Source organism: Oxalicibacterium sp., from assembly GCF_057353965.1.
In genome coordinates this window covers 1-114650 of the sequence record NZ_JBMQZD010000001.1, presented here as the reverse complement: position 1 = coordinate 114650, position 114650 = coordinate 1, and the positions used below count along the sequence as shown (strand labels likewise).

The following is a 114650-nucleotide window of genomic DNA, read 5'->3' as shown; positions in this document are numbered from 1 at the left end:
CTGCGCTGTATCGCGTGGAAGACTGGTTCCACAAGTTGCCGGTGCACTGGATGTGGTGGCCGGCGATCGGCGCGCTGGTGGTCGGCATCGGCGGCTGGTTGCAGCCGCGCGCCTTGGGCGTCGGTTACGACGTGATTTCCGATCTGCTGCACAACAATCTGGCGCTGTCGGTCGCGCTGTCGCTGCTGGTGGTCAAGGCGATCATCTGGGTGATTGCGCTGGCATCGGGCACCTCGGGCGGCGTGCTGGCGCCGTTGCTGATGCTGGGTGCCGGATTGGGTACGGTGATTTCGAGTCTGGTGCCGGGCACCGATGCGGCGCTGTGGCCGCTGGTCTGCATGGCGGCGGTGCTGGCCGGTGTGCTGGGCGCACCGTTGACTGCGGCGGTGTTCGCGCTCGGTTTGACGGGCGACTTCAACGCCTTGCTGCCATTGCTGCTGGCAACCGGCGTTTCATACGGCTTCACGATCATGGTGATGCGCCGTTCGATCATGACGGAAAAGATCGCGCGCCGCGGTTTGCACGTCTATCGCGAATACAGCATCGATCCGCAGGAACGTTCCTTCGTTGGCGACGTGATGACGGCGGAGGTGATGACGATTGATGCATCGTTGACGCTGGGCGAGGCCGCGCAGCTTTATTTCGGTGCATCGCAGCCGCATCGCGCCTTCCCGGTGATCAATCGCAAGCACGTCCTGCTCGGCACTATGGATCGCGGCGTGCTGGAAGAGGGCATCCGCACGCGCGGCGCGGATTGCACGGTTGCTGCGCTGTTTGATCACGTGACGCCCGAGATGGCGCTACGCACCGAAACGTGCCAGACCGTCGGCCGCAGAATGGCGCGCCGCCATCTGGAGCGGCTGCCGGTGGTGGAAGATCATCGCTCGCGCGTGCTGGTGGGTATCGTCAGCCGCAGCGATCTGGTCAAGCCGTCCTATACGGTCTATGAAGAGGAGCATGTGCGCGAGAAGCTGATGGGGAAGTGATTATGCTGCCGGGCGTTTTTCGTCGTGGAAGGACGGGTGGATCGTTACTCCAAGGCGAGTCTCGTCCGGAGCGCTGTTTTGGCACTCATGGTATCGAATAATGCTCATCCGCCCATTTGAAGCGTCCGATGCGGATGCGCTTTCAGCTCTTTTTCATGCATCGGTTCGTGAAATCGGTATCCGCGATTATTCGTTTGAGCAGGTTGAGGCATGGAGCCCATCGAAGCCTGATCCCGAAAGGTATTTGCGGCAGGCGCAAGACCGGATATTCCTGGTTGCGGTAGATGAGGACGGGCGGATCATCGGGTACGGTGATCTGGAGCCGGACGGACACATCGACCATCTCTATTGCTGTCCGGATGTAGTCGGAACTGGTGTGGGATCAGCGATCTATGCCGCGATAGAGGATGCTGCCAGAAAAGCCGAAATCGCCTGTCTATTTGTCGAGGCAAGCGAAGCTGCCAGACGTCTTTTCGAGCGTCGCGGTTTTCGTGTCGATACCCGCAATGATTTCACCATTAATGGTGTGGCCATCCATAATTACCGCATGTCTAAGCGTATCGGTTGATGTGACTGACGGTCAACCAGCTCGACGGGAGGTTTGACGCAGGATTTCTCGTCTTTTCGAAACGATTCGATTCCTGTAGATGGACAAATGGAAACGGCCCGCATGATGCGGGCCGTTTTGCCTGATCGGAAGTGGCGCGAAAGGGGAGTGCGGCGCAATCCGATTCATTCGCTCAGTTCAAGAGAGGCGGGGATGCAGGAGCCCACCATGCACTCAGGATTGTGCGGAGGATTTTTCCGCCAGCGCCTTTTCCAGTTCGGCGATCTTCACGCGTTGCGCCGATTCGTTCGCATAGCGTTCGGAGACGTCGCGCGCGATGGCTTGCGCGCCCAGCACGTTGCCGGCTTCGTCGCGTACCAGGCCGAAACTCATGTCGACATAGATGCGCGTGCCGTCCTTGTGCATCGAGCGTGTCGTCAACACCTTGTTCTCGTACTTCATGTCGCCGGTGGAAATCGCGTGGTTGAAGCCGTTGTTGTGCGCCTGTACCATCCGCTCCGGAATGATCAGGTCCAGCGTACCGCCGATCACGTCGGCCGCCTTGTGGCCGAAGATGCGTTCGGCGCCGCTGTTCCAGAGCCGCACGATACCGTTGCGGTCGGCGAAGATGATGGCATCGCTCGATTGATCGACCAGTCCCTTGTACAGCATGGCCATGTCGAGGCCGTTATCGTTGCTCATTGCATTCTCCTTTTGGGGTCATGATTCGTTGGTGTGGCCGGCCATCGCATGTTCGTACAGCGCGGCGATCAGATCGGTTTGCGAGATCAGGCCGACCAGGCGATTGTTTTCATCGACGATCGGCAACTGGTGCAATTCGTCGTCCGACATCAGCGGCACCAGATCGGTGATCGACTGGTCTTCGCGGGCCGTGATGACGTCTTTCGTCATGATCTGGCCGACGACCTCGTGCTTGTCCGTATGCGCCAGCTTGGAAGGCAGGATCAACTGCGCAAGACGCTTGCCCAGGCCTTCGTGCATGTCTTCTTCCGCATGCCGCAGGTAGTCGGCCTTGGTCACGATGCCGACCACATGGTTGCCGCGATCGACGACCGGCAGTGCGGTGAGATCGTGCTCGCGCAGACGTTGCCAGGCGTCGGCAAGCTCGGTGCCGAACGAGACGGAAATGACGTCCTTCGACATGATGTCGGAACACTTGACGCCGCCGATCTGGCGACGATAAGCCTGCATCTCGGTCTGCAGGATCAATTCTTCCAAATCGTCGCGGCTGATGTCGATGATCTGATTGTAGCGCTTGAGCACGTTGTCCAGATCCTCGGGTGTGATGCCGGTGCGCTCCGTCGGCGCGGCATCCGTCGTATGGTGGCGTTCGGCCGGTGTCGGCATCGCCAGATGCGGATAGCGGCGGCCGGTCGCGTTGTTGTAGAACAGTGCGGTCAGCAGCAGGATGACGGAGTTCAGGAGAACAGGCGAGAGCACGAAATCGTAGCCATGCGCGTGCGGGCCAGTGCCGGCCAGCACGGCGGTCAGCGCGACTGCGCCGCTGGGCGGATGCACGCAGCGGAAGGCGATCATGCCGCCGATGGCGATGCCGATGGCGACGCCGGCTGCCAGCATCGGCGCATCGATCAGTTTGGCGCAAGTGATGCCCACGACGGCGGCGATGATGTTGCCGCCAATGAGCGACCATGGCTGTGCCAGCGGACTGGAAGGCACGGCAAACAGCAGCACCGACGATGCGCCCATCGGCGCGATCAGCCATGCGGCGTGGATGTTGCTGCCCAGGACCAGATAGGTGCAGGCGCCGGTCAGCACGATGCCGAACAGGGCGCCTGCGCTGGCGCGCATGCGCTCGTAGCGGTCGACATAACTTTGCGTGGGCCGGAAACGCGCCAGCCATTGCAGCACCGATTGATTCATGTTGCTCCTGATATAAATAAAACATGGCCTGCATCTGCAGGCCCGCAAGTGTCGAGTTTAAATATGTTGCATATCAAATGCAATATTTTTGGGAAATGCGCATCGTCTCCGATGGTCTGCTGCGATGCATTAAAAACATTCATCTGTTCGCTACGCATGTGCAAATAGAATGGCGGCAGAAATCGAACATCTATAGTCGAACGTCAGCCGTCGAACATGAACATAATTCGGAGCCTAGCATGACCATCATCACGAATATCGAAGACCTGCGCGTGCTGGCGCAAAAACGCGTGCCGCGCATGTTCTACGATTATGCGGATGCCGGTTCCTGGACCGAGACGACGTATCGCGCCAACAGCGCTGATTTCGCACCGATGAAATTCCGCCAGCGCGTGGCGGTCGACATGAACAACCGCACGCTGAAGACGACGATGATCGGCCAGGATGTGCGCATGCCGGTCGCATTGGCGCCGACCGGTTTCACAGGCATGCAACATGCGGACGGCGAAATCCTCGCAGCGCGTGCGGCGGAAAAGTTCGGCGTGCCGTTCACGCTGTCGACGATGAGCATCTGCTCGATCGAGGACGTGGCGGCGCGTACCAGCAAGCCGTTCTGGTTCCAGCTCTACATGATGAAGGACCGTGGCTTCATCGAACGCCTGATCGAGCGCGCGCAAGCGGCTAACTGCTCGGCACTGGTCGTCACGCTGGATCTGCAGGTGCTGGGCCAGCGCCACAAGGATCTGAAGAACGGCTTATCTGCGCCGCCCAAGCTGACGCTGCCGAACATCGTCAACATGATGACCAAGCCGCGCTGGTGCATGGGCATGCTGGGCACGCCGCGCCGCGGCTTCGGCAACATCGTCGGCCATGCGAGCGACGTGGACGACATGTCGTCGCTGTCGTCGTGGTGCGCACAGCAGTTCGATCCGTCGCTGTCGTGGGACGATGTCGAATGGATCAAGCAGCGCTGGGGCGGCAAGGTCATCGTCAAGGGCATCATGGACCCGGAAGATGCGAAGCTGGCTGTAAACAGCGGCGCTGATGCGCTGATCGTCTCCAACCACGGCGGCCGCCAGCTCGACGGCGCGCTGTCGTCCATCGCGGCGCTGCCGCCCATCGTCGATGCGGTCGGAGACAAGATCGAGGTGCACATGGATGGCGGCATTCGTTCCGGCCAAGATGCGCTGAAGGCGATCGCGCTTGGCGCGAAGGCGGTACACATCGGCCGTGCCTTCCTGTACGGCCTCGGCGCGATGGGCGAGGAGGGCGTGACGAAGACGCTGGAGATCATCGAGCGCGAGATGGACATCACGATGGCTTTCTGCGGATTGACCGACGTGAAGAAGGTCGATCGCGGAATACTGGTGCCCGGCACATATTGAACGACGTACTGAACGTCGCCGCTGCATTCTTCCATACAGACCGCCGAATGGCGGTCTTTTCATTTCCGGCTTCTATTGCGACGGGCTGGCCGACATCGCCGGCCGGCGCCGTTCTTCCTGATTGAGTCAGCAAAGCGTCTGCTGGAACGGGCCCGTTCCGACCGGATTCGGGCAGCGCCAGCACGCTTTTTATTTGTATCGTAAAATTCCGATATAAATTTCTGTATTTTCCGAAATTAGATTCGATCTTGAACGAAATATGAAAAAACCATCCACTACATCCATCGACATCGATGCCATCCACAAGGCGCTGGCCAATCCGGTCCGGCGCGAGATTCTGGGCTGGCTGAAGGACCCCGAGGTCAATTTCCCCGAACAGGAGCATCCGCTCGATTTCGGCGTCTGTTGTGGCCAGATCGACAAGCGCAGCGGACTGTCGCAATCGACGGTGTCCGCGCATCTGGCAACGCTGCAGGCGGCGGGGCTCATCACGCCGCGCCGCGTGGGGCAGTGGATTTTCTTCAAGCGCAATGAAGAAACCATCCAGGCCTTCCTGCATACCATCCATGACGATCTTTGATCGATCCTGAACATTCATTCAGAAAGTTTTCCATGCCTTTAGCTCTTCTCGTCCTGGCGCTGTCCGCATTCGCGATCGGTACCACCGAATTCGTCATCATGGGACTGCTGCCGGACGTCGCGCGCAGCCTGTCCGTTTCCATTCCGACCGCCGGCTGGCTGATCAGCGGCTACGCATTGGGCGTTGCGCTCGGCGCGCCGGTGATGGCCGTCCTTACCGCATCGCTGCCGCGCAAGCGCGCGCTGCTGATCCTGATGGGCATCTTCATCCTCGGCAACGTGCTGTGCGCGGTCGCCGCCAGCTACGGCTTCCTGATGGCGGCGCGCATCATCACGTCGCTGTGCCACGGCGCCTTCTTCGGCATCGGTTCGGTCGTCGCGGCCAGCCTGGTGCCGGAAAACCGCAAGGCTTCCGCCGTCGCGCTGATGTTCACCGGCCTGACGCTGGCCAACGTGCTGGGCGTGCCGCTCGGTACCGCGCTCGGACAACTGGCCGGCTGGCCGATGACGTTCTGGGCGGTAGCGGTGCTCGGTGTGCTGTCGCTGATCGGGTTGTGGCGCGTGATGCCGATGCGTCACGATGAAGAAAAGGCCGACCTGCGTGCCGAGATCGGTCAGCTGCGCAATGCCGGCCTGTGGGCGGCGCTGTCGACCACGATGCTGTTTTCCGCCGCCACCTTTGCGCTGTTCACCTACGTCGCGCCGCTGCTGGAAGACGTCACGCACCTGTCTCCGCACGGCGTGACGTGGACGCTGTTCCTGATCGGCCTCGGCCTGACGATAGGCAACGTGATCGGTGGCCGTCTGGCTGACTGGCGGCTCGGCACCGCGCTGACCGGCATCTTCGCGGTGCTGGCGGTCGTCGCCTCGCTGGTGCGCTGGACCAGTCCCGCCTTCATCCCGGTCGAAATCAATCTGTTCATCTGGGCGATGGTGTCGTTCGCCGCCGTGTCCGGCCTGCAGATCAACGTGATGATCTTCGGCAAGGATGCGCCGAACCTGGTCGCCACGCTGAACATCGGCGCCTTCAACGTCGGCAACGCGCTGGGTGCGTGGGTCGGTGGCCTGGTCATCAGCGAAGGTCTGGGCCTGCGCGCGGTGCCGCTGGCAGCCGGCACGCTGGCGCTGGCTTCGGTTGTGGCGATGCGCATTTCGATGCGGCTGGCTGCCAATGAAAACGAACGTCCGCTGGCTGTCGTTGCCGATGCCTGCTGAGCCTTGACTGAATTTGCCGAATTTGTAGTCCCGTTTAAGACATTCCTGTTCCGACTTTTTGGAGAACGATATGAGCAACACACTTTTCACGCCGATCAAGATCGGCGATCTCGAATTGCCTAACCGCATCGTCATGGCGCCTTTGACACGTTCGCGCGCAGTCGGCGGCGGCCGCGTGCCGAACGCGCTGATGGCGCAGTACTACGAGCAGCGCGCATCGGCCGGCCTGATTCTGAGCGAGGCGACGGCTGTTACGCCGCAGGGCGTCGGTTATGCCGATACGCCGGGCATCTGGTCCGACGAACAGGTCGAAGGCTGGATGCTGGTGACGAACGCGGTGCATGCGAAGGGCGGCAAGATATTCCTGCAGCTGTGGCACGTCGGCCGCATTTCCGATCCGGTCTTCCTCGACGGCAATCTGCCGGTTGCACCGAGCGCGATCCAGCCGAAGGGCCACGTCAGCCTGGTACGTCCGCAACGCGAATACGTCACGCCGCGTGCGCTGGAACTGGACGAGATTCCCGGCATCGTCGCTGCCTATCGCAAGGGCGCGGAGAACGCCAAGAAGGCGGGTTTCGACGGCGTTGAAATACACGGCGCGAATGGCTACCTGCTGGATCAGTTCCTGCAGAATGGCAGCAACAAGCGCACCGACGCCTATGGCGGTTCGATCGAGAATCGCGCGCGGCTGATGCTGGAAGTGACGGACGCCTGCATCGATGTATGGGGCGCCGATCGCGTAGGCATGCATCTGGCGCCGCGCGGCGATGCGCACGACATGCACGATTCCGATCCGCTGGCGACCTTTGGTTATGTCGCAAAGGAGCTCGGCAAGCGCGGCATCGCCTTCATCTGCGCGCGCGAATCGCTGGGCGACAACCGTATCGGCCCGCAGTTGAAGAAACTGTTCGGCGGCGTCTATATCGCCAACGAACAGATGACGAAGGCGACGGCCGAGCAGGTGATCGCCGGCGGCGAAGCCGATGCGATCGCATTCGGCAAACTGTTCATCGCCAATCCGGATCTGCCGAAACGCCTGCAGCTGGATGCGCCGCTGAACGAGCCGAAGCCGGAATCGTTCTATGCACCGACGCCGGAAGGGTATGTCGACTATCCGGCGCTGGCCTGATTGATTCGAAAAGAGGATTCAATATGGCGCAATGAAAAAAGCCGGCAGGTTGCCGGCTTTTTTCATGCGGAATGCGGAGACGGGAAGGTCAGAGACCGGAACTGTTCTGGTGACATCGGGCGTCCTTGCAGATAGCCTTGCAGATTGTTGCAACCGAGTGCAGTCAAGATGTTTTGCTGTTTCTCGGTTTCCACGCCTTCCGCCACGATGCGCAGATCGAGCGATTGGCCGAGAGTAATGATGTCGAAAACGACGAAATTGTTCTCGGCATGATGATCCAGATTGCGGATGAATTCGCGGTTGATCTTCAGTTCGCGTATCGGCATGCGTTTCAGGGAAAGCAGATTGGGATAGCCTGCGCCGAAGTTGTCGATCGAGATATCGACACCCAATGCAGCCAGCCGTTCGAGAATGACAAGGCTGGCTTCCGCATCCCTCATTACCGTCGATTCGGCGATTTCCAGAATCAGGCGGTGCGGCGGCAAGTGGTGCCGATGCAGTGCCGACTCGACCATATCGACCAGCTTGCCATGGGCAAATTGGATGGCGGACAGGTTGACCGATATTTTCCACTCGGTACGGCCAGCGTCGTACCACTGCCACATCTGATGGCAGGCTTCGTTCAGCACCCATTCGCCGATTGGCACGATCAGGCCGCTTTTTTCGGCCTGGGCGAGAAAATGATCCGGCGTGAGAAGACCATGCACCGGATGCTGCCAACGTAACAGTGCTTCGGCGCCGATCACGCGGCGACTGGCCGTATCGCGCTTGGCCTGATAGTGCAGCTGAAATTCATTACGTTCCAGCGCCAGACGCAGGTCCTGCACGATTTGCAGGTGGTTATGGACGTTGGCGTTCATCGACGCTTCGAAGAAACGGTAATCGTTGCGGCCGGCGGCCTTGGCGTGATACATCGCGGCATCCGCATTGACCATCAGGCTGTGGCTGGTCGTACCATTTTCCGGATAGACGGCGACACCGATGCTGGCCGAGATGCGAAGATCGAGCGTTTCGATGCGGATTTCTTCATTGGCCGTTTCAAGCAGCTTGAGAGCGACTGATGCGGCATCCTCCGGATCGTTGATGTCGATCAACACGACGAATTCGTCGCCGCCCAGGCGGGCCACGGTGTCCTGGCCGCGGATGACGGCACGAAAACGATGCGCGACTTCGATCAGCAGCAAGTCACCGATATGATGGCCGAGTGAATCATTGATCGTCTTGAAGCCATCGAGATCGATGAATATCAGCGCAAAGCGACCCTGTTCGCGCTCGGCTTTGCGTACCATTTGCTCCAGACGATCTTCCAGCAAGCTGCGATTGGCCAGCTGCGTCAGGCTGTCGTGCAGGGCGCGATGCATCAATTTTTCGTTGGTGTCGGCCAGCGATTGCGCCAGACGGGTTGTCTGCGATTCCAGTCGTGCATCGAAGACCGAGGCCAGTAGGGCGATTGCCAGAACCGCCAGCGTTACAACGATGATCAGGACGGCGAGCCAGTCGGTGTTGATGCCGTTTTCCACTGCCGCCATGCAGACGCTGCCCTCGGCAAAATGCGCCGCTGCCATGCCGATATAGTGCATGCCGCTGATTGCCGCGCCCATGACGACGGCGGCTGCGCCACGTACCAATCGCACATGCGGCGTATCCTTGCGAAGAACGAAGGCGATCCACAATGCAACACCGGAAGCGGCAATGGCCACCAGAATGGAGGTGGCAAACAGCTGCGGATCGTAATTGATACCGGGACGCATGCGCATGGCCGCCATGCCGGTGTAGTGCATGCCGGCGATGGCGGTGCCCATCAGGACGGCGCTGTACAAAAGTTGCTTGAGCGGCAGGCTGGGCTGGCTGACACGCCACAGCGCAAAGCCAGAGGCGAAGACGGCCAGCGCCAGTGAAAGAGAAGTCAGTTTGATGTCATAGCCAAGCGGGATCGGCAGGCGAAACGCCAGCATGCCGATAAAGTGCATCGACCAGATGCCGATGCCCATGGCGGCTGCACCGCCGGCGAGCCAGCCGAACGCGCCTTTTTTGTGCGCAGCATTGATCCTGCCCGCCATGTCGAGTGCCGTGTAGGAGGCCAGGACGGCGACAAGAATGGAAACCAGGGCCAGCGGAATATCGTATTGCGTAACAAGCATCGTATTGTCGGTAACCGGAGTGGCATCTTGGGCAACTGCGTAGCGCAAAAAACGAAACCGGTTGGTCAGCGAAGGTATTGCATGATGAAAAAACGTCGCGCGATGAAGGCAATGCTATAGGGGAACTTTTCAAATCCCGGAAGCTTTGACACTTCTTGACAATGATGGCAATTGGTTATGCCTGGCTTTGTGCTAGAGAGGCTGTTGCATGAGGGCGGACAGATATGATCGCCGTCATATCGTGGAATACCGGATGGCTTGCTGCGATGTTGAGGTGCGTTCAGCAAATAAAAAAGGCCGGCATCATGCCGGCCTTTCGTCCATGTGAAATGGCGTTGAAGCTTTGGAGATGGGTGGCATCGTCGTCAATATTTGGAATTGTTCCGCCGTCATCGGCCGGCCCAACAGATAGCCCTGCAGGCTGTTGCAGCCGAGTTCGGTCAGAAAATCCTGCTGCTTCACGGTTTCCACGCCTTCGGCGACGATGTGCAGATCGAGCGAATGGCCGAGCGCGATGATGGCGGAAACGATGGCGGCATCGTCGGTGCCGTCCGCCAGATCGCGGATGAAGCCGCGGTCGATCTTCAGTTCGCGCGCCGGCATGCGCTTCAGGTAGAGCAGGCTGGAATAGCCTGTGCCGAAATCGTCGATCGAAATGTCGATGCCCAGTCCCGCCAGCCGATTCAGGATCGCCAGGCTGGTTTCCACATCCTGCATCGCCGTCGATTCGGTCACTTCGAGGATCAGGCAGCGCGGCGGCAGATGGTGGTGCTGCAGCGTGGCCTTGACCAGTTCGATCAGATTGTCGTGCGCGAACTGCACGGCAGACAGGTTGACGGAAACCTTCCATTCCGTGTTGCCGGCGTCGTACCACGCGCGCATCTGTCGGCAGGCCTCGTCCAGCACCCATTCGCCGATCGGCACGATCATGCCGCTCTTCTCGGCCAGCGCGATGAAGTGATCGGGCGCGATCAGGCCGCGCGTCGGATGCTGCCAGCGCAACAACGCTTCGGCGCCGATCACGCGGCGATTGGCGGCATCGTATTTGGCCTGATAGTGCAGGCGGAATTCGTTGCGCTCCAGTGCCAGGCGCAGGTCCTGCATGATCTGCAGCTGGTTGTGGACGTTGGTGTTCATCGACGTCTCGAAGAAGCGGTAGGCGTTACGGCCGGCCGCCTTGGCGTGATACATCGCGGCGTCTGCATTGATCAGCAGATCGTGGCTGGTGGTGCCGTCTTCCGGGTAGAGCGCCACGCCGATGCTGGCCGAGATGCCGAGATCGTGCGATTCGACCTGCAGGCGTTCGCTGGCGGCGTGCAGCAGCTTGTGTGCGACTGGCGCAGCATCTTCAGGGTCGCGGATTTCGACCAGCACGACGAATTCGTCGCCGCCCAGCCGCGCCACGGTTTCCTGGCCGCGGATGATGGAACGGAAGCGCCGCGCCACTTCAATCAGCAGCAGATCGCCAATGTGATGGCCGAGCGAATCGTTGATCGTCTTGAAGCCGTCCAGATCGATGAACATCAGCGCAAAACGGCCGTGTTCGCGTTCGGCCTTGCGCAGCATTTGTTCCAGCCGATCTTCCAGCAGGCTGCGATTGGCCAGTTGCGTCAGGTTGTCGTGCAGCGCTTGATGCACCAGCTCCTCGTTGGCGTCGGCCAGCGAGCGCGCCAGCTTGGCGGTCTGCGATTCCAGCCGCGAATCGAAGACTGAGGTCAGCAGGGCGATCGCCAGCACCGCCAGCGTGACGACGATGATCAGAATCGCCAGCCAGCCGGCACCGATGCCGTCTTCCGCCGCGGCCAGACAGATGCTGCCTTCGGCGAAGTGCGCGGCGGCCATGCCGGTGTAATGCATGCCAACAATGGCTGCACCCATGACGACGGCGGCGCCGGCGCGCGCCAGACGCACATGCGGCGTGTCTTTACGCAGCATGAAGGCGATCCACAAAGCGGCGCCCGATGCGCCGATCGCGATCAGGATGGAGACGCCGAACAGCAGCGGATCGTAGTCGATGCCCGGGCGCATGCGCATCGCCGCCATGCCGACGTAGTGCATGCCGGCGATCGCCGCGCCCATCAACACGGCGCTGATAAATAGTTGTTTCAACGGCAGGCTGGGCTGGCTGACGCGCCACAGCGCAAAGCCGGAGGCGCAGATCACCAGCGCCAGCGACAGGCAGGTCAGGCCGATGTCGTAACCGAGCGGAATCGGCAGGCGAAACGCCAGCATGCCGATGAAATGCATGGACCAGATGCCGACGCCCATGGCGATCGCGCCGCCGGCCAGCCAGCCGAAGGTGCCCTTATGGTGGACGGAATTGATTCTGCCTGCCATGTCCAGCGCCGTGTAGGAGGCGAGGATGGCAACGAGGATGGAAATCAGGACCAGCAGGGTGTCATATTGCGCGGCAAGCATCGTGTATGTCTGTGGCCGGGGCGCTCTCGGACGCCGTGTCGCAGGAATTCGCCGTCCTGCCGGTTGGGTGGAGGCAATGCGCGACGGAGGGCCGTCGTATCGGAAAAGGGCAGATGCTACAGGCGAACGCCGGTAGCGTCCATGCGCAATGCCCGCATGGCGTCTTCAAAAGACGACGGTTTTCACATTCGTTGACAAAGATGTCAATTGATTACGCCCGATTTTCCGCGATCCCGAAAATGGCGCGGACGGTCGGCGTGAGTACGCCTTGATGTTCGGGATGCGTGCGCAGGAAATGCGCCATGAAGCCGCAGACGGGCACGACATGCAGCCCTTGTTGCGCCATCCATGTCAGCGCAGCGGCCGCAAGCCGGCTGCCGTGACCTTTGCCCGCCAGCGAAGGCGAGGTTTCCGTATGCGTGACGATGGCGATATCGCCGAAGCGATAGTAGTCGACGAAGCCGCATAGTTCGCAGGGGGCGCCGGATTCTCCATCCGGCCGCCATTCGAAGCGCTGCGTTTCGCGTTCCCTCTGCATCTGGTTCATACTGTCGGCGATATTCGATTCGTCGCGCCTTTGTACCTTGCGCACATCATTCATTGGAGAAACTGCATGTCCAACGATCATAACGCCTCATCCTCGCCACGCGCCATGCAGCCGGAAGACTGCAGCCGCATCCTGATCGCCGCGCTGGAATCCGGCGACATCGAAGCGTCGGTCGCCGTCTATGAAGCCGATGCCATCCTGTTCAAGAAATCGGGTGAGCCGATGACCGGCCTCGACGCGATCCGCGCCAGCAATGCCGGCCTGATCGCGATGAAGCCGAAGTTCACGATCGATTTCATCCACGCCACGATCAGCGCCGACGGCAAGCTGGCAACCAACCGGATGAAGGCAGATTTGTCGTGGACCGACAAGGAAGGGAAGTTGAAGCAGGGCAGCGTCGATACGCTGGAAGTGCTGCGCCGGCAGCCGGACGGATCGTGGCGCTACGTCATCGACGATCCGTACGGCAGCATGCGCGCGGGCATGGCGCAACGCCAGCCCGCCTGAAGCATTACGACTGCGGCTTGTTGCGGCGCGACAGGAAGCGCTCCAGATCGGACGTGCGCTGTTGTGTGTGCAGGCGCAGGCAGCTGTAGCGTTCGACGTCGCGCAGAGGCGAGCCCTTGTTGTAGATCGAAATCGTCTTGCAATCCTGCTTGACGAATTCCTGCCAGGCCTTCTGCGCCACGCGCAGCTGCTTCTTGGTGGCGGTGTAAGGAATGCCGTCTTCATCCTGTTGCGGAATCTGTTTCAGCAACGCCTTGTAGACCTGCTGCAGCTTCTCATCGGCCTTTTCGTATTCTTCCTTCGCGCAGCTGCTCATTTCCTGCGTGCTTGCTTTCGTGATGCAGGGATCGACCTGCTGCTGTTGCGCGTGGACGGCGAAGGGAAGCAGGGCGAGAAGGATCAGGGAGATTTTTTTCATTGTGTGCCTTCGGAAGAAAAGAGGGTTGCAGCGCGAATAGAGTGCGGCAAATTCCGCGCAACGTCAACACGCAGGCCGGCGCATGTTGATACGAGTTGACGTTGCGTACGGCATCAGCTCTTGAGCCGGTAGCCGGTCTTGAAGATCAGCCAGACGATGGTCAGGCAGATCGCCAAGAACACCAGCGTCATGCCGATGCTGATGCCCACATGCACGTCAGCCACGCCGAAGAAGCTCCAGCGGAAGCCGCTGATCAGATAAACCACCGGATTGGCCAGCGCCACCTTCTGCCAGAACGGCGGCAGCATCGAAATCGAATAGAAGCTGCCGCCGAGGAAGGCCAGCGGCGTGACGATCATCAGCGGGATGATCTGCAGTTTTTCGAAGCTGGGCGCCCACACGCCGATGATGAAGCCAAACAGGCTAAACGTGATCGAAATCAGCAGCAGGAAGAAGATCATCCAGAGCGGATGCGCAATCTCGAAACTGACGAACAGCCGCGCCGTGATCAGCGTCAGCAAGCCGAGGATCACCGACTTGGTGGCCGCCGCGCCGACGTAGCCCAGCACGATTTCCACATAGGAAATCGGCGCCGACAGGATTTCATAGATGGTGCGCGACCATTTCGGCATGAAGATACCGAACGACGCATTCGAGATGCTCTGCGTCATCAGCGCCATCATGATCAGGCCGGGCACGATGAAGGCGCCGTAGCTGACGCCGCCGATCTCGACCATGTGCGAGCCGATGGCCGAACCGAACACGACGAAGTACAGCGAGGTGGAAATGACCGGTGATGCGATGCTCTGCATCAGCGTGCGCCAGGTGCGCGCCATTTCGAACAGGTAGATGGCGCGGATTGCGTAAAAATTCATGTTCAGGCCTTCACCAGATTGACGAAGATTTCCTCCAGCGAGCTCTGGCTCGATTGCAGGTCTTTGAAGTCGATGCCGTGCTCGTCCAGCTTGCGCAGCAGTTCGGCGATGCCGGTCTGCTGTTCGGCCTGGGCGTCGAAGGTGTAGATCAGTTCTTGCCCATCCGCCGACAGCTCCAGCCGCCACACGGCCAAGTCTTCCGGAATTGCCTGCAGCGGTCGCTGCAGATGCAAACGCAGCTGCTTCTTGCCGAGCTTGCTCATCAGCGCGTGCTTGTCTTCGACGAGGATGATCTCGCCCTTGCGGATCACGCCGATGCGGTCTGCCATTTCCTCGGCTTCCTCGATGTAGTGCGTGGTGAGGATGATGGTGACGCCGCTTTCGCGCAGGTTGCGCACCATGTCCCACATCTCGCGCCGCAATTCGACGTCGACGCCGGCGGTCGGCTCGTCGAGAAAGAGAATCTTCGGTTCGTGCGCCAGTGCCTTGGCGATCATCACGCGTCGTTTCATGCCGCCGGACAGAGCGAAGATCTTGGAATCCTTCTTGTCCCACAGCGACAGCGCGCGCAAGACCTTTTCGACATGCGCATGATCGGTCGGCTTGCCGAACACGCCGCGACTGAAATTGACGGTCGCCCATACCGTTTCGAATGCATCGGTCGACAGTTCCTGCGGCACCAGGCCGATGCGCGAACGCGCGGCGCGATATTCGGCGACGACGTCATGGCCATCGGCCAGCACATTGCCGCTGCTCGGATTGACGATGCCGCAGATGATGCTGATCAGCGTGGTCTTGCCCGCGCCGTTGGGGCCGAGCAGGGCGAAGATCTCGCCGCGGTTGATTTCCAGGTTCACGCCTTTCAGCGCCTGGAAGCCGGAGTCGTATTGCTTGGTGAGATTCCTGACGGAAATGATCGGCTGCAAGCCGTTCTCCTTGAGGTGATGTCGTATGGGAAATGCCCGATTGTATTGCGACTGGCCATTCCTTGCCGAGCGGCGATGATAAAGGCCCAATAAAAAAGGGACGCACGAGCGTCCCTTCGCATTTGCCTGCAGTCGTTCAGGCGAGAGCTTCTTCCTCTTCGCCGGACATGACGCGGTTCAGCTTGGCGCGATCCAGTTCGCCTTCCCATGCGGAAACAACCACGCAGGCGACGCCGTTGCCGACGATGTTGGTCAGCGCGCGGCATTCGCTCATGAAGCGGTCGATGCCGAGGATGATCACCATGCCGGCCACCGGCAGCGACGGCACCACGGCCAGCGTTGCCGCCAGCGTGATGAAGCCGGCGCCGGTGACGCCGCTGGCGCCTTTCGACGTCAGCATTGCCACGCCGAGGATGATGGCCTGCTGCTGCCAGGTCAGGTCGATGTTCAGCGCTTGCGCGATGAAGATCACGGCCATCGTCATGTAGATGTTGGTGCCGTCGAGGTTGAACGAATAGCCGGTCGGAATCACCAGGCCGACGACGGAGCGCGAACAACCGAGGCGCTCCATCTTTTCCATCAGTTGCGGCAATGCGGCTTCGGAAGAACTCGTGCCCAGCACGATCACGAGTTCTTCCTTGATGTAAGCAATGAAGCGGAAGATGTTGAAACCGGTCAGCCATGCAACGATGCCGAGCGCCACCGAGACGAAGATGATTGCCGTCAGGTAGAAGCAGCCGATCAGTTTCAGCAGCGGCAGCAGCGATGCCAGTCCGTACTTGCCGATGGTGAAGGCCATCGCGCCGAACGCACCGATCGGCGCGACCTTGGTGACGATGTGCACCATGCGGAAGAACACCTTGGAAATCTGGCCGATGAAATCGGTGACCATCTCACCCTTGCCGTGCAGCATCGACAGCGCGCTGCCGAACAGCAGCGCAGAGAACAGGATCTGCAGGATGTCGCCCTTGGCAAAGGCATCGGTGATGGTGTGCGGAATGATGTGTAGCAGGAATTCGGAAACGCTCTGTTCCTTCGCCTGCGCTGCATAGTTGACGATGCTCTTCGTATCGAGCGTAGCCGGATCGATGTTGAAGCCGTGGCCCGGCTGCAGCAGATGCGCGGCGAACAGGCCGATGATCAGCGCCAGCGTCGACATCACCTCGAAATAGATCAATGCCTTGCCGCCGACGCGGCCGACCTTGCGCAGATCCGCCATGCCGGCAATGCCGATGACGACGGTGCAGAAGATGATCGGGCCGATCAGCAGGCGGATCAGCTTGATGAAGCCGTCGCCCAGCGGCTTCATGTCCACGCCCAGCGACGGATAGTAATGGCCGAGCAGGATGCCGATGGCAACTGCGATCAAGACCTGCACATACAGAATCCGGTAAAAAGGTTTTCTCATTTCATCTCCTGTCAGACTCGCAGGATGCGAGCGGCGAGTCCATCGCCGTATTGAAAAACGAGGGCTAACGATAAGCCTGCGTCGATGAAGATGTCAGTACTATCCGGATGAAAAATTTGAGATCGTGCGCGAAATGCCACAGCGATCACGATTGCGATCGCTGCGTGTCAACCATATTGAAATGAGCGCGTTGTTCACTGTCGCGCGGCGTATCGGCGATGCGAAAAACAAGAAAAGCAAATGATCCAGGGCGATTCGGCAGCTTCGTTCATGCTGGATGATTGCGTAAAGAATCGGTGAAGGATTTCTTTGTTTTTCGTGAACATCGGCCTGCCATGAAGTAGCGTGACAGGCGAGGTCGTCAACATTGACCGCGCCCTCGACAGCCATCATCGGGTGACGTTCATCAAATGATTTCCGCACCGGCAAATCGTTCCGTCGTGCGTTTCCTGTCCTTCGTGTAATTTTTGCAAGATAACAATTCGTTGCAACCCGATCGTGCAATGCCTGTTAAAGTTGCGGCGCACACCAGATCTAACAGGGGTTCGCATTGCGGTTTTTCTCGACTATTTCCTCGGCCATCGTTGCATGGTCGGAACGCCCGACCGATATCAAGTTGCGCCAGGCTGCCGTTGTCGGCGGAATCGGCCTGATCGCCACGATCATTCTCGGCATTCTCTTTACTGCGCTGTTCATCGTTCCGAATCTGCCGCCGATCGACGCGCTGACCGATTACCGTCCCAAGATTCCGTTGCGCGTCTACACGGCCGACAATGTGCTGATCGGCGAGTACGGCGAAGAGCGCCGCGACTTCGTGCCGATCGCCGATGTGCCGGACAGCCTGAAGCACGCGATCATCGCGATCGAGGACAATAATTTCTACGAACACGGCGGCGTCGATTTCCTCGGCATCGTGCGCGCAGGATTGGCGAACCTGGTCCGCAGTCGTTCGCAGGGCGCGTCGACGATCACGATGCAGGTTGCGCGCACCTTCCTGCTGACGCGCAAGAAAACCTATACCCGCAAGCTGCAGGAAGTGCTGCTGTCCTACCAGATCGAGAACAACCTGACGAAGGACCAGATTCTCGAGCTGTACATGAACCAGATCTATCTGGGGCAGCGCGCCTACGGTTTCGGCAGTGCCGCGCGCATCTATTTCGGTAAATCGATCAAGGATCTGACGATCGCCGAATCGGCAATGCTGGCAGGCTTGCCGAAGGCGCCGGCCACGGCGAATCCGGTGGTCAATCCGAAACGCGCCACCGAACGCCAGCAATACATCCTGAAGCGCATGCATGAGCTGGGCTTCATCAACGATGCGCAATACAAGGAAGCCGCCGCCGAGAAGCTGCACGTGCTGGAAGACGGCAACCGCCTGAAGACGCATGCCGAATACGCGGCCGAATCGGTGCGCCAATACATGTATGCGCAATACAAGGATGAAACCTACACCAACGGCTTCTCCGTCTACACGACGCTGACCAAGGCCGATCAGGATGCAGCGTACGCGGCAGTGCGCCGCGGCGTGCTGGACTACGATCGCCGCCACGGCTATCGCGGCCCGGAAGCGCACATCGTGCTGCCGAAGGATGCCGAGGATCGTCAGGATGAAATCGAGGATACCTTGCTCAAGCACCCGGACAGCGACGATCTGCAAGCTGCCGTCGTGCTGGATGCGACGCCGAAACTGGTGCGCGCGGTATTGCTGTCCGGCGAGACGGTGGAAATCAACGGCAGCGGCCTGCGTTTTGCCGCGTCCGGCCTGTCTTCCAAGGCCTCCGAGCAGAAGAAGATCAAGCCAGGCTCGGTAATCCGCGTCGTGCAGAGCACGGTGCGTGGCAAGCAGACATGGGCCATCTCGCAATTGCCGGAAGTGGAAGCGGCACTGGTTTCGATCAACGGCCAGGACGGCTCGATCCGCGCGATGGTCGGCGGCTTCGATTTTGCGATGAACCAGTTCGACCACGTCACGCAGGCGTGGCGGCAGCCGGGTTCAACGATCAAGCCGTTCATCTATTCGGCGGCGCTGGAGCGCGGCTTCTCGCCGAGCACGCTGGTCTACGATGCGCAGTTCGCGCCGGGTGAAATGCCGCAGGAAAACGGCAAGACCTGGAATCCGGGCAACGACGACGATCAGTACGACGGTCCCATCCCGATGCGTACCGGCCTGAAGAAATCGAAGAACATGGTCGCGATCCGCGTGCTGCGCAAGATCACGCCGCCTTATGCGAAGGATCATCTGGCGCGCTTCGGCTTCGATCCGGAACGTCAGCCGGCCAACCTGACCTTGACGCTGGGCACCGGCTCGGTGACGCCGCTGCAGATGGCCGGCGCCTATGCGGTATTCGCCAACGGAGGCTTCAGACTGTCGCCATACCTGATCCAGAAGGTCGTCGATGCGCGCGGCAACGTGCTGCAGGAGGCCAATCATCCGCAGGCGGGCGACGAGACGGCGCGCGCGCTGTCGCCGCGCAATGCCTTCATCATGGATTCCATGCTGCGTGACGTCGTGCGTTCCGGCACCGGCTACGCCGCGAGCCAGCGCGTGGGACGCAGCGATCTGGCCGGCAAGACCGGTACTACCAACGATTCTCTGGATGGCTGGTTCGCCGGCTATGGCCGCAACATCGTCGCCGTCGCCTGGATGGGATTCGACAAGCCGCGCACGCTGGGCAGCAGGGAATTCGGCGCGACGCTGGCGCTGCCGATCTGGAGCGATTACATGCGTGTCGCCTTGCGCGGCATGCAGGAATTCGCCCCCATCGTGCCGCCGGGCGTGACGCAGGCTGACGGCGACTGGACTTACACCGAGTACGTAGGTAGCGACAATGCCGTGCATGCGCTGGATGTCGAGGAACAGAAGAGTTTCTGGGAGCGCTTGTTCTCGCCGTCGCCATCGCCGACGCCGGGCAATGCTCCGCCGAACACGGCACCGGTGCCGGGACCGAACGATCCGCCCGAGGATTTGTACAGGGGCTAGGATTGGCAAATAAAAAAGGCGGATAGATCCGCCTTTTTTATTGGTGCCTGAATTTTCTACTCATGCTTCCATTCGTGCGCCGAAAAAGTAGCGATAGAACTGCAACAATAGAAGCACAGCGATAAAAACGCAGCAATAGAAACGGCAGAAGCGGAAGGAGATGAAGAAACGGATCAGCTCGCCGTCGCCACCTGCCGCCGTCCCATTCCCTTGGCCTTGTACATCGCGCCGTCGGCATGGTGCAGCAATGCATCGCTGGTGACGCCGGAATCTGGATAGGCAGCGACGCCGATGCTGGCCGAGACGTGCAGTTCCAGTCCGTTGATCAGATAGGGAGCGGAAATGCTGTCGACCAGCTTTTCGCCGACCAGCACGCCATCCTCCATCGTCGCGCCGACCATCACGATGGCGAATTCGTCGCCGCCCAGGCGCGCCACCACGTCGGAGCTGCGGCTGCCGCCCTTGAGGCGCGCAGCGACATTGCACAGCAGCTTGTCGCCGGTTTCGTGGCCGTGGCGGTCGTTGACTGCCTTGAAGCCGTCCAGATCGATATATAAGATCGCCAGCGCCGTGTTGTTGCGCTCGCACAGCAGCAGCTGCTGGCTGACGATCTCGTTGAAGAGGGCGCGGTTCGCCAGTCCCGTCAGCGCATCGTGATTTGCCTGATGCTGCGCGCGATGCAGCATTTCCGATACCTTGACCAGCGATCTGCCGACTTCATCTGCTTCCCGCAAATGCAGCGGTGGCACGCTGACGACGTCGCCTGAGCCGAGCGCCAGCGCTGGACCGGTCAGCCCGCGAATCGATTCGGCGATGCGGCCGCCGATCAGCCAGGCGGCCGTGAGGCTGCTGGCGAGCAGCGCGATCGTGGCGAAGCTCAGCCAGAACAGCGTATTGTGCAGTTCGTCGGTAATGCTTTGCGTCGGAATGCCGATCGCCAGCGACCAGTTGGACAGCGACGAACGGCTGAATACCGTATGCACCTGTACGCCGTCGTACGTGGTGCTGATGAAGGTGTCTTCGCTGGCTGCGGCCATGCGTCGAATCATTTCTGGCGTGCCGGGCTTGCCGACGTATTGCTGCATGTCGCGGGTGCGCGCGATGATGTTGCCGTTGCCGTCGAAGATGGCGGCAATCCAGCCTTCCGGCAGCTTCTGCTGATGCAGCAGCTTCTCGAAACGTTCGGGGAAAATGCCTGCGTTCAGGCTGTAATCGACCTTGCCATTGCCTTGCAATGAAATCGGCACGCCGATCACCAGCAACGGTCTTTGGGTGACTTCGCCCACGAACAGATCGGAAATGACGGGCTGGCCGGTATCGAATACCGCCTCGATACCCTTGAAGCGGCTGCGCGACGGTAGCGGCGCGTCGAACGGGCGGCGCGTGTTGATGTACTGCTTGCCGCTGCGGTCGAGCAGCGCAATGTTGATGTCGCCCTGTTCGGACTGGATTTTCAACACGCTTTGCGCCTGCCGATACAAGGCGCGGTAATTTTTCGATGCAAGATAGGGCGAGGTGCCCAGCGCGATCAGCGACGATTCGATGCTCGTCATGTCGCGATCGACGACCGACACCATCGCGCGCGCCGTGCCCAGCAGGTTCGACAGCAGCAGTTCGCGCGTGCGCTGGTAATCGTGCCCGATCAGCACGACCGCCATCAGCGATGCCGGCAGCACGCATGCCGTAACGAGCAGTACGAGCTTGGAGCGGATGGACGGCACACGCTTGGACATGAGGTAATGGGAATCCGGCCTGTTCTGGACAACCGGCGATTCTATCGCAAGGAATTGCGACAAGTTACCGTCATTTGTCCGATGGGAATGTTATGGATTGTTAAAAGTTGCGAAAAAACCTTGTTGCACTTTCATCTTTCTGCGGCTTGCCAAGCAGCGTCGGATGGCGATAATACGAGGCCACGCCGGTATGCATTTAGAGCATGTAATTCCCGGCGTTTCATTTGTCCTGCTGAAACATGAAGACTCTGATCGAAATCTCCGGCTGTTTTCCCGCTCTGCGGGCGCTCGATGCGCGCCAGTTCGCCAATGCCATCGAACCACGGCTGATCGATATCCGCAGTCCCGCGACCGGACTTCAGATCGACTTGTTCGGCAAGGTGAGTCGTGTGGAAATCGCGGAACCGCGCGGACTGGTGATCGCGGAAATCGAGATCGACGATGGTTTCCTGCAAAAACACGGATTGACGAAGGCGCAGCTGGACGAAGTGCTTGCCGGCCGTATCAGCAAGCTGCGTCATCCGGCTACCGGCGTCATGCACCCGGTAACGGCGCAACTTGCCGCAACTTGAATCGAACCTTATTCGGCGGCGGACTTCGGATGTTGAACTTCGGAGGCCAGGTCCGGACGATCAAGTGCGAAGCAGAACTCGAAAACTGAAGTTGGAAACCCCGAAGTCAGGAAGATAATCAGCGTGCCTGTCTTGCTCTGCGGGGCGAACGGGGCGCTGCCAGATCCTTCAGGATGCGCATCTGCTGCGAGCGCGACAGACGCTCGACGAAGACCATGCCGTCCAGATGATCGATTTCATGCTGGATGCAGATCGCCAGCCAGCCGTCGGCGGATAATTCGAACGGCTTTCCATCCAGCCCCAATGCACGCACGCGCAGCCATGCGGCACGTTTCACTTTTTCGTAGACACCCGGAACGGACAGGCAGCCTTCCTCATAAGCCAGGCTGCCGCCGGCCTTGACGATTTCCGGATTGATCAGCGTCAGCAGCTGGTTTTTTCTTTCCGACACGTCGACCACGATCACGCGCACAGGCACGTCGACCTGCGTCGCTGCCAGACCGATGCCGCCGCCGGCGTACATGGTCTGCGCCATGTCGGTTGCCAGCGTGCGAATGGCGTCGTTCACATCCTGTACCGGCGCGGCCACTGCATGCAGGCGTTCGTCCGGATAGCGCAGCACGGCAAGCCGGGTCATCGAAAAATTCCTTTGATCATATGAATAGCTGTATCGATTGCGCGTGCATCATGCCAGCAGCTGCAACGGATGGAAAGCAGGCGTCTTCACGATAGAAGTTGATACGGCTGATTGCGCAGAACTCCGGACGTTAATGGCAGCCGCCGGCATGCGAGCCGAGATTCTTCGGCTCGACGGCATCGACGTCTTCCAGCCCCTGCAGGATGCCGCAATCCTCGGTCGACTGTACGCCATGGCAGCGGCTGCGCAATTCTTCCAGTTGTGTTTGCAGCACTTTCAGTTCTTCGATGCGGTGCGCGACATGGCCGATGTGTCTGTCCAGCAGCGTATTGACGCCGGCGCAATCCTGCTGCGGCCGGTCGCGGAAATCCAGCAGCGCGCGGATTTCATCCAGCGTCATATCCAGCGAACGGCAATGGCGGATGAACTGCAGGCGCTTGACGTGCATGTCGCCGTACAGTCGATAGTTGCCGGCCGAACGCGGCGGTTGCGGCAACAGCTTCTGCTGTTCGTAGTACCGGACCGTTTCGACTGAAGAGCCGGTGCGGCTGGCGAGTTCGCCGATTTTCATCAAATCCTGTGTCATGTGATTACCTGCGGGCAAGGGGGCGTCATGGGTATTCTTCATCGAATGCGTCATTGCATGATCGACGCTTGACTCTATAGTGGCTACAGAGTCTCTAATTGCACGAACGATGTCAAATCGACCGGCAAGGAGAAGAAATGAGCTGTTGCCATTCGGATAAACCCTGCGGAAGCGGCGCTCTGCCGCAAACCGCCATACCTGCGCCGCCGGCCGATGCCGCGAAGGCCGTACTGGTGATCCGCAAAATGGATTGCCCGACCGAGGAGAAGCTAATCCGCGATCGCTTCCAGAATGCATCGGGCATTCTCGGCCTGCAATTCAACCTGATGCAGCGCGAATTGACGGTGTGGCACAACCTGAATTCGGTCGACGGCATCGTGACAGGGCTGCAGAAGCTCGGCCTCGATCCAGTCGTCAAATCCGATTCGCTGGACATGACGCGCGCGGATGAACACGATCATCACGACCTGTCCGGCGATTACCGGATTCCGGCGCGTACCTGGGTGCTGATGGGCATTTCGGGCGTGACGGCCATCGCTTCCGAAGTCGTCGCATGGACCAGCGGCGATGAAACCTCATGGCCGGTGATCGCATTGGCATTGATCGCCATCCTGACCGGCGGCCTGGATACGCTGAAGAAGGGTTGGATCGCGTTGCGACATCTGTCGCTGAACATGAATTTCCTGATGTCGCTGGCTGTCATCGGCGCAGTCGCGATCGGCCAGTGGCCGGAAGCGGCAGTCGTGATCTTCCTGTTCGCTGCTGCGGAAATGATCGAGGCCTTGTCGCTGGACCGCGCGCGCAATGCGATCAAGGGCCTGATGGCGATGACGCCGGATACCGCCACCGTACAGGTCGATGGTGCATGGCAGCAGATTGCGGCGGCAGATGTCGCCATTGATGCGATCGTGCGCATGAAGCCGGGCGAGCGCGTACCGCTGGACGGCGTCATCGTCGATGGCAGCAGCACGGTGAACCAGGCGCCGATCACCGGTGAGAGCATGCCGGTCGAGAAGCGCGCGGGCGATGCCGTCTTTGCCGGCACCATTAACGAACACGGCTCTTTCGACTATCGCGTGACGGCCGTACAGGCCGAATCCACACTGTCACGCATCGTGCGCAGCGTGCAGCAGGTGCAGGGTGAGCGCGCGCCGACGCAGCGTTTCGTCGACCAGTTCGCGCGCTATTACATTCCGGTCGTCGTGGTGCTGGCGTTGCTGGTCGCGATCCTGCCGCCGCTGCTGATGTCGCAGCCGTTCCAGCCGTGGCTGTACCGCGCACTGGTGCTGCTGGTGATCGCCTGTCCGTGTGCGCTGGTGATCTCGACGCCGGTCACCATCGTCAGCGGTCTCGCCGCCGCTGCGCGGCGCGGCATCCTGATCAAGGGCGGCGTCTATCTGGAGCAGGGGCGCAAGCTGAAGGCGCTGGCGCTGGACAAGACTGGCACGATCACGTCGGGCAAACCCGTGGTGACGGACGTGATTGCGCTGGACGGAAATGCCGGTGATGAACAAACCTTGCTGCAACTGGCGGCCAGCCTTGCGCATCGTTCCGACCATCCGGTATCGCATGCCGTTGTCGTGCATTGGAGGGATGGCGCGCTGCGCGATGTGAGCGATTTCGAAGCATTGGCTGGGCGTGGCGTGAAGGGCGGCGTAAATGGCCGCATCTATCATCTCGGCAATCACCGATTGATGCACGAACTCGGTTTTTGCAACGCCGATCTGGAAGCGCGGCTCGATGCGCTGGAGCGCGGCGGCAAGACGGCCATCGTCCTAGCAGGCGACAAGCCGCTTCTGATTGTTGCCGTGGCCGACACCGTGCGCGAACACGGTGCCGCGGCGATTGCAGAGTTGCAGAAACTGGGCGTGGCCGTGACCATGCTGACCGGCGACAATCCGCATACTGCACAGGCAATCGCGGCGCAGGTCGGCATTGCCGATGCGCGCGGCAATCTACTGCCGGAAGACAAGCTGGTTGCGATCACCGAATTAGCGGCACGGCACGGTTACGTCGGCATGGTCGGCGACGGCATCAATGATGCACCGGCACTGGCGAAGGCCGACATCGGCTTTGCGATGGGTGCGGCCGGCACCGATACGGCGCTGGAAACGGCGGATGTTGCGCTGATGGATGACGAACTCGGCAAGCTGCCGGCCTTCATCCGCCTGAGCCGGCGCGCGCATGCAATTCTCGTGCAGAACATCACGATTGCGCTTGGCATCAAGCTGGTATTTCTTGCGCTCGCGCTGGCCGGCGAGGCAACGCTGTGGATGGCGGTGTTTGCCGATATGGGCGCGAGCCTGATCGTCGTCTTCAACGGCCTGCGCCTGCTGCGGCCGATGCGCGCCAATTGAACCGGCATTCCGGTGTTATGATCCATTCCGTGAAAAAACTGCTTCTCATTCTGTTGCTGGTTGCCGTGCCGTTCCAGTTCGCCTGGGGCGCGGCGGCCGTGTATTGCCAGCACGAGCAGGGGGCGGTCCAGCATTTCGGCCATCACGTGCATCAGCATCAGCAGCAGAATGCGAACGAATCGTCCGGCCACGCCGGCAAGCTGTCGCAGTTGCATCAGGATTGTGCCTACTGTCACGCGCTAAGTCCGGCTTCCATGCCTGTAATGGCGGCGACGCCGTCGATTCCTCCCGGTTCGATCCATGCCGAACCGCCTGTCGTTTCCTTTACTTCCCACATCCCCGACGGCCCGAGAGAGCCGGATCGTTTCGTCGCCTGATACGACGGAACGTCTTCCTTTCTTTTTCCCAGCCGTTCCGTCGCACTCCGGCCCGCCTTGAATAGCGGGCAGTTCCCTTGTTTTCCAGGAGAATGCGATGACCAGGTTTTTCCTGCTGCTGGCTGCGGCATGTCTGCCGCTGACTGCGCCGGCGCAGTCCTTTCGATCCATCGATGTGCCACCCGAAGCACAGTCCGCAATCCAGCACGATGTGCAGCGCAATACGTCGGCTGAATTATCGGCTGAAATATCGGCTGAACCGCAAACCGAACCGACCGGCTTGCTGACTCTGTCGCAGGCGCAGTCGCTGGCGATGGCGCACAACGCCACGCTGTCCGCTTCCCGCCATGAACGCGCCGCGGCCGACGGCGCCTACATGCAGGCCGATGTACTGCCCAATCCCGATGTATCGCTGCTGGTGGAAGATACGCGCCGCGACATGCGCACCACCACGTTGCTCGTGAATCAGCCGATCGAACTTGGCGGCAAACGCGCGGCACGCGTGGCTGCGGCTGATCGTGCGCGTGCCGCGGCCAATGCGGGAGTGCACGCCACCAGTGCGGCAACACGCGCGACGGTAACCGCCGCCTTCTATACGCTGCTGGCAGCCCAGGAGCAGCAGAAGCTGGCGGCAGAATCGGCCATGCTGGCGCAGCGCGTGGCGGACTCCGTCGCAAAACGCGTGAAGGCTGGCCGCGTTTCGCCGGTCGAGGAAACGCGTGCGCGCGTGGCGGAAGCCAATGTTCGTCTGGAACTGGAACGGGCCGACAGCGCATTGCTGATCGCACGGCGTCAACTGGCCGCGACCTGGGGCAGCAGGCTTGCGCGTTTCGATCGCGCGGAAGGCACCCTGATGCACCTGCCGGAACTGCCGGCGCAGAAAACGCTGGCCTTGCAATTGCAGCAATCGCCGACGCTGGAACAGGCGCGACAGGAAGTTGCACGCCGCGAAGCCGTGGCGCGCGTCGAGACGAGTCGCCGTACGCCGGACGTCACGCTCAGCGTCGGCGTCAAGCGCGACGAGGAGATGGGATTGAATCAGGCCGTGATCGGCGTTTCGATGCCGCTGCCTTTCTTCGATCGCAACCAGGGCAATGTGCTGCAAGCGCTGCGCCACGCCGATCAGGCACGCGATGAGCTGGTTGCTGCCGAAGTCCGGCTGAACGGCGAACTGTCGCAAGCTTGGCAGCAACTGGCAAACGCGCGCAGCGAGGCGCAAGCCTTGCGCGACGACATCCTGCCGGGCGCGCAAAGTGCCTATGACGCCGCGGGCAAGGGCTTCGCCTTCGGCAAGTTCGCATTTCTCGACGTGCTCGATGCGCAAAGAACGCTGCTGGAAGCGCGCTCACGCTATCTGCGCGTGCTGCTCGACGCGCATCTGGCTGCCGCCGAACTGACACGCCTGATCGGCGAGCCGGCCGTTGCCGGAATGAATACGCAGCCGTCTGCCCAATGACCGGATACCCATCATGATGATCAAACCAGAAAACAAGAAACAGGCATTTGCCATCCTCGCCATCCTCGTCATCGGAATCTTGCTGGGCTTGCTGATTCTGCTGAGCGGCGGTAATCCATCCGCGAATGCCGACGAGCATGACCATGCCGAAAGAGAAACGCATGTGCAAGCCGGCGAAGGCAAATCGCCGATTGCCGCTTTCGACGATGCAAAGATCAAGGCTGCCGGCATCGTGGTGGCGGAAGCGGGGCCTGTCACGATCCGCAATACCGTCAAGCTGCCGGGCGAGATCCGTTTCAACCAGGATCGCACCGCGCACGTCGTACCGCGCCTCGCGGCTGTCGTGCAGAGCGTGCCAGCCGATCTTGGCCAGCATGTGAAGAAAGGCGAGGTGCTGGCCGTGCTGGCGAGTACGCAGTTGTCCGAACAACGCAGCGAATTGCTGGCGGCCCAGCAGAGGCTGGCACTGGCCCGCAATCTCTACCGGCGCGAGAAGCAGCTGTGGGAAGAAAAGATATCGGCCGAGCAGGATTACCTGCAGGCGCAAACCACTTTGCAGGGCGCCGAAATCGCGGTGCAGAACGCACGGCAAAAACTCTCCGCGCTGGGCGTGGACAGCGATACGTCCAATGCCTATAACCGCTATGAATTGCGCGCGCCGTTCGACGGCACCATCGTCGAAAAACACCTGGCGCCAGGCGAAGCAGTGGCCGAGGATGCGAACGTCTTCACCATCTCCGATCTGGCGACGGTATGGGCCGAGATCGCTGTGCCGGCCAAGGATCTGAATATCGTCCGCGTCGGCGAAACGGTCACGGTGCGCGCGACCGCCTTCGATTCATTCGCGCAGGGGAAAGTTGCCTATGTCGGTTCGCTGCTGGGGCAGCAGACCCGTACCGCGCAGGCGCGCGTGACGCTGGCAAATCCTGATGGCGGCTGGCGGCCCGGCTTGTACGTCAACGTCGAAATCGCGACACAGGAAACGCAGGTGCCGGTCGCCGTGACGGTGGACGGCGTGCAGGAGATCGACGGCAGACGCGTCGTCTTCGTGCGCACTGCCGACGGCTTCGTGCCACAGCCGGTGAAGACCGGCCGCGATGACGGCCATCACATCGAAATCGTGGAAGGCTTGCAGGCCGGTACGCGATACGCGGCCGCGGGCAGCTTCGTCGTCAAGTCGGAACTGGGCAAGGCGCAAGCCGTGCACAGCCACTGACGGGAGGCGTCATGTTTGAACGACTGATACGTTTTGCAATCGACCAGCGCTGGCTGGTGCTGTGCCTGGTCGCGCTGATGGCTGCCGTTGGCATTTACCAGTACCAGAAACTGCCGATCGACGCGGTGCCGGATATTACCAACGTGCAGGTGCAGATCAATACGGCCGCGCCCGGCTATTCTCCACTGGAAACCGAACAGCGCGTCACGTTCCCGATCGAGACGGCGATGGCCGGCCTGCCGCATCTGGAGCAGACGCGCTCGACGTCGCGTTACGGCATCTCGCAGGTCACGGTGATTTTCGAGGACGGCACGGACATTTATTTCGTGCGCCAACTGGTCGGCGAACGCATGCAGCAGGTGCGCAGCGATCTGCCGCCCGACGTTGCGCCGGCGATGGGACCAATTTCGAGCGGCCTTGGTGAAATCTATCTGTGGACGGTCGAGACGGAAAAGGGGGCGAAGAAGGTCGACGGCACGCCGTACACGGCGGCCGATCTGCGCGAGATTCAGGACTGGATCATCAAGCCGCAGTTGCGCACCGTGCCAGGCGTCACCGAAATCAATACCATCGGCGGCGAAGCAAAGGAATACCAGGTGGCGCCATCGCCTGAGAAGCTGTCGTCGTACGGGCTGACGCTGCAGGACGTGATCGATGCGCTGCAGCGCAACAATGCTAACGTCGGCGCCGGCTACATCGAGCGGCGCGGCGAACAGCTGCTGGTGCGCGTGCCTGGGCAAGTGCGCTCGCTGGATGAAATCGGTTCCGTCATTCTCGGCAATGTCGGCGGCGTGCCGATTCGTGTGCGCGACATCGGCGAAGTCGGCTACGGACGTGAACTGCGCACCGGCGCGGCAACCGAGAACGGCCGCGAAGTGGTGCTCGGCACCGTCTTCATGCTGATCGGCGAGAACAGCCGGGCCGTCTCGCGCGCCGTCGATGCGCGTATGAAGGAGATCAACCGCAGTCTGCCGCCCGGCGTGAAGGCGGTGGCGGTCTACGACCGCACGGTACTAGTCGACAAGGCGATCGCCACCGTGAAGAAAAACCTGCTGGAAGGCGCGGCGCTGGTGATTGCGGTGCTGTTTGTCTTCCTCGGCAATTTCCGCGCGGCGCTGATCACGGCGATGGTGATTCCGCTATCCATGTTGTTCACGCTGACCGGCATGGCGCATTACCGCATCAGCGCCAACCTGATGAGCCTGGGCGCGCTGGACTTCGGCATCATCGTCGACGGCGCGGTCGTCATCGTCGAAAATTGCGTGCGGCGGCTCGCGCATGCGCAGGCGCTTGCTGGCCGCCAGTTGACGCGCGGCGAGCGCTTCCGCGAAGTATTCGCGGCGGCGCAGGAAGCGCGACGTCCGTTGATTTTCGGCCAGTTGATCATCATGGCGGTCTATCTGCCGATCTTCGCGCTGGCCGGAGTCGAAGGGCGGATGTTCCATCCGATGGCGGCAACCGTCGTGCTGGCTCTACTGGGCGCGATGATCCTGTCGATCACCTTCGTACCGGCTGCGGTTGCGCTGTTCGTGCGCGGTGGAGTCGAACGCGAACATGCATGGATGGCACGCTTGCGTGCCGCCTATGCACGCGTGCTGGGACGTGTGATGCGCAATGCGCCAGTGGTATTGACGTTCGCCGGCGTACTGGTTGTGCTGGCTGGCTTGTTGGCGACGCGTCTGGGCAGCGAATTCGTGCCGAGCTTGAACGAAGGCGATCTGTCGGTCCAGGCGCTGCGTGTGCCGGGCACCAGTCTGACGCAATCGCTGGCGATGCAGAAGCAGCTGGAAACCGCGCTGATGCAAAAGCATCCGGAAATCGAACGCGTCTTCGCACGCACCGGTACCGCAGAAATTGCATCCGACCTGATGCCGCCGAACATTTCGGACGCCTACATCATGCTGAAGCCGGAAGATCAATGGCCGAAGCCGCGCAAGACGCGCGACGAACTGATCGAAGCGATACGCGAAACGGCCGAATCGGTGCCGGGCAGCAATTACGAATTCTCGCAGCCGATCCAGTTGCGCTTCAATGAACTGATCTCCGGCGTGCGCAGCGATGTCGCCGTCAAACTGTTCGGCGACGACATGGATGTGCTGAACGGCACTGCCGAACGCATTGCGGATGTGCTGCGTTCGGTCGCGGGGGCATCCGAAGTCCAAGTTGAGCAGACCACCGGGCTGCCGATGCTGACGGTTTCCATCGATCGCGAAAAGGCAGCGCGTTACGGCCTGAACATCGCCGAGGTGCAGGCTACCGTGGCGACCGCCATCGGCGGTAGCCAGGCGGGCACGCTGTTCGACGGCGACCGCCGTTTTCCGATTGTCGTGCGCCTGCCGGAACGGCTGCGCGGCGATCTGGAAGCAATGCGCCGACTGCCGCTGGCGCTGCCGCGCGGCACGAACGACGGCAACGGGCAGGGCGGCTACATTCCGCTGTCCGAAGTGGCGGCGCTGGAGTTGGCGCCTGGGCCCAATCAGATCAGCCGCGAGGACGGCAAGCGCCGCATCGTCGTCAGCGCCAATGTGAACGGACGCGACATCGGCTCCTTCGTCGAACAGGCCCAACAGTCGATTGCAAACCGCGTGCCGATTCCGCCCGGCTACTGGCTGGCGTGGGGCGGGCAGTTCGAACAATTGCAGTCGGCCGCCGAACGCTTGCAGATCGTGGTGCCGGTGGTATTGGCGCTGGTCTTCATGCTGCTGTTCGCAATGTTCAGCAACGTGCGCGACGGGCTGGTCGTCTTCAGCGGGATTCCGTTCGCGCTGACCGGCGGTGTGCTGGCACTATGGTTGCGCGGTATTCCGCTGTCGATTTCGGCGGCGGTCGGTTTCATTGCGCTGTCCGGTGTCGCGGTGTTGAACGGGTTGGTGATGCTGTCGTTCATCCGCACACTACGCGAACAAGGGTACGCGCTCGGCGATGCGATACGCGAAGGGGCGGCAACGCGTCTGCGGCCGGTGCTGATGACGGCGCTGGTCGCGTCGCTCGGCTTTCTGCCGATGGCGCTGGCGACCGGCACCGGCGCCGAAGTGCAGCGTCCGCTGGCGACCGTCGTCATCGGCGGCATTCTGTCGTCCACCGCGCTGACATTGCTGGTGCTGCCCTTGCTATATCGGCTCGCGCATCGTTACATGAACGAAGGGGCGCCCTTACCAGCGACGCGACATCTCCCGGGGCTGAGCGAGCATTCAGGAAACCAGGGGCCTGCAGACTTGCCGGGTTAGCGCATTTCTTTCCTTGCAACAGAAACTTTATCGGATCATCTTTGCGGCGCGTTTGGCGCCGCTTTTTTTTACCTGTGCCTTACGTGTTGCCTTGCCATTGCATGCGAACTGCAAACCACGAATTGCCACATAGAGGCTTTTTCAATACAATGCAAACGATAATTATTCTCATTATTGGCGCTGTCGCTCAATTTCCCCCTTGACGGCAGCAGCGGCAGGCAATGCAGTTCATCCGTCGGTACGGAACAATGAAAGAAGAATCGCTCTACAAACTTGGCGTGGCAGCACGCGCAACGGCGGCCATTGGCGGCGGCTATGCGGTCGCTGCGCTGTCCACCGCCGTGCTGGCACTGGTACTACCGCTGGCAAAAGCGGATGCCGTACTGACAGCGACAATGCTGTCGTTCACGGTCTATACCTGCGCGACGATCTGGGTCTTCGCTGCGAAGACGGCATGGCGCGCCTGGGCCGGTCTCGCCGCACCCGCGGCCATGTTGGGCCTGTTATTGCTGGCATTGCGGAGCGGAGCATGAAGGAAGGATTCCGCCAGTCGATGGCATGGCTGCACACCTGGTCCGGGTTGCTGGTGTGCTGGATATTGTTCCTGGTATTCGCCGCCGGCACTTCGTCCTATTATCGTGACGAGATTTCCCTGTGGATGAAACCGGAGCTGCAGGCTGCGACGGCATCGCCGGTCGGCAATGTGCAGGCTGCGCAGAATGCCGTACGTGCATTGCAGCAGCAGGCGCCGGATGCGACACGCTGGTTCATTTCGCTGCCGGACGACCGCACGACGACGATGCGCATCGGCTGGATTCCACGACCCGTGCCGGGCGAAAAGCCGGCGCGCTTCCAGAGCATGCTGGTCGATCCGGCCACCGGCGCCGCAATGCCATCGGTACGCGAAACGCGCGGCGGCGAATTCCTCTATCGCCTGCATTTCGATCTGCATTACATGCCGGCACGCTGGGCGCGCTGGATCGTCGGCTTCTGCGCGATGTTCATGCTGGTGGCCATTGTCACCGGCGTCATTACACACAAGCGCATCTTCAAGGATTTCTTCACGTTCCGTCCGAAGAAGGGCCAGCGGTCATGGCTCGATGCACATAATGCGGTCGGCGTGCTGGCCTTGCCGTATCACCTGATGATCACCTACACGGGATTGATCACGCTGATGTTCATGTACATGCCGAGCGGCGTAGACGCAACTTACAAGGGCGACCAGCAGGCATTCTTTGCCGACGTCTTCCCGACCGCGCAGAGAGGGCCGGCAGCAGGCCGTCCGATGGCGCTCGCGCCGATTGCGCCGATCGTGGAGCAGGCGGAGCAGCAGTGGAAGGGTTCTGCCGCCTCGATCACCATCAATCACCCGGGCGACGCCAATGCGACGGTTTCGATCACGCGTCAGTACTACAAGCATCTGTCCTATTTGCGTCCGTCGATGCAGTTCAACGGCACCACCGGCGCGCCGATCGCATCGCATGGCGACTCGGCCAGCGGTGCAGCGGAAACGCGTGGCGTGCTGTACGGCCTGCACATGGCGCATTTCTCGGATCCGCTGCTGCGTTTCCTGTTCTTCCTGTGCGGACTGGCGGGTTGCGCGATGGTTGCCACCGGCGCCTTGCTGTGGGCCGTGAAGAAACGGCAGGGGCAGGCGAAAGCGCTCGCCGCCGGCGCGCGTCCTACTTTCGGTCTGCGGCTGGTGGAAGGCATGAACATCGGTGTGATTGCCGGTCTGCCGATCGCCTTCGCAGCCTATTTCTGGGCGAACCGGCTGCTGCCGGTCGGACTGGAAAATCGTATCGATATCGAGGTGCGCTGCTTCTTCATCGCCTGGGCCGTCGCACTGGCCTGCGCGCATATACGGCCGACACGCCGCATGTGGCAATGGCTGCTGGCATTCGGCGGATTCCTGTTCATGTCGCTGCCGGTGCTGAATGCATTCACCACCGATCTGCATTTGGGCGTGACGCTGCTGCACGGTCCTGCGGTATTGGCCGGCTTCGACCTGATGGCGCTGTTGCTGGGCAGCGGCTTTGCGTATGCGGCGTGGCGGCTGAAGGGCGGCAAGCCCAATGTGCAGAAGAAGCCGCTGAAGAAACCGGCAGCCGATGAAAAACTGATGCCGGAGGCGACATGACTGCCTTCATCGGATTCGCGACCGGCTTGATGCTGGCCTGTTGCGGCTGGACTGCACTCAGTCTGGCCATGGATCGCCACTATTCGGATATCCACGGCCGCGGCAAGGAACCGAGCATGGCTGCGCGCCGCTTGTTTCGCGCAATGGGAACGCTGGCTCTGCTGGCGGCTTTCGCCATCTGCGTGGTGCTGGAAGGCTGGACCATCGGCCCTGTACTGTGTCTCGGCACGCTGACAGCTGCAGCGCTGATATTGGTGCTGCTGCTCAGTTATGCACCGCACCGCGTCGTCACCGGCGGTAAGGTCGCGGCGGTTGCCTCGCTGCTGCTGGGCGCCGGTTGGTTGCTTGCATAATTTCCCTAATACCTGAAAGGCGTCGCGGATCAGGCGTTATGGCGCGGTGCGACGATGCCCATCATCACCGCCTTGCTGATCGCATGGCGCGTGCCGTAGACGCCGAGCTTGGACGACACGCTGCGCAGGTGGAAATAGACGGTGCGCTGCGAGATGCCGAGGATCATGCCGATTTCTGCACTTGTCTTGCCGTTGGCGCTCCAGCCCAGGCACTCGACTTCGCGTTCCGATAGCGTGGAAGCGGAGCGTGTTTTGTCGACGATGCTCTTGCCGCACGTTTGCTGACGCAGCAAATGTTCCGCCGACTGATGCGTATAGGACGCCATCATCAATAAATCCGCTTGTTCAGCCATCGACGCAGTTGCAGGTTTCTCGCGATAGAAATCGATACGGCTGACTGCCTGCGAACTGCGGCTGCAGATGCTGATGCCGCCATGAATGCCCGCGTTCAACAGTTCATCGTAGAGGCGGCTGTTTCCCTTGATGCACATCTGCTCGATCGTCCAGTCGATAGGCACATTGGTACAGTTTGCATGAATGGAATTCGGATCGCGACGACTTGCGGAACTTTCCCGGAAAAAAACATCAAATGAACGTTCCAGCGTGCCGTGCGCGTGATTGAGGATCTTGCCGTCGGCTTGCGTGAAGAGAATGAATTGCATGAATCGGCAATAGCCGAAGCGCGGTAGCACGCGCTTGAGCGAGCGGGTGAGGTCGGCCCAGCGCTTGGCCTTGGAAATTTCGGCGATCTCGACATCGGACAGACGAGCACCGGAATCATTGCGTGCCATGATCAGTCCTGTTGGTATGCCGAAAACCGGTCGTTTCCCGTGGAATTTGCAATCATTTTAAAGAACCTGGACGTTCCGACGGGAAATTTTCTGCGTCGATTATCGTAAGGTTGTCAGATCATATACATCCCATATTCATGGGAATTGCCCCTCGGGCAAACCGACTTTTTATCCCAGAAAGCAGGAGAGAGCACCTGTCATTTTTGACAGGTGACGTCCTACAGTACGAGCCCGTATAACTTCACCTGTTTCGGCAGGGGAACTTTCATGACGGCAAGAGATACGGCTCGGTTGGCGACAGAAAAGCGCACGCATCGCTGTCCGTCTGCCTGCCCATCGCCGACGGGAGGCGCATGATCAAGGCAGCGCTTACCCATCTCGCCAGTCAGCTGAACCAGTCGCTCAAACGCGAATACAGCTTGGCCGAGGATATCGTCGTTGTCTCCAACATCGTCGAGCCGAACGGCAGCGTCGCTCCCAACGTCAGCAATAAGCTAGTCATGCTGCTGGCGAACATCGAAAAAGATACGGTGCCGCAGCATCAATCCAATCTGAGCGGCAGCGGGCGCATCGCCGTCGGCGCACAGCCGCTGTTCCTCAATCTCTACGTGATGGTCGCCGCCAATTTCAACGGCACCAGCTATCCCGAAGCGCTGAAGCTGATTTCCAGCGCCATCACTTTCTTCCAGCGGCAGCCGGTGTTCGATCAACAGTCAACGCCTGACCTCGATCCGCGTATCGAACGCCTGATCCTCGATCTGGAAAACCTGAAGGTCCAGGATCTCAACAACGTCTGGGGTCTGTTGAGCGGAAAATACCTGCCGTCGGTGTTCTACAAGGTACGCATGATCACGATCGACAGCGGCACAGCCGTCGGTCAGGTAGCGCTGATGCGTGAGCCGCGCATTGTGGCGCATCACGAGTAGGCAAGGAGCACGACATGGGGAATTATGTGCCGCTGTTCCGACTCGTTGTCAAACACGATTTCTTTGCCGATGGCATTTGCCGCCATCTCGATTTCATTCCTACCGGGCAGACGTCGCGCATCGCCAGCAATGCCGGCCTGCTGATTCGCGGTACGGACGATGGCCTTGGCGTTTTTTGCGACGAAGACAAGTTGCAGGAATTGCGCAGCGACGATAGTGCGGCAGACATCGTTCTTCCTTTCGTGGCCTGCAGCACCGATTCTCATTTTATCCAGTACACGGCCGCGCCATTTTTCGGCACATCGCAAGTGCTTGTCTTCGATAGCCGCCGCGCCTTGCGTGACGAAGATGGCTGCGCCCGCCTGCATGCGGCGGAATATGTGGGCGACTGCGATCTGCAGGATGTGACTTCGCCTGAACTGGCGGACATCGTCGCCCGTTCGGCCTTGCTGGCACGGCCCGCCTTCATCGTCACCTTGGCTATCGGTGAGGATGAACTGCGCGGCGTCTCCGACTATATCCTGCGCTTCGCCTCGCGCAGCAGCTACTGGAAGTACTACGTGGATGCGGAAATGTCATCGCGCGAACTGGCGATCGTCGATCTGGACGGCAGGGAAAACTTCGCGCTGACCGGCCGCGAACGCCTGCGCGGGCGGTCGTCGCACGTATTCCGTTCCGGTGCGGCGATTCCGATGCAGGAGCGTCACACCCAGCGGTTTCAATTGAAGGAACGCGGCACCTTCGGTGAAAAAGTCGTCATCAAGCGCCTGCCCAATGCATCGGTCAAACGCATCGGGATGGAAACGATCGATGGCAAGGCAGCACTGGTTTCGGAAATGTATATCGGCTAGTCAGTTCAAACTTGAGGAGGTTGTATGGGGCAATACAAGACGCCTGGCGTCTACATCGTTGAAAAGAACGCATTCCCGAATTCCGTGGTCGAGGTCGCGACCGCGGTGCCGGCTTTCGTCGGCTATACCGAGATGGCGGACAACAAGGGGACCTCGCTGTTGAACAAGCCGTGGCGCATCTCGTCCATGGCCGAGTTCCACAGCTATTACGGCTACGCGCCGCACGCGCAGTTCACGATCGCGCCAAAGAGCGACAAGAGCGACAAGGATTTCGATCTCGTCACGCCGAACTCCAATCCGAAGGAAGTCAAGCCGTACATGCTGACGCAGGATACCGGCAAATACCTGCTGTACTACAGCATGATGCTGTTCTTCCAGAACGGCGGCGGACCGTGCTACATCGTTTCCGTCGGCAGCTACGCGGACGACATCGATGCGGACAAGCTGACTGCCGGCGTCGACCTGCTGAAAAAGGAGCAGGAACCGACGATGGTCGTGATCCCGGAAGCCATGCTGCTCGACAAGGACAACTGCACGTCGGTGCAACAGGCGATGCTGCGCCATTGCGGCGAGACGATGCGCAACCGTTTTGCGATCCTCGACATCCACGACGGCTACAAGGAACGCACCGATCCGTCCGGCGACTGCATCAACGAATTCCGCGATGCGCTGGGCATCAACAACCTCGACTTTGGCGCTGCCTACTATCCGTGGGTCAACACGACCATCGTGCAGGAACGTTCGCTCGGCTACGAAAACATCACGAACCTGCCGGACCTGCAGGCGCTGCTGAAGACCGAACTGCAGTTCGCCGATGCGCTGACCGACGACGACAAGAAGGACCCGAAACGCGTGGCCGCCTTCAACGCGATCGCGGATATCGGCAATGCCTGGGACAAGGACACATCGCTGACGCCGGATGCCGTCGCGACGAAGAAAATCTTCCTGAACAAGACGCTGGTCGCGATCAGCCCGGTGTTCAACGTCATTCTCGACGTCATCAAGCGCCGCCTGAACCTGCTGCCGCCGGCCGCCGCCATGGCCGGCGTCTACACGGCGACCGACAATCAGCGCGGCGTGTGGAAGGCGCCGGCCAACGTCAGCCTGAATTCGGTGACGTCGCCGACCGTCAACATCACGCACGCCGAGCAGGAAGACCTGAACGTGACGACCGCCGGCAAGTCGATCAACGCGATCCGCACCTTCATCGGCGAAGGCACGCTGGTCTGGGGCGCACGCACGCTGGACGGCAACAGCCTCGACTGGCGCTACATCAACGTGCGTCGCACGATGATCATGCTGGAAGAGTCGATCAAGCTGGCATCGAAAGCCTATGTGTTCGAGCCGAACGTGGCCAATACCTGGGTCACGATCAAGGGCATGATCCGCAACTTCCTGACCGGCATCTGGAAGCGCGGCGGCCTGGCCGGTGCCAGCCCGGACGATGCGTTCGCCGTGTTCGTCGGCCTCGGCGAGACGATGACGCCGGAAGACATCCTCGAAGGCATGCTGCGCGTGACCGTGCTGGTCGCCATCAGCCGTCCGGCCGAATTCATCGAGATCACCTTCCAGCAGCAGATGCAGAAGTCCTGATCCGCTTATTCCATTCGATCAAAACTATTCAGACAGAGGTAAGTAATGGCAGACGACGGTTCGAAACAATCCACCAGTGTATGGCCGATGCCGAAGTTCTACTTCCAGGTGAAGTGGGACTCGCAGGTCATGTCCTTCCAGGAAGTGACCGGGCTGGATATCCAGTCCGAAGAGATCAAGTATCGCCACGGCGACAGCCCGGAATTCTCGGTCATCAAGATGCCGGGCCTGAAGAAGGTCGGCAACGTCACGATGAAGAAGGGCGTCTTCAAGGGCGACAACAAGTTCTGGGACTGGTTCAACCAGATCAAGATGAACACGATCAAGCGCGTGCCGGTCACGATCAGCCTGCTCGACGAAACCGGTGCACCGACGATGGTGTGGACGCTGGCGAACGCGTGGCCGACCAAGATCACCGGCACCGACCTGAAGGCGGAAGGCAACGAAGTCGCGATCGAAACCATCGAGGTCGTCCACGAAGGCCTGACCATCGCCAACGGCTGATGCCGTTTTCCGGAGTAGAACGCCATGCCGGACGCCAACGCGCTGGTCGGGAAGGGCGGCTATCCGCCGTCCGCCTTCTATTTCAAGGTGGTGTTTTCCGCCACGATGGGAATGTCCGACACCTCCTTCCAGGAAGTGTCGGGCATCACATCGGAACTGGAAACCGAAACCGTCACCGAAGGCGGCGAGAACCGCTATCAGCTGCAGCTGCCAAAAGCCGTCAAGCATCCGCTGCTGGAACTGAAGCGCGGCATCGCGTCGGCCACATCGCCGCTGGTGATCTGGTGCCGTTCCGTGTTCGAAATGGATTTCGCCGTGCCCATCGTGCCGATGCCGATCGCGGTCTATCTGATGGACGAAAACCAGATTCCCATCAGGGCATGGACCTTCGCCAACGCCTTTCCCGTCAAGTGGGAAGTGGAAGGCTTCGGCTCGACCAAGAATGAAATCGCGATCGAGAAGATCGCGTTGAGCTACACCTATTCCAACCGGCTTATTTGAATCTGTCGCCATGTCCATCGAAATCCGGCAACTGCTGATCAAGTCCAACGTCGTGCAGCGCTGCGCCACCGGCGGCGAGGGCGGCGGCGATTCCGACGAGCAGCGCGCGGAAATGCACGAAGACATCCTCGCGCAATGCCGCGAGCTGGTGCTGGACATCCTCGCGCAGCGAGGAGAGCGCTGATGGCGGGATTGAGCCTGGGGCTGAAGAAGAAACTGACCATTTCCGCCTGCACGGTGGACGAGGCCGGCAATATCGCAGTCGACAATTCGCAGACGGCATTCGAGGTATTGATCAATCCGTCCAGCTACAAGCACCAGCGCGCGATCGAGTACAACAAGAAAAAGACGATCGGACAGGCCGGCGCCACGCCGCGCTTCAACGGCATGTGCCCGGAAAAGGTGACGCTGCAGGACATCATTCTCGACGGCACCGGCGTCGTCTCGCTGATCGGCCTGAGCGACGTCAAGACGATGGTCGACAACCTGATGACCGTCATCTACAAGTACGTCGGCAAGAGCCACGAGCCGAACTATGTGCGCCTGCTATGGGGCAGCCTGATCTTCTTCTGCCGTGCCGAATCGATCAGCGTCGACTACACATTGTTCAAGCCAAGCGGCGCACCGTTGCGCGCCAAGGTGCAGATCACCTTCGTCGGCTGGATGAGCGAACAGGAAGCGATGCTGAAGGCCAATCCGTCTTCGCCGGACCTGACGCATCTGGTCGAGGTGAAGGCCGGCGACACGCTGCCGCTGCTGTGCTATCGCATCTACAAGGACAGCGGCTACTACCCGCAGGTGGCGCGCATCAACGGCATCAGCAATTTCCGCGACCTGCGTCCGGGAACGGTGCTGCGCTTCCCGCCGCTGGCGTAACCGGAGAGTCGCATGGCAGATTCACCGGCAGTCGGCAGTTCCGACGTTCTCAAGCTGACGATCACCAGCAACGGCAGTCCGCTGGCGACCACCATCGGCATTGAATCGGTCAGCATCAACAAGAGCGTCAACAAGGTATCGATGGCGCGCATCGTCATCCGCGACGGCGACATGCCGAATGCCGACTTCCCGCAGAGCGACGCCGCCGATTTCGTACCCGGCGCGGCGATTGTCATCAGCGCCGGCTACGGCTCGACCGAAACCTCCATCTTCGAAGGCGTCATCATCCGCCACAGCATCAAGATCACCGGCGCCAATCATTCGCGCCTGATCGTCGAGTGTCGTGACAAGGCGGTCGGCATGACGATAGGCCGCAAGAATGCGAACTACGTCGATCAACTGGATAGCGACATCATCAGCAAGCTGATCGGCAACTGCAGCGGCCTGTCGGCCGACGTGACGGCGACCTCGGTGCAGCACAAGGAAATCGTGCAGTACTACTGCACCGACTGGGACTACATGATCGCGCGCGCCGAAGTCAACGGCATGCTGGTGACGGTGGATGCCACCAAGGTCACGGTGCAGCCACCGGCCGTCAGCGGTTCGGCGGTGCTGACGGTCACCTACGGCATGGACCTGATGGAGTTCCACGCCGACATCGATGCGCGCACGCAATTGACGTCGGTGCAAGGAACCACGTGGGATCTGTCCACGCAGGCCGTGGCGCAGACGACCGCTTCGCCGAAGACGCTGAATGCGCAAGGCAATCTGGACAGCGCGACGCTGGCCGGCGTGATCGGTCTCGCCAATTTCAACCTGCAGACCGCCGTGCCGCTCGACACCGGATCGCTGCAGGCCTGGGCCGACGGCCAGCAACTGAAGGCGGGCCTGTCGCGCATCCGCGGCCGCATGAAATTCCAGGGCAGTGCACTGGCGCTGCCGGGCACGCTGATCGAGATCAAGGGCGTCGGCGCGCGCTTCAGCGGCAACGTCTTCGTCAGTGCCGTCAATCACGACATCGAGAACGGCAACTGGATCACCGAGGTCGAGTTCGGCATGCCGCACCGCTGGTTCGTCGAGCAGCAGGACGACGTGATCGCGCCGCCTGCCGCCGGCCTCGCGCCGGGCGTGCAGGGCCTGCAGATCGGCGTCGTGATGAAGCTCGATGCCGATCCGGACGGGCAGTACAAGATCCAGGTCTCGACGCCGGTGATGCAGCCCGAGACCGACGGCGTATGGGCGCGGCTGGCCGGCTTCTACGCATCCAGCGGCTTCGGCTCCTTCTTCCTGCCGGAGATCGGCGACGAAGTCGTGCTCGGCTATTTCAACGACGATCCGTCGCACCCGGTCATCCTCGGCAGCCTGTACAGCAGCCGCCGCAAGCCGGCCTACGAACCGGCGGCGGAGAACAACTTCAAGGCGATCGTCACACGCAGCATGCTCAAGTGCGAATTCGACGACGACAAGAAGATCATCACGCTGACCACGCCGGCCGCCAACAAGATCGTCATCAGCGACGATGCCAAGTCCATCCTGCTGTCGGACCAGAACGGCAATACGCTGGAACTGAAGCCGGACGGCATCTACCTCGACAGCGCGAAGGACATCGTGATGAACGCCAAGGGCAAGGTCACGATCACCGCCACCGGCAATATCGAAAGCACGTCCCAGGCCGATATCAAGAGCCAGGGGCTGAACATCAACAACAACGCCAACGTCGGCTTCGTCGCCAAGGGCGCGGCGTCGGCGGAACTGTCCGCGTCCGGCCAGACCACGGTCAAGGGCGCGATGGTCATGATCAACTGAGCGCAGGAGAAAAAAACGATGCCGCCCGCCGCCCGCATTACCGACATGCACGTCTGCCCGATGCAGACGCCGGCTTTCCCGGCGCCGATCCCGCACGTCGGCGGACCGATCATCGGCCCTTGCGTGCCGCAGGTGCTGATCGGCAATCTGCCGGCCGCCGTGGTCGGCGACAGCTGCGTCTGCGTCGGCCCGCCGGACAGCATCGTCAAGGGTTCGGCCACTGTGATGATCGGTAGCAAGCCGGCCGCGCGCATGGGCGACACGACGGCGCACGGCGGCAATATCGCGATCGGCTATCCGACCGTGATGATCGGCGGCTGAGGGAAGCGGACGATGGCAGTCGATCAATCCTTCCTCGGCACCGGCTGGAGCTTTCCGCCGCGTTTCCACAAGCACACCGGACGTGACGGCGGCGGTGCGCTGAACATGGTGTCGGGCGAGGATGACATCCGCGAAAGCCTGCTGATCCTGATGTCCACCGCGCCGGGCGAGCGCGTGATGCAGCCGGCCTACGGCTGCGGATTGAAGACGTTGGTGTTCGACAACGTGACGGAAAGCACGCTGACCGAGATTCGCGACCTGATCGAGCGCGCGATTCTCTTTTTCGAGCCGCGCATCACCGTCGAGCGCATCGACATCGCCGACGACCGCATCGAGGAAGGGCTGCTGACGATCGACATCGTCTACCGCGTGCGTTCGACCAATACGCGCAGCAACATCGTTTATCCCTTCTATTTCATGGAAGGCACGCATGTCCGGAGTTGAACGCCGCCCATGACCGCGCATCCCTTATCCCGTGGCACCTCCCGCGACGTTTCGGGCCGTTCGTCGCGCCGGACGGACGCCGCGCGGCGTCCCATCGTCAGCGACGGCATCAGCCAGCAGCAGCGCGCACAGCCTGCGCTGCAGGACGGCTATTTCAACGTCGACGAGACGAAGCTGACCGATCTGCTGGCGATGATGGGCCGGTACGCGGCCGGCGTGCGCTTCCGCGACGAGCGCAACCGGGACGACGGTACCTGGGAAGCGTATTTCTCGGCCGACGAGACGATGATCATTGCCGACATCCTGTCCATCGATCTGGACGGCTACGCGGCCGCCTTCGAGCAGATGTGGCACGACACCGGCGGTGATGCGAACCGGCTGACGCGCGACGTTTCGCTGCACGAAATGCCGGCCTGGAAGCTCGCCGCGCTGATCGATCGCTGGTTCACCGCGTTGCGTCCATCGCAGACGCCGGCCGGGCGGGATCTGTATGGCCTGCTGTCCAGCATGGCGAACCGCCTGCAGGGAGAATTCGAACGGCTGCGTCTGGCCTGCCAGTCCAATGCCGCGGCAGTGCAAACGGCGAAGTCAGCGACAAATCAGGCGACCAAGAAAGCGACAGCGCCAACGCCGGCGATGATGGCCTTCGATCCGGCCATGCGCGGCGACAGCGGTGCGAACGGTGGCGGGAACGGCAATGGCGATGCGCGCATGGCGTTTTCCTTCCGCACGAATTTCTATGCCTTCCTGAAGGCGATCGACATGCTGCAGAAAGGCGCGGCGCGCATGCTGCCCGCGTCGCTCGCGAGCCAGCAGCACGACCCGTCGGTCGGCATGCTGATCGCGTTCGCGCAGCTGTACCAAAAGTTGCAGGGCAGGGTGAATCGCTTCACGCATCGCCATCTGGATTTCTACTACGACCAGGTGCTGCTGGCGAAGCTACGGCCGGCGCGTGCCGACAAGACTTGTCTGGTGCTGCAAGCCAGCCTGCCGGGGCGCGACATCCCGATCGCGCCCGGCACCGAGTTCAGCGCCGGGCAGGATGCCGCCAAGCGCGACATTGTGTTCTCCGCCGATACGCCGCTGCTGGTCGGCGATCTGCAGGTACAGGCGCTGCACACGTTGTATTTCGATCGCGATGCGAACAGTGCGCCCGAGAATGCGCTACGCGAACCGGCTGACGGCGGCGATCGGCAGTATGCGACCGGCTGCTATCTGAACAGCATCGACGTGCCGGCGGAAGTCGTCACCGATCCTGAAAAACTGTTTCCGCAGCCGCTGCTCGGCGCGCCGAAGGCCGCGCGCGATGCGATGTTCCTGCCGGAAGCGCGGATCGGCTTCGCGATCGCCAGCCGCGTGCTGGCGCTGCGCGAGGGCAGGCGCCGCATCCGCATCACGCTGACCTTCGACGAAGGCGCGAACGGCGAAGACCTGTTTGCGCAGCGCATCGCCGCTCTGGCCGAGGCGATCGATGGCGACGGCAACGACAGCAAAGATGGTGACGATGAGAAGCGGCAGACCGACGAACAGCAGCAGCTGGCAATCGAGGATGCGTTCTTTCGCGTGTTTCGCCGCATGTTCGTGCTCGCCGTCACCTGCGAGCAGGGCTGGCATCCGGTGACCGAATACATCCCGTTGTATCAGGGCGTGGATCGCAACTTCGACATCCGCTGCGCGCCGCATACGCTGCTGATCGATTTCGAACTGGCCGCCGATGCGCCGGCCGTCACGCCGTACGTGCAGGCCGTGCATGGCGAGCAGTACGAGACTGCGCTGCCGATGGTGCGCCTGCTGCTGCATGCGGACTACATGTATCCGTACGGCTTGCTGGATCGCCTGCCGCTGCGCAAGATCGCGATCGACGTCGGCGCGGAAGGCTGCAAGCAGCTGTCGCTGTTCAACAATGTCGGCCAGCTGTCGCCGGCCGCGCCATTCCAGCTGTTCGGCCCGATTCCGGCGATTGGTTCGTATTTCATCGTCGGCAGCGCGGAGATGGCCGGCAAGCGGCTCGGCAGTTTCGAGATCGATGTCGAATGGGGCGGACTGCCGAGCGGGCACGGCGGATTTCGCGACTGGTATGCCGGCTACGATTACAGGGAAGGCGCGGCGGTCACCGCGGCGGCCAGCGTGCTGGTCGACGGCAAATGGCTGCCGGCGGAGCACCGCAAGCAGCCGGACGTCATGCTGTTCGATCGCTGGGACGACGAGCGCGATCTGGAAGCGATCCGCCCGCAGCGCAGGCTGTCGTTCGATCAGGTGATCCACCATGCGCGGCTGGCGGATCGAATGCCGCTCGACACGGCATTCGCCTACGGACCGCTGGCCAAGAACGGTTTCTTCAAGCTGACGCTGAACAGCCCCGAGTTCGCATTCGGCCACAAGGAATATCCGGTCGCGCTGGCCGAAGCGCTGGGACGTAATGCCGCCGAGAAGAAGCTGAAACGCCACGAGCCGCTGCCGAATCCGCCGTACACGCCGCTGATCAATGCGATCTCGTTCAGCTATACCGCGTTTGCGCATATCGATCTCGCACACACGAACGGCCGCGATGGCGATGGCGACCGCATGTTCCATCTGCATCCGCTCGGCTGGGAGAATCTCGCCGGCATGCGCCGCGGCCATGCGACGCTGCTGCCGCACATCGACGATTCGGGCAATCTGTACATCGGCCTGTCGGGTACCGCCGACGGCCAGATCGTGAACCTGCTGTTTCATCTGCATCCGGATTCGCTGCCCTGTAACGAGTCGGGGAAACCAGACAGCCCGCACAATCCGGCCGGGCAGGCTGGATCATCGCTGCGCTGGTCCTATCTGTCCGGCAACCGCTGGATACCGTTCGGCACGCGCGTCGTCGCCGATACCACGCACGGCTTCATGGTGTCCGGCATCGTCTCGCTCGAACTGCCGCCGGACATCGACTGCGACAGCACCGTCATGCCACGGGGCCTGTACTGGCTGCGCCTGTCGGCTGAGCACGATCTGAACAAGGTCTGCAGTCTTTATGCGGTCTACACGAACGGTCTGCAGGTCAGCCGCGTGCATGGTAATGACGACAACGGCTATTCGACCGCCGATGCGCCGCTGCCGGTCGGCGCGATCCAGCGCAGCCGCAAGACGATTGCCGGCCTCGGCAAGATCATGCAGCCGGTCGCCTCGTTCGGCGGCACGCCGGCTGAAACGCGCGAACAGCTGCGCACGCGCATCAGCGGTCGCCTGCGCCACAAGAACCGCGCCGTCTCTCCCTACGACTACCAGACGCTGATCCTCGAAAAATTCCCCGAGATCTACAAGGTCAAGTGCTTCCCCAACATGCGGATGGATGCCGACCCGCAGCGCTGGATCGCGCCCGGCCACGTGCTGATCGTCGCGCTGCCGCAGCTGCCGGCCGGCATCGGCAGCGGTCACATGCCGACGCTGGACGGCCACCTGATCGGCGAAGTGCGGCAGTACGCCGCCGGTCTTGCGTCGCCATGGGCGCAGATCGACGTGCGCAATCCGGTCTACGAACATCTGCAGGTGCGCTGCACCGTCAAATTCAGGAAAGGCTTCGGCGGCGGTTATTACGTCAAGCAATTGAACCGCGACATCTCGCGCTTCCTGTCGCCGTGGGGCGGCGGCGGTTACTCGGTGCACTTCGGCTGGCGCGTGCGGCAGCACGACGTCGAAGCCTTCATCCTCGGACTGGACTACGTCGAATTCGTCACCGGTTTTTCGATGCTGCGCATCTCGCCGGACGGCAGCGAACGCTACGGCCTGCTGGATACCGCCGCGCGAAAGGGCGGCGACGCAGGCCACCGCGACATCGTGCCGGACTATCCGTGGAGCATCGCCGTGCCGTTGCAGCGCCACGCGATCGCGATCGGCGGCGACCTGCAGCCGCGCGATCCGAAGGCGGTCGGCCTGGCGGCGCTGGAAGTCGGCACCACATTCATCATTGGAACGGAAGAATAGCGATGGGCCAGCAGAACAGGAAAACGCTGAAGGACAAGTTCATCGAAGGCCGCATGCCGGATGCGGCCGGCTTCGCCGACCTGATCGATTCGACGCTGAACATGCTCGACGACGGCTTCGAGAAGACGCGCGCCGACGGTTTCAAGGTCACGCAACTGGGCGGCGGGAGATTGCTCAGCTTCTATCACGACATCGACGTGCAAAGCCCGCTGTGGTCCATCCAGCTCGATCCGTCCGCCGAACGCAATCTGCTGATTACCGACAAGCAGGGTGCGCCTGCCTTTGCGCTGCGCCGCATGCCGGACGAATACGGCGCACCGGCCGACCAGCCGGCCCGCTTCGGCCTCGGCCTCAACAAGGAAAAGCCCGAGCACGCGCTGGACGTCGCCGGCACCGTCGCATCATGGGGACGCATCGGCCGCAAGGGCGAGCTGCCGGCACCGGCCGACAGCGAATGGCACGACATCACCGGTACGCTCGAAGGCTGCCAGGCATTCGAGATCATGGCCGGCGTCGGCAAGCACGGCAGCGGCCGTTATGCGCTGATACATGCGTTCGCCGTCAATGCCTTCAACGGCAAGGGCCACATCACGTATCACCAGGCGCATTTCAGTTCGCGCTGCTGCCGCATCGAATTGCGCTGGCAGAGCGCGGGGCCGAACAACGAATACAAGCTGCAGATGCGCGTCGGCTGCGGCTATGGCGACGGCATCTGGATCAAGTATTACCTGACCGGCCTGTGGCCCGATCCCTTCATGAACGATTGCCTGGTCAAGCCCGGCCTGAAAGGCAGCCGATGAAAACCTATGCCGTTGCACTGACGGAAGAAGAGGGTGCGCTGATCGTGCAGGCGCTGGCGGAACGTCCGTTCAAGGAAGTCTTCGCGCTGATCGCCAGCCTGAACCGGCAGGCCAACGGATTCGATGCCGAAGATGATGTCGGCAGCCGGCACGCCTACGCGATGAACGCCGCCGAACTGGCACTGGCGATACGCGCGCTCGGCGCACTGCCGTTCGAGCAGGTCTGCGGATTGATCGCGGACCTGAATGCGCAGATCCGCAGCCAGCAGTCCGCCGGTTGCGCGACAGCCTGATTGGCCGACCGGATGCGCATGACCAACGCGACCACCATCGACAGACGCCAGCCCGATCCCGACGGACTGGATTTCGATGCGCTGCGCGCGACCGGCATTGCGCTGCTGCAGCAGCTGTGCGGCGAAACCTGGACCGACTACAACCTGCACGATCCCGGCGTCACCATCCTCGAACAGCTGTGCTACGGCCTGACCGATTTGGCCTATCGTTCCGGCTTCGCGCCGCAGGACTATCTGACCGGGCCGGACGGCCGCATCGATTATGCGGAGCAGGGGTTGTATGCGCCGGAAGACATCCTGCCGGTGCAGCCGATCACCGAAAACGACTACCGCAAGATCATCTACGACGCAGTGCCGCAGATCGACGACCTGTGGCTGGAACGCCTGCCTGCCAACGATACGCGGCCGCGCGGACTGTACACGCTGCGCGTGCTGCTGGACGAAACGTTCACGCAGCCGGCATCCGGTGATGAGCGCGAAGCGGTGCGCCAGCGCATCCGCGCCACCTACGCTGCACACCGCAACCTCGGCGAGGATCTGGAAGACGTCGTCATCGTCGATACCGCGCCGTATTTCCTGAGCGGCGAAATCGAACTCGACGGCTTCTGCAATCCGGCCGAAGTCTATGCGCGCATCTTCTTCGCCTGCGAACGCTGCATCTCGTCCGGCTTCTACGTGCATCGCTACGAAGACGTATTCACCGCCGGCATGGAGCTGGACAGACTGTTCCTCGGGCCGCTGACGCGCCACGGCCATATCGACGACGAACGCATCTCTTCCTCGCAACGCACCGTCACGCTGGTCGATCTGATCGGATTGATCCAGCAGGTCGACGGCGTCAAGCAGGTGCATGAGCTCGGGCTGGTCGATGCGCAGGGGAAACCGGCGGAATCGCTGTCCTTCGATCCGTCCGCCGCCGTTTGCCCGCGCCTGCAGTTTCCGGCCGATGCGGATCAGGACCTGCTGCATCTGGTATTCGGCCGCAACACCGGCGTCGCGCTCGCGTCGGAAGACGACGAAGCCCGCCGGCTGCACAAGGAACGGCAGGATGCGCTGCTGTGCGAAGCGCGGGACGAACTGGTGCAGTTGCAGTTCGGCTTCCGTGCCTTCCGCAACAGCCGGCAGACCTTTTCGCAATTCCTTCCCGCACCGCAAGGGCAGCGCCACGATCTGGCCGGCTACACGTCGATCCAGCATCACTTCCCGGCGATTTACGGCATCAATCGCCACGGCGTGCCGGATTCCGCGCCGGCCAGACGCAAGGCCGAGGCCGCGCAGCTGAAAGCCTATCTGTACCTGCCGGAACAGCTGATGGCCGACTACCTGCAGAACCTGCAGGAAATGCGCCGCCTGTTCTCGCTGGAAGACGGTCTGCGGCAAACCTACTTCACGCAATACATAGCCAACGACAGCCTGCCCGGCATCGAGGTGCTGTATGCACAGGATCGCGAACAGACTGCCGACATGCTTGCCGACGTGCAGCAGCGCCACGACAATGCAGCCGACCGCCGCGGCCGCGCGCTCGACTACATGCTGGCGATCTACGGCGAACGGTTTACGCAGAAATCGCTGAACCGCTTCAGCTACGAAAGCGAAGCGCGTCGCCCGTGGTGGCTGGCCGAAAAGAAGCGCGTCTTCCTGCAGAACATCGTCACGATCAGCGCCCAGCGCGCGACCGGCTTCGACTATCTGCGCCCCGCATGGGAAACCGACAACATCGCCGGCCTGCAGCGCAAGGTCGGCGTGCTGCTCGGCATCCAGGAGATCGGCCGCTTCCGCCGGCTCGGCAACGTGCTGCAGCAGCGCGGCCTGCGCCTGCTGCCGGACAAGGTGTTCATGCGCTCGGTCAAACAGCTGGACGCGCAAGCCGATGCGCAGCCGGTACCTCGCATCGATCCATCGCGCTTTGAAAGCGAATCGGAAGAGACGTCACTGTTCAACGGCGTCGCGCTCGGCGAATCGGTGTTCCGCCACGGCATCGACACCGGCAATTACGTGCTGATTCCGGAAGAGGGCGAGCGCGTCGCCGTCGGCTTCAAGCGTCATCGCGACGCCAAACCATGGCTGCTGGCGACCGCGCCCGATGTCGAAAAGGCCAGGCATTGCGCATGGCGAATGAGCCGCGAACTGACCGCATTGAATGCCGCCAGCGAGGGATTGCACATCGTCGAACACATCCTGTTGCGTCCGCGCGGCGGGCAGGCCGGCGCAACTGCATCCGATGCGGACAGGGATTTCTGCAACCACCGCATCAGCGTCGTCTTCCCCGGCTGGACCGGCCGCTTCCACGACAGCGAATTCCGCAAGCTGGCCGAGGAAACCGTCTGCATGAATGCGCCGGCGCATCTCTTGCCGGAGTTCTACTGGCTCGATTTCGTGCAGATGTGCGATTTCGAATCGCGGCTGCATGGCTGGCTGCACGCCTTGCGCGCTTCGCTGCAGGACGCCGCCGCCATCGACGCCGCTTCCGTCGCGCTGCGCACCTTCCTGCAGCGGCACGCGCGCAGCGAACGCGACTACTGGGTATGAACATGGCCAGCCACATGATCGACGACATGGTGCTCGATATCGCGTTCGACGCGGATGCCGGCCTGCGTGACGACGAATGGCGTTCCTATCTGTCCGGAAAACTGCTGCCGGCCATCGAATCGGTACTGGACCGGCATGTGCATCGCGACGGCGTGCTCGTGCTGCCCGAGGTCGAACTCGATCTGGGCGACATTCCGTTCGACGGTTTTCAGGAAGAAATGACAAGGCGCATCGAACGCCAGCTGACGGACCTGCTCCAGCAGCGGCAGGCGCAGCTCGCCGACGGAGAAAAGGAAAGGGCGGGCCGGATTGCACTGGTGTCGCATGCGCGGCGCGCGATCGAGCGGCTGGCCGATTTCCTGACCGGCGGCGTGCTGACGGCGCAGGAAGACATTGCCGATGCCGACAGTCATCGCCGCCTGCTGGATCAGGTGCTGGAGACCAATCCGGCGGGATTGCATGCCTTGCTGCGGTTGTCCGCAAGAAGGAAGCAAGCCATTGCGCGCCTGGTCGCGCAGTTCCCGGCATCTGCCTTGCAGCGCCTCGCGCAGACGCTGCACACGGAAATCGACGTTACCGTTCTGATCGACCGGCTGTTGACTCACGCAGGAAAGCCATTGCTGCCCGCCTCGCGGGAATCGCTTCGCCTCCGGCTGTGGCAGACGACTATCGACACGATGCTGGATGGCGGCGATGTGCGGAAAGCGTTGACGGATACGGCCGAGATTGATGTCGGCCCTTCCGGCATCGCTGCTTCCATGAAAGACGCAGCAAGTTCGGCGGCGGATGCCGTGACAAATGCTGCCGCGAATATTTCGTCGATGAAGCCGGCAAGCGACATGTCGCAGCAGGCCCATCCGGCGTCACCGCATGGCGAGCCGGCAGATAACGCCGAAGCCTTGCGTGCAGCGCATCGTCGATTGCTGCAGGCTTGTGCGGCGGGCGATGCCGCAATGCTTTCCCGTTTGCTGGAGGAAGGCAGGGGCGATGCGATCCGTTCGGTCTTGCGGGACCTTGCAGGTACGCGGCAAATCGCGGAACGAATGGCGGAGACCTTGCCGTCATCCTTGCTTGCCGAATTGATCGTCTTGCTGCAGCCGAAAATTGGAAATTTTCTGCGTGCGCTGCGCGACGGATTGCCGGACATGCGTCCGGGCGGGCCGACAGCAATGCAGACGGGCATGCAGCCGAACACGCATGAAGTCATATCCGCGGCGGAACGGCACATGGGTCCGTATGCCTCGAATGCTTCTTCGGGCAGGCTTGACTGGTCCGCGCTGGAGCGGAAGCTGATGGCTGCGCTGTTCCTGTCCGTGCTGGATGCGGTGAAGACGTCGGCTTCGCTGGCCACGGCGATCCGTCGCGTTCGGCAGAAGTGGGAAAGCGCCGCCGAACAGTACAGACAATCGTCAGGCCTGGCCGAAATGGCGGCTGCGTACATCGTTCCTCCGGCATCCGCTGCGGAATTCCCGACGCAGGAAATCAGCGAGAAGATGGCCCGTTTGCCTGCTGCCGCATCAGCCGTACTGCAGCAGGTACTTTTCGGCACTCTGGAGCGTCATGCGTCGGTGACGTCGTCCGAGAGGCTTCCCGGCAGTAAGCAATCGGACTCGATCCCGTCTTTTGTCCCGCAGCGTGCTACGCCGGAATCGAGCTCCGCTGCAGCAGCAGTGAAGACGCATGCCGAAGCCGCGTTGGAAGATGAATGCTGGCGGCTTGCATTGGCCGTTTTGCTGGAGCGGGAAAGGCTTGCCGCACAAAGCGTTCGCGACAGGAACAATGCCGCTGTTCATGTCACCGAAGCCGATCAACGCCTCCGGACGGATGCCGGCGCAAGGACGGCTTCGGGAACGGAAGGGCTGATGCAAGCCGGCAGACTGTCATCCTCACCGTCTTCTTTACATCGTGCGACGGCCCAACCGCGCGAAGCAGCCGGCAATGCCGCTGCCGAGTCCATGCGCGCATGGGAAAAGGATGAGCGCCTTCCTCGCCAAACCGGCAGCGTGCCATTCAGCGACAAACGCACGACAGAGAATATGCCGTCGATCGACGATCGTTCGACAGTCGGCCATGACATCGAAGGTGACGGACATGCGCCGGAAATGGTGCCGGCAAGCGGAACAAAAAAAGAACTGAACGATCGTTCACGCCCCGCGGAAAGAAAGGAAATCAAAAACGGCGAGCCGACGGCAAGCAATGATTTCCAGCAGTGTAAAAACAATCTGCAGGATAGTCCGGTCGCTGGTGTACAGCACTCAGGAAACGTTTCGGAGCCATCGCTGACGCAGTCTGCAATTCCGTCGCCACTTCCTGATGCGACAGCGAGCGCAGAAGAGAATGCAGTAACGCTGGACATTGCTGCCATCGTCGATTCCCTGATGCGTATTGCCGATGCATGGCAAGACGGCGATTCGGTTGCAACTGAGACTGCCGAGCCTGTACACGACATCGCCGCATCCGTCGAAACAGAAACCAATCTGCGCCATCGTCTGGCCAGAGCCTTGCTTACCGGCGATGCGGCAGGCATCGAAGGCGACTGGCCCATGCTGTTGCGTCGGCAGCCCGAAATGATCGTGCAGGCAGTCCGCCATTACATGCAGATGGCTGGCGTGCGCGAGCGCATGGCGCGCGGTTTCCCGGAGGCCATGCTGTCCGATCTGCTGGCGCTGTTGGAACCGCAAGCCGCAGCGCTGCATGCCGAACAGCAGAAACGCCTGCATTTTCTGACGGAGAAGGAAGGCGCTGCGGCGCGTCGATCCTTATGGGAATGCGCCTGGCAACAGTTGCCGCCGTCGATGCAGGCCTCCGATGCAGCGGCTTATGCAAAAGCGCTGACGCAGCGGGCCGATGCCATTCTGCGGAATGCCGCTGTCGAGGCAGAGCAGGGCGATGCACTGGAAAACATGGCATTGGAACAGGCGTATCGCCGCTATCAGCATGTACACGACGTCTTGCTCGGCAGGGTGACATTGACGCCGCAGGCTGCGACGGATGCCGAGATATTGCAGCAGGAATTTCCCGTCCTGCTGCGGCAACTGATGCGCACACTGCGCGCGGTACCACCGTCGATGGCGCAGCTCGTCTACGACGAACGACTGTACGCCGTGCTGCTGCCGAAAGCGATTGTCGACGGAGACGCATCGGTAATGGCATCGACAATGACATCGGCCGCCGGCGCAAAAACTGCTTTCCTGGAGGCGATCTTCTCGCATGCCCGACATGCAGCCGATCGTTCCGCTTATTACCGTGGCGTGCTGGCCGCCTTGCTGCGTGAGGAGGCGGTCGATCTCGATGCCTTGGCCGCACGGCAGACGGACGATTCCGCACAGATGGCCGATGTCGCCGGTATGGCGGCGCAAAAGTCCGAGAAAGTGGAAACAGGCAATGCGAACCAAAACCGGCTTTCGGAAACCGTCAAACCGAGCGGCGGTGATCGATCCATTGAAAGCAGCGGGCAAACGGTCGCGATGTCTGACACGGTAGAAGACATTTTTCGAACGCCGGAATTATCCGGTTTCTCACACCTGCACCGGATGCTGTCTGCGCCGGATCGCGTGGATACGCAAGCGCTGCAAGCACTGATCCTGGAAACGGCTGCCGCTCGTCCCGAAACCATGCAGCCGGTCTGGGATGCCTTGCGCGCGAAAAGACTGCCGAGGAAAGAAAGCACATTCACGCGCGAAACATGGCGCAGCCTCCTGATTGCGTGGATGCGCAGCCGCCTATCTGCCGAACGCATCGCTTCCGTGCTGGCGTCGCTGGATCGCGATGCGAAATCGGCCGACAGCGATGACGACTGCTATCGCATCGCCTTGCTCGATATGCTCAATATGTTCCACATGCGTCATGGCAGCACCATCCATGCGCAAGCCGACGAATCGGAATCCGTCATTCCTTCCGCCATGCCGCTCGTCACATCAACCACTGCTTCCCGCGAACAGCGCGAAGCGCCGCGCGACACATGGCAACCTGAAGCATTGAACGTGTTGCTCGCCGGCGCGCACAACGATGCTGCTGCAAGGCAGACCTTGCAGCGCTGGCTGAGCATCGGCCTGTCCGGTCATGCATCGGCCTTGCGGGCCGTGTTGCTTGCAACGCTGAGCGACCTGCGCATGGCCGGCCTGTTTGCAGCAGCGATGCCGGAAGCGCTGCTGGCTGCAACGCTTGCCTCCATCGATACGCGGCATGCGTTGAAGCGCTTCCGGGCCGATTGGGTGGAAGACGTCTTTCTCGCCATCGACCGCGCGGCGTCGCCGCGATTGCGCACGGCGAAATGGCAGCATCTGCTGCATCGTGCGGCAACCGGCGCAGGTGAGGGTGAGGGCGATGGAGATCGCACGGAATACGCCATCGATCTGGCGCGACATTTGATCGACGAAACCGGCACGGCACATGCCGACGAAGTGCTTGCCGCCGTCCGCCGCCCCATGCCAACCATTCCTTTGCTGGGCAAGAGCGAAACGAATGCAACGAGCATAGCAGATACCGGCAACGACAGCCGGCAGAGGATGGCCTCGGCTTCCGCGCAATACCAATCCACCCATCAATCCACCCGTGCCACGCTGCCATCGGCCAATATCCGAACAGGAGATACCGACTCCCGAACTGCTGCCGGTAGCGATACGCAGGAAGCGGAAGAAGCCCCGCGCAACCGCCCCGAGCAGGAAATCCATATCCCGAATGCCGGCATGGTGCTGGCCGCGCCCTACATCCCGCATCTGTTCGCGCTGCTGAAACTGACGGAGCAGGGCAGGTTCGTCGATCCGAAGGCGGCCGAACGCGCCGTGCACCTGCTGCAGTTCATGGTCGACAAGCGCACCGCGACGCCGGAGTACCAGCTGGTGCTGAACAAGCTGCTGTGCGGCGTGAAGACCGGCACGCCGATCGTCGCCGGCATCGACATCACCGATCACGAACGGGAAACCGTCGAATCGCTACTGCAGGGAATGATCGCCAACTGGGGCGCGCTCGGCAGCACGTCGATCGACGGCTTGCGCGCCTCCTTTCTCCAGCGCCCCGGCTGGCTGCGGCGGCAGGAGGACGGCTGGCACCTGCAGGTGGAAAAGCGCGCCTACGACATGCTGCTCGACCGGTTGCCCTGGAGCTTTTCGATGATCAGGCACGGCTGGATGCCGACCTTGCTGCGCGTGGACTGGCGCTGAGCGAACGATGGAGAACGACGGCAACATGCATACGGCTGACAACAACGCGCACGTTCTGGAACGGGAAATCGTCTGGTTTTCCCATGTGATGGATGCGCGCTTCAATCTGCATTTCGAGGCGAAGGATGTCGAGCTGATCGATATCCGCGACATTCCGCCGCCCGATCTGCGGCAGGACGCTTCCTCCGCTTCTGCAAATTTCGCAGATTCGGAATACGCGCGCGTGCTGCGCGAACACGGGCTGGAAACGGATTTCAATGCGCGCCTCGTGCTGATGCTGGCGATGATGCCGCACATCCGCCCGCAGGTGCTCGATCCGCTGTTCACGAAAAACAGCGGCATCGGCCGCAACTTCACCGAATTCGGCGGCTGGGCCGGCAAGACGCACGGCGGCCATCTGCCGACCTGTGAAACGGCCGCCTTCCTGCTGGCCGGCAACGATCTGGCGCGCCGCTTCGAGGTCATGCGCCTGTTCGAGGACGACCATCCGCTGATCAGGTCCGGCATCTGCAGGATCGGCAATCGCCAGTCGGACGAACCGTTCTTCAGCGCCGCGCTGACCGTCGCCAGCGAATACCTGAACCGCTTCACGACCGGACATTTCCACAAGCCGGATTTCAGCAGCGATTTCCCGGCCAAGCGCATCGTCACCAAGCTGGGCTGGGACGATCTGGTGCTGCATCCCGAAGTGATGGACGAAATCGCCAATATCCGTATCTGGCTGCAGCACACCGGCACGCTGATGCGCGACTGGGGACTGGAACGCAGCGTAAAGCCGGGTTATCGCTGCCTGTTCCACGGTCCGCCCGGCACCGGCAAGACGCTCACGGCCACGTTGATCGGCGCAGCCGCCGGGGTCGATGTCTATCGCATCGACCTGTCGATGATCGTTTCCAAGTACATCGGCGAAACCGAAAAGAACATGGCCAATGTGTTCGATCAGGCGCAGAACAAGAACTGGATCCTGTTCTTCGACGAAGCCGATGCGCTGTTCGGCAAGCGTACGCAAACCGGCAATTCCAACGACCGCCATGCGAACCAGGAAATTTCCTATCTGCTGCAACGCGTCGAGGATTTCCCGGGGCTGGTGATACTCGCGACCAACCTGAAGGCCAACATCGACGATGCCTTCGCGCGGCGTTTCCAAGCATCGATCTATTTTCCGATGCCGGATGCCGTGCAACGGCTGCGGCTATGGCAAGGATTGTTCCCGGACAGCAGCCGGCTGGCGGCCGATGTCGACTTGGCGCGACTGGCCGACGAACACGAACTTTCCGGCGGCGCGCTGACCAACGTCGCGCGTTATGCCGCGATCCGCGCAATCAGGGAAAAACGCGACACGATCACCCAGGCCGACCTGATTCAGGGCATCGGCAGGGAACTCGTCAAAGAGGGGAGGATGCTGTAATGCAGGTCGCACGACGACTGGGATATCCGAAGGTGCTGGCCTGCATGCTGATGCTGGCTGCGCTGCATGCAAATGGCGAGCCGGTAACGGAAAAGGTCACGGCATCTGTGCCTGCAGCAACGCATATCGAGACGGTAACGACGACGGCGGACGATGCGGCCACGTCAAAAAAGAGCGAGGGGCTGACAGAAACGAAAGCGAAAACAGCGACGGAAACGAAAGCCGAAGACAAGTCCGGCAATCAAATCGATAATAACGCCGACAATAAAGCCGATGGCAAGGTAAAGGCTGACACGGCAGACCAAGCGGAAATGAAGACGGGAGACGCCGCCGCGCCCCAGACGCAGGATACCGTCGCCGTACCGGCCACGTTGGCAGCGCCGAAAACCGCGCCGCCAGCCTTGAAGCCAACTCAACCAACTGCACAGCAGGTAACGGCAACGCACACCGCACGCAGCAGCTGGCCGGCGCGCACCTCGCAGCCGCTGACCGTGGAAGATTTCAACCGACTGAGCCGTGCAGACCAGCGGCGCATCCAGCAGGCACTGTTTGAAATCTACAAGGGCCAGCCGGAATTCATGCAGGAATACGACTGGAACGGCAATCCGCTGTCGGATGCGATCGTCGGCCCGATCACGCTGTCATGGCTCAATCGCTTCCTGAAGGAATTCCGCATCGAAGCGCCGCGCGGGCAACTGTCGGACGACACGATCGAAGCACTGGAGCATTTCGCCGCCATCGCCAAGGTCTATCCGGACTGGAAATCCACGCTGCTGAGCGACGATCTGGCGCGCTGGATCGATCGCAAGCCGCAGCCCTTGCGCAGCGAACTGTACCGGATGCGTCTGTCCGGCTCGGCGCAGCAGGTGATCGCGCTGCTGAACATGTACCGCGCCGATGGTTCGCCAGGCGGTCGCGCCGATCTGACGGAAAACCGGCGCAACTGGATCATCCATACCTACCGGCTCGACGAAGCCGACCTGAAGACGCTGGCATCGAAAGGCAAGGCCGTCGCCGAAATCGCGGTGCTGCAGGAAGAAACCTACGTCAACCGGCAATTGCTGGCCAACGCCATCCGCGATGCGCTGAAGGAGAGTGCACCCGGACAGGATCAATGGCTGCTGCCTGTCGTCGAACAGTACGCCCGCATCGAGGACGAGGAAGCGCCCGGCCAGTTCAGCTACGCGATCACGGCCGACGTGTTGAAACAGGTGCAGTCCGATCCACGCATGACGACGGTGACAGCGCCCGTCATCACGATGCTGCAGGACCTGCAGGGCATCGACTATCCGCGGCAGGACCTGTTCGCCAAGGCCGCACAGACCGTCATCGGCGCCGGCATCGGCGTCTGTCCGCTGAACCGTTCCGATTATCAGCGCACACGGTTGCCGGATCATGCGTTGCCGGCCGATGCCTTCGTCGCGCTGAAGGACAATCTGCCGGCGGACCTGTATGCGACGCTGGACAAGTACCGCACGCTGGCGACACCGTGTACGGATGCGCAGCTGAAGGAAGCGGCTGCAGCGGTCGACAGGGTCGACGCGATGTACCGCGCATCGATCGAATCGCAGGCGCGCAAGACGCCGCTGTTCGATCCGGCCGTGCCGGTTGCGTGGGATGGCGGCACCTGCGGCTGCGTGCTCGACGAGCTGGCCGGCACCGTCTACGGCTTCTATCCGTTCTGGCTGGCCGGAAGCAGGCAACAGCTCGATTTCAGCCTGCTGTCGCGCGCCGGCTATGTCGGTCTGTCGTTCGACGAGCGCGGCAACCTGGTCCATCTGAACGAGCGTCCCGATGGCGAACGCGTGGACGGCACGCTGGATACGCGCTTCGTCGCCACCGCGCACCGGCATCGCACGCGGGTCGACTGGGTGCTCTACAAGCATGACTGGAGCATCTGGTCCAGCCTCGGCGAAGCCGAACGCCGGCGTGCATTCGACGCGCTGGCCGACAATGTCGCCACCTTCCTGAATACGCGCCTGACCGATCCCGTCTCGCGCGCGATTCCCTATCTGTCGTTCGGTGCCGCCGCGCCCGTGCAGGGCGACGGCGTCACGCTGTACTTCGACAACTATCCGACCGATACGGCATCGGTCACGCTGTTCGACCGCTTCATCAATCGTTTGCTGTCCAGGCTCGGCAGCAAGCAGCAATCGCACGGAATCAACCTGCTGCTGCCGCGCTCGGCCATGCTGGCCGGCAAGGGCATCCATACGCCGGAACACATGGTCAGCCTCATTGACCGGATCGTCGGCACCGAGCCGGAAGGATGGTCGTGGAGCAAGGCGCAGATACGCGCACGGCCGCATTTCCTCGTCTTCCTGGAAGAGCCGACCGCCGAATCGAAGAAGCAGTTGCGGCTCGACATCGAGAACGCGCTGCACGGCGCCGCTCGCGAAAAGCTGCTGCGCCAGATCGTGCCCGTCATCGAATTCGACGGACGCAGCTGGCAGCAGTTCGAGGACGACGTGATCTACCTGAAGGACAACTTCGGCGGCATCGGCCTGTGGCCCTTGCCGTATCGGGATGCGCAGGCGGCGCAATCCACCGATGCGGCCGATGCGGCCGCGCCGGCGAACAGCGTCGACCAGACCCTGCTGCAGCACTACCTGAAGCCGGGCGGCGATCCCGATCTGCTGGCCTGCCGCATCGTCTGCCCGAACCGCTGGCTGTTCCGCACGGCGTGGAACGTTTCATTCGGCATCGCGTTGCTGATCGGCGGACTGTATCTGTGGAATTGCCGCTGCCGCGCGAAGATCGAACGCCATTACCTGCTGTATCTGGTGGCCGCCGTCGTGCCGCCGTTCGTGCTCGGCATGCTGCTGCTGTCGTGCGATCCGTATCTGGAACAGGTCTCGCGCGGCAACTGGCCGTTCATCGGCCTGTTCGCGCTGATGCTCGGCTTCGTCGCGTGGCGCTACATGAACCGCAAGATGAACGCCAGCAAGCCCTGATCAATCCTGAGGGAGAAATGCGATGAATCTGATCGAAAAAGCGACCGTCATGCATTACCACCGGCACCGGATCGCCGAACACAGGGCAGGCGACGTGAAGGCGCTGGGCTGGCGTGGCGAACACAGCCAACAGGCGCGCTATGCGGTGCTGACGCAAGTGAGAGGCATCGAAGGCTGCTCCGTCCTCGATGCCGGCTGCGGGCATGGCGACCTGAAGGCATATCTGGACCGGCATGCGAGCCGTTTCGAATACATCGGCATCGACCAGATGTCGGAATTCATCGAAGAAGCGCATCGGCGTTATCGCCATCATCCGGCAACGGCGTTCTACCAGAGCGATTTCGCCACCGCCGAATTGCCGAAGGTGGATATCGTGTTCGCCAGCGGCGCGATGGGATACCGCTGCGTCGATCCGCATTTCCATTTCGAACTGATCGCACGGTTGTATGCGGCGGCGCATCGTGCATTGGCATTCAACATGCTGGATGCCGAGCATTTTCCTGCACATCCTCTGCTGGCTGGCCACGACAGGAACAAGGTTCTTGCGTTCTGCCGGATGCTCTCGCCGCGCGTGGAACTGGTCGATGGTTATCTGGAGGACGACTTCACGATTTTCATGTATCGCGACAGGTGAGGCATGCAATGAAACAATCCATGCAAAGCGAATCCGTGCAGCAACACAAACCAATGGTAGAAGAAGAAAATTTTTCTTCTTCTCTTGCCCAGGCAATGTTCATCGACAACCGGCCACAGGCTGTGACGCAAAGAAGATTGAATACGATGGCATCCGAGGCTTCTTCCGTAACCGTACAGCGGCAAAGCAATTCCACCTCTCAAGGTGGCCTTCCGCATGAGCTCCGGCAAGGTATCGAAGCACTATCCGGCATGTCGATGGAGCATGTCCAAGTCCATTACAACTCTTCGCAACCGGCGCAATTGAACGCTCATGCCTATGCGCAGGGCAGCGAGATTTATCTCGCCCCCGGCCAAGAACGACATCTGCCACATGAAGCATGGCATGTTGTCCAGCAGGCGCAAGGCCGGGTGGCGCCTACAATGCAGATGAAGGAAGACACACCGATTAACGATGATCGGACGCTGGAAGAGGAAGCCGATCTGATGGGGAACCGTGCGCTGGCTCACGGCCAAAGCATCGCGCAACGCCTGACGATTTCCCCGACCGGCGATTCCATCAATACATCGAGCAATGGGATTGCGACACCGGCCCGCGCTGTCGGACAACGCCAGAGTCGTGTCGTCCAGAAGCTCGATTATGGGGCCTTGAGCGGCACGCAGAGTGCGCAGGTGAATGCCGTTGCCGAGGGAATCTACTACCAGTTTGCACCTGAATTCGAAACGGCGATCGGCCGCGCAGCCTTTCGCAATGCCGACGCAATCAACGCAGCACGTATCACCGCAAACAATTTTTCGACGGTGTTGGGAGCCTACGCCAGTACGCGCCAAAGACGGCATGGAGAAAACGATCAGCAGAAAGAGGACCGATATCTTTCACAGGTCCTTGGCAACCATGATCGAGATGCGGCCGGATCGATTGGCGCAGAAGCAGGACAGATTCGCGCAGCGCTGGCTGGGGGAAATCTGAGGGAACATCTGACGCTTCTTTATGGCACGGTTTCATCGGGCGATTTCGGAAGGGTCGTACGTAGTCTGATTGCCGATGCCAACGTTCAGCATGCCTTGAGACAGGTGATTGGCGACAATCCGGGCAATCAATTTGTCCAGCACCTGACGAACACGGCAACGGCATTGAATGTCGCCAACCCTGCGACGGCAGCGAGCGCCGCTTTTGTTCCCTTTGCCGACAATACCGTTACGGATACGCGAGGGGTACAGGAGGAGCAGACCCGAGATCTTCCGCCGCGTTACCGCCCAGACGGTTTCGATGCTTATGGCAACCCGATGATGGTCCAGATCGACTACGCTACTTTCCAGCCAATACCTGCCACTCGGCAAACTATGCACGACAACATGAATGAAGAAACGGCTAATGCTGTAGATTCACGTGTCAGGCGACATGGGGGAGACAGGCAAACCACCGATTCTGCCCAGGATTTGGCCAATAAGGGAGCGGCCTTGTCAAACCGCGAATTGATTCACCAATACCTGAGCCGCGATCCGGTTACCCGCGACAATCAACTGAACGAAGAGCTATACAGGGCACGTGTCACTAATACACGGTATCCAAATCAGGCCAACGTTTTCTGGGGCTGGAACGCACAGCAACAGCAACAGTTTCTGCTGGCTCGTTTCGGCAACCAGGCCTTGTCATGGGAACCGGGGGATAAGGTCTTCGACCTGGTGCCGGATGCCACATTCACGGAACAGATGGATCGCGCCAAGGTGCTTATAAAAGCGACAGCCTCCAGTTCGACTGATCTTGTCATGAAGATTGGTCGCTACATGTATGGCAGCGGGCCAGCTCAATTGCTTGGCATGCGCGCAGCCGCGCTTGGATGGATGCTGCCTGTCGGAGACCACAGCTACTGGGAGATTCTTCTGGCTGCTTCACGAAGCGGAACGCCGGCGCCGGCAAATGGACCGGCTGTATATGACGAACATGCACCGATGTCGCAAAACGATATCGGGGAAGACAGCCCTAATCTTCTGATGCAAGCCGGTTTCCGGAATACGCTGTCGCATATCCTGTTCCAGGATAATGCCCATCAACGCCAGACAGGTCTGAATGCCGAGCTGAATAACTTGTTTCCACGTTCCAATGCCACTATCCGCCGCAGAATCAATACTGTAGTCGGCAATTTCAAGGCCACGCGGACCGATGCGGAAATCGACCGTATTGTCAACGCGGTACGAGCGCCGCGCAGCGTGGTGGAACGGATCGTCGATCCCGCTGTCCTGAACAGTCTATGGAATTTCATCCATCAAAATCGGATTGCCACTTATGCCGGTATGGATGCGGTCAGAGCCAATAGCGGCACCTATCGAGAAGTGAGAAGGACGATTGGAAGCAATGGCGCGGATATTCTCTTCGCGGCAATCTTTGAAGAAGATGGAAATAACCGGAGCGATGAGACCAGATACCTAGATCGTGTAGCTCATTTTCTTTCGGGCAACAACGTCAATAATCCAGGGACGGGACTTGGATTTTCTGCCCAGGAACTACAGGATGCACAGGACATTCCTCAGGATTTAGGGGCGGATTACGGTCAATACGATCGTGGTCGTCGATTGTCTCCCGCCGATTTCAACAATCTGCGCGGTGAAGAAATTCTTGCCTTGCGCGAATACACGGGCAATGCGTCAACAGCCTGGAATTCTTTGATGAGTCGTCCACGGGATCGTCTTGGCGAGGTCGGTGCAAATTCTCTGAACAACGATCTGGAAGACATAGCGGCCGGAATTTCCGGTGTCCAGAACCTGCCGGTCTACAACCAAGGGCGGGTATATCGCGGGGAATCTGGCGATATAGATGATTATCGTGTCGGCGACGTCGTCAACTTTCAGAAATTCCTCAGTACCGGAAAATCATACGAGGATTCTTTCGCGCCCGGCGCAGAAATCACCATCATCATTGACAACATTCGTACAGGTGTGGACGTTCAGTTGCTTTCCAACCAGGATCAGGAAAGGGAAGTGCTTTTCCCGCCATATGCAAGATTTGTCGTAACGCGCGTTGAAGATCGTCGTCGGGCAGGTGGAACGTACGGCGGTGTCTGGGTCTATATGAACGAGATATGATCATTTGGCCGTGGCGCTTTTATGAGCGATTTTCCTGACAAAGATACATGGACATCATTCTGGTCGGCACTACCTCGGAAGCCATCTGATCGCATTAAAGTCAAAGCGCTGGAATCGTCACCCTGAAAATCGCTCCGCCATAAGGGCTGTTGGAAGCCTCGATCGTACCGTGATGCATTTCGACGATCGTTTTCACGATGGCCAGGCCCATTCCCATTCCATCCGCTTTTGTCGTGAAGAAGGAATCGAATATCTTCGGAAGGGCATCGGTGGCGATGCCTGCGCCGAAGTCGGAGACGGTCAGGATGACCTGTCCTATTTCGTCGGTTTCTGTTCGAATGCGCAGAATGCGCTGATCCGGTGGAAGCTCCTCCATGGCATCGATGCCGTTGGAAGCAAGGTTGATCAGCACCTGCTGCAAATGCGTGGTATCGCCGGAAACAAAGGGTAAATTTTCCTGCAGATGAATCTGCAATGTGACGTGATGGCGGATCGCAAGATTGCCGAGCAGGCTTCTGCAGCTTTCCACGACGTCGTTGATGGATAACGGCTTTGATTCCAGTGATTTTTTCGAGAGTAGCGTTCTTAACTTCTGGATGATCCGGCTGACACGCAGATCGTCTTCCCGGATATCGGCGAGGATGGCCTTGAGCTCATTGTTCTCATGCGAACCGCGATTGAGCATCAATGCCGCGGCATCGGCATTCGCCAGGATGGCGCCGAGCGGCTGGTTGATTTCATGAACGATGGATGCCGTGAGTTCGCCAACGCTTCCCAGTCGCGCCACGTGGGCCAGCGTTGCTTGGTGGCGCTGTGCTTCTTCATCGGCAAGAAGGCGGCGACGCCGTTGCATGTGCAGTAGCAGAAGCAACGTCAGGACAATGCAAATCATGCCGAAGGATATCGTTATCAACTTGCCGTTTTTCTCCCAGAATGCCGGCACATAAAACAACCGATTGCAATCGCTGCTCAATGCGCGGAAGTTCATGTCCCAGCGCTTCAGCTGGCGTTCATCCACTGTGCAGACGAATTGTCTGGTCACCCGCGTGATATTCGGCATATCGGGCGTGTTCATCAGGTTGAGTGCCAGCTCGGCAACCTGTTGGCCATGCATATTGAGGTCGATCGTTCTGCCGCCGACCGCGCCGTTGCCGATGAAGCTGTTACGCATGCCATAAAGCGGAAAATCTGCCTCGCTCGACAGTAACTGCACGATATTGCCGGGTGACTGTGGTCGACCTTCGTATTCCTTGTCGATCGATGTGACGAGCAGGGCGCTCTGATCCGGGATGTGGCGCAAACGCTCAAGCAAGTCGGCCATCGGTTGTGTCGCCAATGTTTCGGCCGTCAATCCGAATTTTGCGGCGGTGGCGGACAGTTCCTCATGCAGGGCCTGCCGTTCAGTATGATTGGAGATGTCGAGAATCTGGACGACATGTTTCACGGCCGGCTGCAGGCGCTTCACCATCTCCAGGTTGCCGGCATAGTCATGGCCGAAGAATACGCCGCTATGGCTGGCAGGGCGGTGATGAAAAAGAGCGGAAGCATCGGAAATAGCAAAGAACATTGCCGGCTTGCTGGGCCACAGCCGGTTGCCATGCCGCTCGAAAAAATCCAGTGCGTGATCGCCGCGTGCAAGAATCAGATCGATATGCCTGTTGCGGTATTTCTTTTCGAGCAAGGCCAGCATGTCCGATTCCCATTCGCTTGGCGGCTCGGAGTGTGGAACGATCTGCTCGGAAAGCACTATTGTCGATGGAGCGGCGCGTTCGAACGCGTGGAGTATCGCCTGATCGACGGCTTGAGCGGAAGGCGATAGTGCTTCCGGCGGATTGAGCAGCAGGATCGTCCTGGCGTTGGTATCGTGTGCATGGGAAAAAAACGGCAGCACGGCCATGCAGGATAGAACGGCGATGCCAAAGCGGCGGGCAAGCCAATCGCAATGCCGCGCGAAGATACGCGGCCGGATATGAAACGCCATGGCGGCCTAGAAGTATTGCGCGGACGCAGCGATTGGCGGTCCCCCGACCGGCGACGTCGGAATATCAAGATGCAGATGCTCCATCGCGCTTACGAGTTCAGCCAATGTACGTACCTCCATTTTTTCCATCGCCCGGGCGCGATGCGCCTTGACTGTGCGTTCGGCAACGTCGAGCGCCGCGCTGATCTGCTTGTTGAGCGCGCCTTTGACGACCATATGTAATACCTGTTTTTCGCGCAGACTCAGTGTGTCGTACCGCTCCTTCAGCTTTGCGGTTCGCTGTGCTGCGCCTCTCAGATAGGCATCCTGTTCCAGTGTCTTGTCCAGGATGGCCAATAGCGCTTCGCCGTTCAATGGCTTGAGGAGAAAATCGACAGCGCCGGACTTCATCGCGCGCACGGAATCCTGCACGGTTGCCTCGCCAGTGATGAAGATGATGGGCAGCGGGTGCGCATTCGTCTTCAGCATGTCCTGCAGATCGAGTCCGCTTGGACCGGGCATGTGAATGTCGAGGATCAGGCAGCCGGCTTCGGCACCGATGCCAGCCAGCAGCATGTCGCCGACCGACGCGTAATCCTGTACACGGTATCCGGCGGCTTGCAGCAGTCTCTGGATGGCACGCCTGAAGGAAAGATCGTCGTCGACGACACGGATGAGGGGTTGTTCGCTGTAATCCCTTAAAGCAGTACCGTTCATGGACACCTCCATGTCACTGCAACATTTTGCAATTGCTTCGCGCCAAGCGAGAACAACTGCTCCTGGGGAAAGTACGAAACCTGCGGTCCGACTGCCGTTTGTTCGCGAAAACCCGAGGATAAAGGCGAACAGGCATGATGCACCGTAAAACGCAGAATCGACATGGACCCGAAGGGCATCCGATCCTGCCCTCGAGGGCAGTGCCTCAAGGTGGTGCAATAGTAAAATTTCTATAAACTGCATGCAACACTTTTTTGTCTTCTTGGAAAAGTTGGGCTATTGCAATTTACAGTTGTGTGTCGATAGGCAGCAGCCGCAATAGAAATTGCATCAAGCGATCACCCGGGCCAAGGCCTGGTTCGCTTTCGCTGCGGATTTCCCGGCCATTTTCCTGCGTGATCCATATCAGGCCGTCCGGTGTGTCGGCCGGCAATACATGCCATGCATGTGTCGGCAAATCCTGTTCGAGGCGCGCGCGCATATGCCGGTACAGCGGCTCGCTTTCCACGACGATGCCCATTTCGGTATTCAATCGCGCCGAGCGCGGATCCAGATTCAGGGAACCGATGAACAATTGCTTGCCGTCGACCAGATAGACCTTTGCGTGCAGACTGGCCTTGCTGGAACCGACGCCCGCTTTTTTCTCCGATTTGTCCTTGCTTCTCTTTTCCTGCGGCGCATCCAGCGAACGCGGCTTCAATTCGTACAACTGCACACCAGCCTGCACCAGTGCCTGGCGATGGCTTGCATAGCCGGCATGGACGACGCGCACATCGGTGGCAGCGAAGGAATTGGTCAATACGCGCACATCCACGCCACGTCGGGCGGCGCCGCTCAGCCATTGGGTGCCGATTTCGCCGGGAACGAAGTAGGGCGAGACCAGCAGCAACTCGTGTTGCGCCTGCGACAGCAGCGCGAACAGTTGAGTCGCCGCCTGGCCGTTGTCTGTCATCGGTCTGGTGATCTTGTCCGGCGCATCGACGATCACGCGTGCTCGTGCCCAGTAGCCGGTACCAGACGGCAGAGCAGCATTATCGTCGGCCGGTAGTTGTGCCAGTCGTTGCCGCAAGGTCTGCAGCGTGACGGGCTCAGGCGGCGTATCGGGGTAGGTGGATGATGTACCCGGCGTTTCGATGCGTGTGGATTTCCGCAGTGTTTCTATGTCATAGGAGAAGGCGCTGTTCCAGTAAGAATCGAATGCCTGCTCCACTTCATGTACGACGCTGCCGTAGGCCAGCAGATCGAGATCGCTGAAATTGACTGGGCGCTCGATGTTGAAATATTCATCGCCGATGTTGCGTCCGCCGACGATGGTCAGATAGCTGTCGGCCGTCATCGATTTGTTGTGCATGCGGCGGCTGACGCGATCGAAGTCGCCGATGAAGTCGGGCCAGTGCGGTTGCCGGCTGGCGAATGGATTGAAGATGCGCACATCGATGCTGTCGTGCGTGGCGAAGGCAGCCAGCAGCGCATCGCTGCCTTCCAGATGGATGTCGTCCAGCAGCAACCGCACGCGCACGCCGCGATCGGCCGCCTCCAGCAATGCGCGTACCAGCCGCAGGCCGCTGTCGTCGGGCTGGAAGATGTAGTACTGCAGATCAAGGCTGCGCTGCGCATGGCGTGCCATCGCCAGCCGCGCCTGCAGCGCATCGTCGCCGTCGGCCAGCGGTTGCACGTGCGATAGCCCCGGATGCGCTTCCAGCTCCCGTGCAATTGGGGTGGGGATGGCAGGTGCAAGCGCCGTAGAATACGGTCGTTCCGGTTGCGGCGGCAGGCTGCCGCAGGCGGCCAAAGCCAGCGGCAATGCCAGCAGGGCAATTCGCAGCATCGAGCGCAACGACGTCATTGATCTCCGCATTGATCTTCGATGAGAAAAGGGCGGAATGATGTGCGATCCGCCGTCATCCAGTTACTTTGCTTTTTTCTCCGTGCCAGGCGGGAAATCGGCGAACATGCCGTCCAGCGACTGTTGCAGCAATGCATTGCCCTTGTCCGGATTGCTCGGCATAACGGCACGCGCAGTGCCGCGCCAGATCGCGCGCTTGCTGGCGGCGTCGAACAGATCGACTATCAGCGTGCCGGTTTCGTAGGTGTCCACGTAGGTGGTTGCGCTACCGAACGCCGGGCCTCGCCAGCCCCAGCCGGCGTAGGGGCCGCCGTCGTACATTGTCGTCAACGTCTGTTGCTGCTGCGTCGTGACGTGTGCGACGACGATGGCCTCACCGCTCGTCACGCGCAGCCAGCCTTTGGCCTGCAACTGCGCGTCGATGCCATCCATCAGCCGTTGCCGCATCAGCGGTGCTGCCACATCGGGTGGCGTGATCCAGCTGTAGGTGCGGTAGCGCGAGAAATCGACATTGCGGTCGACGTCGACATTGATCGTCGGCTTGGAGGCGCAACCGGCAAGCAGCAATGCAATGCAGAAAGTCGCAAGAACGTACATTGCGCGTGGTGCCGGAACGGATGTCGGGATGAGTGGCATGTCGATCTCCTATGGCGAATCAATGGGCTTGTTCCATGCTTTGCCGCACCGCCGCCGCCAGCGAATGGCCGGTGAACGGTTTGGGCAGATAGAGCGCGCCGGCTTCCTGCACACGCAAGCGGATACGGATGTCGTCATGCGCGGTGATCAGAATGGCCGGCGTATTGATGTGGCGATGGCGGATGTCGTCCAGCAGATCGAAGCCGGACATGCCGGGCAGATACAGATCCAGCACCATGCAGTCGAGATGTGCCGGCGCATCGCGCAGAAAATCCTCCGCCGTCGCAAAGCCGCTGGTTTGCCAGTTGCAGGCGCCCAGCATGCGCAGGATTGCACTGCGCAAGCCGTTGTGGTCTTCCACGACGCCGATGTGCCATCGCTGGTCGGCTTGCGTTTCGGTCATGGTTTGCGCTCCCGTGCCGTTCGTTGCGGATTCGAATACTTGTGCTGCGATATCCGTATCGTGGACGCCGATGCATCGCGGCGCCAGTGGACTGTGGGGCAGAAGCATTTGCCCTGCAGGGCTATTGTTGCCGCATTGCTCTGCCGCCGGCGTTGAGCAGATAACGGTCTGCCCCGATGGGCAAGGGAGTGGATCACCATCGGACAGGATGCGCGGTAGATGGTTTTTCTCCATGCTATCGCGAGCGTCTTCCCGACCCTTACGATGGAGCCTCGGATGCCGAGCAATGTTCATGCAGCCGGTCTTGTGTTCGGAGTGTGCATGTTGCTGCTGATGCTGCCGTTCGCCTGCCGCGCGCAGTCCGAGGCGATGGATACGACGCAGGACATGGCAATCGATGCCGGTACCGCCGGTCGGTCGCTCGTCAAGAAAAAGGAAGACGACAGCAAGACCAGCTTCATCGCGCTGCCGATTCCGCAATCGAATCCGGCGATTGGTTCCGGCCTCACGGTGGTCGGTCTGGCACTGTACAACCCGAACCACAGCGAGCAATCGTGGGTCACGGGCGTCGGCCTGATGAAGGCCGGCAGCAGCCATGCCAGCGGCATCGCGCAGCAGGCCAGTTTCATGCAAAATCGGCTGCGCGTGCTGGCGGCGATCGCGCGCGCCGATCTCGACCTGAAGTTCTACGGTATCGGCACTGCGGCCGGCGATCGCGGCACGTCGATCCCACTGGAACAGTCCGGCAGCGGCGGCCTGCTGCAGGCGCTCTATAAAGTGCACGATCACTGGTTCGTCGGCGTGCGCTATCAGAACATGCTGCTCAAGAGTTCGATGGATCTGTCGCAATTGCCGGTGCTGGGCGCGATCGTGCCGGAAGCCGATCTGCACCGTCGCACGGTCTCGCTGGGGCCGGCGCTCGAATACGATTCGCGCGACGATTCCTTCTATCCGACCGATGGCGTGTCGGCCAAGGTCAACCTCAATTTCTTCAGCCCCGATTTCGGCAGCGATGTCAGTTTCCGCCAGTTGACGGCGTCTTGGAACCGTTACTGGAAGGTGGGCCGCGAGACGGTGCTGGCCGGGCGCGTAGCCGGTTGCGTGGTATCCGGCCGTGTCCCGTTTTCCGACCTGTGCATGTACGGCCGCAATAACGACCTGCGCGGCTACACGACAGGCCAGTATCGCGACCACGCGATGATCGCCGCACAGGCCGAGTTGCGCTGGCGTTTCACCGAACGCTGGGGCGTCGTCGCCTTTGGAGGCATGGGCATGATCGGGCCGACCTTCGCCGAATTGCCGGAACAAAAGATTCTTCCGTCGATCGGCGCCGGGCTGCGCTGGCAGGCCAGCAAGGACTACAAGGTCGATATCAGTATCGACGTCGCGGTGACGAAGGACGACCGTGCCGTCTATTTATATGTGGGTGAAGCGTTTTGAAGCGGCGAATTGCCTCAAAGGGCATCGCGCCTCGCACCATTGTCCAATGGGCAGCCCGCCCATCGCAGTCCATGATCCAGCCACGTCCCGTGTTTGGCAGGGTATTCCGTGCATTCCGACCGCTAGGAGAAACGCCATGATGAAGCAGACCGCAGGATTCGCATTGTTCGCATCGATGTTCGCCTCGATTCTCTGGATGAATGCCGCCACCGCGCAGAACGCGGCGACATCCCAGCCACCGGCAGAGGGCGCGCTCGTCGTCGAACGGCAGCCGGGAGAAGTCGGCGCAGCCTCCGCCGTCGTTGTACGCGGCGCGATCACCGCCGTCGACAAGGAGCATCGCGAATTCACGGTGCGCCGGCCGAAGGGAGATGAAGTCGTGGTGACGGCTGGAGAAGAGGTGCGCAATTTCGATCAGATCAAGGTCGGTGACCAGGTCGTGTTTCGCCAGACTGAGGCCGTCGTGCTGGAATTGAAGAAGACCGAAGGCAAGGGCGGCATTCGCGAACGCTCGGTGCGTGAAGCGGCCGACGTCGCGCAACCCGGCGACAAGCCCGGCATCGCTGCCGCGCGGCGGACGCGCATCGTGGCCGATGTGACGGCAGTGGACCGGAAGGCCGGCACCGTCACGCTGCGCGGTGTACATGCGAGCCGCACATTGCGTGCACGCGACCCGGCAGTGCTGAAGAACGTGAAGAAGGGTGATCAGGTGGAGGCCACCGTGCTCGAAGGGCAGGCATTGTCGATCGAAGCGGCTGGTACGCGTTGAATCACATTCACATTGATGCACGCGATGTGCCCGGCTCATCCCATGCAAGTCAGCGCAATGTCATTCTCCGCCAAGGAGCGATTACCGTCGCTGTCCCGGTATACAAAGACCGTGAAGACCGGGCGGTGCGGCATCGCACATGAAGGCAGCGTCGCAGAACGGGGCGCTGCGTCGTGAGCATACGGCTGTCGGGCATGGGAGCTGCGATGGCACTACCGCAGATGTATGTGCGATCTCACCGTCACATAACTATCGGCATGAAGATATTCAATCGGCAAAATGCGGCAGGCGGCGAGCGACAGATGCCGCGCGTCGAAACGCCCGACGTCTTTGTCGGCGGGCCACCGCTGTTGATGCAACGGCGGCTTGGCCTGATCTCGCCAGGGCGGCAGAACACTGCCTGTCGCATGGCGCTGGCGGCGCTGCTGGCATGGGTACCGTTGGTGCTGTTCAGCCTGCTGCACGACTGGTCCGGCGCTAATGCCTTCCTGTTCGATTTCAATTCGCATGCGCGTTATCTGATCGCGGTACCGCTGCTGATCGCTGCCGAAAGTGTCGGCCTGCCGCGTCTCGGCATGCTGGCTGAAAATTTCCGCAAGGCCGGCCTGGTGGCGCCGGCCGACCATGCGCTGTTCAACGACGCGATCGATTCGACGCGACGCCTGCTGAATTCGGCAGGCATCGAAACGGCGATTGTCGTCGTGTCCTACTTGCTGATGCTACTGGCCTATCTGAACGTGCCGCACGCGATGTACCCGGAATGGGCGCGCAGCGTCCGGCACGCGCATACGCTGACGCCGGCCGGCTGGTGGGCGGTGCTGGTCAGCCTGCCGCTGTTGATCATGCTGCTGCTGGGATGGGTCTGGCGCCTGTGCTTGTGGACGCGTTTTCTGTGGCGCATGTCCAATCTGAACCTGCGACTGGTGACCGTGCATCCGGATGGCGCGGCCGGCATCGGCTTCGTCGGCTATTCGTCGCAAGCCTTCATGTTATTGGCCTGCGCGCTCGGCACGCTGGCGGCCGGTCGCATCGCCAACGATGTCGTCGCCGGCAATTCTTTCCATGCGCATCTGGGCTTCGTCGCGATCTTCGTCGTCTGCATCGTGCTGGCGCTGAATGCGCCGCTGCTGGTATTCATGCGCCATCTACTGCACGCGTGGCGACGCGGTACGCTGGAATACGGCGCGCTGGCCGAACACTTCGGCCGGGAGTTCGAGCGCAAATGGATCAATCGTGCGCAGCCGCTGGACAGCAAGGTTCTGGAGATGCCGGATTTCTCGGCGGCGACCGATCTGTACCAGGTCGTCGATCGCACCTACGACATGTGGATGATTCCGGTGCATCTGAAGAGCACGATTCTGCTGGCGGTCTCCGCATTGCTGCCGTTCATTCCGGTGGCGTTGATGTCGGTGCCGTTCGACGTCTTGATCGACAAGCTGGCGGGCCTGGTCTTCTGAGCGCAGCCATCTTCACGGAAGGAAGAGCATGGAAAAGGACATCGATGCCAGAAAAATGACGCCAGACGAGATTTCCGTCGAACTGTCGTCGCGCCGTACCGGCATGTCGTTCCAGCGCACGCGCATGAGTGCGGATCGCACGCTGATGTCGGTGATCCGTACGTCGCTGTCGCTGATCAGCTTCGGATTCACGATTGCGCAGGTGTTCGAAAAACTGAAGGCGCAGGAAGTGCTGACTGGTGCAGGTGCCGCCAGGCACTTCGGCATCACGTTGATCGCGCTGGGCATCGTGATGCTCCTTTTTGGCATCTATTTCCACGGCAGTTTCATGCGGGGCCTGCGTCATCTGCGCGACGACATGAGGGGCGAAGGATTGATACATGGCGAAAGCAATTTCCCGATTTCGATGACATGGATCACGGCGATCCTGCTGCTGTTCATCGGCATATCGGCGATCTACAGCCTGGTGTACCGCGTTGGTCCCTTCGGTTAGCACGTAAGCACGGCAGCACAAGGACTTTAGCTGTAATACCCCGTTCGCAAAGGAGAAACAGATATGGCCAAGAACACGAAATCCGGAAAGCAGCCGAACATCCTCGTCATCTGGGGTGACGACATCGGCATCTCCAACCTCAGCTGCTATTCGCATGGACTGATGGGATACCAGACACCCAACATCGACCGCATTGCGAAGGAAGGCATGATGTTCACCGATTCGTACGGCGAACAGAGCTGCACCGCCGGCCGCTCTTCCTTCATCACCGGCCAGAGCGTCTATCGCACCGGCCTGTCCAAGGTCGGCATTCCGGCCGCACCGATCGGCATGTCGGAAAAGCTCGTGACGATTGCTGCCTTGCTGAAGGAGCAGGGGTATGCGACCGGCCAGTTCGGCAAGAACCATCTGGGCGACTTGAACCACATGCTGCCGACCAATCACGGTTTCGACGAATTTTTCGGCAACCTGTATCACCTGAATGCAGAGGAAGAGCCGGAGATGGCCGATTACCCGAAGGATCCGAAATTCCGCGAGCATTTCGGCCCTCGTGGCGTCCTGCATACATGGGCCACGGATAAGGACGATGCAACCGAGATGCCGCGCTGGGGCCGCGTCGGCAAGCAGAAGATCGAGGATACCGGGCCGCTGACGAAGAAGCGCATGGAAACCTGCGACGATGAATTCGTCGCCGCAGCCAAGGATTTCATCAAGCGCCAGGAGAAGGAAGGCAAGCCGTGGTTTGTGTGGCTGAACACCACGCACATGCATTTATTTACACACACGAAGAAGGAAAGTCTCGGCCAGGCTGGACGTTGGCAATCGCCGTATCACGACACCATGATCGACCATGACAAGAACGTGGGCGAGATGCTCGATCTGCTGGACGAGCTTGGCATTGCGGAGGATACCTTCGTCCAGTATTCCACCGACAACGGTCCGCACCGCAATACCTGGCCGGACGGCGGCATGACGCCGTTCCGCAGCGAGAAAAATACGAACTGGGAAGGGGCATTCCGTATCCCGATGCTGGTACGTTGGCCGGGAAAAATCGCCGCCGGTTCCATCTCCAATGAAATCGTCCAGCACCATGACTGGATGCCGACCTTTCTTGCGATGGCCGGTGATCCGGACATCGTCGACAAGGTGAAGAAGGGTTACAAGGCGATCGGCCGCACGTACAAGAATCATATCGATGGCGTCAACCTGCTGCCTTATCTGACAGGAAAGGAAAAGGAAGGGCCGAGAAAATTTTTCTTCTACCTGAGCGACGACGGCGACGTGCTCGGCATGCGCTTCGACAACTGGAAGATCGTGTTCATGGAGCAGCGTTGCCCGGGCACGCTGCAGGTTTGGGCAGAGCCGTTTACGCGCTTACGTATGCCAAAGATATTCAATCTGCGCACCGATCCTTATGAATTCGCCGACATTACCTCAAACAGGTATTACGACTGGTTCCTTTATAACGCCTACTTCATCTATGTTGCGCAGGCTGCTGCGGCGAAGTTCGCAGCCAGCTTCAAGGATTTCCCGCCGATACAGCGGCCGAACACTTTCACCATCGACGACGCAATCTCGAAGATGGGCACGGCAAGCGGGGACTGACATACACGGCAGTTGACCGCCGTCTGTATGTGCCGGCGGCCGGAAGGCCGGTCGCCGGAGCCGACGGATCACATGGGAGGCTGGATCATGATCGAGAAAGAACATGTGAAGCAGGCCGCAGACCGGAAGGATCGGAATGATGCTGCATCCGCGAAACACCGGGATGAAGGCATGTCGTTCGTTTGCAGCATCACGCCTTGCGGGCTGACGCGCCAGGCGTTCCTGACGACAGCGGCTCATGACAGATCCGAGGCGGAGCAGGAAGCCCGGCAGAGAAGTGCAGGAGCTGCATCATGCACGCCGCAGTAATACGGCTAGGCATGGCTGGCATGTTGTGTGCCGTCTGGCTATGCGCGACCGATGCGGCATTGGCCGAAGACTGCCAACCGCCGGCGGACGATACGCCAGTTATCGCGCGAGCGGTGCTGACCGTGCCGTTGCTGCCGGACGGACGATTGCCGTCGCTGGAACAACGGATGCGCCCGTTTCCTGCGCATCACGGCATGCCGCGCCAGCAGAAACGCAAGCCGGCTGGTGCTGAACGACGCAACGACATCGGCCGCTGCACGGATCGCGACAAGAAGACCGGCAATTGCATCGCGCTGATGTCAAGCGCCGCAGTTCTGAGAAACGGGTGATGCGGCGCTCCGCAGCGAATGGACGTTGCCGCTTCTGACACGATGATGTGAGGAGAAAAGGATGGGAACGCCGATCACGGAACAGGCTGCGCCTTCGCCACACACATCGTCATGGAAACATCTGCTGCCGATCACGGACTGGTTGCCGCACTATCGCCGGGACTGGCTGCGCGCCGATCTGCTGGCGGGCGTCACGGTGGCGGCATTCTGCATTCCCGAAAGCATGGCCTATGCAGGGCTGGCCGGGTTGCCGCCGCAGGCCGGCCTGTATGCGAGCCTGCTGGCCGTATTCGCTTATGCGCTGTTCGGCACGTCGCGACAGGCGGCGATTGGGCCGACATCGGCGCTGGCGATCCTGGTGGCGACCGGATTGGCAAGCCTGTCGATCGACGATCCGGCACGCTACGGCGAGATGGCCGCATTGCTGGCGATCATGGTCGGCGTGATTGCGATCATCGCACGCGTGTTGCGGCTGGGCTTTCTGGTCAATTTCATTTCCGAATCGGTGTTGACCGGCTTTTCTGCCGGCGCGGCAATCTACATTGCGACGACGCAGCTGGGCAAGCTGTTCGGCATCGAAGGTGCAAGCGGCGAATTCGTCGATCGCGTCGTCTACATCTTCCAGCATCTGGGTGAGACCAACTCGTGGGCGTTCGGCCTCGGTCTGTTCGGCATTGCATTCCTGCTGGTGACCGAAAAGCTGGCCCCGCGCGTGCCGTGGGCGTTGGTACTGGTGGCGTTGGCGATTCTGCTGATCATGTTCACGATGTTCGGCAAGGTCGGCATTCGCATCACCGGCGAAATTCCGAGCGGCCTGCCGCCGCTGCGCGTACCGACCTTCACGCTGGCGGACGTGCAGGCATTGCTGCCCAGCGCATTCGCCGTGTTCCTGCTGTCGTACGTGGAAGGCATGGGCGTGGTGCGCACGTTTGCCGCCAAACATAAATATCCGGCTGATGCGAATCAGGAGTTGCTCGCCGTCGGCGCCGCCAACGTGTTGTGCGGACTTGGCGCGGCTCAGCCCGTGGGCTGCAGCATGTCGCGTTCTGCCGTCAACGACCAGTCGGGCGCGAAGACGCCGTTGTCCGGCGCGATCTGCGGTGTACTGCTTGCCGTCATCGTGTTGTTCTTCACCGGCGTGTTCACCAATCTGCCGGAGCCGATTCTTGCCGCCGTTGTCGTCGTTGCCGTCAAGGGATTGATCGACATTCCCGCGATGCGCCGCCTGTGGCAGGTCAGTCGCAAGGAATTCTGGATCGCGCTGGCGGCAATGCTGGGCGTGCTGCTGTTTGGCATGCTCGAAGGCGTGATGATCGGCACCGTGCTGTCGCTGCTGATGCTGGTATGGCGTGCCAGCAATCCGGGCACCGTACTGCTGGGACGCATTCCCGGCTCCGATTTGTACAGCGACTTGGCGCGCCATCCGGACAACGAACGCGTGCCGGGCGTGATGGTGTTTCGCGCCAACGCCGGTTTGTTCTACGCAAACGTGGCGAAGGTGAAGGACGATCTGCTCAATGCGCTAGAGCAGCAGGGCGCACCGGTGCGGCTGGTGGTCTTCGATCTGTCGTCGTCGCCCTATGCGGACATGGCGGCGGCCGACATGCTGCGCGATCTGCGCGAAGAACTTGCCGGCCGCGGCATCGTGCTGAAGCTGTCGAACATGACGGGCGATGTACGCGACATCCTGCGCCGTAGCGGGCTGGAACGCGACTTCGGCGACATTGGCCCGGAGCAGGGTGTCGAATCCATCGTGGACGGCTGGCTGAAGGGGGCCGGTGTACCGGTTGCCGTTCCTGCCGCACCGTCGGTGGACAACGCGCGCTGATTTTTCATCGCAGCATTTTCATGCGGAGGCTGTCATGCCGGAACTGCACGAAATCCTGAACCGCTTCTGGAACGATCTGATGTCGCGGCCGAACGGGCCGTACGGCTTCCGCTTCCTATTGCAACCGACGATGGCCGCCATCGCCGCGCTGCTCGATGGCATCAAGGATGCGCGTACCGGGCGTTCGCCATATTTCTGGACGATTCTGCACAACCCGGAAAAGCGCCGCGCGCGGCTGCATGAAGGCTTCAAGGCGACCACGCGCATCATCCTGCTCGGCATCGCGATGGAAGTGCTGTACCAGTACAAGATGTTCCACACTTTCTACATCGGTGAAGCGATCATCATCATCCTGGTGCTGGCCTTCGTTCCCTATTTGCTATTGCGCGGCCCGATCACCCGCCTGGCGAAGCGCTGGATCAAAAGAAAACACGCGGCCGATAGTGTCGGCGCGCAGCAAAAACAGACCCCGTCAGATTGAACGTCCATTCGAGGAGAAGCGCATGCAAGACGTTGTGGAAACGAAGCACGAACAAAAAAACGGGCAAGCGAACGCGGAGGATGCTGCCGCGCCGCACGGCATGGTGTGGATACCGGGCGGCACTTTCATGATGGGCTCCAATGATCATTACGCAGAAGAAGCGCCGGCTCACAAGGTCGCGGTCGCCGGCTTCTGGATGGACGTGCACACGGTCACCAATGCCGACTTTAAGCGCTTTGTCGAAGCGACCGGCTACGTGACGATGGTCGAACGCGCGGTCGATCCGGCCGATTATCCGGGTGCCGCGCCGGAACTGCTGGTGCCGTCGTCCGTGGTGTTTCGCAAGACGTCGCATGCGGTCAGTCTGCACGATCCTTATCAATGGTGGCAATACGTGCCGGGCGCGAACTGGAAGCAGCCGAAAGGACCGGGCAGTTCGCTGCAGGGATTGTGGAAGCATCCGGTCGTGCATGTCGGCTTCGAAGATGCGATGGCCTATGCGGAGTGGGCCGGCAAGACGCTGCCGACCGAAGCCGAATGGGAATTCGCCGCGCGCGGCGGGCTCGACGGCGCCGTCTTCGCATGGGGCGACGAATACACGCCGAAGAACAAGCTCATGGCGAATACCTGGCAAGGGGAGTTTCCGTGGCAAAACCTGCTGCAGGACGGCTATGAAGGCACGTCGCCGGTCGGTGCATTTCCGGCCAACGGCTACGGTCTGTACGACATGATCGGCAACGTCTGGGAGTGGACGACAGACTGGTATCAGGAACACGACAAGATCCGCCATGCCTGCTGCACGCTGGAAAATCCGCGCGGTGCGCAGCGCGACGACAGTATCGATGCGCGCGTGCAAGGCGTGCAGATCCCGCGCAAGGTGATGAAGGGCGGTTCGCATCTTTGTGCGCCCAATTACTGCCGCCGCTATCGACCTGCCGCACGCATGGCGCAACCGATAGACACCGCCACCTGCCATCTCGGTTTCCGCTGCATCGTCCGCAAGCCGGAAGCGGAAAAATCCCCGTGCTGCTGCCACGGCTGATCCATCGGAAGGAGTCCGATATGACCATCGATTTCTCCGCGCGTCGCCGTCTTTTCCTGAGAGGCATGGCGGCTGCACCGCTGATCGTTCATGCGCCCATGATTCTTGCGGCAAACGATCCGCTGCCGTCGTGGCGCAATACGCCGACCAAGCAGGCCATCCTCGATTTCGTCGCCACCGTCACCAATACCGAAGGCAAGGGCTACGTCGAGCCGGACAGCCGCATCGCCGTGTTCGACAACGACGGCACGCTGTGGGCCGAACAGCCGTTCTATTTCCAGTTCTACTTCATGATCGACCAGCTGAAGGCCGCCGCGCCACAGCATCCGGAATGGAAGGACAACCCGGCCTACAAGGCGCTGATGGCACATGACATGCACGCGATCGAGACGATGGGCGTCAAGCCGCTGCTTGAATTGCTGGCCGTCTCCAACACTGGCATGACGACCGAGCAGTACAGCAAGACGATAGACGACTGGCTGTTTGCCTCGCGCCATCCGCGTTTCAATCGCCGCTACACGGATCTCGTCTATCAGCCGATGCGCGAATTGCTCGCTTTCCTACAGGCGAACTGGTTCAAGAACTTCATCGTCTCCGGCGGCGGCGCCGAATTCATGCGCGTATGGGCCAAGAAAGCCTACGACGTGCCGCAGGAAAGGGTGATCGGTTCGCTGGCTGAAGTCGAATTCGCGATGCAGGACGGCAAGCCGGTGTTGAAGCGATTGCCGAAAATCGGCTTTGTCAACGATGGCCCCGGCAAGCCAGTCGGCATCTATCGCAACATCGGCCGCCAGCCGATCGCCGCCTTCGGCAATTCGGACGGCGATCTGCAGATGCTGCAGTGGACCTCCGGCGGCCACGGCCCGCGCCTGATGGCGCTGGTGCACCACACCGATGCCAAGCGCGAATGGGCTTACGACCGCAACTCACACGTCGGCCGGCTGGACAAGGCGCTCGACGAGGCGCAGGCAAAAGGCTGGACCGTGATCGATATGCAGCGCGACTGGGCGAAAGTGTTCGCCTTCGAGTGAACTGCACCAAAGGGCATACTCGTTTGCCTGCATGCCCGATATGACGGCCAGCTTTTGTTGGCTAATCTGGCCGAAGTATGTGTTTTGATCCGGTCGCCGGGAGATATCGTCATGAAGGAGCAAAGCGGTCGTTCGTCGATGGCATGGTGGCGCTGCAGCATGGCGATGCGCTGCATGCCGTCCACGGCCGTCTACTTGGCGTCGGGCGCCATGCTGTTCGGTGCGCCAGCCTTTGCACAACAGCCTTCCGCCGACGAGATGAACGCATCGAACAATCCGCTGCATCCGTCGATCGGCATCAACCTGCAGGACCAGTACGTCGGTCGCGCCTACGGGCTAGGTGACAAGGACAGCAACGCTTTCCTGTTGCGCGGCATGATGCCGCACAAGCTCGGTGGCCAACCGCAGTTGCTGCGCGCGACGATGCCGGTGATGACGACGCCCGATATTGATCCGGTCGGCCGCAAGACCGGTGCCGGCGACCTGAACATCATCGATATCTTCATCTTCAAGCATGGCGGCGTGGAAGTCGGCATCGGCCCGCAACTGACGATTCCGACGGCCAGCCGCGACGAAATGGGCACCGGCAAGTGGCAGGCAGGCTTTGCCGGCATGGCGATCGCGCCGCACAAATGGGGCCTGCTCGGCGGCCTCGTCACCTGGCAGCATTCGTTCGCCGGCGACAACGACCGCGATACGCAGAACAACATGACGGCGCAGCCGTTCTTCATCTACAACCTGCCACAAGGATGGTATCTGCGCAGCACGGCCACCTGGACTTACGACATCGAGCGAAGCACCTATGCGATCCCCATCGGCGCCGGTGTCGGCAAGGTCTGGAAGTCGGGTACGACGACTCTCAATCTGTTCGCCGAACCGCAATGGACAATTGCGCACGAAGGTGACGGCATGCCGAAGTTCCAGATGTACTTCGGCCTGAACCTGCAGTTTCCGATGTGACGGAGGCACAGCCATGCTCGATCTGTGGAACGACGGCGCAGCGAAGGAAAGAATCATGGATTTCGTGCGACGCGTGTCGTCGCCCGGCTCGCAGGATTATGTCGAGCCGGCTGTGCGCGTCGCCGTGTTCGATAACGACGGCACGTTGTGGACCGAAAAGCCGTTGCCGGTCGAACTGGCTTTCATCCTGCAGCGCCTGGCGCAGATGGCGGATCATGATGCGTCGCTGCGCGACAAGCAGCCGTGGAAGGCCGCCTTCGAGCGCGATTACAAATGGCTGGGCGATATCGTCACCCAGCACTACAACGGCGACGACAGCAGCGCGAAAGTGCTGATCGGGGGCATCCTGCAGGCTTTCTGCGGCATGACGGTCGAGCAGTATCAGGCCGCTGCTGCACATTTCCTGCAGCAGGCGCGGCATCCGCATCTGGGCCGACGCTTTCGTGACTGCGGCTATGCGCCGATGGTCGAGCTGCTGCGCTATCTGGAAGCGCACGGCTTCACCAACTACATCGCATCCAGCGGCACGCGCGACTTCATGCGTGTGTTTTCCGAAGAAATCTACGGCATTCCCTACGAATGCGTGGTCGGCAGTTCGCATGCACTGCGTTACACCGAGAACGACGAAGGCGGCACGCTGGCCTATCTGGCGGAGATGGACGTGTTCGACGACGGGCCGGTCAAGCCTGTGCGCATCTGGAGCCGCGTCGGCCGCCGCCCGATCCTTGCGTTTGGCAATTCCAATGGCGATATTCCGATGCTGCAGTTCGCCGGAGGCGGCTATCCGACATTGCAACTGCTGCTGTTGCACGACGATTCGGCGCGTGAGCTGGCCTACGTTGCCGGCGCGGAAAAGAGTCTGGAGCTGGCCAGCGCGAAAGATTGGGTAGTGGTCAGCATGAAGCAGGACTGGAAATGCGTGTTCGATGCCGATGCTGGGGAGAAGGCCGGATGAACGAGGCTTACGCGGACATTGAGAAAGAGCTGGCGGTGGCGCTAGTGCGCGAATGATGTGAACTGCATGGAGGCGTGAATGAAAACCTTCTGGCATTCCGGAGAATGGCGCAGACGACGTAGCAGCGCTGTTTGCGCCATCGCCTGCGCGGCAACCTTGCTGTGCGTATCGAACGCCCACGCCGATGAAGGCGGCGTCAGCTTCTGGCTGCCGGGCCAGTTCGGAAGCCTGGCCGCCGTGCCGTCGCAGCCGGGATGGTCGCTGCCGGTCGTCTATTACCACACGACTGCGGACATGGACGAAGGCAAGGTCACGCAGCGCGGCAATCGCATTACCGCTGGCGTCGATGCGAAGGCGGACATGTTGCTGCTGTTGCCGACCTATGTGTTCGAAACGCCGGTTTTGGGTGCACAGGCGTCGCTGGCCGTCGGCGCGGCACTGGCATCGATGGACGCCAGCATCGATGCGACGTTGACCGGCCCGCGCGGCAACACGATCTCCGGTTCGGAGAGCGACAGCCTGACCGCCGGCAGCGATCTCTACACGCTGGGGACGCTGAAATGGAATCGCGGCGTGCACAACTACATGGCATACATGATGACCGGCACGCCGGTCGGTGCATACAAGAAGGGGCGGCTTGCCAATACAGGCACCAATCACTGGTCGGTCGATGCCGGCGGCGGTTATACCTATTTCGACAAGAAGAACGAATTTTCGGCCGTTCTCGGTTTCACCTACAACTTCGAGAACGACGATACCGATTATCAGAACGGCGTGGATGGACATCTGGACTGGGCCGCTTCGCGGTTCATATCCGCAAGCACGCATGTTGGCGTGGTCGGCTATTTTTTCCAGCAGGTGAGCGGCGATAGCGGTTCGGGTGCACGGCTGGGCGACTACAAATCCAGCGTGACAGCCATCGGCCCGCAGATCGGCCATTTCTTCCAGGTCGACAAGGAAAAGTGGTACGTCAATCTCAAAGGCTATTACGAATTCGATGGAAAGAATCGCCCCGAAGGATGGAACGTCTGGGTCTCGTTGTTGATTCCGCTCACATCGTACTAGAGGTCACGAAACATGTAGCCACGAGCGGCAGACGATTCAACCATGGCCTGCTCATGGCCCGCTTTTCAGAAAGGAAGACGCCATGCGTAATTCCGTATTGAACATCCTGCGAATCTGTATTGCAGGCATTGCGATGCTGACGGCGATGCTGGTTCCGGCTCAGGCGTCGGCCCAGCAAGCGCAACCTTTCTCCAAGGAGCAGATCGATCAGCTGGTGGCGCCGATCGCGCTCTATCCCGATACGCTGCTGTCGCAGGTCCTGATGGCATCGACTTATCCGGCCGATGTTGCGGATGCGGCGAAGTGGTCCAAGTCCCATTCGAGCATGAAAGGCGACGATGCCGTCAAGGCGGTCGACGGCCAGCAATGGGACCCGAGCGTCAAGGCGCTGGTCGCGTTCCCGCAGGTATTGCAGATGATGGGAGAAAAGCCGGACTGGGTGCAGCAGTTGGGCGATGCCTTCCTTGCATCGTCGAAGGATGTACTCGATTCCGCACAGCGCTTGCGCGCGCAGGCGCAAAAGGCCGGCAATCTGAAATCCAACGAACAGCAGAAAGTGGTAGTCGATCAGTCGCAAAGCACGCAGGTGATCAAGATCGAGCCGGCCAATCCGGAAGTTGTCTACGTGCCGGCGTACAACCCGACGGTGGTCTACGGCGCCTGGCCGTATCCAGCCTATCCGCCGTACTACTTCCCGCCGCCGCCTGCCTACTATCCGGGCGCGGCGCTGGCATCCGGCATTGCATTCGGCGTCGGCGTCGGCATCGTTGCTTCCTTGTGGAGCGATTGCAACTGGCATCACGGCGATGTCGATATCAACGTCAACAAGTACAACAACATCAACGTCCACAACAAGATCAGCGCCAACCAGACCAAGTTCCAGCACAACAGCGCCAATCGGCGCGGCGTGCCGTACCGCGACCAGGTCAGCCGGCAGAAATACGGCAAGAACGTGCCCGGCGCCAATCAGCGGACCGACTTCCGCGGCCACGATCCGGCGCGCGATGCACAGCGTCGGCAGGCACAAGGCGCACTGCAGCAGCGCGGCATGGACCCGGCAAAGGAGAGGGCGCAACTGCATAACGACCCGAAAGCGCGCGAGCGTGCCCAGAATGCAGCGCGCGATACTGGTCGTAACCGCACAGGCAATTCGGTGCGCTCGCAGGGACAGGCCCGCGGCGGCAGGGACAATGCCCTGCGCGGCGCGGGTAACGGGCAGCAGATGCACCGGCAGATAGATCGCGGCAATGCCAGCCGGGCATCGATGGCCCAGCATCGCGGCGGCATGAGCGGAGGAATGAGCAGAGGTGGCGGCGCACGTGCCGGCGGATTTGGACGTCATCGTTAGGAGCGGCGAACATGAAAATCGACACGATTATTCAAAAAGCCGCACTGCGGCATGGCCGGTTTCACCGGGTTGCCATGGTTCTGATAACGGCAAGCATGCTGCTGATGCCGTTTCCGACTATCGCGCAACAGGCCTATCCTTCCGCCGAGGTGGCGGCACAAACCTTTACCGATACGATCATGCGTAACGACATGGCGCATCTGCGCACCGTGCTCGGCAAGGATTGGGAGCGCTTCATTCCGACGCAGCAGATCGACCGCGACGACATCAACGACTTCCTCGCCGCATGGGCCAGATCGCACAGGATCGTGGAAGAAACGCCGGACAAGGCCTGGCTGCAAGTTGGGGAAGAGGGCTGGACACTGCCTATTCCCATTGTCCGGCACGGCGCCACCTGGCAGTTCGATCCGAAAGCAGGAAGCGACGAGATGCGCACGCGGCGTATCGGCCGCAACGAGTTGAATGCGATGCAGGCCGTACTGGCGTATTACGACGCGCAAATCGAATATGCGAGCGAACCACGTACGCCGGACGGTGTGCTGCAATACGCACAGAAATTCCGCAGTACGCCCGGCAGGCATGATGGCCTGTACTGGCCTGCAACTGGCGAAGAGCAGCAAAGCCCGCTGGGCGCATTGTTCGCCTCGCGCAAGGAGGGCGAGGACTATTACGGCTATCACTACCGGATACTGACGGCGCAGGGCAGGGATGCGCCGGGCGGCGCCTACGACTATCTGATCAAGGGGCGCATGGTCAGCGGTTTTGCATTGGTTGCCTGGCCGGTGCGATACGGCGAAACCGGCGTGACAAGTTTCATGATCAGCCATGACGGCCAGCTCTACGAGCGCGATCTCGGGCCCGACTCCGCAGCAGTAGCGGGCCGCATGCGTACCTTCAATCCCGATGCGGGTTGGAGCAAGGTAAAACCGGCAGCGCCATGATTGACTGAATTCCGTACCGCCAACTTTCCATATCGGGGTGGCGAAATGCATGCAAAGAAATTCCTGGGTCGATTTTCATCGCTTGCCGTATCGATTCTTTTGCCGTTTCTTCTGCCGATTCTCTCACCGCTGATTCTGTTGGCGGCATTGTCCACATTTCATCTCGATGCCTTCGGCATGGAAGATACGTCGGGAGCGCTCGCGTCCGACGCGGCATCTTCTCCCCAGGAGATGCGACAGGCCATGCCGCTCCTTATTTCCAATCGCAAGATCATCGTTCTCAAGGGCCCGATCGTCGGACTCAGCGCGACGGAACGTGTCGCGAATTCAACGAAACGCATTGAAGACGTTCTGCGCGCCACGAAGAAAGTGCCGCAAATTGCGATCGAAGATATAGAAGATGGCCGTGCAACCCGCATCACGCTAGACGGCAAGCCTGCATTCGTCGTCGCACCAATCGACATCGATCCGCAGACCGGCGAGACCACGCAGATCGTCGCGCGCGAAGCCGCAAGCCGCCTGCATGACGCCATGGCCGAATGGCAGGAACAGCGGACGGCGCGCTACATCGGCATGGCCGTTCTCCGCGCGATAGCGGCTACGCTGGTATTTGCCGCGATTCTCTGGCTGCTGGCCCGTGCAAACAAATACGGCATGCACAAGCTCGCCATGGCCGGTCAGACGCAGTTGCGGGAAAGGACCGGCGGACGGCTCGACTGGCTGGATCGGGGATTCATTCATAGCAGCATCACGCGCCTGTTGCGGCTGCTTGGCTTCATGTTGATCGTCATCCTCGCCATCGCCTGGCTGATCTTCGTTCTCGAGCAGTTCCCCTATACGCGCCCGTGGGGCGAAGGCTTCGAGGAAAGTCTCGTGCAACTGCTGGCAAACTCCGCAAGGCAGGGCGTCGCCGCCGTTCCGGGACTGGTGCTGGTCGCGATCATCGCGCTGATTGCGCGCATGCTGATGCGCATCGTGTCGGAGTTTTTCCGGCGTGTGGAAGCAGGGAAGATCGAAGTCACCTGGCTTAGTACGGATACGGTGCGTCCGACGCAACGCATCGTCAATTTCATCGTCATCGCATTCGCGCTGGTGATGGCTTATCCCTATCTGCCGGGTGCCGGCACTGAGGCTTTCAAGGGACTGTCGGTGCTGATCGGTTTGATGATTTCGCTAGGGGGCGCAAGCATCATCGGGCAGGCATTGAGCGGCCTGATCCTGATGTACATCAAGGCCTTCAGGACCGGCGATTACGTGCGTATCGGCGATGCGGAAGGCACGATCACCGATGTAGGCATGTTCACGACCCGCATGCGAACGGGCACGGAGCAGGAAATCATTCTGCCGAACAAGAGCGTGATGGAAAGCACGACGGTCAATTATTCCCGTCCGTCGGCCGGCAGCGGATGCGTCATCGATACGACCGTGACTATCGGCTATACCACGCCGTGGCGGCAAGTCGAGGCTATGCTGCTCGAAGCCGCAAAACGGACGCCGGAGCTTGCAGATCAGCCGCCGCCGTTTGTGCGGCAGACCGCCTTGTCCGATTTTTACGTGGAGTACCGGCTCGTCGCCTGCCTGAAACTGCAGGCCGGCATGCCGCGTTCCGGTGCGCTCACTGCATTGCATGGCCATATACAGGACGTCTTCAATACCTACGGCGTGCAGATCATGTCGCCGCATTACGAGTCGGACCCTCCCGAACCGCAGGTAATCAAGGAAGGGGATTGGCATCCGCCTCCGGCAAAAAACGCGTGACCGGATCGCTGATGGCTTCGTGTGAACGAGGTTTGGTCTAAATACAGGAAAACAGCGGAGCAGACACCCTGTCTACAAGGGCAACAAGGCCTGCACCTTCGACCAATTCTTTATATAGATGAAATTCGCTATGGTTTCCATATAGATACCAGCGTGCCATGTCTCACGGCCTTTGCAGGATGACTTTTACCAAGGAGGAATTGTGAAAAAGATCGCCGCTTTCCTTATCTTCAGTGGTGTTATTGCTTCCGCCTGTGCCCAATCCAATTTCCATTGGCTCAAAGACACGCCCATAACGAAATTCAGCAAGGAAGACCAGCAGACCGTGCTGGACACGTTGTACAAGGCGCTTGATTCCGGCGAGGACGGCGTTCCCGTCAAATGGGAAAACCCGTCCGCCAGCAATAGCGGCAGCGTAACGCCGTCGCCCGATCCGAAAGGACAAGCCGGCTGTCGGCAGGCCCTTGTCGAAAATCGTCATCAAACCCTGTACGGCTCGTCGGAAGGCGTGTTCTGCAAGGTTGACGGCAAATGGAAGCTGCGCCAAAGGAAAAAGTAAGGCGCGTTCAACCAGTGGCGCAGTTCCGGCGAGCGGATACCGGGTGTCCACATGATCTCGTGGCTTGCCTGTGAACCGGAATATTCGGGGCCAAGTTCGGAGGTTGCTGGCACAGCGGCAGCGTCCGGGGCTTGGTCACACTCGCCATAATTTCGCATAATTTGTATTATGTAAAATAGCAGGCGCAAATCAAAAGCCGGAATGTCGATAGAAAAATACCATCGTGTTAAGTGTCATATTTAACACATCGACTCCAAAGCCCGGCCCACACTTCCGGGCTTTTTTCTGCGCCGCCCATGCCTTACGACCTTTTCGGGGAAATTCCCGTCACCGAAGACGAGATTTTCCAGTGGGTGCAAGCCGTCGCCCCGCGCTGGCTCACGCCCGAACGATCCTACAACAGCTATGTCCGCACTTGGAATGTGCCGGCAAAAATCCGCAACGCAAAACTTGCCGGCGAATTCGACGCCATTATCGAACGGCCAGCGATCCCGTATCACGCACGGTTCGCCCTGGCATCCATCGTCTGACCGCGCTGCTACAATCGCGGCTTTTATAACAACAGGGACAAGAATGAAAAAACTAATCATCGCTGCCGGCGTTATCGCGCTGGCAGGTTGCGCGTCTAGGGGCTACGTGATTCCGAAGCCTGACGGCGTTTATGAGATACAGGCGGCCGGCTACACCAGCAATGAAGCCATGCAGACAGCATTGAATTTTGCCGCCGACACTTGCAAGCCCAAGCGTTACGAAGTCATCGAGCAATTGAGCGGATATCGCGGCGCGTATAGCGAACAAACGCGCGACGCGCTGAATGAACAACGCGCCGCCTTTGCAGCAGCCACGCGCACCTTTGTAATGCCTGTCAACGGCTCATCCGACTACAGAACCGCCCTCCGCATCAAATGCGTCGACAAATAATCATCGCTTGATGAAACGGCCGGTGCGTTTGCTACGTACCGGCTTTTTTTTCGCCTTCGTCGCGCGCTTGCTTGTCGGTTTGCGTTTGCGAGTTGCCATGTTTATTTCTCCTTCAATTTTTCGATAAGGTTCTGTATCTGTACCTGCATCGCAGTGATGCGCCGCTCCAAAACGATGATGTACGCGAATGCCGGAATGACCAGCACATTGGCGACTTCCAGCAGATCGCGCATGCGTTACTTGATCTGATTCGGGATCAGGATCGCAGCGGCTGCCGCGACGCCGCCGATGATTTGCACAACGGCATTCGCCGTATCAGCAGGCACGCCGAACAGCGACGCCAGCGCCATCAGGCCGGCAATCGAACTCGGTTCGCGCAGACGATTTACAAAATATTGCATGGTTCCTCCATTGGTTAATAAAGCACGTTGTCGTTGCCATCCTTCACCGTGATGCTGTTGCTGGTAATGAAGGTTTGCAGCTTCGGAAAGCGGCTGATGACGAACGCCGCAAGGATCAAGCCGCCGAAGACAATCACGCCTTCACGAATGACGGCTTCCGGCGACGGGATAATGTTTTTCAGTTTCATGTTCAAAAATAATTGAAGTTGATGCCCGAATCGTTATTGCTGACTGGATCGTTCGTGTTTTCCCACGGCAGCGTCGGTGCCCACTTCGTGACGCCGTAGACGTTTTTTCCCGGATAGATGCCGAACGTATCCAGCGGATCGGTCACGGCGTCGAATGCGAGGCCGGCGAGGATGCCGCTTGCTTCCAGCCCTTCGGCGACGACAGGCGGCACAAGGTCTCGCGTTTTGAAATAGGCGTATGCCACCGCCGCCAGCACGACGCCGCCCGCCAGCCAGTAGACGTTTTTCATCACCACCATGCTCCATCGACGCGAACGATGCTTTTCTGGCCGGTGCCGTTCATGTCGGCCAGCGTGTCATCGATCAGTTCCTGCACTGTCGGGATGCCGCTGCCGCTGACGTTGCCCGTCATCCAGTCATGGATCGATCCGTTCACAAGGTCTGTCGTCGTCGTCAGCGCGCCCGGATTCAACGGATCGTATGGCGTGCCGGCGTCCGGCGTGAATGGCCGCCAGATCGATTGCGAGAAGGTTTGCGCCGTTCCCATCATCGACGACAGCGACGGCAGCGACAGGCCCGCCGCTTTCGCGATCAGGTAGGCGGCACCGCCACACAGGGCGATCACAATCAAATCGTCGCGCTTCATGCCAGCACCGCGCCGCCTGCTGCGTTGAACACACTTGCCGCCGTCGCCATGCTGATGGTCGGCTGGCCGTATGGCGAATACGGGAGCGATGCCCATTCTTTCGCGCACTTGCGACATGCCGTGTCCAGGCGACCGGCTTTCACATCTTCGAGCGCGCCGCGTGCTGCGATGCGGCCGACTGCGCCGATATCCTGCGATGCCGGCGAGAAGTCGCGCAGGCCCATGATGCCGGCCGTTTCGTCCCACGTCGTCGCGAGGAATTGATACGCGCCGGCTGCCGTCGACGCATAGCCGCTTTTCTTGACCAGCTTGCGCGGGTGATCGGCGTAGCTGGTGAACAGTTCGCCGCCGAAGATGCGGCGGTATCCGTTTTCGTCGGCAGTGCCTTCACCGCGCCGGATCACGCGCAAGAACGCCTGCACGTTCGTATGCGCCACATCGGCCGCCGTCACCTTGCTCATTTCTGAAACTTTCATTGTCCCGCCTGTCAGTTGATCGATAATCTCGGCCGCTTCCTGTGCGGCCGTGTTGAACATGTCCCCTACTTCGTCGCCCACTTGCGACAGCGCATCGATATCCAGCTTGCGCTGCCGGTAGAAGTAGTAAGCCGCGCCAACAAACAGCGTCGCGGCCGCGACTTTCACCCCGCCATTCATGCCAGCGCCGCCAGTTCCGCGCGCAGATCGATCGCGCGCGCTTCCAGCAAGGCCAGCATGTCGATATCTGCCGCATCCGGCTCGACGCCGCTTGCCATCGCCAGCGCGACGGCGCGCGCCGGTCGCACGCTGTCGAAATCGATCTGCGCCAGTTCCATCAGAACCAGTTCGCGCCGCGTCGGCGGTTCCGGTTCCGGTTCGGCCGGCACATCGCGATAAATCCATGCGCCGTTTTCGAAGTGCAGCGTTTTTCCTTCAATTTCTGCAGGCGGCTCAATGTCGGTTGAGTGCGTCGGCTCGACGCACTTGCCCGGTTCGCACGGCGATGCCTCCGCCATGTATTCGCATACGTATTGCCGCGTCTCGCCATCGAAAATGTAGAGTTTTTTCATGTTCGTTTATGCGTACTGAACGCAATATTTCATTCGCACACCGGCCGCAATATTTGCGCCGCCGCCTGTGTAATTCGTAAGCCCGTCCTGATTCGTCTGCAGACCGCCTTCATACTGCGATTCGTATCCGGTTCCGCCGCCGTTTTGACGCCCCCACTTGACACCGCGTACAGACGCCACATCGATACCGTGGTCATGCTGAATAACGACGCCAATCGTTACTGTTGCAATGTTTCCGCTCGCCGCAAGAATCGCCCGGTCTACCGGTACGTAAGGAATTCCGAATGTCGTTGCACCATCGCCCGCGCCCCACTTTGTTCCGATTGCCTTGAACAATTTCGGATACGCCGCCCGCGATACATTCGTCGGCGCAACAGGGCAAGCCATTGCCCCGGCCGGCGTGCTATCTGCCGGCCAGATAAAAACGTCCCCCGGCTTTCGTCCGCTGGCTTTTCGAATGATCGCCATCGTCAGCCCTCGACAATCAGCACGTTTGCATTGCTGGCGATATCGCCGCTTGCCGTGACTGCGCCAGTCGGCACGAAACCGGTCAGTTCCAGACTTTCACCAGCGGCCAGCACGATCCCGCCCGCTGTTGCGTCGCCGCCGTCCAATCGCACGGCGATTTCGCCGACTGGATCGCCGTTCTGCACCAGCAGATAGCGTCGCGCCGTATTTGCCGGCGCGATCTGCGCACTGGCCGGCGTGACTTCTGCCATCGTGTGCGAGAACGAGCCATTGACAGCGCCGTTCGGCGGCATGTCGTATGTGACTTGATTGCCGTAGCGCAGAACGATATCGACCGCATTGCTTACTTCGCTCTGCAGAACGATTGCATCGAACGGCACGGAGAAGCGTTCGGAGTAGCCGGCGCTGACTTTTTCAGTGCGCGCCACTTCGCGGCCGTTGCTGTAGAAAATTGCCGTCAGCGTCGATCCGGCTGCCAGCACGCGGAAGAAGTCGGCTTTTTCCGAGTATCGCAGTTGCCCGCCTGCCGGGATTGTTTCGCGAATCTGCATTTACTTTTTCCCTTTTGTCAGCACCAGCGCGGCGGCGGCTGCAACGCCGAGCACCACGATGGTCTTTTGATCGATTGCGCCGCGTTGATCGTTCGCGACGGACTGCGCCGCCTGCAGCACCGTGTCCTGTCCGCTCTGCACCATGTTCGCGCCTGCATTGAAAATGCCGGATGCGAAGTCGATCAGCTTGCCGAAGGACGCCGTGTTGTCTTCGCTGCCTTCGCTGGCGAACTGCAGCGCATCTTTCACAATATCGCCGTCCAGATGTTCAATCGTCGCCACGATGCTGCTGCCGCCCGTTGCGACGACGCCGCTTTCCGTGACGGCACGGTTGTCTGTATTGTTTGTCGTCTGCGAAGACGACGATTTACTGCTGCTGCCGCCCATGTCTTAAATCCTTTTTGACGACGTATTCCACGCCGGTATAGTTCTGCCGCGCCAGCTTCCGCACCAGCCCGATTCGTTCCGTATGCACGCGGATCGAATCGCAGCCGACGAATCGTTTTTCAATCCACGGCATGACCACGGCCGTCAGGTCGACGCCCGGCGCATCGCCGCCAGCGGCGACTACTACACCTTCGTCATACGTGGCAAAGCGGTCGATTCGCAGCACGAAGGCGCACACCGTTTCCGCGTCGTCGTCCTGCACGACGAACAGTGCCGCGCCCTGCTCCACCTGCGCCTTCACGTCGTCCAGCGTGGCCGTCGTCAGTGCGCTGGCGATCATGGCCTCGACTTCCGGCGTCCACTTTTTGCACGGCGCGATGATCATTTTTTGAACGCCCGCCATGCGACGAGAAACACGCCGGCCACGATCACATACGGCAGGTATTGCGATAGTTCGCCCTGCTGCGTGCGGTCTGATGTGACCGGGCTGTTGTCGCCGAATGAGACGTTCCAGCCGCTGCTGTCGAACATGCCGCCCGACGAACCGCCGTATGCCATCGACGGGCCTGCCGGCCCTGCATTCAACATGCCGCTCAATGCACCGCCGACCACGCCCGCCCACGGATTCGCAGCCGTTACGCCTGTTTCGCCTGCCAAAGTCAGATCACTCATGACTTCATCATCACGACAGCCACCAGCACCGCGCCGCCGATCAGCAGCCAGCCGGCAGGAATACCCGTCGTCACGTTCGGTTGTCCGACCGTGTACAGCGGGCTATTCGGGTTATTTGCATACGCCTGCAACTGCAGTTTCTGCAGTTCATACGGCTGTGTGTATTTCGCATTGATCGCGGAATTTGCCAGCGCACCGCCGATCTGCTGCGCCCAGTCTTCCCAAGATGCCATCTGTTTCCCCTTGTGTGGCTAAAAAGCCCCGGCTGCGCCTATGCGCGCCGGGGAACTCCCTTGCCGATTACAGGTTGCCCAGCGGATCGAGGTATTCAACGATGACTTCGCCCGCATCTGCTGCAGAGAAGTCGCACAGCAGTTCCAGCGATTGCGCGTCGCGCGTGTCCAGCGCCTTTTTGATATCGCCGGTCACCACGAAATCGATCGTGTAGACGTTCGCCTGCGGCACGCGGCCGTTGCGCTTCTGGATGAACTCGTTTTCATCCTTCGTGGACTCGTGGAAGATGCGGCTGTCCTGCTTCATCGTCACGCCGGTCATGTTGCCGCCGTGGAAGATGTGAATGCGCTTGATGATGGAGCCGCGCACCTTGCCGAACGGCAGATTGATCGGCAGCTTGCCGCCCGTCGAGACGTTGAACGGGTACGGCAGCATCTTGCTGATCAACGGCGCGTAAGGTGCCATTTCGCCGGTTTTCGCTTTCTGTGCGCCGGTCTCGAACAGGATCGGCGTGATCTTCGGCGCGGTCGCACCCACGACGGTGACCTCGGTCGTGATATCGACGATGCCGACGGTCGTATCGAATGCGCCGACCGTGCGATCGAATTCATTGTTCAGCGAAAAGTCCGTGAAAAACACGTCCAGAAATTTTGCATCGGTCGTGTTCGCGCCGCGATAGGCATTGATCTTGTCGATCTGCATGCCGGTCGCGTCGATGATGGAGCCGCCGTTGACTTTCATTTTGAAGCGTTCGATCATCGCCTTGGTCAGCGCCGTGCCTTCCAGTTTCATCTGGAAGTTTTCCAGCGTCATGCCGCGCGTGATCTGATTGGTCGCCGTGCCGCTCGGAACGACGTTCGAGAACGGAAGACCGTAGTGGGTGATAGCACCGTATGCCATTTGCTTATGTCCTTTTCGGCTGGCCCGGTAAGGCTTCGCCGTCTGGTGCGTTACCTGCCTTGTGGGCAGTTGGCGCAGGTTGAAAACGTTTTTTTGTCAGCGGCCGATTACAGCACCGAACCGACGTAAGGGATGCGCTTGGCAACAGCCACCGCACCAACAGCCACAGCACCGGCTTTCACGATGGACGGGCCGAACTTGTAGGCCGCGAACAGGATGCCGCCAGCAATGGCGAGTTTGGTCAATTCTGCTTGAGTCATTTCGTGTTCCTTGAGAACGGTTAATTGGAAAAACAACGCTGCAATTTTGCGAAGAAAAATCACGGCTGGAAATAGCCTGTTACCGTTACAGGAAACCGGCTATTTCGAGTCGCGCAAACGCAACGTTTTTTTGCTTTTTTCTTTCCGTACCGGATCGTATTCAATGAACTCGAACGCCTGCAGTGCCGCCAGTTCCTCTACCGGGATGCCGGTCTTCCGCGCCATGTATGCCGTGTCTTCCGCACGCTGCAGGAAACAGACGAAGCTGGTCACGTTGCCGATTGCCGTTTTATCGGCCTCTGCCCATCGCTGCGATATCGCATAGATCGTGATGCCGCGCTTCAGGCCGCGCCGGACGAGAATTCCCCAGTTGCCCGGTGCCTTGCTCGGCGTCGTCACGTCGGCCAGTTCCTCCGCGACGTATTCCAGCGGCGCGATATAGCGGCCGGCGTACATGACGGCCTTGCACAGAAAATCGAACTCCGCTTTCAATTCGCCGCCCGTCACATAGGCCAGCTTCATGTGTCCCGGCGTCTTGATCGCTTCCAGCAGCGCCCGCCGCGTCGTGATCTTGCGGAATCCCGATTGCTGGCTCCACTGATCCTCCGGATCCCACGCCACGACGCGTCGCGACGCCCGTACCATCCGCGATACCTGCGTCGACTTGCCGCAACGCGACGCGCCGGAGACGACGATCAGGCGTCCATCAACTGTTTTCATGTGGAATCACCTTTCCGGCCGTGACGGCCAGCCGCGACGTGTCGCCACTCATGTGCTGCGGATCGGGCGCAGACGCAATAGGAAGCGATACAGGCGTTTTTTCCTGTTCGGCTGGCTTCCGGGCTGCGATATCGGCCGAAACGCCCGCATAGGTCGCGTATGCCAGCGGGCCGACGACGATCAGCGCCATCATTTCTTCGCCATACTTGCCGCCGACGCCTTCCTGCAGCCATCCATGCTTATCGCAGACCGGCTGCAGCGCGACGCCGACGCGCTTGCAGGTTTCCGGCGTGTAGATCGCCGCCAGAGACGGGAAGATCGGCGCAGCCACGCCGACGACCATGCCGAGCATGCCGGCGATCTGTTCGGCCAGCGGCACGGCCGGCGCGGCGTCCTGTTCTGCGCCCGGCGCCTCCGGCGCACCGGGTTCCTGCTCCTCGCCGGCCATCCGTTCCAGCGCAGCCAGTTCTGCCGCCTGTTCGTCCGGCATGGCCGGCGTGTCCTGCTTTTCCTGTTGGATATCGGCTTCGTTCATCGCGCACCCCCTAGCATCGCCAGCGCGGCCGCGAACTTATCGGCCTGCGCTTTCGGTTTCTGTTCCTGTTTCGGCACCGGTGCCGTTACAGGCACGGCGGCGGCCGGCGCGGCCGGTTTTTCCGGCGCTGGCGGCTCTGTTACCGTTACAGGAATTTCCGGCGCTTTTTGCTGGCCGGCGAACGGGTAGCGTTCGAGGAATTTTTTTTCGCGGAAGCTGTTGCCGCCGACGCGTAGTTGCCCGTTGCAGTCTTCGCAGTGGCAAAACGGCTTGCCGTTTTTATCGTGGGAGACGCGCATCATGTCCAGCGCGCCACAGTACGGGCAATCGATATGCCCTAGCGTGGGATTTTTCATCTTGGAACCTTTCAGGCCGCACCCGGTAAGGTGCGGCCCTCTGGTGCGCTTCCCCGCCTTGTGAGCGGTTGACGCGGTTTCGTGAAGGGGTATTACTCGGTGCCGGCGCTGTCGTCAGTGCCGAGGATGATCGCCTGATTCAGTTCGGCCGCATCCAGCATGTCGAACAATTCGCCCATCGCGTCGACGGGCGAATTGCGCGCTTTTTCCATGAATTCATCGCGTGTCATTTTTTCAGTTCCTTTTCCAGATTCGGCCACTCCAAACGGACTGCGATTTTCATCAGCAGCCCGCGCACTGCCGGGGCCATCGACAGCGCGAAACCATACTGACGCACCACCCGGCACGCCTCGTTTTCCAATTCATCCACCCTTGCCACCTTTAATCAATGTTCCATCCGGCCCATACTTGCGGCCGCTCCATTCACTCATGCCGAACAATGAATTCATTCGGCCAAAATCGAATTCCCCGCCCTCTTTTGCACAGTCCGCGCGGTATGCGCGGAATTTTTCGTTCCATTCATCGACCGCACTGCCTTGATATTTGAACTGTCCGTCTTTCACCCATGCCGCTGACGCTCCCGGTTCCGTACAGTTATTTACACAAGTCCAAGGGGCGACGGTGCCGCCTTCGGTGCGCGGCAATCTTGTCCATGTGTAGCGCACCGATTTATAGATAACTTCCGGCTCCGTTACCGTATAGATGCCTACCGGCTTTCCTTGCGTGTAGGTTGCATATTTGCCTGTTACCGTTACAGGCTCGTATGCGATTTTCAGGCGGTAGTTGCGCCCGATACAGGGGCCACCTTGCGCCATCACATACGCCGCGAAGTCGGCGCGCTTGTCGGTTTCCGGGTTGCCGGTTTCCACCTTCTGACACGCGTTGTATGCGTCCTGCACATCCTGCGGCGCATGAACGATTGCATCTGCCGTCAGCCGGCGAAACTCGCGCCATACCGTGACCGGCGCACCGCCGATCTGCTGGAATTGCCGGATGCCCCACACCTGTGACCAATACGTGACGCGCTCCGATGGTGTGATTTCCGCATTGCCGAACATGTCCGGCGCAATGGTGTAGGTGCGGCCATCCTCGAATGCCTTGTGATCGCCCACGCCGGCACCGTCGATATTCTTCGACACGTATTTCGCGATATAGCCGGCAGCGGTTCCCTGCCCTGCCTCGATACGCACCAGCTTGACGCGGTTTTCCTGCGCGCCGGCTTCGTCGCCGTCTTCCTGCAGCGAGTAATGCCGGATGACCGTTTCCATGTCTTCGGCCATCGCCTGAGGCACGAAGAACAGCATGTGCCAGTGCGGGCATCCGTCGCCGTGCGGCTCTGCGATGCGGAAGCCGTAAGGCGCGATGCCCCACCGCTTGAACTGCGCCCGTATCCGCGCCCATGTCTTCGACAGGTACGCCTGCGCCTCGCGTGGCGTTGCGCCGTTGTATTTCGGATTCTTGCCGCCCTGCGCGTGGTATTTCGACGGACAGGTAATCGTCCAGAACATCGCCTGATGATTCAGCGCCGCCGCGATTTCCTCGAATCCGCGGATTCTCACCATCAACTCGCCGCGCCGGATCGTTTTGTTGCCGGTTCCCTTGTCAGCCAGTTCGGCCATCGTGAAGCGGTCGCCCTTTTCGTTCTCGACTTCGGTGGATTCCAGCAGCTTCCGATTCTGCTCGTTCCAGTGCCGCTGACGCAGCGCCGATTCCCGGCTTATGTAGGGATCGTGCTGCATGGACGTTGTACCGATCTGGATCGACGTATGCTCAAAACGGCGTATGTGTTCCCGCTTCAGGTTGCGGAACCACCAGCCACGATCCACGGCGCGGGCGATGATTTCCGCATCCGTTGCGCCGACCGGCAGCGGAACGCCGCGACGGCGGCAGGCGATGCCTATTGCGATCTTGATCGCATCGGCGGTCATGACGGAATGACAGATGCGATAGCACTCGCGGGCAGCTTCGTCGGCGGCACAGTGCAGCGTGCCATCGCCCACGGCGCGGCCATCCGGGAATGCCAGCGGCACGCGGTCGACGTCGCACATGAGCGCATCCAGCATGCGGAATTTGCGATCATGATGCGCCAGCCCGTCACGCTCTGCCGCGCCCCACAGGATGCGCGACATGCGTTTCGGCACGCCAAGGAAAATGCCTTCGTTACGCATTACCGCCCTGCGCGCTGACGTTCTAAAGCATCGATATGGGCCAGCGGCACCGCCGCCAGACCCGCATGCAGTTGCGCCAGATAGTGCCGCACATGCTTTAGCGAATCGTTATCGATGGACACCTTGCAATGCTCGATTTCGCCCATGACGCGATCGATCGCACGTTCCGCACGGCTGCACATCTGCATGCCTTGCGCGACAGCGGCCAATTGCCCTTCTGACAGCGGTTTTTCGAGCGCGGCCATCACAGCCCCCTATTCAGACGGTCGAATATCGCGACGGCTTCACCCATTCGGTCAAGCGCCACTTCCAGCCGCGCCAAATCCTGATATGACTGGCTCACCTTCAATTGCGCCACTTCCCGCGCACGGTCGATGATGTTTTCCGCTGCGTCAAAAAGCTGTTTCGAGCGGCAGCGCGGCGCTCTTTCCGGCTGACCGCACATCACTGCACCGCCTTCCAGCCGAACGAACCGTATAGCGACGACACCACGCGGCGCGCTTGCTCGACGGCTTCCAGATCAGGGAAAGGCAGCGCCAGATCGGCGCGGTTTGTGACGGCGATGCACTCAAATTGCGGCGTTGCATCGGACAGGAACAGGCCGGACGCGCTGCACTTCAGGCGGTAACCGGTTGTAACTTGTGAAACATTGCTCATTGGAATCACCCTGGACGTTTTCCTTGGCGGTAGGCTGTCGTCCAGCTTGCTTATCTGACGACCGTCCAAGGAAGTTTTAGCGAGTTGCTGGACGACAAGGCCGGAGAATAGTCAAGGCATGTTGACTCGTCAACAGCGGTTGACGTTGCAAGTCACATGACTTTTGACTACTCTTTAACAATCCCGCCGTCTGGCGGTTCCTCGTCCAAGGGAAAATTATGCAAACTGTCCAGTATCTCGACGCGGTGAAATCCGCGTTGAATATCCAGTCCGACTATGCCTTAGCCAAGGCAATCGGCGTCTCCAAACAAGCCGTCAGCCGCTACTACTCCAAGGGTGGCAATTTTGATGATGACGTCGCCCGGAAAGTGGCGTCGTTATTGGGGAAACATCCCGGTTTGGTAATGCTCGACATGCACATCGAACGCGCACAATCGCCCGAAACTCAAGCCGTCTGGCGGGACATTTTTGAGGGTTTTCGCACGCCGTTGCCACACGCTAAATCGAACCGGGGAACCTCCCCTGTTCAGTGACAACGGCCTTTTGATTTAGCCTGTTATTTGTATTATGTAAAATTACATAAGAAGGCATTCCATGAACAGTTCGCCACGCTTCGCCGGTCTGCGCCTCTTCTTCGGCACCCTGTTCTTCCTTTGTCTGACCCAAATGCCTGCACAGGCCCAGGATGCCGCGCAAGCCAACAATCCGCTGGCCAACATGACGGCCTTCAACCTGCAGAACTACTACATCGGCGATCTGACCGATTCGGATGAAGATGCCAATCAGTTCTGGCTGCGCTTTGCCAAGCCTTTCTCTGTCAACCAGCACAAATGGCTGATGCGGGCCTCGCTCCCGGTCAATACCTATCCAGTGCCGCCATCCGGCGGACATACCACCGGGATCGGCGATCTCAATCTGTTTGCCGCCTACCTGATCGATACCGGCAACCCGGCCGTGAGTTTTGGTGTCGGTCCACAGCTCACCGCGCCCACTGCCTCAAAGGATGAAGTCGGCAGCGAAAAATGGTCGGCCGGCCTCGTCAATGTGCTGTTCGATGCCAGTTCCGCCAAATTCCAGTACGGCTATCTGCTTTCGTGGCAGCAAAGCTTTGCGGGAACGAATAGCCGCGAAGACGTGAATGTCGCCGCATTCCAGCCCTTTGCCTTCTATCAGCTCGGTGGCGGCACTTATCTGAGGGCTGCACCTATCTGGGTCTACAACATCGAGAACGACAACTACAGCGTGCCGCTCGGCGTCGGCATCGGCCAGGTCGAGAAGAAAGGCAAGACTGTCTACAACTATTTCGTCGAGCCGCAGTTTTCGGCATGGGACAAGGGTTCAGGGCAACCCGAATGGCAGATTTTCTTTGGCCTGAACATGCAATTCATGGATTGATGCGATACGAACCGCGTCTGTTTGCAATGCCCGTACTCAAGGAGAATGACATGCAAAAAGCAGTTTCCAACCTGTCCAGTCTGGTTCTCTCCGGATTTCTGGCGCTTAGCCTCGCTGCTCCTGCTCACGCACAGGATGCGCGCAAGGATGCGACGCAATCTACCAAGGCTGCGAACGACAAACTATTGAAGGAACTGCCCTTCTCCGATACGACCGATTTCAGCAATGCAAAAAGAGGACTGATCGCTCCCCTGCCGCAGGAACTGATCAAGGGCGCTGCCGGCAATCCGGTCTGGAATCCGGCGCAATACAGCTTCGTCGGCGACAAGGCCGCGCCGGCCACCGTCAATCCAAGCCTGTGGCGCAACTCGCAACTAATCAATATCAGCGGCTTGTTTGAAGTCGTGCCCGGCATTTATCAGGTACGCAATCTCGATCTGTCGAACATGACCATCATCGAAGGCAAGGAAGGCATCACCATCGTCGATCCCTTGATTTCGGCAGAAACGGCCAGGGTCGGCCTCGACCTCTATTACTCCAAGCGCGGTCAAAAGCCGGTCAAGGCAGTGATCTATACGCATAGTCATGTCGATCATTACGGCGGCGTGCGCGGCGTGATTGACGAGGTTGACGTCAAAGCCGGCAAGGTCAAGGTTTACGCGCCGGAAGGCTTCATGGAAGCAGCCGTGGCCGAGAACATCATGGCCGGCAATGTGATGAGCCGCCGTGCCAGCTATATGTACGGCAATCTGCTGCAGCCCGATCCCAAGGGCCAGGTTGGCGCCGGCCTGGGCACCACGACTTCAGCCGGCACCGTCACGCTGATTGCCCCGACCAACATCATCAGCAAGACCGGACAAAGGGAAAACATCGACGGCCTGACCTATGAATTCCTGATGGCTCCGGGCTCCGAGGCGCCGTCCGAGATGCTGTGGTACATCGAAGAGAAGAAAGCCATTTCGGCGGCCGAAGACGCCACTCACACGCTACACAACACCTATTCTCTGCGCGGCGCCAAGATTCGCGAACCCCTGCCTTGGTCCAAATATCTGAACCAGGCGTTGACGATGTGGGGCAGCAAGGCCGAAGTCATTTTCGCCCAGCACCACTGGCCTACCTGGGACAACAAGAACGTCGTCGAGCTCCTGCGCAAGCAGCGTGACCTCTATCGCTACATCAACGACGAAACGCTGCATGAAGCGAACCAAGGCATGACCATGCGCGAGATCGCCGAGAACTTCAAACTGCCGGACAGCCTCGGCCATTACTGGGCCAATCGCGGCTACTACGGTTCGGTCTATCACGACGTAGCGGCAACCTATGTACTCTATCTCGGCTGGTTCGACGGCAATCCAGCCACACTGCATGAACTGCCGCCGGTGGACGCCAGCAAGAAATACGTCGAGTTCATGGGCGGTCCCGATGCCGTGCTGAAGAAGGCCAAGCAGGCCTACGACAAGGGCGACTATCGCTGGGTCGCGCAGGTCGTGCATCACGTCGTGTTCTCGGATCCGAACAACAAAGCTGCCCGCAATCTCGAAGCCGATGCGCTCGAGCAGTTGGGTTATCAGGCCGAATCCGGCCCGTGGCGCAATTTTTATTTGACCGGCGCGCAGGAATTACGCAAGGGCGTAGCCAAGCTGCCGACGCCGAATACCGCCAGCCCGGACACGGTCAAGGCTATGACGATGGACATGATCTTCGATTACTGGTCGGTCCGTCTCAATCGCGAGAAAGCCGCCAATGCAACTGCCATACTCAATTTCGATCTGGGTGATTCAGGCCGCTACATCGTCGAACTGGGCAACGGCGTGATCAACCACACTGCCAATATGCAGGCCCAGAATGCCGATGCCAGCATCAGTCTCTCCAAGGACACGCTGACCAACATCATGCTCAAGAAGGTCGAACTGGATAATGCAATCAAGGCTGGCGACGTCAAGATCAACGGCAATGAAGCCAAGTTGAAGGAAATGCTTTCCTACTTCGACAACTTCGAGTTCTGGTTCAACATCGTGACGCCATAAGTCTGCCGGTGCGGCAGCAACATATGCTGGCGCACCTGTCGTTTCCCATTGGCTTTTCAAGAATTCTTCATCAATCAGGAGAACAAGATGCGCAAAACCGTTCCAGAATGGCTTGGCCTTGGTCTGGTTGTACTGAGTGTTTCAAACCTGGCCGTGGCACAGGGCACAGGCGATTATCAATTCACCGCCAGCCAGAAAGACGCCACCAGTTTCACGCGCGATGCGAACAAGGCGGTCTACCAGCAGCTTGACTTCAACAACAAGGTAGCCTATGAAGATTCGCGCAAGGGCCTGATCGCCCCGCTGCTGAACAATGGCGACATTCCGAACAACGTATTCAACGCCACCGGCCTCAACTTCATGCAGGACAAGCCGGCGCCGGATACGGTCAATCCCAGCCTATGGCGTCATGCGCAGCTGGCAAACTACGGCGGCCTGTTCAAGGTCACCGACCACATCTACCAGGTGCGTGGCCAGGATCTGTCCAATCTGACCATCATCGAAACCAAAACCGGTGTCGTTTTCTACGACGTCGAATACAGCCCTGCCGCACTGACGAAATCCATCGAGCTCTATCAACAGCACCGCGGCAAGCGTGCGCTCAAAGGCGTCATCATCAGTCACAGTCATGCCGATCACTTTGGCGGCTATGACGGCATCATCAAGGCCGGCCTCGCGACGGCAGCCGATTTCAAGAGCGGCAAAATCCCCCTGATCGCGCCGCAAGGTTTTCTGGAAGAAGCCGTGTCCGAGAACGTCACTGCCGGCAATATCATGAATCGCCGCGCCGGCTACCAATACGGCAATGTTCTGCAGCCGGGAGCCAAAGGCATCATCACCGGTTCGCTCGGCCCGGCATTGGCCAATGACAAGGCTTCGCTGCCGATTCCAAACAAGGTCATCACCAAGGACGGCCAGAAGGTCACCATCGATGGCGTCGACTTCGTGTTCTATCTGGCGCCACATTCCGAAGCGCCTGCTGAGATGGTCATGTACATCCCTCAGTGGAAGGCGTTGTCCATGGCCGAAGACGTCAATCACCTGCAGCACAACATCTACACGCTGCGCGGCGCTCAGACGCGTGATGCTTCTGTCTGGGCCAAATATATTGCCGAAGCCATCGCCCGATGGGGTGGCGAGGTGGAAGTCAACTTCGGACCGCACACCTGGCCGGTGTGGGGCAATAAGAATGTGGTCGAGTATCTGAAGGATCAACGCGACGTCTACCAATCGCTCTACGACACGACCCTGCGCTACGCCAATTACGGCTATCGTCCGGACGATATTGCCGAGAATGCGAAGCTGCCCAAATCTATCTTCAACAAATGGGACAACCGCCCCTACTACGGCCACACGCGCAACAATCTGAAATCGACCTATGTCCGCAATCTCGGCTGGTACAACGGCAATCCGACCGAACTGGCCAAGTATCCCGATGCAGAACGCGGCAAGCGTTATGTCGAAGCCTTCGGCGGCAAGGACAAGGTGCTGGCAGCCGCAACCAATGCGTTCAAGAAAGGCGACTATCGCTTTACGGTCGATTTGCTGAACAATGTGGTCGCCTATGACGGCAGCGACAAGAACGTCAATTTCCTCATGGCCGATGCCTTCGAACAGCTCGGCTATCAGGAGGAAAACTCGCTGTATCGCAACTGGTATCTGTCGGCTGCGAGCGAATTGCGTGTGGGCGGCAACATTGAAAACGACCTGTCCACGACCTCTCCGGAAGTCATCGCCGGACTACCGCCGGAAATGTTCATGTCCTTCATGGGCATGATGGTTGATCAGATCAAGGCTGAGAAGGCTGGCAATGCGACGATCAACCTGAAGCTCAGCGATGGCTCCAAGTTCATTCTTGACCTTCACAACGGCGTGCTGAACCGTGTCTACAACTTCCAGGCGCCGAAACCGGATGCCACGCTGGAAATCTCCAAGCTCGATTTCCTGGCCTTCGCATCCGGCAAGTCTTCGCTGGACAATCTGGCCGATGCCGGTAAGGCCAAGATTGGCGGCGATAAGGCCGCAGTGTCCAAGTTGAACGGCATTTTTGCGCTGGACCTGAAAAACAACATGAATCTTGTGTTGCCGCTGCAACCGGAAAATAGGGTTAAGTAATACGCTCAGGAGTCTCCTGCGGCAGTAGTTCGCGCGCGCATACAGGACAACTGCATGCGCGCGCCTTTTTCCCGGCAGAATCTGAACGAAACAACAAGCCGGCTCTTCATGAAGGGAAAGCAGACGTCCTGCTGCGGTAGAACAGATACGTCAGCCGAATGAATCATTGTTTCGGAGGTGAGCGATGAAATCGTTGATCCGCCATTGTCTGGTTCTGGTAATCGCAATTGGGTGCATTACCACTTCCCGTGCGCAGGCGGAAACGGCCGCCCAGGTCGCGCAGACTTCGCAAACATCACTGAAAAAGCTGTACGCCAAGGTGCCGGTGGCGAAAAAACTGGGAGCCAAGGCGATTGCCATTCTCGTTTTTCCTTCGGTGACCAAAGCCGGCTTGGGTGTAGGCGGCCAATACGGAGAAGGCGCGCTGATTCAACACGGCAAGGTTGTCGGCTACTACAACACCACAGGCGCATCCTTCGGCCTGCAGATCGGCGCGCAGCGGTATAGCTACGCGATGTTCTTCATGACCAAGAGTGCCTTGAATGCGCTGGAAAAGAGCGACGGTTTCGAGGTCGGCGTCGGCCCCAGCGTGGTGGTGATGGATGAAGGCATGGCGAAAAGCGCGACCACCACGACCATGAACGACGATGTGTATGCCTTCATCTTCAGCCAGAAAGGATTGATGGCGGGCTTGGGCATCCAAGGCAACAAGATCAGCAAGATCGAGAAGTAAGGTGAACGGACGTTGCGTCTGCAGAAAGCAGTGGCATACGTCAGACATGATGCCGGATGGAGTTGAATCGATTGCATGAAGTTTCTGTGCCGGGACGATACGGAGAGGAAGACTGATGAAACTTCATACTCTGTTGTTTTTTGCGCTTTTTGCGTTGTTGCTGCCTGTCGTCAATGCGGCCCCGGAGAAACAGGAAGCTGCCGAAGTTCGCCAGCTAAGCCTGGAAAATCGCCCGTGGAAAGGCGATTTCGATCAGATGCTGGAGCGCCGGATGATACGCGCGCTGGTGCCGTACAGCCGCACGCTCTACTTCAACGACAGGGGACGCGAACGCGGCGTCGCCGCCGACCTGTTGAGGTTCGGCCGGGATTCGTGCAAAATTTGTCAAAACTCCATATAACTATATGAATAAAAAGGAGTTTTAACTTTTCGCTTGATATCCTTCACTCAGGTATTTTCAGTGCCTTGATGCCTGACTGAATGGAGTGGTCCCAACGTTGGGACTTCAACATTAGTCTTTAAGCTTATTTCTGAGAATTGCCTCTTCCTTCGAGGTGAAACCGGCCTCGCAGATAATAAGATTTCTGCATTGGTGTGGAAATAATCCATCATCATCATCCAAAGCGACCCAAGGAATGTCGCGCCCAGCCAGATAACATTCTATTTCTCTAAAACGTATCCCATTAATGTCTTCAACACTCTCAATATCAATAATGGGAAGAACGTCAATTACTCTCGAAGCAATGTCCTGAGTATTTGCATGAAGTGCGCCACTAATTCGCACTGCAATGTAGCCATGCTTTCGCATTTCAAAGTGGCCACCTAGCCGCACGTAAAAGTAGCCATCGCCAAGGTGTGAGTTTTATCCACACGGAATATGCGTCCAGATTACGTTGTTTCGATGGCCTGGCCTGACTAGACGCTATCAACCTTCCGCCGAAAGGAAACTTCGCAGCTTCTTCGCTTCCGCATCGCCGAATCCGGCGACGCATTGAATCAAGTTGGCGCAGCCACTAGGGAACAGATCCAGGTCGTCATCAAGCGCAACCCAATTGTCAGAACTGCCGTTGAGATATTGGTGTATTTCTCTGAATCGAATGGCTTCCATATCAGCCAGGCTATGTATCTCAATGACAGGCAGCACATCAACGATTCTGCTTTGAATATCAGAGGAAAAGAGTGCTGCCAATGCAGAGAGTGAAAGGCTTTCGCGCCATGTGCTGCTAATTACGACATTCACATTCGGATAGTCACGGAGAACGCTTTCTAGACGGTCTCGATTTACAAATAGCTGACTCGAATCTTCCGGTGTTGGAAACGGGTGCAGTACTCCATCAAAATCCAAAAATAGAATCATCGACCGGCCTTGGCACCAAACTCTCGGCCAATCGGTTCGAAATCCATCACTTCGCCGCTATGCAGCTTAGGGTCAAAAAGTGCCAATTTCATCTCAAGCGCCTTCTCTCCGCTGGCGCTTTTCTCTGCAATGCGACGCATATGGAAACGTCTTTTCTTGGTCCTGTTTTTCATTTTCGATTCCGCGGTATCAGTTGTCGGTGGCATCGCATTCTCCGATATAGAAATTGCGTCACGCATCGCTTTCAAGTTGTACAAGCTCGTTTCGGTAGGCGGTCCAAGATCAAGATCTGGGCCGACTAATGGCTGAAAGAAGTCGCGCAAAAACTGACTACGTTCGCCATTCAGAAGCTGCAAAGCATAGAAGCTTTCCTGCTTCCGATCCCGGGGACCCGATGCCCGATATCGCAAGTGCTCAGCTAATTCACACAGCGCTTGTGACACAACCGGATAGTTGCACTCCTCAACATACATCCGGAGACCGGCATGCTTGACCAGGCTAAAGACACGTTCGGAGTAAAGCGCAAACAATCTTGCCCCTATCTGCCGATCGTTGAACTCGTCACCGAGCATGAGCAAAACACGGTAGATACTTTTCCCGCATTCCCATACCTGTTCGCTATCTTGGCGCTCGTAATTCATGCGCAACAAGATCGTCAATGCGGCCAAACTATCCACACTGGCACGACGCTCGAGAGACCCGAGATAGTGCCGTCCGCCTTTCAACCGAATCTCATTATTCGCTTCAAAAACGACGATTTGAATCTCGGGCACAAGATGTCGAAACCATCCGTGCTCTTGGCCGCTGATCGATCCCTTATGGCGCAAGACAGACCATAGTACGTGGTTGATTTCCCATCCTGATCCCGGAATCAGCTGGTTCGCATGCGTTATCAACGACTCACGAGGAACATGGAGACCTTGTGAATATTCAAGGTACTTGTTATTGCGAATCCTGATGCCGTGAATGTCGTGGTCGGACTTACCCGGCTCCAAATATCGTTGAACGTGACGAGGAATGTAGGTGCCGAGTTCATCGCCAAGGTATCGGAACCAATTGATTGTTCGGATTGCATCGACTTCATCATCGCGCCTTTTTGATCGTATCGTCGCCATTTACAAGTCGATAAAGTGTCAAGAACGGTTCGACTATAGATGGAATATCTCATTTATTCAATGAGTTACGAAATCGCGGATTATTAAAAAAGAGCGAAATTAAGGGGGGAATATATAGATTGGCTGCGCGTTTCTAGGTTGCTAAGCTTTCGATGACTAAACAACCCTGTAACAGCGAGTTACCAGCAGCGCCATGACCGACCTGAAGTTTGACGAACCGATGGCCACGTTGCTGGAGCGAGAGCTGATGCATCGCTATGGGCCGATGGTGTCCAATGATAATTTGCGCATTGTGTTGGGCTATCCGTCGAAGGAGGCGTTCCGGCAAGCGATTTTCAGAAAAACCGTCCCAATCCCGATCTTCGATATTGAAAACAGAAAAGGCAAATTCGCCTTGGTCAAGGATGTCGCTGCATGGCTTGCAGAGCAACGAGAACGAGCCGTTACGGAAATGAATACATCGTCCGGCGACAAGTGAAGGAGCGTCATCATGACTTAGCCCAAACCGCATAGCGGGGGGTAGAAACGACAAAGGCCTGTGAGCGTCAACTCACAAGCCTTTTGTACAGCGTTGGATCTCCAAGAACCGCGCTCAGTATCTCCCTTCCCAAATCCTCTGTCAACACTTTGAATTAATCGAAGTGCCTAGCCACGTCCGTGTGGCGCTCATGAAATTGCTGCCTTTGGCAGCGATAGATACAGCCATGGCCAACAGGAGAACCGACATGCGAAAAATTCGCGATGTCCTTGAGTGCATATTCACAAAAGAATTATCCGTAAGAGAAACGTCGCGGCTCTTACGCGTCGGTCGCAGGACCGTTACGGCATATGCGGAACGTTTTAAAACAGCGCAGCTATCGTGGCCATTATCGATTGACATCGATGACGATCAACTAGAGAAGGCCCTATTCCCTTCCACTGAAAGGCAAAAAAAGACCGATCCGCCGGTACATGATTTCGCAGCGGTCCATGCGGCGCTCGGGCAAAAAGGTGCAACGCTGGGAATTCTTTACCAAGAATGGCGAGAAGGCGTCCCGCTAAAAAATCAGATCAGCTATTCGCAGTTCTGCAGACGCTATAACCGATTTAGAAAATCGCTGCAGGTATCGATGCGACAAACAGCAGTGTTTGGCGAGGTCGCCTTCGTGGATTATTCCGGCAAGACGCTGGCCGTGACAGATCCTGATAGCGGAGAGCTGAAAAAGGTCCAGATATTTGTCGGTGTGTTGGGCGGATCAAATTACACATTTTGCGAAGCGACTTGGACCCAGACGTCGAGGGACTGGATTGGTTCACATTCGAGGATGTTTGAATTCTTTGGCGGCGTGCCACGTATTGTTGTTCCGGACAACTTGAAAGCTGGGGTTACCAAGGCAGACCGATTCGCCCCGGTGATTAACGAATCGTACAACGCGATGTGCCGCTATTACGGCACTTATGTCTTTCCAGCGCGTCCACGGGAACCGCGGGACAAATCAAAGGCGGAAGCAGGTGTGTTGCTGGCACAACGGTGGATTTTGTTTTCTTTGAGAAGCCGCAAGTTTTTTTCTCTGAACGAGATGAATCAGGAGATAGGTGCGTTACTGGAAAAACTGAACCGGCGTTCATTTCAGAAATTGCCTGGTTCGCGTTTCACAAAATGGCTGGAGTTCGAACAACCGGCCCTCATGCCTTTACCTGCACAGCGATACGAGTTTGCAGACTGGGGAAAGGTGCGTGCGGCGCAGGACTATCACGTTTGCGTCGACCGCCATTTCTACAGCGTGCCTTACCACCTCAAAGGTCACGAATTCGAATATTGCCTCACAGCTCACTCTCTTGACTTGCTGCACCGAGGCAAATGCATTGTCACGCATACGCGTAGTTTGGAGCCCGATAAGGCGACAACCCTCGCAGAACATCAGCACCCGAGTCACCGAGCGGTACTGCAGTGGAATGAGCCGCAAGCGTTGGCGTGGGCCACAACAGAAGTTGGGCTGAATACCGCAACGCTACTCAAGACGCAACCTGCCAAGGTCCGAGGTTACCTGCTGGGCTATCGCATCACACAAGCAATGAAAGAACTGTTTAAAAGCTATGGCAAGACCAGACTGGAAGAAGCATGCACTTATGCCGTGAAAAACAATGTGACTGGCACGCATGCGTTGCGCAACATCCTTTCCAAAAACTTGGACCAGTTGTTGAAGCACGATGAGCCGGAAAATCCAAGCGACATAGCCCACCAAAATATCAGAGGCGCCGACTACTACAGCGAACTTTTGCAATCGACAAACAATAAGGAAATCGAATCATGATCAATAACACTATTCAACAACTCGAAACACTGAAATTGTTTGGCATGGCCGAGGAGCTGAGTCGGCAAATCAACAATCCCAATATGCAGGACCTACCATTCGAACATCGGGTGAGAAGTATGGTGGATCACGAAACCACGTTACGTGAGAGCAAACGTCTGCAGCTTTTATTGAAAAAAGCCAGGCTACCGATCAATGCTTCCATAGACGATATCGATTACCGATCGCCTCGTGGGCTAGACAAATCCAGCATGCTCACTTTATCAACGCTCGACTGGGTACGGCTTCGACATAATCTGGTGATTACCGGTCCTACTGGTACGGGAAAAACATGGATCGCCTGCGCCCTTGCCAACTACGCTTGTCGGCTTGGGCTATCGAGTTACTTCGTTCGCGTACCGGTGTTGATGGAAAGCTTGCTGTCGGCTCGCGCTTCTGGGCTATTCAGCACGCGGCTGGAGCAGTTGAAGAAGTTCGACCTGCTGATTTTGGATGACTGGGGCATAGAGACATTCAGCAAACGTGCGCAGAACGACTTGCTCGAATTGGTCGATAGCAGGCTCAGTGCAAAGTCGATGATCATCACCAGCCAATTTCCCATGAGCCATTGGCATGACGCGCTGGATAACAAAACGGTCGCTGACGCCATCATGGACAGGATTGCGCATAGCTCGTACTCGATGCAGTTGAGCGGCGAATCTCTGCGAAAAATCAAGGGAGTGGTCACGAAAAAGACCGGAAAAGCAGCACTGAGCGAAAAGCAGACGCGCTGATGGGATCATTCGTATTTGAAGGTGCGCCATGGCGCACTTCCAAATACGAAAGCGATCGAGATGCTTAAATAGCTTTTTGATTCACTCGTTTGCTGAGTTCTTCCGCGCTCTCGCGTCGCTCGCTATATCGATCGACCAGATACGGTGATACGTCCCGCGTGAGAAATGTGAATTTGAACAATTCTTCCATTACATCGACGACACGTTCGTAGTAAGAGGATGGCTTCATACGCCCAACGTCATCGAACTCCAAGAACGCCTTGGCGACCGACGATTGATTAGGAATGGTGATCATGCGCATCCAGCGGCCAAGTATGCGCATCTGGTTCACGGCATTGAACGACTGCGATCCACCCGATACTTCCATCACGGCCAATGTTTTACCTTGCGTCGGCCGTACTGCACCGATGGCCAATGGGATCCAGTCGATCTGGGCCTTCATGATGCCAGTCATCGCGCCATGACGTTCCGGTGAGCACCAGACCATGCCTTCGGCCCATTCCGCAAGGCTGCGCAGTTCCCGCACCTTTGGGTGCGTATCCGGCTCACTGTCTGGCAGCGGCAAGTCACGAGGGTCGAACACCTTGACCTCGCCACCCATCACTTCGAGTAGACGCGCCGCTTCCATGGTCAGTAAACGGCTGTACGAGCGATCGCGTACTGACCCATACAGGAGCAGGAACCGCGGCGCGTGACGTGAGCTGCCTACACCGTGGAAATCCGCGTTAGTCGGAACCCGAAAATGTTCAGGCTGGACGTTCGGTAATTCAGTCGACACGTCGTCCCTCGCTGTCCGGTACTGCCTCACCGTCTTCTTTTAAGAACTGCTCCTTTTGCCGGTGGCGGCAGAAAGTCCAATACCAACTCCGATGGGCAGCACAGTTTAGTGCCTATTGGCGTGGCAACGAAGGGCCGATTGATCAGAATTGGAGTACGTACCATGGCGGTAGGCAGCTGTTCATCGCTTAACGCAGCTTAGGGTAATTAACGCAGCGCCAGTAGTATGGCAATCACGATGGGCGTCAGTATTAATGCGGCGCCATGGCAGGCCAACACCGCCGAGGCGGCCGCACCCAGTAAGATAATTAGCACAAACAGTTTCTGACCGTTGCTCAATGCTATCAGCTTGAACTTGGCCTATCTATTCGACTGGGATTGCACCTGAAAACGCACCATCTCAGGGCATAGCCTACGCAGATTATAACGGTTGTTCGCCTATCCTTTGAAAAGCAACAGTTCCTGTCTAAAATAGAATACTTCTCATTCTTGTCTGTCGATCATGCGTGTCGCCCGTTTTATATCTCCCTTACTTTTTATCGCTTGTTTCTTATTCTCCCTGGGAAGCACCACAGTCAGCCATGCGCAGGACGCGACCACACAAGACAAAGCCAAGCAGATCTGGCAGATCCTTGATTACTTGGCGGTAGATTACGGCGCGGCCGTCCAAAACGGCGCTGTCGCCAGCAAGGACGAATACGCAGAGATGCAGGAATTTTCCGCAAACGCCGAAAAGCAACTGTCCGAACTGCCTAAAACAGACGCCAGCGCAAAGCTCGTATCCGAAGCGAGCAAATTGCGGGAACTGATCGCGGCGAAAGCGTCGCCGGAGCAAGTGGCCGCGCAATCTCGTGCCCTGGCTGCAGACGTATTAAAAGTCTATCCGGTGCCGTTGTCGCCGACGCAGGCGCCTGATCTCAAGCGCGGAGCGGCTTTATATCAAGCAAATTGCGCCTCTTGCCACGGCGCTGCCGGGCATGGCGACGGTCCTCTGGCCAAAAGCTTGAATCCACCTCCGATCGCACTGTCGGATCACGAACGTGCACGGGAACGCAGCGTTTTTTCACTGCAGCAGATTATTTCGCACGGCGTGGCAGGCACGTCGATGCCAGCGTTCACGCAGCTGTCTGAAGACGACCGTTGGTCGATTGCATTTTTCGCGTCCACGATGTCGTACAGCGATGCCGACCGCGAAGCGGGCAAAAAAGCATGGACAGACAATGGGGCGCTGCGCAACGCGGTACCGGACCTGAACGCGCTGACACAAGCCACTGAGGCGGGACTGGAAAAACAGGTCGGTGCCGGTGCGCGTCCACTGCTGGCACACTTACGTAACGAACCTAGCCAGGTGATGGCCTCTAACGAAGATAGCCTCGCTTTGGCGAAGAAACGTCTGACTGAAAGCGTACAAGCTTTGCAGGCAGGCGATAAGGCCAATGCTTCCCGACTTGCCTTATCAGCCTATCTCGATGGCTTCGAGATTGCTGAACCGGCCCTGTCTGCCAAAAACAATGCGCTATTCAATGATCTTGAAAAAGGAATGGGTGCATTCCGGGCAATCGTCAATCGCGGTGATCTCGCAGGAGCAAAAGAGGCGGAACAAGCACTGCAAGTTAAGCTGACCCAAGCACAAGATGCATTAACAACCGCAACTGACGATCCACTTGCCACTTTTCTTGGCGCCTTCACCATTTTGCTACGCGAAGGGCTCGAAGCGTTGCTGGTCGTCGTTGCCATGGTTGCGTTTTTGAAGAAAGCCGACCGTCGCGACGTCTTGAAGTATGTGCATGCGGGCTGGGTAGTCGCTTTGGCTGGTGGCGGCGTCACGTGGGCCGTGGCGACGTATCTGGTCGATCTCAGCGGCGCCAGCCGGGAAATGACAGAAGGATTTTCAGCGATCTTTGCCGCCGTCGTTTTGCTGGGCGTTGGCATCTGGATGCATCAAAAAAGCATGGCTGGTCGCTGGCAGGCCTACGTGAAGGACAAGTTGTCTTCAGCGCTGAATGGGCGCTCGGCATTCATGCTCTTCATTCTGTCGTTCGTGACGGTATATCGCGAAGTCTTCGAGACGGTGTTGTTCTACGCTGCGCTGTGGACCGGTGGAAACGGGGCGTATATGTTATTGGGTATGGCTGCTGCCATTCTGATTTTGGCTGTCGTTGCCTTCATTCTCCTGCGGACATCCGCCCGACTGCCGATCGGTCAGTTCTTTGCTGCCAGCTCCGCGTTGGTCGCCCTCCTGGCCTTCGTCATGGTCGGTAAGGGCGTGGCGGCTTTACAGAAGGTCGGCGTATTCGACATCACGCCCATAACCTTCCCGCAAGTCGATTTACTTGGCATTTATCCTACGACGCAGACGGTTGCTGCCCAATTACTAATATTGGCCATCATTGTTGCAAGCGTAATGTACAACGTACGGTCTGCCAGAATGTAGACGGCGTCTTAACGGGGCCAATAGCGTCATTGCCGTTTGGCTCGGTTCGTATTGCCCGATTTGAATTGTTCGACGGCGAGCGCATGCAGTACCCCACATTCGCTTGACCTGCGCTGTGCATCACAACGGCGACGCAGACCGGCAAGTTGGCTTTGCAACGTCTGCAACGCTTGCATCTGCCGCTCTACGTCGAACAAATGGTCGTCGATCAGCTGATTCACGTCATCGCACAATAAGTCCGGCTTGTCTTGCAACTCAATGAGTCTGGCTATTTCTTGCATGGCCAGCCCGAGTGCGCGGCAATTGCGGATAAAGAGCAGACGCTCCAAATCTTGTTCGCCATAGACACGGTAGTTCCCCGGCGTGCGTCCAGGATTACCCAACAGCCCCTTGCTCTCATAGGGGGAACCGCAGAATTCGGAAAAAATCGTACGCTAAGCTAACGGTGTTCTCGTGACAGCTCTTTGACTAGGCTTTCTAAGGGGTCGTCTCAGAAAACGGAAAATAAAGCACGCTAAGGCATAGCCGAACCTGCCAAGCTT

112 protein-coding genes and 2 pseudogenes (1 of these 114 running past the window's edge) are annotated in these 114650 nt (G+C 59.6%); 66 read left to right on the top strand and 48 right to left on the bottom strand.

Annotated features, from left to right (window positions below):
* On the top strand, positions 1–986 hold the 3' portion of the coding sequence (locus ACO1VH_RS00570; RefSeq protein ID WP_486241584.1) for a chloride channel protein. It extends 754 nt beyond the left edge of the window; the window shows 986 of its 1740 coding nt (coding positions 755–1740); its start codon lies off the left edge, out of view; it ends in the stop codon at positions 984–986.
* Between the two features lie 100 nt (positions 987–1086).
* Positions 1087–1554, top strand: a complete 468-nt coding sequence (locus tag ACO1VH_RS00565; protein ID WP_486241582.1) for a GNAT family N-acetyltransferase — start codon at positions 1087–1089, stop codon at positions 1552–1554.
* Positions 1555–1767: 213 nt separating this feature from the next.
* On the opposite strand, the gene ACO1VH_RS00560 is transcribed toward ACO1VH_RS00565, so the two are convergent.
* Positions 1768–2235 (bottom strand): PAS domain-containing protein, encoded by a 468-nt coding sequence (locus tag ACO1VH_RS00560; protein WP_486241580.1) that lies wholly within the window; start codon positions 2233–2235, stop codon positions 1768–1770.
* 18 nt (positions 2236–2253) lie between these two features.
* On the bottom strand, positions 2254–3435 hold the full coding sequence (locus tag ACO1VH_RS00555) for an HPP family protein (RefSeq protein ID WP_486241578.1): 1182 nt from the start codon (positions 3433–3435) through the stop codon (positions 2254–2256).
* A 239-nt stretch (positions 3436–3674) separates the two neighbouring features.
* Here ACO1VH_RS00555 and ACO1VH_RS00550 point away from each other — a divergent pair, with 239 nt between their 5' ends.
* The 4 genes from ACO1VH_RS00550 to ACO1VH_RS00535 all read left to right on the top strand — a co-directional run bounded on the left by ACO1VH_RS00550 (position 3675) and on the right by ACO1VH_RS00535 (position 7743).
* Positions 3675–4820, top strand: coding sequence for an alpha-hydroxy acid oxidase (locus ACO1VH_RS00550; RefSeq protein WP_486241576.1), 1146 nt, complete (start codon positions 3675–3677; stop codon positions 4818–4820).
* Between the two features lie 259 nt (positions 4821–5079).
* The gene (locus ACO1VH_RS00545) at positions 5080–5400 is read left to right on the top strand and encodes an ArsR/SmtB family transcription factor (RefSeq protein ID WP_486241575.1); all 321 of its coding nucleotides are present in this window, start codon (positions 5080–5082) and stop codon (positions 5398–5400) included.
* Between the two features lie 32 nt (positions 5401–5432).
* Positions 5433–6614 carry an MFS transporter gene (locus ACO1VH_RS00540; RefSeq protein WP_486241573.1) on the top strand — a complete coding sequence of 394 codons (1182 nt, stop codon included), beginning with the start codon at positions 5433–5435 and terminating at the stop codon, positions 6612–6614.
* Positions 6615–6684: 70 nt separating this feature from the next.
* Positions 6685–7743, top strand: a complete 1059-nt coding sequence (locus ACO1VH_RS00535; RefSeq protein ID WP_486241571.1) for an alkene reductase — start codon at positions 6685–6687, stop codon at positions 7741–7743.
* A 62-nt stretch (positions 7744–7805) separates the two neighbouring features.
* Here ACO1VH_RS00535 and ACO1VH_RS00530 read toward each other — a convergent pair whose 3' ends face one another.
* The 3 genes from ACO1VH_RS00530 to ACO1VH_RS00520 form a co-directional block, all read right to left on the bottom strand.
* Complete coding sequence (locus ACO1VH_RS00530; protein WP_486241569.1) at positions 7806–9884, bottom strand: putative bifunctional diguanylate cyclase/phosphodiesterase; 2079 nt, start codon at positions 9882–9884, stop codon at positions 7806–7808.
* Positions 9885–10187: 303 nt separating this feature from the next.
* Entirely contained in the window at positions 10188–12302 is a 2115-nt protein-coding gene (locus ACO1VH_RS00525; protein ID WP_486241567.1) for a putative bifunctional diguanylate cyclase/phosphodiesterase, read from the bottom strand.
* A gap of 211 nt (positions 12303–12513) precedes the next feature.
* A complete protein-coding gene (locus ACO1VH_RS00520) occupies positions 12514–12903 on the bottom strand; it encodes a GNAT family N-acetyltransferase (protein WP_486241565.1) in 390 nt (129 codons plus the stop codon).
* Between the two features lie 12 nt (positions 12904–12915).
* Between ACO1VH_RS00520 and ACO1VH_RS00515 the strand changes: the two genes are divergently transcribed.
* The gene (locus ACO1VH_RS00515; protein WP_486241563.1) at positions 12916–13356 is read left to right on the top strand and encodes a YybH family protein; all 441 of its coding nucleotides are present in this window, start codon (positions 12916–12918) and stop codon (positions 13354–13356) included.
* 4 nt (positions 13357–13360) lie between these two features.
* On the opposite strand, the gene ACO1VH_RS00510 is transcribed toward ACO1VH_RS00515, so the two are convergent.
* From ACO1VH_RS00510 to ACO1VH_RS00495, 4 genes are all read right to left on the bottom strand, one after another.
* Entirely contained in the window at positions 13361–13774 is a 414-nt protein-coding gene (locus ACO1VH_RS00510) for a lysozyme inhibitor LprI family protein (protein WP_486241561.1), read from the bottom strand.
* Between the two features lie 113 nt (positions 13775–13887).
* Positions 13888–14649 carry an ABC transporter permease gene (locus ACO1VH_RS00505; RefSeq protein ID WP_486241559.1) on the bottom strand — a complete coding sequence of 254 codons (762 nt, stop codon included), beginning with the start codon at positions 14647–14649 and terminating at the stop codon, positions 13888–13890.
* 2 nt (positions 14650–14651) lie between these two features.
* Entirely contained in the window at positions 14652–15575 is a 924-nt protein-coding gene (locus ACO1VH_RS00500) for an ABC transporter ATP-binding protein (RefSeq protein ID WP_486241557.1), read from the bottom strand.
* 136 nt (positions 15576–15711) lie between these two features.
* Entirely contained in the window at positions 15712–16983 is a 1272-nt protein-coding gene (locus tag ACO1VH_RS00495; RefSeq protein ID WP_486241555.1) for a dicarboxylate/amino acid:cation symporter, read from the bottom strand.
* A 610-nt stretch (positions 16984–17593) separates the two neighbouring features.
* On the opposite strand from ACO1VH_RS00495, the gene ACO1VH_RS00490 reads away from it, so the two are divergent.
* Positions 17594–19963 carry a penicillin-binding protein 1A gene (locus tag ACO1VH_RS00490; protein WP_486242795.1) on the top strand — a complete coding sequence of 790 codons (2370 nt, stop codon included), beginning with the start codon at positions 17594–17596 and terminating at the stop codon, positions 19961–19963.
* Between the two features lie 173 nt (positions 19964–20136).
* Here ACO1VH_RS00490 and ACO1VH_RS00485 read toward each other — a convergent pair whose 3' ends face one another.
* Complete coding sequence (locus tag ACO1VH_RS00485; RefSeq protein ID WP_486241553.1) at positions 20137–21696, bottom strand: diguanylate cyclase; 1560 nt, start codon at positions 21694–21696, stop codon at positions 20137–20139.
* 239 nt (positions 21697–21935) lie between these two features.
* Between ACO1VH_RS00485 and ACO1VH_RS00480 the strand changes: the two genes are divergently transcribed.
* The gene (locus tag ACO1VH_RS00480; protein ID WP_486241551.1) at positions 21936–22268 is read left to right on the top strand and encodes a hypothetical protein; all 333 of its coding nucleotides are present in this window, start codon (positions 21936–21938) and stop codon (positions 22266–22268) included.
* A 118-nt stretch (positions 22269–22386) separates the two neighbouring features.
* Here ACO1VH_RS00480 and def read toward each other — a convergent pair whose 3' ends face one another.
* Positions 22387–22905, bottom strand: coding sequence for a peptide deformylase (gene def, locus ACO1VH_RS00475; protein ID WP_486241549.1), 519 nt, complete (start codon positions 22903–22905; stop codon positions 22387–22389).
* Positions 22906–23035: 130 nt separating this feature from the next.
* Positions 23036–23491, bottom strand: coding sequence for a Cd(II)/Pb(II)-responsive transcriptional regulator (cadR, locus tag ACO1VH_RS00470; RefSeq protein WP_486241547.1), 456 nt, complete (start codon positions 23489–23491; stop codon positions 23036–23038).
* A 137-nt stretch (positions 23492–23628) separates the two neighbouring features.
* Here cadR and ACO1VH_RS00465 point away from each other — a divergent pair, with 137 nt between their 5' ends.
* The 8 genes from ACO1VH_RS00465 to ACO1VH_RS00430 all read left to right on the top strand — a co-directional run bounded on the left by ACO1VH_RS00465 (position 23629) and on the right by ACO1VH_RS00430 (position 34617).
* A complete protein-coding gene (locus tag ACO1VH_RS00465) occupies positions 23629–25848 on the top strand; it encodes a heavy metal translocating P-type ATPase (RefSeq protein WP_486241545.1) in 2220 nt (739 codons plus the stop codon).
* Positions 25849–25877: 29 nt separating this feature from the next.
* Positions 25878–26225 (top strand): DUF2946 family protein, encoded by a 348-nt coding sequence (locus tag ACO1VH_RS00460; protein WP_486241543.1) that lies wholly within the window; start codon positions 25878–25880, stop codon positions 26223–26225.
* Positions 26226–26322: 97 nt separating this feature from the next.
* A complete protein-coding gene (locus ACO1VH_RS00455) occupies positions 26323–27681 on the top strand; it encodes a TolC family protein (RefSeq protein ID WP_486241541.1) in 1359 nt (452 codons plus the stop codon).
* A 13-nt stretch (positions 27682–27694) separates the two neighbouring features.
* Positions 27695–28897: an efflux RND transporter periplasmic adaptor subunit gene (locus ACO1VH_RS00450; protein ID WP_486241539.1), complete on the top strand. Its 1203-nt coding sequence runs from the start codon at positions 27695–27697 to the stop codon at positions 28895–28897.
* An 11-nt stretch (positions 28898–28908) separates the two neighbouring features.
* Positions 28909–32124 (top strand): efflux RND transporter permease subunit, encoded by a 3216-nt coding sequence (locus tag ACO1VH_RS00445; protein ID WP_486241537.1) that lies wholly within the window; start codon positions 28909–28911, stop codon positions 32122–32124.
* 248 nt (positions 32125–32372) lie between these two features.
* Positions 32373–32657: a DUF3649 domain-containing protein gene (locus tag ACO1VH_RS00440; RefSeq protein ID WP_486241535.1), complete on the top strand. Its 285-nt coding sequence runs from the start codon at positions 32373–32375 to the stop codon at positions 32655–32657.
* Entirely contained in the window at positions 32654–34264 is a 1611-nt protein-coding gene (locus tag ACO1VH_RS00435) for a PepSY-associated TM helix domain-containing protein (protein ID WP_486241533.1), read from the top strand. The genes ACO1VH_RS00440 and ACO1VH_RS00435 overlap by 4 nt, the downstream gene beginning before the upstream one ends.
* Positions 34261–34617 carry a DUF3325 domain-containing protein gene (locus tag ACO1VH_RS00430; RefSeq protein ID WP_486241531.1) on the top strand — a complete coding sequence of 119 codons (357 nt, stop codon included), beginning with the start codon at positions 34261–34263 and terminating at the stop codon, positions 34615–34617. Before ACO1VH_RS00435 ends, ACO1VH_RS00430 begins: the two co-directional genes overlap by 4 nt.
* A 29-nt stretch (positions 34618–34646) precedes the next feature.
* Here the strand turns inward: ACO1VH_RS00430 and ACO1VH_RS00425 are convergent, their stop codons facing one another.
* Complete coding sequence (locus tag ACO1VH_RS00425; protein ID WP_486241529.1) at positions 34647–35408, bottom strand: helix-turn-helix transcriptional regulator; 762 nt, start codon at positions 35406–35408, stop codon at positions 34647–34649.
* Between the two features lie 353 nt (positions 35409–35761).
* Here ACO1VH_RS00425 and ACO1VH_RS00420 point away from each other — a divergent pair, with 353 nt between their 5' ends.
* The 19 genes from ACO1VH_RS00420 to ACO1VH_RS00330 are packed head-to-tail and all read left to right on the top strand — an operon-like array spanning position 35762 to position 64044.
* The gene (locus ACO1VH_RS00420; protein ID WP_486241527.1) at positions 35762–36334 is read left to right on the top strand and encodes a Pvc16 family protein; all 573 of its coding nucleotides are present in this window, start codon (positions 35762–35764) and stop codon (positions 36332–36334) included.
* 14 nt (positions 36335–36348) lie between these two features.
* Positions 36349–37185 (top strand): hypothetical protein, encoded by an 837-nt coding sequence (locus ACO1VH_RS00415; protein WP_486241525.1) that lies wholly within the window; start codon positions 36349–36351, stop codon positions 37183–37185.
* Positions 37186–37209: 24 nt separating this feature from the next.
* Positions 37210–38778 carry a phage tail sheath family protein gene (locus ACO1VH_RS00410; protein WP_486241523.1) on the top strand — a complete coding sequence of 523 codons (1569 nt, stop codon included), beginning with the start codon at positions 37210–37212 and terminating at the stop codon, positions 38776–38778.
* Positions 38779–38823: 45 nt separating this feature from the next.
* A complete protein-coding gene (locus ACO1VH_RS00405; RefSeq protein ID WP_486241521.1) occupies positions 38824–39282 on the top strand; it encodes a phage tail protein in 459 nt (152 codons plus the stop codon).
* A gap of 24 nt (positions 39283–39306) precedes the next feature.
* Positions 39307–39783 carry a phage tail protein gene (locus ACO1VH_RS00400; protein ID WP_486241518.1) on the top strand — a complete coding sequence of 159 codons (477 nt, stop codon included), beginning with the start codon at positions 39307–39309 and terminating at the stop codon, positions 39781–39783.
* Positions 39784–39793: 10 nt separating this feature from the next.
* Positions 39794–39967: a DUF5908 family protein gene (locus ACO1VH_RS00395; RefSeq protein WP_188418923.1), complete on the top strand. Its 174-nt coding sequence runs from the start codon at positions 39794–39796 to the stop codon at positions 39965–39967.
* Complete coding sequence (locus tag ACO1VH_RS00390; protein ID WP_486241516.1) at positions 39967–40659, top strand: CIS tube protein; 693 nt, start codon at positions 39967–39969, stop codon at positions 40657–40659. Before ACO1VH_RS00395 ends, ACO1VH_RS00390 begins: the two co-directional genes overlap by 1 nt.
* Before the next feature lie 12 nt (positions 40660–40671).
* Positions 40672–42465 (top strand): type VI secretion system tip protein VgrG, encoded by a 1794-nt coding sequence (gene vgrG / locus ACO1VH_RS00385; protein WP_486241514.1) that lies wholly within the window; start codon positions 40672–40674, stop codon positions 42463–42465.
* A gap of 18 nt (positions 42466–42483) precedes the next feature.
* On the top strand, positions 42484–42786 hold the full coding sequence (locus ACO1VH_RS00380) for a PAAR domain-containing protein (RefSeq protein WP_486241512.1): 303 nt from the start codon (positions 42484–42486) through the stop codon (positions 42784–42786).
* A gap of 12 nt (positions 42787–42798) precedes the next feature.
* Complete coding sequence (locus ACO1VH_RS00375) at positions 42799–43230, top strand: GPW/gp25 family protein (RefSeq protein WP_486241510.1); 432 nt, start codon at positions 42799–42801, stop codon at positions 43228–43230.
* Between the two features lie 9 nt (positions 43231–43239).
* Positions 43240–47181, top strand: coding sequence for a hypothetical protein (locus tag ACO1VH_RS00370; RefSeq protein WP_486241508.1), 3942 nt, complete (start codon positions 43240–43242; stop codon positions 47179–47181).
* A gap of 2 nt (positions 47182–47183) precedes the next feature.
* Positions 47184–47981, top strand: coding sequence for a hypothetical protein (locus ACO1VH_RS00365; protein ID WP_486241506.1), 798 nt, complete (start codon positions 47184–47186; stop codon positions 47979–47981).
* Positions 47978–48274 carry a hypothetical protein gene (locus tag ACO1VH_RS00360; protein ID WP_486241504.1) on the top strand — a complete coding sequence of 99 codons (297 nt, stop codon included), beginning with the start codon at positions 47978–47980 and terminating at the stop codon, positions 48272–48274. Before ACO1VH_RS00365 ends, ACO1VH_RS00360 begins: the two co-directional genes overlap by 4 nt.
* Positions 48275–48292: 18 nt before the next feature.
* Entirely contained in the window at positions 48293–50803 is a 2511-nt protein-coding gene (locus ACO1VH_RS00355) for a hypothetical protein (protein ID WP_486241502.1), read from the top strand.
* A 2-nt stretch (positions 50804–50805) separates the two neighbouring features.
* Positions 50806–55965, top strand: a complete 5160-nt coding sequence (locus ACO1VH_RS00350; protein ID WP_486241500.1) for a contractile injection system tape measure protein — start codon at positions 50806–50808, stop codon at positions 55963–55965.
* A gap of 25 nt (positions 55966–55990) precedes the next feature.
* Entirely contained in the window at positions 55991–57373 is a 1383-nt protein-coding gene (locus tag ACO1VH_RS00345; protein WP_486241498.1) for an ATP-binding protein, read from the top strand.
* A complete protein-coding gene (locus tag ACO1VH_RS00340) occupies positions 57373–60327 on the top strand; it encodes a hypothetical protein (protein WP_486241496.1) in 2955 nt (984 codons plus the stop codon). The genes ACO1VH_RS00345 and ACO1VH_RS00340 overlap by 1 nt, the downstream gene beginning before the upstream one ends.
* Before the next feature lie 22 nt (positions 60328–60349).
* A complete protein-coding gene (locus ACO1VH_RS00335) occupies positions 60350–60961 on the top strand; it encodes a class I SAM-dependent methyltransferase (RefSeq protein WP_486241494.1) in 612 nt (203 codons plus the stop codon).
* Between the two features lie 8 nt (positions 60962–60969).
* Positions 60970–64044, top strand: coding sequence for an eCIS core domain-containing protein (locus tag ACO1VH_RS00330; RefSeq protein WP_486241492.1), 3075 nt, complete (start codon positions 60970–60972; stop codon positions 64042–64044).
* A 100-nt stretch (positions 64045–64144) separates the two neighbouring features.
* Here ACO1VH_RS00330 and ACO1VH_RS00325 read toward each other — a convergent pair whose 3' ends face one another.
* The 5 genes from ACO1VH_RS00325 to ACO1VH_RS00305 form a co-directional block, all read right to left on the bottom strand.
* Complete coding sequence (locus ACO1VH_RS00325) at positions 64145–66025, bottom strand: sensor histidine kinase (RefSeq protein WP_486241490.1); 1881 nt, start codon at positions 66023–66025, stop codon at positions 64145–64147.
* Between the two features lie 6 nt (positions 66026–66031).
* The gene (locus ACO1VH_RS00320; RefSeq protein ID WP_486241488.1) at positions 66032–66721 is read right to left on the bottom strand and encodes a response regulator transcription factor; all 690 of its coding nucleotides are present in this window, start codon (positions 66719–66721) and stop codon (positions 66032–66034) included.
* A gap of 286 nt (positions 66722–67007) precedes the next feature.
* On the bottom strand, positions 67008–68567 hold the full coding sequence (locus ACO1VH_RS00315) for a phospholipase D-like domain-containing protein (RefSeq protein WP_486241486.1): 1560 nt from the start codon (positions 68565–68567) through the stop codon (positions 67008–67010).
* Between the two features lie 63 nt (positions 68568–68630).
* Positions 68631–69203, bottom strand: coding sequence for a DUF4136 domain-containing protein (locus tag ACO1VH_RS00310; RefSeq protein WP_486241484.1), 573 nt, complete (start codon positions 69201–69203; stop codon positions 68631–68633).
* A 19-nt stretch (positions 69204–69222) separates the two neighbouring features.
* The gene (locus tag ACO1VH_RS00305; protein ID WP_486241482.1) at positions 69223–69606 is read right to left on the bottom strand and encodes a response regulator transcription factor; all 384 of its coding nucleotides are present in this window, start codon (positions 69604–69606) and stop codon (positions 69223–69225) included.
* 321 nt (positions 69607–69927) lie between these two features.
* On the opposite strand from ACO1VH_RS00305, the gene ACO1VH_RS00300 reads away from it, so the two are divergent.
* From ACO1VH_RS00300 to ACO1VH_RS00205, 20 genes are all read left to right on the top strand, one after another.
* Entirely contained in the window at positions 69928–71046 is a 1119-nt protein-coding gene (locus ACO1VH_RS00300) for a BamA/TamA family outer membrane protein (RefSeq protein WP_486241480.1), read from the top strand.
* 136 nt (positions 71047–71182) lie between these two features.
* Positions 71183–71815: a hypothetical protein gene (locus ACO1VH_RS00295; RefSeq protein WP_486241478.1), complete on the top strand. Its 633-nt coding sequence runs from the start codon at positions 71183–71185 to the stop codon at positions 71813–71815.
* A gap of 302 nt (positions 71816–72117) precedes the next feature.
* Positions 72118–73272 carry a hypothetical protein gene (locus tag ACO1VH_RS00290; RefSeq protein WP_486241476.1) on the top strand — a complete coding sequence of 385 codons (1155 nt, stop codon included), beginning with the start codon at positions 72118–72120 and terminating at the stop codon, positions 73270–73272.
* A 28-nt stretch (positions 73273–73300) separates the two neighbouring features.
* Positions 73301–73765: a YidH family protein gene (locus tag ACO1VH_RS00285; protein WP_486241474.1), complete on the top strand. Its 465-nt coding sequence runs from the start codon at positions 73301–73303 to the stop codon at positions 73763–73765.
* 63 nt (positions 73766–73828) lie between these two features.
* Positions 73829–75370 carry an arylsulfatase gene (locus ACO1VH_RS00280; protein WP_486241472.1) on the top strand — a complete coding sequence of 514 codons (1542 nt, stop codon included), beginning with the start codon at positions 73829–73831 and terminating at the stop codon, positions 75368–75370.
* A gap of 87 nt (positions 75371–75457) precedes the next feature.
* The gene (locus tag ACO1VH_RS00275; RefSeq protein WP_486241470.1) at positions 75458–75679 is read left to right on the top strand and encodes a hypothetical protein; all 222 of its coding nucleotides are present in this window, start codon (positions 75458–75460) and stop codon (positions 75677–75679) included.
* Positions 75664–76008, top strand: a complete 345-nt coding sequence (locus ACO1VH_RS00270; RefSeq protein WP_486241469.1) for a hypothetical protein — start codon at positions 75664–75666, stop codon at positions 76006–76008. Before ACO1VH_RS00275 ends, ACO1VH_RS00270 begins: the two co-directional genes overlap by 16 nt.
* A gap of 61 nt (positions 76009–76069) precedes the next feature.
* Positions 76070–77836 (top strand): SulP family inorganic anion transporter, encoded by a 1767-nt coding sequence (locus tag ACO1VH_RS00265; protein WP_486241467.1) that lies wholly within the window; start codon positions 76070–76072, stop codon positions 77834–77836.
* 34 nt (positions 77837–77870) lie between these two features.
* Positions 77871–78317, top strand: a complete 447-nt coding sequence (locus ACO1VH_RS00260; RefSeq protein WP_486241465.1) for a hypothetical protein — start codon at positions 77871–77873, stop codon at positions 78315–78317.
* A 22-nt stretch (positions 78318–78339) separates the two neighbouring features.
* Entirely contained in the window at positions 78340–79359 is a 1020-nt protein-coding gene (locus tag ACO1VH_RS00255; RefSeq protein WP_486241463.1) for a formylglycine-generating enzyme family protein, read from the top strand.
* Between the two features lie 20 nt (positions 79360–79379).
* Positions 79380–80390, top strand: coding sequence for an HAD family hydrolase (locus ACO1VH_RS00250; protein WP_486241461.1), 1011 nt, complete (start codon positions 79380–79382; stop codon positions 80388–80390).
* Positions 80391–80501: 111 nt separating this feature from the next.
* Entirely contained in the window at positions 80502–81350 is an 849-nt protein-coding gene (locus ACO1VH_RS00245) for a hypothetical protein (protein ID WP_486241459.1), read from the top strand.
* A 13-nt stretch (positions 81351–81363) separates the two neighbouring features.
* Positions 81364–82305, top strand: a complete 942-nt coding sequence (locus tag ACO1VH_RS00240) for an HAD family hydrolase (protein ID WP_486241457.1) — start codon at positions 81364–81366, stop codon at positions 82303–82305.
* Between the two features lie 78 nt (positions 82306–82383).
* Positions 82384–83370, top strand: a complete 987-nt coding sequence (locus ACO1VH_RS00235) for a SphA family protein (RefSeq protein ID WP_486241455.1) — start codon at positions 82384–82386, stop codon at positions 83368–83370.
* An 82-nt stretch (positions 83371–83452) separates the two neighbouring features.
* Entirely contained in the window at positions 83453–84718 is a 1266-nt protein-coding gene (locus ACO1VH_RS00230; protein WP_486241453.1) for a DUF3300 domain-containing protein, read from the top strand.
* A 104-nt stretch (positions 84719–84822) separates the two neighbouring features.
* Complete coding sequence (locus tag ACO1VH_RS00225) at positions 84823–85659, top strand: DUF2950 domain-containing protein (protein WP_486241451.1); 837 nt, start codon at positions 84823–84825, stop codon at positions 85657–85659.
* Positions 85660–85902: 243 nt separating this feature from the next.
* Entirely contained in the window at positions 85903–87417 is a 1515-nt protein-coding gene (locus ACO1VH_RS00220; protein ID WP_486241449.1) for a mechanosensitive ion channel family protein, read from the top strand.
* A 202-nt stretch (positions 87418–87619) separates the two neighbouring features.
* Positions 87620–87976, top strand: coding sequence for a hypothetical protein (locus tag ACO1VH_RS00215; RefSeq protein ID WP_486241447.1), 357 nt, complete (start codon positions 87620–87622; stop codon positions 87974–87976).
* A gap of 296 nt (positions 87977–88272) precedes the next feature.
* Entirely contained in the window at positions 88273–88506 is a 234-nt protein-coding gene (locus tag ACO1VH_RS00210; protein ID WP_486241445.1) for a hypothetical protein, read from the top strand.
* Between the two features lie 43 nt (positions 88507–88549).
* Positions 88550–88897, top strand: a complete 348-nt coding sequence (locus ACO1VH_RS00205; protein WP_486241443.1) for a hypothetical protein — start codon at positions 88550–88552, stop codon at positions 88895–88897.
* Between the two features lie 101 nt (positions 88898–88998).
* Here the strand turns inward: ACO1VH_RS00205 and ACO1VH_RS00200 are convergent, their stop codons facing one another.
* From ACO1VH_RS00200 to ACO1VH_RS00085, 24 genes are all read right to left on the bottom strand, one after another.
* Positions 88999–89130, bottom strand: coding sequence for a hypothetical protein (locus tag ACO1VH_RS00200; RefSeq protein ID WP_486241441.1), 132 nt, complete (start codon positions 89128–89130; stop codon positions 88999–89001).
* A 3-nt stretch (positions 89131–89133) separates the two neighbouring features.
* Positions 89134–89298, bottom strand: coding sequence for a hypothetical protein (locus ACO1VH_RS00195; RefSeq protein WP_486241439.1), 165 nt, complete (start codon positions 89296–89298; stop codon positions 89134–89136).
* 14 nt (positions 89299–89312) lie between these two features.
* Positions 89313–89486: a hypothetical protein gene (locus tag ACO1VH_RS00190; RefSeq protein WP_486241437.1), complete on the bottom strand. Its 174-nt coding sequence runs from the start codon at positions 89484–89486 to the stop codon at positions 89313–89315.
* A 2-nt stretch (positions 89487–89488) separates the two neighbouring features.
* On the bottom strand, positions 89489–89776 hold the full coding sequence (locus ACO1VH_RS00185) for a hypothetical protein (protein WP_486241435.1): 288 nt from the start codon (positions 89774–89776) through the stop codon (positions 89489–89491).
* Positions 89776–90132, bottom strand: coding sequence for a hypothetical protein (locus ACO1VH_RS00180; protein WP_486241433.1), 357 nt, complete (start codon positions 90130–90132; stop codon positions 89776–89778). The genes ACO1VH_RS00185 and ACO1VH_RS00180 overlap by 1 nt, the downstream gene beginning before the upstream one ends.
* Positions 90129–90776, bottom strand: a complete 648-nt coding sequence (locus tag ACO1VH_RS00175) for a glycoside hydrolase family 24 protein (protein WP_486241431.1) — start codon at positions 90774–90776, stop codon at positions 90129–90131. The genes ACO1VH_RS00180 and ACO1VH_RS00175 overlap by 4 nt, the downstream gene beginning before the upstream one ends.
* A gap of 8 nt (positions 90777–90784) precedes the next feature.
* A complete protein-coding gene (locus ACO1VH_RS00170) occupies positions 90785–91180 on the bottom strand; it encodes a hypothetical protein (protein ID WP_486241429.1) in 396 nt (131 codons plus the stop codon).
* Positions 91181–91186: 6 nt separating this feature from the next.
* Entirely contained in the window at positions 91187–91648 is a 462-nt protein-coding gene (locus ACO1VH_RS00165; RefSeq protein ID WP_486241427.1) for a phage tail protein, read from the bottom strand.
* A gap of 2 nt (positions 91649–91650) precedes the next feature.
* Complete coding sequence (locus ACO1VH_RS00160) at positions 91651–92199, bottom strand: hypothetical protein (protein WP_486241425.1); 549 nt, start codon at positions 92197–92199, stop codon at positions 91651–91653.
* Positions 92200–92586 (bottom strand): hypothetical protein, encoded by a 387-nt coding sequence (locus ACO1VH_RS00155; protein ID WP_486241423.1) that lies wholly within the window; start codon positions 92584–92586, stop codon positions 92200–92202.
* On the bottom strand, positions 92567–92926 hold the full coding sequence (locus ACO1VH_RS00150) for a hypothetical protein (RefSeq protein ID WP_486241421.1): 360 nt from the start codon (positions 92924–92926) through the stop codon (positions 92567–92569). The genes ACO1VH_RS00155 and ACO1VH_RS00150 overlap by 20 nt, the downstream gene beginning before the upstream one ends.
* A gap of 41 nt (positions 92927–92967) precedes the next feature.
* Positions 92968–93258: a hypothetical protein gene (locus tag ACO1VH_RS00145; protein ID WP_486241419.1), complete on the bottom strand. Its 291-nt coding sequence runs from the start codon at positions 93256–93258 to the stop codon at positions 92968–92970.
* Positions 93255–93491, bottom strand: coding sequence for a hypothetical protein (locus ACO1VH_RS00140; RefSeq protein WP_486241417.1), 237 nt, complete (start codon positions 93489–93491; stop codon positions 93255–93257). The genes ACO1VH_RS00145 and ACO1VH_RS00140 overlap by 4 nt, the downstream gene beginning before the upstream one ends.
* Before the next feature lie 67 nt (positions 93492–93558).
* Positions 93559–94392 (bottom strand): major capsid protein P2, encoded by an 834-nt coding sequence (locus ACO1VH_RS00135; protein ID WP_486241415.1) that lies wholly within the window; start codon positions 94390–94392, stop codon positions 93559–93561.
* Positions 94393–94499: 107 nt separating this feature from the next.
* Positions 94500–94652, bottom strand: coding sequence for a hypothetical protein (locus ACO1VH_RS00130; protein WP_486241413.1), 153 nt, complete (start codon positions 94650–94652; stop codon positions 94500–94502).
* 99 nt (positions 94653–94751) lie between these two features.
* Positions 94752–95372 carry a hypothetical protein gene (locus ACO1VH_RS00125; protein WP_486241411.1) on the bottom strand — a complete coding sequence of 207 codons (621 nt, stop codon included), beginning with the start codon at positions 95370–95372 and terminating at the stop codon, positions 94752–94754.
* Entirely contained in the window at positions 95359–95907 is a 549-nt protein-coding gene (locus ACO1VH_RS00120) for a hypothetical protein (RefSeq protein ID WP_486241409.1), read from the bottom strand. The genes ACO1VH_RS00125 and ACO1VH_RS00120 overlap by 14 nt, the downstream gene beginning before the upstream one ends.
* Entirely contained in the window at positions 95904–96263 is a 360-nt protein-coding gene (locus ACO1VH_RS00115) for a hypothetical protein (RefSeq protein ID WP_486241407.1), read from the bottom strand. Before ACO1VH_RS00115 ends, ACO1VH_RS00120 begins: the two co-directional genes overlap by 4 nt.
* A 92-nt stretch (positions 96264–96355) precedes the next feature.
* On the bottom strand, positions 96356–96493 hold the full coding sequence (locus ACO1VH_RS00110) for a hypothetical protein (RefSeq protein ID WP_486241405.1): 138 nt from the start codon (positions 96491–96493) through the stop codon (positions 96356–96358).
* Positions 96490–96633: a hypothetical protein gene (locus ACO1VH_RS00105; protein ID WP_486241403.1), complete on the bottom strand. Its 144-nt coding sequence runs from the start codon at positions 96631–96633 to the stop codon at positions 96490–96492. The genes ACO1VH_RS00110 and ACO1VH_RS00105 overlap by 4 nt, the downstream gene beginning before the upstream one ends.
* Positions 96626–98431, bottom strand: a complete 1806-nt coding sequence (locus tag ACO1VH_RS00100; protein ID WP_486241400.1) for a replication endonuclease — start codon at positions 98429–98431, stop codon at positions 96626–96628. The genes ACO1VH_RS00105 and ACO1VH_RS00100 overlap by 8 nt, the downstream gene beginning before the upstream one ends.
* On the bottom strand, positions 98431–98676 hold the full coding sequence (locus ACO1VH_RS00095) for a hypothetical protein (RefSeq protein WP_486241398.1): 246 nt from the start codon (positions 98674–98676) through the stop codon (positions 98431–98433). Before ACO1VH_RS00095 ends, ACO1VH_RS00100 begins: the two co-directional genes overlap by 1 nt.
* Complete coding sequence (locus ACO1VH_RS00090; RefSeq protein WP_486241396.1) at positions 98676–98876, bottom strand: hypothetical protein; 201 nt, start codon at positions 98874–98876, stop codon at positions 98676–98678. Before ACO1VH_RS00090 ends, ACO1VH_RS00095 begins: the two co-directional genes overlap by 1 nt.
* Positions 98876–99088: a hypothetical protein gene (locus tag ACO1VH_RS00085; RefSeq protein ID WP_486241394.1), complete on the bottom strand. Its 213-nt coding sequence runs from the start codon at positions 99086–99088 to the stop codon at positions 98876–98878. The genes ACO1VH_RS00090 and ACO1VH_RS00085 overlap by 1 nt, the downstream gene beginning before the upstream one ends.
* Positions 99089–99306: 218 nt before the next feature.
* On the opposite strand from ACO1VH_RS00085, the gene ACO1VH_RS00080 reads away from it, so the two are divergent.
* From ACO1VH_RS00080 to ACO1VH_RS00055, 6 genes and pseudogenes are all read left to right on the top strand, one after another.
* On the top strand, positions 99307–99621 hold the full coding sequence (locus ACO1VH_RS00080; RefSeq protein ID WP_486241392.1) for a helix-turn-helix domain-containing protein: 315 nt from the start codon (positions 99307–99309) through the stop codon (positions 99619–99621).
* A gap of 61 nt (positions 99622–99682) precedes the next feature.
* Positions 99683–100483, top strand: coding sequence for a hypothetical protein (locus ACO1VH_RS00075; protein WP_486241390.1), 801 nt, complete (start codon positions 99683–99685; stop codon positions 100481–100483).
* A gap of 50 nt (positions 100484–100533) precedes the next feature.
* Positions 100534–102510: an alkyl/aryl-sulfatase gene (locus tag ACO1VH_RS00070; RefSeq protein WP_486241388.1), complete on the top strand. Its 1977-nt coding sequence runs from the start codon at positions 100534–100536 to the stop codon at positions 102508–102510.
* Between the two features lie 87 nt (positions 102511–102597).
* Positions 102598–104625: an alkyl/aryl-sulfatase gene (locus ACO1VH_RS00065; protein WP_486241386.1), complete on the top strand. Its 2028-nt coding sequence runs from the start codon at positions 102598–102600 to the stop codon at positions 104623–104625.
* A 184-nt stretch (positions 104626–104809) separates the two neighbouring features.
* Positions 104810–105358, top strand: a complete 549-nt coding sequence (locus ACO1VH_RS00060) for a lipid-binding SYLF domain-containing protein (protein WP_486241384.1) — start codon at positions 104810–104812, stop codon at positions 105356–105358.
* Between the two features lie 205 nt (positions 105359–105563).
* A pseudogene (locus ACO1VH_RS00055) lies at positions 105564–105716 on the top strand (lytic transglycosylase F); the annotation flags it as partial.
* A gap of 567 nt (positions 105717–106283) precedes the next feature.
* On the opposite strand, the gene ACO1VH_RS00050 reads toward ACO1VH_RS00055, so the two are convergent.
* Together ACO1VH_RS00050 and ACO1VH_RS00045 are read right to left on the bottom strand one after the other, a co-directional pair.
* Positions 106284–106715, bottom strand: coding sequence for an HAD domain-containing protein (locus ACO1VH_RS00050; protein ID WP_188422762.1), 432 nt, complete (start codon positions 106713–106715; stop codon positions 106284–106286).
* A complete protein-coding gene (locus ACO1VH_RS00045; RefSeq protein ID WP_188422763.1) occupies positions 106712–107830 on the bottom strand; it encodes a hypothetical protein in 1119 nt (372 codons plus the stop codon). The genes ACO1VH_RS00050 and ACO1VH_RS00045 overlap by 4 nt, the downstream gene beginning before the upstream one ends.
* Positions 107831–108023: 193 nt before the next feature.
* On the opposite strand from ACO1VH_RS00045, the gene ACO1VH_RS00040 reads away from it, so the two are divergent.
* From ACO1VH_RS00040 to istB, 3 genes are all read left to right on the top strand, one after another.
* Positions 108024–108308 (top strand): hypothetical protein, encoded by a 285-nt coding sequence (locus ACO1VH_RS00040; protein ID WP_188422764.1) that lies wholly within the window; start codon positions 108024–108026, stop codon positions 108306–108308.
* A 190-nt stretch (positions 108309–108498) separates the two neighbouring features.
* Entirely contained in the window at positions 108499–110124 is a 1626-nt protein-coding gene (gene istA / locus ACO1VH_RS00035; RefSeq protein ID WP_486241381.1) for an IS21 family transposase, read from the top strand.
* A complete protein-coding gene (istB, locus tag ACO1VH_RS00030) occupies positions 110121–110897 on the top strand; it encodes an IS21-like element helper ATPase IstB (protein ID WP_229724164.1) in 777 nt (258 codons plus the stop codon). The genes istA and istB overlap by 4 nt, the downstream gene beginning before the upstream one ends.
* Positions 110898–110961: 64 nt before the next feature.
* Here the strand turns inward: istB and arsH are convergent, their stop codons facing one another.
* From arsH to ACO1VH_RS00015, 3 genes and pseudogenes are all read right to left on the bottom strand, one after another.
* Entirely contained in the window at positions 110962–111675 is a 714-nt protein-coding gene (gene arsH / locus ACO1VH_RS00025) for an arsenical resistance protein ArsH (RefSeq protein ID WP_188422766.1), read from the bottom strand.
* A 26-nt stretch (positions 111676–111701) separates the two neighbouring features.
* Positions 111702–111839, bottom strand: a complete 138-nt coding sequence (locus ACO1VH_RS00020) for a thioredoxin domain-containing protein (RefSeq protein WP_371870064.1) — start codon at positions 111837–111839, stop codon at positions 111702–111704.
* 45 nt (positions 111840–111884) lie between these two features.
* Positions 111885–112007 (bottom strand): annotated as a pseudogene (locus ACO1VH_RS00015) (ArsB/NhaD family transporter); the annotation flags it as partial.
* A 169-nt stretch (positions 112008–112176) separates the two neighbouring features.
* Between ACO1VH_RS00015 and ACO1VH_RS00010 the strand changes: the two are divergent.
* Positions 112177–114108 (top strand): cytochrome c/FTR1 family iron permease, encoded by a 1932-nt coding sequence (locus ACO1VH_RS00010; RefSeq protein ID WP_188422767.1) that lies wholly within the window; start codon positions 112177–112179, stop codon positions 114106–114108.
* A gap of 26 nt (positions 114109–114134) precedes the next feature.
* Here the strand turns inward: ACO1VH_RS00010 and ACO1VH_RS00005 are convergent, their stop codons facing one another.
* Positions 114135–114536: a MerR family DNA-binding protein gene (locus ACO1VH_RS00005; RefSeq protein WP_486242793.1), complete on the bottom strand. Its 402-nt coding sequence runs from the start codon at positions 114534–114536 to the stop codon at positions 114135–114137.
* Between the last annotated feature and the right edge of the window lie 114 nt (positions 114537–114650).

Excerpts from the sequence above, each read along its gene's own strand:
- ACO1VH_RS00565 (WP_486241582.1), top strand. The coding sequence starts at position 1,087 with ATGCTCATCCGCCCATTTGAAGCGTCCGATGCGGATGCGCTTTCAGCT.
- ACO1VH_RS00560 (WP_486241580.1), bottom strand. The coding sequence starts at position 2,235 with ATGAGCAACGATAACGGCCTCGACATGGCCATGCTGTACAAGGGACTG.
- ACO1VH_RS00555 (WP_486241578.1), bottom strand. The coding sequence starts at position 3,435 with ATGAATCAATCGGTGCTGCAATGGCTGGCGCGTTTCCGGCCCACGCAA.
- ACO1VH_RS00550 (WP_486241576.1), top strand. The coding sequence starts at position 3,675 with ATGACCATCATCACGAATATCGAAGACCTGCGCGTGCTGGCGCAAAAA.
- ACO1VH_RS00545 (WP_486241575.1), top strand. The coding sequence starts at position 5,080 with ATGAAAAAACCATCCACTACATCCATCGACATCGATGCCATCCACAAG.
- ACO1VH_RS00540 (WP_486241573.1), top strand. The coding sequence starts at position 5,433 with ATGCCTTTAGCTCTTCTCGTCCTGGCGCTGTCCGCATTCGCGATCGGT.
- ACO1VH_RS00535 (WP_486241571.1), top strand. The coding sequence starts at position 6,685 with ATGAGCAACACACTTTTCACGCCGATCAAGATCGGCGATCTCGAATTG.
- ACO1VH_RS00530 (WP_486241569.1), bottom strand. The coding sequence starts at position 9,884 with ATGCTTGTTACGCAATACGATATTCCGCTGGCCCTGGTTTCCATTCTT.
- ACO1VH_RS00525 (WP_486241567.1), bottom strand. The coding sequence starts at position 12,302 with ATGCTTGCCGCGCAATATGACACCCTGCTGGTCCTGATTTCCATCCTC.
- ACO1VH_RS00520 (WP_486241565.1), bottom strand. The coding sequence starts at position 12,903 with ATGAATGATGTGCGCAAGGTACAAAGGCGCGACGAATCGAATATCGCC.
- ACO1VH_RS00515 (WP_486241563.1), top strand. The coding sequence starts at position 12,916 with ATGTCCAACGATCATAACGCCTCATCCTCGCCACGCGCCATGCAGCCG.
- ACO1VH_RS00510 (WP_486241561.1), bottom strand. The coding sequence starts at position 13,774 with ATGAAAAAAATCTCCCTGATCCTTCTCGCCCTGCTTCCCTTCGCCGTC.
- ACO1VH_RS00505 (WP_486241559.1), bottom strand. The coding sequence starts at position 14,649 with ATGAATTTTTACGCAATCCGCGCCATCTACCTGTTCGAAATGGCGCGC.
- ACO1VH_RS00495 (WP_486241555.1), bottom strand. The coding sequence starts at position 16,983 with ATGAGAAAACCTTTTTACCGGATTCTGTATGTGCAGGTCTTGATCGCA.
- ACO1VH_RS00485 (WP_486241553.1), bottom strand. The coding sequence starts at position 21,696 with ATGTCCAAGCGTGTGCCGTCCATCCGCTCCAAGCTCGTACTGCTCGTT.
- ACO1VH_RS00480 (WP_486241551.1), top strand. The coding sequence starts at position 21,936 with ATGAAGACTCTGATCGAAATCTCCGGCTGTTTTCCCGCTCTGCGGGCG.
- def (WP_486241549.1), bottom strand. The coding sequence starts at position 22,905 with ATGACCCGGCTTGCCGTGCTGCGCTATCCGGACGAACGCCTGCATGCA.
- cadR (WP_486241547.1), bottom strand. The coding sequence starts at position 23,491 with ATGACACAGGATTTGATGAAAATCGGCGAACTCGCCAGCCGCACCGGC.
- ACO1VH_RS00465 (WP_486241545.1), top strand. The coding sequence starts at position 23,629 with ATGAGCTGTTGCCATTCGGATAAACCCTGCGGAAGCGGCGCTCTGCCG.
- ACO1VH_RS00455 (WP_486241541.1), top strand. The coding sequence starts at position 26,323 with ATGACCAGGTTTTTCCTGCTGCTGGCTGCGGCATGTCTGCCGCTGACT.
- ACO1VH_RS00450 (WP_486241539.1), top strand. The coding sequence starts at position 27,695 with ATGATGATCAAACCAGAAAACAAGAAACAGGCATTTGCCATCCTCGCC.
- ACO1VH_RS00445 (WP_486241537.1), top strand. The coding sequence starts at position 28,909 with ATGTTTGAACGACTGATACGTTTTGCAATCGACCAGCGCTGGCTGGTG.
- ACO1VH_RS00440 (WP_486241535.1), top strand. The coding sequence starts at position 32,373 with ATGAAAGAAGAATCGCTCTACAAACTTGGCGTGGCAGCACGCGCAACG.
- ACO1VH_RS00435 (WP_486241533.1), top strand. The coding sequence starts at position 32,654 with ATGAAGGAAGGATTCCGCCAGTCGATGGCATGGCTGCACACCTGGTCC.
- ACO1VH_RS00430 (WP_486241531.1), top strand. The coding sequence starts at position 34,261 with ATGACTGCCTTCATCGGATTCGCGACCGGCTTGATGCTGGCCTGTTGC.
- ACO1VH_RS00425 (WP_486241529.1), bottom strand. The coding sequence starts at position 35,408 with ATGGCACGCAATGATTCCGGTGCTCGTCTGTCCGATGTCGAGATCGCC.
- ACO1VH_RS00420 (WP_486241527.1), top strand. The coding sequence starts at position 35,762 with ATGATCAAGGCAGCGCTTACCCATCTCGCCAGTCAGCTGAACCAGTCG.
- ACO1VH_RS00415 (WP_486241525.1), top strand. The coding sequence starts at position 36,349 with ATGGGGAATTATGTGCCGCTGTTCCGACTCGTTGTCAAACACGATTTC.
- ACO1VH_RS00410 (WP_486241523.1), top strand. The coding sequence starts at position 37,210 with ATGGGGCAATACAAGACGCCTGGCGTCTACATCGTTGAAAAGAACGCA.
- ACO1VH_RS00405 (WP_486241521.1), top strand. The coding sequence starts at position 38,824 with ATGGCAGACGACGGTTCGAAACAATCCACCAGTGTATGGCCGATGCCG.
- ACO1VH_RS00400 (WP_486241518.1), top strand. The coding sequence starts at position 39,307 with ATGCCGGACGCCAACGCGCTGGTCGGGAAGGGCGGCTATCCGCCGTCC.
- ACO1VH_RS00395 (WP_188418923.1), top strand. The coding sequence starts at position 39,794 with ATGTCCATCGAAATCCGGCAACTGCTGATCAAGTCCAACGTCGTGCAG.
- ACO1VH_RS00390 (WP_486241516.1), top strand. The coding sequence starts at position 39,967 with ATGGCGGGATTGAGCCTGGGGCTGAAGAAGAAACTGACCATTTCCGCC.
- vgrG (WP_486241514.1), top strand. The coding sequence starts at position 40,672 with ATGGCAGATTCACCGGCAGTCGGCAGTTCCGACGTTCTCAAGCTGACG.
- ACO1VH_RS00380 (WP_486241512.1), top strand. The coding sequence starts at position 42,484 with ATGCCGCCCGCCGCCCGCATTACCGACATGCACGTCTGCCCGATGCAG.
- ACO1VH_RS00375 (WP_486241510.1), top strand. The coding sequence starts at position 42,799 with ATGGCAGTCGATCAATCCTTCCTCGGCACCGGCTGGAGCTTTCCGCCG.
- ACO1VH_RS00370 (WP_486241508.1), top strand. The coding sequence starts at position 43,240 with ATGACCGCGCATCCCTTATCCCGTGGCACCTCCCGCGACGTTTCGGGC.
- ACO1VH_RS00365 (WP_486241506.1), top strand. The coding sequence starts at position 47,184 with ATGGGCCAGCAGAACAGGAAAACGCTGAAGGACAAGTTCATCGAAGGC.
- ACO1VH_RS00360 (WP_486241504.1), top strand. The coding sequence starts at position 47,978 with ATGAAAACCTATGCCGTTGCACTGACGGAAGAAGAGGGTGCGCTGATC.
- ACO1VH_RS00355 (WP_486241502.1), top strand. The coding sequence starts at position 48,293 with ATGACCAACGCGACCACCATCGACAGACGCCAGCCCGATCCCGACGGA.
- ACO1VH_RS00350 (WP_486241500.1), top strand. The coding sequence starts at position 50,806 with ATGGCCAGCCACATGATCGACGACATGGTGCTCGATATCGCGTTCGAC.
- ACO1VH_RS00345 (WP_486241498.1), top strand. The coding sequence starts at position 55,991 with ATGCATACGGCTGACAACAACGCGCACGTTCTGGAACGGGAAATCGTC.
- ACO1VH_RS00340 (WP_486241496.1), top strand. The coding sequence starts at position 57,373 with ATGCAGGTCGCACGACGACTGGGATATCCGAAGGTGCTGGCCTGCATG.
- ACO1VH_RS00335 (WP_486241494.1), top strand. The coding sequence starts at position 60,350 with ATGAATCTGATCGAAAAAGCGACCGTCATGCATTACCACCGGCACCGG.
- ACO1VH_RS00330 (WP_486241492.1), top strand. The coding sequence starts at position 60,970 with ATGAAACAATCCATGCAAAGCGAATCCGTGCAGCAACACAAACCAATG.
- ACO1VH_RS00325 (WP_486241490.1), bottom strand. The coding sequence starts at position 66,025 with ATGGCGTTTCATATCCGGCCGCGTATCTTCGCGCGGCATTGCGATTGG.
- ACO1VH_RS00320 (WP_486241488.1), bottom strand. The coding sequence starts at position 66,721 with ATGAACGGTACTGCTTTAAGGGATTACAGCGAACAACCCCTCATCCGT.
- ACO1VH_RS00315 (WP_486241486.1), bottom strand. The coding sequence starts at position 68,567 with ATGACGTCGTTGCGCTCGATGCTGCGAATTGCCCTGCTGGCATTGCCG.
- ACO1VH_RS00310 (WP_486241484.1), bottom strand. The coding sequence starts at position 69,203 with ATGCCACTCATCCCGACATCCGTTCCGGCACCACGCGCAATGTACGTT.
- ACO1VH_RS00305 (WP_486241482.1), bottom strand. The coding sequence starts at position 69,606 with ATGACCGAAACGCAAGCCGACCAGCGATGGCACATCGGCGTCGTGGAA.
- ACO1VH_RS00300 (WP_486241480.1), top strand. The coding sequence starts at position 69,928 with ATGTTGCTGCTGATGCTGCCGTTCGCCTGCCGCGCGCAGTCCGAGGCG.
- ACO1VH_RS00295 (WP_486241478.1), top strand. The coding sequence starts at position 71,183 with ATGATGAAGCAGACCGCAGGATTCGCATTGTTCGCATCGATGTTCGCC.
- ACO1VH_RS00290 (WP_486241476.1), top strand. The coding sequence starts at position 72,118 with ATGCCGCGCGTCGAAACGCCCGACGTCTTTGTCGGCGGGCCACCGCTG.
- ACO1VH_RS00285 (WP_486241474.1), top strand. The coding sequence starts at position 73,301 with ATGGAAAAGGACATCGATGCCAGAAAAATGACGCCAGACGAGATTTCC.
- ACO1VH_RS00280 (WP_486241472.1), top strand. The coding sequence starts at position 73,829 with ATGGCCAAGAACACGAAATCCGGAAAGCAGCCGAACATCCTCGTCATC.
- ACO1VH_RS00275 (WP_486241470.1), top strand. The coding sequence starts at position 75,458 with ATGATCGAGAAAGAACATGTGAAGCAGGCCGCAGACCGGAAGGATCGG.
- ACO1VH_RS00270 (WP_486241469.1), top strand. The coding sequence starts at position 75,664 with ATGCACGCCGCAGTAATACGGCTAGGCATGGCTGGCATGTTGTGTGCC.
- ACO1VH_RS00265 (WP_486241467.1), top strand. The coding sequence starts at position 76,070 with ATGGGAACGCCGATCACGGAACAGGCTGCGCCTTCGCCACACACATCG.
- ACO1VH_RS00260 (WP_486241465.1), top strand. The coding sequence starts at position 77,871 with ATGCCGGAACTGCACGAAATCCTGAACCGCTTCTGGAACGATCTGATG.
- ACO1VH_RS00255 (WP_486241463.1), top strand. The coding sequence starts at position 78,340 with ATGCAAGACGTTGTGGAAACGAAGCACGAACAAAAAAACGGGCAAGCG.
- ACO1VH_RS00250 (WP_486241461.1), top strand. The coding sequence starts at position 79,380 with ATGACCATCGATTTCTCCGCGCGTCGCCGTCTTTTCCTGAGAGGCATG.
- ACO1VH_RS00245 (WP_486241459.1), top strand. The coding sequence starts at position 80,502 with ATGAAGGAGCAAAGCGGTCGTTCGTCGATGGCATGGTGGCGCTGCAGC.
- ACO1VH_RS00240 (WP_486241457.1), top strand. The coding sequence starts at position 81,364 with ATGCTCGATCTGTGGAACGACGGCGCAGCGAAGGAAAGAATCATGGAT.
- ACO1VH_RS00235 (WP_486241455.1), top strand. The coding sequence starts at position 82,384 with ATGAAAACCTTCTGGCATTCCGGAGAATGGCGCAGACGACGTAGCAGC.
- ACO1VH_RS00230 (WP_486241453.1), top strand. The coding sequence starts at position 83,453 with ATGCGTAATTCCGTATTGAACATCCTGCGAATCTGTATTGCAGGCATT.
- ACO1VH_RS00225 (WP_486241451.1), top strand. The coding sequence starts at position 84,823 with ATGCCGTTTCCGACTATCGCGCAACAGGCCTATCCTTCCGCCGAGGTG.
- ACO1VH_RS00220 (WP_486241449.1), top strand. The coding sequence starts at position 85,903 with ATGCCGCTCCTTATTTCCAATCGCAAGATCATCGTTCTCAAGGGCCCG.
- ACO1VH_RS00210 (WP_486241445.1), top strand. The coding sequence starts at position 88,273 with ATGCCTTACGACCTTTTCGGGGAAATTCCCGTCACCGAAGACGAGATT.
- ACO1VH_RS00205 (WP_486241443.1), top strand. The coding sequence starts at position 88,550 with ATGAAAAAACTAATCATCGCTGCCGGCGTTATCGCGCTGGCAGGTTGC.
- ACO1VH_RS00200 (WP_486241441.1), bottom strand. The coding sequence starts at position 89,130 with ATGCGCGATCTGCTGGAAGTCGCCAATGTGCTGGTCATTCCGGCATTC.
- ACO1VH_RS00195 (WP_486241439.1), bottom strand. The coding sequence starts at position 89,298 with ATGCAATATTTTGTAAATCGTCTGCGCGAACCGAGTTCGATTGCCGGC.
- ACO1VH_RS00190 (WP_486241437.1), bottom strand. The coding sequence starts at position 89,486 with ATGAAACTGAAAAACATTATCCCGTCGCCGGAAGCCGTCATTCGTGAA.
- ACO1VH_RS00185 (WP_486241435.1), bottom strand. The coding sequence starts at position 89,776 with ATGAAAAACGTCTACTGGCTGGCGGGCGGCGTCGTGCTGGCGGCGGTG.
- ACO1VH_RS00180 (WP_486241433.1), bottom strand. The coding sequence starts at position 90,132 with ATGAAGCGCGACGATTTGATTGTGATCGCCCTGTGTGGCGGTGCCGCC.
- ACO1VH_RS00170 (WP_486241429.1), bottom strand. The coding sequence starts at position 91,180 with ATGAAAAAACTCTACATTTTCGATGGCGAGACGCGGCAATACGTATGC.
- ACO1VH_RS00165 (WP_486241427.1), bottom strand. The coding sequence starts at position 91,648 with ATGGCGATCATTCGAAAAGCCAGCGGACGAAAGCCGGGGGACGTTTTT.
- ACO1VH_RS00160 (WP_486241425.1), bottom strand. The coding sequence starts at position 92,199 with ATGCAGATTCGCGAAACAATCCCGGCAGGCGGGCAACTGCGATACTCG.
- ACO1VH_RS00155 (WP_486241423.1), bottom strand. The coding sequence starts at position 92,586 with ATGGGCGGCAGCAGCAGTAAATCGTCGTCTTCGCAGACGACAAACAAT.
- ACO1VH_RS00150 (WP_486241421.1), bottom strand. The coding sequence starts at position 92,926 with ATGATCGCCAGCGCACTGACGACGGCCACGCTGGACGACGTGAAGGCG.
- ACO1VH_RS00145 (WP_486241419.1), bottom strand. The coding sequence starts at position 93,258 with ATGAGTGATCTGACTTTGGCAGGCGAAACAGGCGTAACGGCTGCGAAT.
- ACO1VH_RS00140 (WP_486241417.1), bottom strand. The coding sequence starts at position 93,491 with ATGGCATCTTGGGAAGACTGGGCGCAGCAGATCGGCGGTGCGCTGGCA.
- ACO1VH_RS00135 (WP_486241415.1), bottom strand. The coding sequence starts at position 94,392 with ATGGCATACGGTGCTATCACCCACTACGGTCTTCCGTTCTCGAACGTC.
- ACO1VH_RS00130 (WP_486241413.1), bottom strand. The coding sequence starts at position 94,652 with ATGACTCAAGCAGAATTGACCAAACTCGCCATTGCTGGCGGCATCCTG.
- ACO1VH_RS00125 (WP_486241411.1), bottom strand. The coding sequence starts at position 95,372 with ATGAAAACAGTTGATGGACGCCTGATCGTCGTCTCCGGCGCGTCGCGT.
- ACO1VH_RS00120 (WP_486241409.1), bottom strand. The coding sequence starts at position 95,907 with ATGAACGAAGCCGATATCCAACAGGAAAAGCAGGACACGCCGGCCATG.
- ACO1VH_RS00115 (WP_486241407.1), bottom strand. The coding sequence starts at position 96,263 with ATGAAAAATCCCACGCTAGGGCATATCGATTGCCCGTACTGTGGCGCG.
- ACO1VH_RS00110 (WP_486241405.1), bottom strand. The coding sequence starts at position 96,493 with ATGACACGCGATGAATTCATGGAAAAAGCGCGCAATTCGCCCGTCGAC.
- ACO1VH_RS00100 (WP_486241400.1), bottom strand. The coding sequence starts at position 98,431 with ATGCGTAACGAAGGCATTTTCCTTGGCGTGCCGAAACGCATGTCGCGC.
- ACO1VH_RS00095 (WP_486241398.1), bottom strand. The coding sequence starts at position 98,676 with ATGGCCGCGCTCGAAAAACCGCTGTCAGAAGGGCAATTGGCCGCTGTC.
- ACO1VH_RS00090 (WP_486241396.1), bottom strand. The coding sequence starts at position 98,876 with ATGTGCGGTCAGCCGGAAAGAGCGCCGCGCTGCCGCTCGAAACAGCTT.
- ACO1VH_RS00085 (WP_486241394.1), bottom strand. The coding sequence starts at position 99,088 with ATGAGCAATGTTTCACAAGTTACAACCGGTTACCGCCTGAAGTGCAGC.
- ACO1VH_RS00080 (WP_486241392.1), top strand. The coding sequence starts at position 99,307 with ATGCAAACTGTCCAGTATCTCGACGCGGTGAAATCCGCGTTGAATATC.
- ACO1VH_RS00075 (WP_486241390.1), top strand. The coding sequence starts at position 99,683 with ATGAACAGTTCGCCACGCTTCGCCGGTCTGCGCCTCTTCTTCGGCACC.
- ACO1VH_RS00070 (WP_486241388.1), top strand. The coding sequence starts at position 100,534 with ATGCAAAAAGCAGTTTCCAACCTGTCCAGTCTGGTTCTCTCCGGATTT.
- ACO1VH_RS00065 (WP_486241386.1), top strand. The coding sequence starts at position 102,598 with ATGCGCAAAACCGTTCCAGAATGGCTTGGCCTTGGTCTGGTTGTACTG.
- ACO1VH_RS00060 (WP_486241384.1), top strand. The coding sequence starts at position 104,810 with ATGAAATCGTTGATCCGCCATTGTCTGGTTCTGGTAATCGCAATTGGG.
- ACO1VH_RS00050 (WP_188422762.1), bottom strand. The coding sequence starts at position 106,715 with ATGATTCTATTTTTGGATTTTGATGGAGTACTGCACCCGTTTCCAACA.
- ACO1VH_RS00045 (WP_188422763.1), bottom strand. The coding sequence starts at position 107,830 with ATGGCGACGATACGATCAAAAAGGCGCGATGATGAAGTCGATGCAATC.
- ACO1VH_RS00040 (WP_188422764.1), top strand. The coding sequence starts at position 108,024 with ATGACCGACCTGAAGTTTGACGAACCGATGGCCACGTTGCTGGAGCGA.
- istA (WP_486241381.1), top strand. The coding sequence starts at position 108,499 with ATGAAATTGCTGCCTTTGGCAGCGATAGATACAGCCATGGCCAACAGG.
- istB (WP_229724164.1), top strand. The coding sequence starts at position 110,121 with ATGATCAATAACACTATTCAACAACTCGAAACACTGAAATTGTTTGGC.
- ACO1VH_RS00020 (WP_371870064.1), bottom strand. The coding sequence starts at position 111,839 with ATGGTACGTACTCCAATTCTGATCAATCGGCCCTTCGTTGCCACGCCA.
- ACO1VH_RS00010 (WP_188422767.1), top strand. The coding sequence starts at position 112,177 with ATGCGTGTCGCCCGTTTTATATCTCCCTTACTTTTTATCGCTTGTTTC.